This is a genomic window from Aminobacter niigataensis, assembly GCF_014200015.1.
GTDB lineage: Bacteria > Pseudomonadota > Alphaproteobacteria > Rhizobiales > Rhizobiaceae > Aminobacter > Aminobacter niigataensis.
Map to the genome: position 1 here is coordinate 114,316 of NZ_JACHOT010000008.1, position 95,124 is coordinate 209,439.

At 64.4% G+C, this 95,124-nt stretch carries 93 protein-coding genes and 1 pseudogene (1 of these 94 only partly in view); 31 read left to right on the top strand and 63 right to left on the bottom strand.

The window, feature by feature from the left end:
• From GGQ99_RS22540 to GGQ99_RS22555, 4 genes are all read right to left on the bottom strand, one after another.
• Positions 1 to 384 carry the 5' portion of a DUF1007 family protein gene (locus GGQ99_RS22540; protein WP_183264253.1) on the bottom strand. Its footprint begins 282 nt before the window's first position, so only the first 384 of its 666 coding nucleotides appear in the window; its start codon is at positions 382 to 384; the stop codon falls past the left edge of the window.
• Positions 385 to 450: 66 nt separating this feature from the next.
• A complete protein-coding gene (locus tag GGQ99_RS22545; protein ID WP_183264254.1) occupies positions 451 to 1,371 on the bottom strand; it encodes a LysR family transcriptional regulator in 921 nt (306 codons plus the stop codon).
• 116 nt (positions 1,372 to 1,487) lie between these two features.
• Entirely contained in the window at positions 1,488 to 3,137 is a 1,650-nt protein-coding gene (locus GGQ99_RS22550; RefSeq protein WP_183264255.1) for a DUF1963 domain-containing protein, read from the bottom strand.
• Between the two features lie 108 nt (positions 3,138 to 3,245).
• Entirely contained in the window at positions 3,246 to 4,436 is a 1,191-nt protein-coding gene (locus GGQ99_RS22555; RefSeq protein ID WP_183264256.1) for an amidase, read from the bottom strand.
• 548 nt (positions 4,437 to 4,984) lie between these two features.
• Here GGQ99_RS22555 and odc2 point away from each other — a divergent pair.
• Both odc2 and GGQ99_RS22565 read left to right on the top strand, forming a co-directional pair.
• Positions 4,985 to 6,118: an ornithine/lysine decarboxylase gene (odc2, locus tag GGQ99_RS22560; RefSeq protein ID WP_108607108.1), complete on the top strand. Its 1,134-nt coding sequence runs from the start codon at positions 4,985 to 4,987 to the stop codon at positions 6,116 to 6,118.
• A 99-nt stretch (positions 6,119 to 6,217) separates the two neighbouring features.
• Positions 6,218 to 6,787: a GNAT family N-acetyltransferase gene (locus GGQ99_RS22565; RefSeq protein ID WP_183264257.1), complete on the top strand. Its 570-nt coding sequence runs from the start codon at positions 6,218 to 6,220 to the stop codon at positions 6,785 to 6,787.
• Between the two features lie 61 nt (positions 6,788 to 6,848).
• Here the strand turns inward: GGQ99_RS22565 and GGQ99_RS22570 are convergent, their stop codons facing one another.
• The 8 genes from GGQ99_RS22570 to GGQ99_RS22605 all read right to left on the bottom strand — a co-directional run bounded on the left by GGQ99_RS22570 (position 6,849) and on the right by GGQ99_RS22605 (position 13,339).
• The gene (locus GGQ99_RS22570) at positions 6,849 to 7,211 is read right to left on the bottom strand and encodes an SCP2 sterol-binding domain-containing protein (RefSeq protein ID WP_343061769.1); all 363 of its coding nucleotides are present in this window, start codon (positions 7,209 to 7,211) and stop codon (positions 6,849 to 6,851) included.
• Positions 7,212 to 7,297: 86 nt separating this feature from the next.
• Complete coding sequence (locus tag GGQ99_RS22575; RefSeq protein ID WP_108607111.1) at positions 7,298 to 7,849, bottom strand: hypothetical protein; 552 nt, start codon at positions 7,847 to 7,849, stop codon at positions 7,298 to 7,300.
• A complete protein-coding gene (locus tag GGQ99_RS22580; RefSeq protein WP_108607112.1) occupies positions 7,837 to 8,256 on the bottom strand; it encodes a hypothetical protein in 420 nt (139 codons plus the stop codon). The genes GGQ99_RS22575 and GGQ99_RS22580 overlap by 13 nt, the downstream gene beginning before the upstream one ends.
• 10 nt (positions 8,257 to 8,266) lie before the next feature.
• Positions 8,267 to 8,815 (bottom strand): rod-binding protein, encoded by a 549-nt coding sequence (locus tag GGQ99_RS22585; protein WP_108607113.1) that lies wholly within the window; start codon positions 8,813 to 8,815, stop codon positions 8,267 to 8,269.
• A gap of 64 nt (positions 8,816 to 8,879) precedes the next feature.
• Positions 8,880 to 9,266, bottom strand: coding sequence for a hypothetical protein (locus GGQ99_RS22590; RefSeq protein ID WP_108607114.1), 387 nt, complete (start codon positions 9,264 to 9,266; stop codon positions 8,880 to 8,882).
• 2 nt (positions 9,267 to 9,268) lie between these two features.
• Positions 9,269 to 10,021, bottom strand: a complete 753-nt coding sequence (fliR, locus tag GGQ99_RS22595; RefSeq protein ID WP_183264258.1) for a flagellar biosynthetic protein FliR — start codon at positions 10,019 to 10,021, stop codon at positions 9,269 to 9,271.
• On the bottom strand, positions 10,018 to 12,108 hold the full coding sequence (gene flhA, locus GGQ99_RS22600) for a flagellar biosynthesis protein FlhA (protein ID WP_108607116.1): 2,091 nt from the start codon (positions 12,106 to 12,108) through the stop codon (positions 10,018 to 10,020). The genes fliR and flhA overlap by 4 nt, the downstream gene beginning before the upstream one ends.
• 736 nt (positions 12,109 to 12,844) lie before the next feature.
• Positions 12,845 to 13,339 carry a methyltransferase family protein gene (locus GGQ99_RS22605; protein WP_183264259.1) on the bottom strand — a complete coding sequence of 165 codons (495 nt, stop codon included), beginning with the start codon at positions 13,337 to 13,339 and terminating at the stop codon, positions 12,845 to 12,847.
• A 34-nt stretch (positions 13,340 to 13,373) separates the two neighbouring features.
• Between GGQ99_RS22605 and GGQ99_RS22610 the strand changes: the two genes are divergently transcribed.
• Together GGQ99_RS22610 and GGQ99_RS22615 are read left to right on the top strand one after the other, a co-directional pair.
• Positions 13,374 to 13,553 (top strand): hypothetical protein, encoded by a 180-nt coding sequence (locus GGQ99_RS22610; RefSeq protein WP_183264260.1) that lies wholly within the window; start codon positions 13,374 to 13,376, stop codon positions 13,551 to 13,553.
• The gene (locus GGQ99_RS22615; RefSeq protein ID WP_183264261.1) at positions 13,543 to 14,025 is read left to right on the top strand and encodes a MarR family winged helix-turn-helix transcriptional regulator; all 483 of its coding nucleotides are present in this window, start codon (positions 13,543 to 13,545) and stop codon (positions 14,023 to 14,025) included. The genes GGQ99_RS22610 and GGQ99_RS22615 overlap by 11 nt, the downstream gene beginning before the upstream one ends.
• Positions 14,026 to 14,043: 18 nt before the next feature.
• On the opposite strand, the gene GGQ99_RS22620 is transcribed toward GGQ99_RS22615, so the two are convergent.
• The 36 genes from GGQ99_RS22620 to GGQ99_RS22795 all read right to left on the bottom strand — a co-directional run bounded on the left by GGQ99_RS22620 (position 14,044) and on the right by GGQ99_RS22795 (position 47,346).
• On the bottom strand, positions 14,044 to 14,490 hold the full coding sequence (locus GGQ99_RS22620) for a DUF1801 domain-containing protein (RefSeq protein ID WP_183264262.1): 447 nt from the start codon (positions 14,488 to 14,490) through the stop codon (positions 14,044 to 14,046).
• A 35-nt stretch (positions 14,491 to 14,525) separates the two neighbouring features.
• Positions 14,526 to 16,169: an MFS transporter gene (locus tag GGQ99_RS22625; RefSeq protein WP_183264263.1), complete on the bottom strand. Its 1,644-nt coding sequence runs from the start codon at positions 16,167 to 16,169 to the stop codon at positions 14,526 to 14,528.
• A 151-nt stretch (positions 16,170 to 16,320) separates the two neighbouring features.
• Positions 16,321 to 16,587 (bottom strand): flagellar biosynthesis protein FliQ, encoded by a 267-nt coding sequence (gene fliQ, locus GGQ99_RS22630; protein ID WP_108607121.1) that lies wholly within the window; start codon positions 16,585 to 16,587, stop codon positions 16,321 to 16,323.
• Positions 16,584 to 17,009 (bottom strand): flagellar hook assembly protein FlgD, encoded by a 426-nt coding sequence (flgD, locus tag GGQ99_RS22635; protein WP_108607122.1) that lies wholly within the window; start codon positions 17,007 to 17,009, stop codon positions 16,584 to 16,586. Before flgD ends, fliQ begins: the two co-directional genes overlap by 4 nt.
• The gene (gene flbT / locus GGQ99_RS22640) at positions 17,009 to 17,452 is read right to left on the bottom strand and encodes a flagellar biosynthesis repressor FlbT (RefSeq protein WP_108607123.1); all 444 of its coding nucleotides are present in this window, start codon (positions 17,450 to 17,452) and stop codon (positions 17,009 to 17,011) included. Before flbT ends, flgD begins: the two co-directional genes overlap by 1 nt.
• Positions 17,449 to 17,796, bottom strand: coding sequence for a flagellar biosynthesis regulator FlaF (gene flaF / locus GGQ99_RS22645; RefSeq protein WP_108607124.1), 348 nt, complete (start codon positions 17,794 to 17,796; stop codon positions 17,449 to 17,451). Before flaF ends, flbT begins: the two co-directional genes overlap by 4 nt.
• 26 nt (positions 17,797 to 17,822) lie before the next feature.
• Positions 17,823 to 18,884, bottom strand: coding sequence for a flagellar hook-associated family protein (locus tag GGQ99_RS22650; protein ID WP_108607125.1), 1,062 nt, complete (start codon positions 18,882 to 18,884; stop codon positions 17,823 to 17,825).
• 2 nt (positions 18,885 to 18,886) lie between these two features.
• On the bottom strand, positions 18,887 to 20,335 hold the full coding sequence (gene flgK, locus GGQ99_RS22655) for a flagellar hook-associated protein FlgK (RefSeq protein ID WP_108607126.1): 1,449 nt from the start codon (positions 20,333 to 20,335) through the stop codon (positions 18,887 to 18,889).
• Positions 20,336 to 20,368: 33 nt separating this feature from the next.
• Complete coding sequence (locus tag GGQ99_RS22660) at positions 20,369 to 21,622, bottom strand: flagellar hook protein FlgE (RefSeq protein WP_108607127.1); 1,254 nt, start codon at positions 21,620 to 21,622, stop codon at positions 20,369 to 20,371.
• A 64-nt stretch (positions 21,623 to 21,686) separates the two neighbouring features.
• Positions 21,687 to 22,355, bottom strand: a complete 669-nt coding sequence (locus tag GGQ99_RS22665) for a response regulator transcription factor (RefSeq protein WP_108607128.1) — start codon at positions 22,353 to 22,355, stop codon at positions 21,687 to 21,689.
• A gap of 214 nt (positions 22,356 to 22,569) precedes the next feature.
• A complete protein-coding gene (locus GGQ99_RS22670) occupies positions 22,570 to 23,160 on the bottom strand; it encodes a transglycosylase SLT domain-containing protein (RefSeq protein WP_246389703.1) in 591 nt (196 codons plus the stop codon).
• A complete protein-coding gene (gene fliK, locus GGQ99_RS22675; protein ID WP_183264264.1) occupies positions 23,090 to 24,403 on the bottom strand; it encodes a flagellar hook-length control protein FliK in 1,314 nt (437 codons plus the stop codon). The genes GGQ99_RS22670 and fliK overlap by 71 nt, the downstream gene beginning before the upstream one ends.
• Positions 24,400 to 25,767 carry a chemotaxis protein MotC gene (locus tag GGQ99_RS22680; protein ID WP_108607131.1) on the bottom strand — a complete coding sequence of 456 codons (1,368 nt, stop codon included), beginning with the start codon at positions 25,765 to 25,767 and terminating at the stop codon, positions 24,400 to 24,402. Before GGQ99_RS22680 ends, fliK begins: the two co-directional genes overlap by 4 nt.
• Positions 25,764 to 27,083: a MotB family protein gene (locus tag GGQ99_RS22685; RefSeq protein ID WP_183264265.1), complete on the bottom strand. Its 1,320-nt coding sequence runs from the start codon at positions 27,081 to 27,083 to the stop codon at positions 25,764 to 25,766. The genes GGQ99_RS22680 and GGQ99_RS22685 overlap by 4 nt, the downstream gene beginning before the upstream one ends.
• Positions 27,080 to 27,700: a FliH/SctL family protein gene (locus GGQ99_RS22690; protein WP_183264266.1), complete on the bottom strand. Its 621-nt coding sequence runs from the start codon at positions 27,698 to 27,700 to the stop codon at positions 27,080 to 27,082. Before GGQ99_RS22690 ends, GGQ99_RS22685 begins: the two co-directional genes overlap by 4 nt.
• Complete coding sequence (gene fliF / locus GGQ99_RS22695) at positions 27,700 to 29,337, bottom strand: flagellar basal-body MS-ring/collar protein FliF (RefSeq protein ID WP_108607134.1); 1,638 nt, start codon at positions 29,335 to 29,337, stop codon at positions 27,700 to 27,702. Before fliF ends, GGQ99_RS22690 begins: the two co-directional genes overlap by 1 nt.
• A gap of 121 nt (positions 29,338 to 29,458) precedes the next feature.
• Positions 29,459 to 30,523: a flagellin N-terminal helical domain-containing protein gene (locus GGQ99_RS22700; protein ID WP_108607135.1), complete on the bottom strand. Its 1,065-nt coding sequence runs from the start codon at positions 30,521 to 30,523 to the stop codon at positions 29,459 to 29,461.
• 260 nt (positions 30,524 to 30,783) lie between these two features.
• A complete protein-coding gene (locus GGQ99_RS22705; protein ID WP_183264267.1) occupies positions 30,784 to 31,704 on the bottom strand; it encodes a flagellin N-terminal helical domain-containing protein in 921 nt (306 codons plus the stop codon).
• A gap of 270 nt (positions 31,705 to 31,974) precedes the next feature.
• Positions 31,975 to 33,081, bottom strand: coding sequence for a flagellin N-terminal helical domain-containing protein (locus GGQ99_RS22710; protein WP_183264268.1), 1,107 nt, complete (start codon positions 33,079 to 33,081; stop codon positions 31,975 to 31,977).
• A 309-nt stretch (positions 33,082 to 33,390) separates the two neighbouring features.
• Complete coding sequence (locus GGQ99_RS22715) at positions 33,391 to 34,395, bottom strand: flagellin N-terminal helical domain-containing protein (protein WP_108607138.1); 1,005 nt, start codon at positions 34,393 to 34,395, stop codon at positions 33,391 to 33,393.
• 272 nt (positions 34,396 to 34,667) lie between these two features.
• A complete protein-coding gene (locus GGQ99_RS22720) occupies positions 34,668 to 35,669 on the bottom strand; it encodes a flagellin N-terminal helical domain-containing protein (RefSeq protein WP_108607139.1) in 1,002 nt (333 codons plus the stop codon).
• Positions 35,670 to 35,935: 266 nt separating this feature from the next.
• On the bottom strand, positions 35,936 to 36,922 hold the full coding sequence (locus GGQ99_RS22725; protein WP_108607140.1) for a flagellin N-terminal helical domain-containing protein: 987 nt from the start codon (positions 36,920 to 36,922) through the stop codon (positions 35,936 to 35,938).
• A gap of 284 nt (positions 36,923 to 37,206) precedes the next feature.
• Positions 37,207 to 37,938, bottom strand: a complete 732-nt coding sequence (fliP, locus tag GGQ99_RS22730; protein ID WP_108607141.1) for a flagellar type III secretion system pore protein FliP — start codon at positions 37,936 to 37,938, stop codon at positions 37,207 to 37,209.
• Positions 37,935 to 38,438, bottom strand: coding sequence for a flagellar basal body-associated FliL family protein (locus GGQ99_RS22735; protein WP_183264269.1), 504 nt, complete (start codon positions 38,436 to 38,438; stop codon positions 37,935 to 37,937). Before GGQ99_RS22735 ends, fliP begins: the two co-directional genes overlap by 4 nt.
• An 8-nt stretch (positions 38,439 to 38,446) precedes the next feature.
• Positions 38,447 to 39,151, bottom strand: coding sequence for a flagellar basal body L-ring protein FlgH (gene flgH / locus GGQ99_RS22740; protein ID WP_108607143.1), 705 nt, complete (start codon positions 39,149 to 39,151; stop codon positions 38,447 to 38,449).
• Positions 39,148 to 39,753, bottom strand: a complete 606-nt coding sequence (locus GGQ99_RS22745) for a MotE family protein (RefSeq protein ID WP_183264270.1) — start codon at positions 39,751 to 39,753, stop codon at positions 39,148 to 39,150. Before GGQ99_RS22745 ends, flgH begins: the two co-directional genes overlap by 4 nt.
• Positions 39,754 to 39,756: 3 nt before the next feature.
• Positions 39,757 to 40,836: a flagellar basal body P-ring protein FlgI gene (locus tag GGQ99_RS22750; RefSeq protein WP_404801276.1), complete on the bottom strand. Its 1,080-nt coding sequence runs from the start codon at positions 40,834 to 40,836 to the stop codon at positions 39,757 to 39,759.
• Positions 40,837 to 41,009: 173 nt separating this feature from the next.
• Positions 41,010 to 41,429: a flagellar basal body P-ring formation chaperone FlgA gene (gene flgA / locus GGQ99_RS22755; protein ID WP_246389710.1), complete on the bottom strand. Its 420-nt coding sequence runs from the start codon at positions 41,427 to 41,429 to the stop codon at positions 41,010 to 41,012.
• A gap of 59 nt (positions 41,430 to 41,488) precedes the next feature.
• Positions 41,489 to 42,277: a flagellar basal-body rod protein FlgG gene (flgG, locus tag GGQ99_RS22760; RefSeq protein WP_108607146.1), complete on the bottom strand. Its 789-nt coding sequence runs from the start codon at positions 42,275 to 42,277 to the stop codon at positions 41,489 to 41,491.
• Positions 42,278 to 42,288: 11 nt separating this feature from the next.
• Positions 42,289 to 42,600, bottom strand: coding sequence for a flagellar hook-basal body complex protein FliE (gene fliE, locus GGQ99_RS22765; RefSeq protein WP_108607147.1), 312 nt, complete (start codon positions 42,598 to 42,600; stop codon positions 42,289 to 42,291).
• Positions 42,597 to 43,016: a flagellar basal body rod protein FlgC gene (gene flgC, locus GGQ99_RS22770; protein WP_055980239.1), complete on the bottom strand. Its 420-nt coding sequence runs from the start codon at positions 43,014 to 43,016 to the stop codon at positions 42,597 to 42,599. Before flgC ends, fliE begins: the two co-directional genes overlap by 4 nt.
• Positions 43,017 to 43,020: 4 nt before the next feature.
• Positions 43,021 to 43,401, bottom strand: a complete 381-nt coding sequence (gene flgB / locus GGQ99_RS22775; RefSeq protein ID WP_108607148.1) for a flagellar basal body rod protein FlgB — start codon at positions 43,399 to 43,401, stop codon at positions 43,021 to 43,023.
• 79 nt (positions 43,402 to 43,480) lie between these two features.
• Positions 43,481 to 44,110, bottom strand: coding sequence for a hypothetical protein (locus GGQ99_RS22780; RefSeq protein WP_108607149.1), 630 nt, complete (start codon positions 44,108 to 44,110; stop codon positions 43,481 to 43,483).
• Positions 44,094 to 45,416: a flagellar protein export ATPase FliI gene (fliI, locus tag GGQ99_RS22785; RefSeq protein WP_245439821.1), complete on the bottom strand. Its 1,323-nt coding sequence runs from the start codon at positions 45,414 to 45,416 to the stop codon at positions 44,094 to 44,096. Before fliI ends, GGQ99_RS22780 begins: the two co-directional genes overlap by 17 nt.
• A 78-nt stretch (positions 45,417 to 45,494) precedes the next feature.
• Positions 45,495 to 46,217: a flagellar basal-body rod protein FlgF gene (gene flgF, locus GGQ99_RS22790; RefSeq protein ID WP_183264273.1), complete on the bottom strand. Its 723-nt coding sequence runs from the start codon at positions 46,215 to 46,217 to the stop codon at positions 45,495 to 45,497.
• A gap of 7 nt (positions 46,218 to 46,224) precedes the next feature.
• Entirely contained in the window at positions 46,225 to 47,346 is a 1,122-nt protein-coding gene (locus tag GGQ99_RS22795; protein ID WP_183264274.1) for a DUF1217 domain-containing protein, read from the bottom strand.
• A gap of 152 nt (positions 47,347 to 47,498) precedes the next feature.
• Here GGQ99_RS22795 and motA point away from each other — a divergent pair, with 152 nt between their 5' ends.
• From motA to GGQ99_RS22825, 6 genes are read left to right on the top strand one after another with little or no spacing between them, the layout of a single operon-like run.
• Positions 47,499 to 48,374: a flagellar motor stator protein MotA gene (gene motA, locus GGQ99_RS22800; protein ID WP_108609765.1), complete on the top strand. Its 876-nt coding sequence runs from the start codon at positions 47,499 to 47,501 to the stop codon at positions 48,372 to 48,374.
• A 36-nt stretch (positions 48,375 to 48,410) separates the two neighbouring features.
• A complete protein-coding gene (locus GGQ99_RS22805) occupies positions 48,411 to 49,340 on the top strand; it encodes a FliM/FliN family flagellar motor switch protein (RefSeq protein WP_183264275.1) in 930 nt (309 codons plus the stop codon).
• Between the two features lie 57 nt (positions 49,341 to 49,397).
• Complete coding sequence (gene fliN, locus GGQ99_RS22810) at positions 49,398 to 49,793, top strand: flagellar motor switch protein FliN (RefSeq protein ID WP_183264276.1); 396 nt, start codon at positions 49,398 to 49,400, stop codon at positions 49,791 to 49,793.
• Between the two features lie 43 nt (positions 49,794 to 49,836).
• Positions 49,837 to 50,847, top strand: a complete 1,011-nt coding sequence (locus GGQ99_RS22815; protein WP_108607154.1) for a flagellar motor switch protein FliG — start codon at positions 49,837 to 49,839, stop codon at positions 50,845 to 50,847.
• Between the two features lie 23 nt (positions 50,848 to 50,870).
• Positions 50,871 to 51,950, top strand: a complete 1,080-nt coding sequence (flhB, locus tag GGQ99_RS22820) for a flagellar biosynthesis protein FlhB (RefSeq protein WP_108607155.1) — start codon at positions 50,871 to 50,873, stop codon at positions 51,948 to 51,950.
• A complete protein-coding gene (locus tag GGQ99_RS22825) occupies positions 51,947 to 52,387 on the top strand; it encodes a hypothetical protein (RefSeq protein WP_183264277.1) in 441 nt (146 codons plus the stop codon). Before flhB ends, GGQ99_RS22825 begins: the two co-directional genes overlap by 4 nt.
• 36 nt (positions 52,388 to 52,423) lie before the next feature.
• Here GGQ99_RS22825 and GGQ99_RS22830 read toward each other — a convergent pair whose 3' ends face one another.
• Together GGQ99_RS22830 and GGQ99_RS22835 are read right to left on the bottom strand one after the other, a co-directional pair.
• Positions 52,424 to 53,179, bottom strand: a complete 756-nt coding sequence (locus GGQ99_RS22830) for a helix-turn-helix transcriptional regulator (RefSeq protein WP_183264278.1) — start codon at positions 53,177 to 53,179, stop codon at positions 52,424 to 52,426.
• Positions 53,176 to 53,988 carry a helix-turn-helix transcriptional regulator gene (locus GGQ99_RS22835; RefSeq protein WP_246389704.1) on the bottom strand — a complete coding sequence of 271 codons (813 nt, stop codon included), beginning with the start codon at positions 53,986 to 53,988 and terminating at the stop codon, positions 53,176 to 53,178. The genes GGQ99_RS22830 and GGQ99_RS22835 overlap by 4 nt, the downstream gene beginning before the upstream one ends.
• A 297-nt stretch (positions 53,989 to 54,285) precedes the next feature.
• Between GGQ99_RS22835 and GGQ99_RS22840 the strand changes: the two genes are divergently transcribed.
• Positions 54,286 to 55,470 carry a TMEM43 family protein gene (locus GGQ99_RS22840; RefSeq protein ID WP_183264279.1) on the top strand — a complete coding sequence of 395 codons (1,185 nt, stop codon included), beginning with the start codon at positions 54,286 to 54,288 and terminating at the stop codon, positions 55,468 to 55,470.
• A 4-nt stretch (positions 55,471 to 55,474) separates the two neighbouring features.
• Here GGQ99_RS22840 and GGQ99_RS22845 read toward each other — a convergent pair whose 3' ends face one another.
• Positions 55,475 to 56,506 carry a histone deacetylase family protein gene (locus tag GGQ99_RS22845; RefSeq protein WP_183264280.1) on the bottom strand — a complete coding sequence of 344 codons (1,032 nt, stop codon included), beginning with the start codon at positions 56,504 to 56,506 and terminating at the stop codon, positions 55,475 to 55,477.
• Positions 56,503 to 57,177 (bottom strand): TetR/AcrR family transcriptional regulator, encoded by a 675-nt coding sequence (locus tag GGQ99_RS22850; RefSeq protein ID WP_183264281.1) that lies wholly within the window; start codon positions 57,175 to 57,177, stop codon positions 56,503 to 56,505. Before GGQ99_RS22850 ends, GGQ99_RS22845 begins: the two co-directional genes overlap by 4 nt.
• A gap of 260 nt (positions 57,178 to 57,437) precedes the next feature.
• Here GGQ99_RS22850 and GGQ99_RS22855 point away from each other — a divergent pair, with 260 nt between their 5' ends.
• The 8 genes from GGQ99_RS22855 (at position 57,438) to GGQ99_RS22890 (ending at position 66,724) form a co-directional block, all read left to right on the top strand.
• A complete protein-coding gene (locus GGQ99_RS22855; RefSeq protein WP_183264282.1) occupies positions 57,438 to 59,114 on the top strand; it encodes an amidohydrolase in 1,677 nt (558 codons plus the stop codon).
• Positions 59,115 to 59,247: 133 nt separating this feature from the next.
• Positions 59,248 to 60,342 carry an ABC transporter ATP-binding protein gene (locus GGQ99_RS22860; protein ID WP_183264283.1) on the top strand — a complete coding sequence of 365 codons (1,095 nt, stop codon included), beginning with the start codon at positions 59,248 to 59,250 and terminating at the stop codon, positions 60,340 to 60,342.
• 3 nt (positions 60,343 to 60,345) lie between these two features.
• A complete protein-coding gene (locus GGQ99_RS22865) occupies positions 60,346 to 61,266 on the top strand; it encodes an ABC transporter permease (protein WP_183264284.1) in 921 nt (306 codons plus the stop codon).
• On the top strand, positions 61,259 to 62,059 hold the full coding sequence (locus GGQ99_RS22870; RefSeq protein WP_183264285.1) for an ABC transporter permease: 801 nt from the start codon (positions 61,259 to 61,261) through the stop codon (positions 62,057 to 62,059). Before GGQ99_RS22865 ends, GGQ99_RS22870 begins: the two co-directional genes overlap by 8 nt.
• A gap of 17 nt (positions 62,060 to 62,076) precedes the next feature.
• Positions 62,077 to 63,111: an ABC transporter substrate-binding protein gene (locus GGQ99_RS22875; RefSeq protein ID WP_108607164.1), complete on the top strand. Its 1,035-nt coding sequence runs from the start codon at positions 62,077 to 62,079 to the stop codon at positions 63,109 to 63,111.
• Positions 63,112 to 63,234: 123 nt separating this feature from the next.
• Positions 63,235 to 64,257: an extracellular solute-binding protein gene (locus GGQ99_RS22880; RefSeq protein WP_183264286.1), complete on the top strand. Its 1,023-nt coding sequence runs from the start codon at positions 63,235 to 63,237 to the stop codon at positions 64,255 to 64,257.
• Between the two features lie 63 nt (positions 64,258 to 64,320).
• Positions 64,321 to 65,517, top strand: a complete 1,197-nt coding sequence (locus tag GGQ99_RS22885; protein ID WP_183264308.1) for a serine hydrolase domain-containing protein — start codon at positions 64,321 to 64,323, stop codon at positions 65,515 to 65,517.
• Between the two features lie 28 nt (positions 65,518 to 65,545).
• Positions 65,546 to 66,724, top strand: a complete 1,179-nt coding sequence (locus tag GGQ99_RS22890; RefSeq protein WP_183264287.1) for a serine hydrolase domain-containing protein — start codon at positions 65,546 to 65,548, stop codon at positions 66,722 to 66,724.
• 157 nt (positions 66,725 to 66,881) lie between these two features.
• On the opposite strand, the gene GGQ99_RS22895 is transcribed toward GGQ99_RS22890, so the two are convergent.
• From GGQ99_RS22895 to GGQ99_RS22910, 4 genes are all read right to left on the bottom strand, one after another.
• Entirely contained in the window at positions 66,882 to 67,901 is a 1,020-nt protein-coding gene (locus tag GGQ99_RS22895) for an aldose epimerase family protein (RefSeq protein ID WP_183264288.1), read from the bottom strand.
• 110 nt (positions 67,902 to 68,011) lie between these two features.
• Complete coding sequence (locus tag GGQ99_RS22900) at positions 68,012 to 69,244, bottom strand: NAD(P)/FAD-dependent oxidoreductase (RefSeq protein WP_246389705.1); 1,233 nt, start codon at positions 69,242 to 69,244, stop codon at positions 68,012 to 68,014.
• Between the two features lies 1 nt (position 69,245).
• Positions 69,246 to 69,563 carry a MocE family 2Fe-2S type ferredoxin gene (locus tag GGQ99_RS22905; protein WP_183264289.1) on the bottom strand — a complete coding sequence of 106 codons (318 nt, stop codon included), beginning with the start codon at positions 69,561 to 69,563 and terminating at the stop codon, positions 69,246 to 69,248.
• 71 nt (positions 69,564 to 69,634) lie between these two features.
• Complete coding sequence (locus tag GGQ99_RS22910; RefSeq protein ID WP_183264290.1) at positions 69,635 to 70,723, bottom strand: fatty acid desaturase family protein; 1,089 nt, start codon at positions 70,721 to 70,723, stop codon at positions 69,635 to 69,637.
• Positions 70,724 to 70,884: 161 nt separating this feature from the next.
• Here GGQ99_RS22910 and GGQ99_RS22915 point away from each other — a divergent pair, with 161 nt between their 5' ends.
• Positions 70,885 to 71,916 (top strand): LacI family DNA-binding transcriptional regulator, encoded by a 1,032-nt coding sequence (locus GGQ99_RS22915; RefSeq protein ID WP_183264291.1) that lies wholly within the window; start codon positions 70,885 to 70,887, stop codon positions 71,914 to 71,916.
• Positions 71,917 to 71,919: 3 nt separating this feature from the next.
• Here GGQ99_RS22915 and GGQ99_RS22920 read toward each other — a convergent pair whose 3' ends face one another.
• Together GGQ99_RS22920 and GGQ99_RS22925 are read right to left on the bottom strand one after the other, a co-directional pair.
• The gene (locus GGQ99_RS22920) at positions 71,920 to 72,927 is read right to left on the bottom strand and encodes a glycosyltransferase (protein ID WP_183264292.1); all 1,008 of its coding nucleotides are present in this window, start codon (positions 72,925 to 72,927) and stop codon (positions 71,920 to 71,922) included.
• On the bottom strand, positions 72,921 to 73,487 hold the full coding sequence (locus tag GGQ99_RS22925) for a polysaccharide biosynthesis C-terminal domain-containing protein (RefSeq protein WP_210307992.1): 567 nt from the start codon (positions 73,485 to 73,487) through the stop codon (positions 72,921 to 72,923). Before GGQ99_RS22925 ends, GGQ99_RS22920 begins: the two co-directional genes overlap by 7 nt.
• Positions 73,488 to 73,731: 244 nt before the next feature.
• On the opposite strand from GGQ99_RS22925, the gene GGQ99_RS22930 reads away from it, so the two are divergent.
• The 11 genes from GGQ99_RS22930 to GGQ99_RS22980 all read left to right on the top strand — a co-directional run bounded on the left by GGQ99_RS22930 (position 73,732) and on the right by GGQ99_RS22980 (position 86,694).
• Positions 73,732 to 74,544 (top strand): TIM barrel protein, encoded by an 813-nt coding sequence (locus tag GGQ99_RS22930; RefSeq protein WP_183264293.1) that lies wholly within the window; start codon positions 73,732 to 73,734, stop codon positions 74,542 to 74,544.
• Between the two features lie 308 nt (positions 74,545 to 74,852).
• Entirely contained in the window at positions 74,853 to 75,791 is a 939-nt protein-coding gene (locus GGQ99_RS22935; RefSeq protein WP_108607174.1) for a substrate-binding domain-containing protein, read from the top strand.
• Positions 75,792 to 75,888: 97 nt separating this feature from the next.
• Positions 75,889 to 77,427, top strand: a complete 1,539-nt coding sequence (locus GGQ99_RS22940) for a sugar ABC transporter ATP-binding protein (protein WP_183264294.1) — start codon at positions 75,889 to 75,891, stop codon at positions 77,425 to 77,427.
• A 31-nt stretch (positions 77,428 to 77,458) separates the two neighbouring features.
• The gene (locus tag GGQ99_RS22945) at positions 77,459 to 78,502 is read left to right on the top strand and encodes an ABC transporter permease (RefSeq protein ID WP_108607176.1); all 1,044 of its coding nucleotides are present in this window, start codon (positions 77,459 to 77,461) and stop codon (positions 78,500 to 78,502) included.
• A 100-nt stretch (positions 78,503 to 78,602) separates the two neighbouring features.
• Positions 78,603 to 79,592 carry an inositol 2-dehydrogenase gene (gene iolG, locus GGQ99_RS22950; protein ID WP_183264295.1) on the top strand — a complete coding sequence of 330 codons (990 nt, stop codon included), beginning with the start codon at positions 78,603 to 78,605 and terminating at the stop codon, positions 79,590 to 79,592.
• 172 nt (positions 79,593 to 79,764) lie between these two features.
• Positions 79,765 to 81,693, top strand: a complete 1,929-nt coding sequence (locus tag GGQ99_RS22955; protein WP_183264296.1) for a bifunctional 5-dehydro-2-deoxygluconokinase/5-dehydro-2-deoxyphosphogluconate aldolase — start codon at positions 79,765 to 79,767, stop codon at positions 81,691 to 81,693.
• 65 nt (positions 81,694 to 81,758) lie between these two features.
• Positions 81,759 to 83,609, top strand: a complete 1,851-nt coding sequence (iolD, locus tag GGQ99_RS22960) for a 3D-(3,5/4)-trihydroxycyclohexane-1,2-dione acylhydrolase (decyclizing) (protein ID WP_183264297.1) — start codon at positions 81,759 to 81,761, stop codon at positions 83,607 to 83,609.
• A 140-nt stretch (positions 83,610 to 83,749) separates the two neighbouring features.
• Positions 83,750 to 84,667, top strand: a complete 918-nt coding sequence (iolE, locus tag GGQ99_RS22965; RefSeq protein ID WP_183264298.1) for a myo-inosose-2 dehydratase — start codon at positions 83,750 to 83,752, stop codon at positions 84,665 to 84,667.
• Between the two features lie 160 nt (positions 84,668 to 84,827).
• Positions 84,828 to 85,031, top strand: coding sequence for a hypothetical protein (locus GGQ99_RS22970; RefSeq protein ID WP_108607180.1), 204 nt, complete (start codon positions 84,828 to 84,830; stop codon positions 85,029 to 85,031).
• A 6-nt stretch (positions 85,032 to 85,037) separates the two neighbouring features.
• Complete coding sequence (gene iolB, locus GGQ99_RS22975; RefSeq protein WP_108607181.1) at positions 85,038 to 85,850, top strand: 5-deoxy-glucuronate isomerase; 813 nt, start codon at positions 85,038 to 85,040, stop codon at positions 85,848 to 85,850.
• A 37-nt stretch (positions 85,851 to 85,887) separates the two neighbouring features.
• Positions 85,888 to 86,694, top strand: a complete 807-nt coding sequence (locus GGQ99_RS22980; RefSeq protein ID WP_183264299.1) for a 3-methyl-2-oxobutanoate hydroxymethyltransferase — start codon at positions 85,888 to 85,890, stop codon at positions 86,692 to 86,694.
• 38 nt (positions 86,695 to 86,732) lie between these two features.
• On the opposite strand, the gene GGQ99_RS22985 is transcribed toward GGQ99_RS22980, so the two are convergent.
• The 5 genes and pseudogenes from GGQ99_RS22985 to GGQ99_RS23005 all read right to left on the bottom strand — a co-directional run.
• Positions 86,733 to 88,376 carry a GNAT family N-acetyltransferase gene (locus GGQ99_RS22985; RefSeq protein WP_246389706.1) on the bottom strand — a complete coding sequence of 548 codons (1,644 nt, stop codon included), beginning with the start codon at positions 88,374 to 88,376 and terminating at the stop codon, positions 86,733 to 86,735.
• A gap of 14 nt (positions 88,377 to 88,390) precedes the next feature.
• Positions 88,391 to 89,734 (bottom strand): HlyD family type I secretion periplasmic adaptor subunit, encoded by a 1,344-nt coding sequence (locus GGQ99_RS22990; protein WP_108607183.1) that lies wholly within the window; start codon positions 89,732 to 89,734, stop codon positions 88,391 to 88,393.
• Between the two features lie 12 nt (positions 89,735 to 89,746).
• Positions 89,747 to 91,906: a type I secretion system permease/ATPase gene (locus tag GGQ99_RS22995; RefSeq protein WP_425486852.1), complete on the bottom strand. Its 2,160-nt coding sequence runs from the start codon at positions 91,904 to 91,906 to the stop codon at positions 89,747 to 89,749.
• Positions 91,907 to 92,299: 393 nt separating this feature from the next.
• Positions 92,300 to 94,336, bottom strand: coding sequence for a type I secretion protein (locus tag GGQ99_RS23000; RefSeq protein ID WP_183264301.1), 2,037 nt, complete (start codon positions 94,334 to 94,336; stop codon positions 92,300 to 92,302).
• Positions 94,337 to 94,467: 131 nt separating this feature from the next.
• Positions 94,468 to 95,124, bottom strand: a pseudogene (locus tag GGQ99_RS23005) (hypothetical protein); the annotation flags it as partial.

The following is a 95,124-nucleotide window of genomic DNA, read 5'->3' on the forward strand; positions in this document are numbered from 1 at the left end:
GAACAGGATGATGAGCTGCTGGTCCTCCAAATCGGCGATCAGACCGGCTGGCGGCTTCATCGCCACATCCTTGCCGTCCAGGGTGACGACCTGGAAGTAATTGTACTCGCCGATGGATTCGAACACCGTCTTGGAAACCTCGGCCAGTTCGGCCTCGTCGAGCTTGAGATCGGCGTTCTTGTCGAACTCCATCAGGACCGTGCTGGAAAACAGGTCGTCGAAGCGCCAGAGGTGGCGCAGCGACTTCACCGTGTTGTCGGTGTTGAGCAGGACATCGAGCCGGGCTTCGGCGAAGACGTGCGGATGAACGCTGGCCGGCACTGTCGTTGCCAGCAGGGCTGCCCCGGCCGCGGCCAGTATCGACGTTCGCATTTTCAGAATCATGGCACTGGTGGTCCGGCGGTTCGAATGTAGCCGACCATTATCAGAAACAGGGCGAAAGTGGGACGTTCAGCCTTTCAATTCTGCGGGATGGTCGCAAGGATTGATCTTGAACCACTGCACCAGGAAATCGACGAAGACGCGTATCTTGGCCGGCAGATAACGCCTGTGAGGGTAGACGGCGAAGATGCCGCCGCCCGAAAGGCGGTTGTCGTCGAGCACGGCCACGAGCCGGCCGGCATCGATGTCCGGCGCGGCGATGAAATCAGGCAGGATGGCGAAGCCGAGGCCGGCAACTGCCGCAGCCCGTGCCGCCAGCGGGCTGTTGACCTCCATCGGTCCAGAGACCGAAACGGTTACTGTATCGCCGGTTTCGCCGACGAAGGGCCAGTTGGACAGCCAACGCCCGTTGGTGTCGATGATGCAGGGCACCTTGGCGAGGTCGGCCGGGCGTTGCGGCTTGCCGTGCTTGGCGATCGCCTCCGGCGAGGCGCAAAGCCTGATGCCGAAGGGCGCCAGCCGGCGTGCGATCAGCGAGGAATTCTCGAGCCGGGAGATGCGGATGGCAAGGTCGAAGCCTTCCTCGACGAGGTCGACGAAACGGTCGTCGAGATGGATTTCGAGCACGATGTCGGGGTGCTCCTTGGCGAAGTCGATCAGCGACTGGCCGATCGGGGCGTCGGCGAAGGTGCGGGGCGCCGACAGCTTGATGCGGCCGCGCACGTCGCCGGAGGATTCTCGCACCGCATCGGCCAGGCTGTCGACCTCGCGGACGATCTCGGAAGCGCGGCGATAGTAGGTGTGACCCGCTTCCGTCAGCGAGAACTGGCGGGTGGTGCGATTGAGCAGCAGGGCGCCGAGCTCGTCTTCCAGCTCGCGGACATATTTGGACAGCAGCGCCTTGGAGCGGCCGATCTTGCGTGCCGCCGCCGAAAAGCCTTCGGCCTCGACGACGTCGATGAAGGCGCGCATCCGGGTGAGTGTGTCCATGGTGCCTGCGGTCTCGTTCAAAAATTAGCTACGACGACGCTAGGATTGTTCACACCTGGGGGTCAAGTGCTCTGGCACGGAGCTTGTCGTGCCATGCGCGTCGGCGCGGGTGGCGATCAGTTCGAGACTTGAACCTCGACAGCGTCGAACCTGCCCGCCGCGAGGTCTTGCTTCCTGATCGTCAGCACCAGGTTGTCGACGTCGCCGAACATCCAGCCCATCAGGTTGCTGGTGGGAAGTTCGAGCAGGGTCACGTCCTTGTCGAGGTCGAACTGGTGCACATACTCAAAGGGCACGTGACCCATGCCCGCCATTTCATGTGCGGCCTGATCCTTCCAGATTGCCTCGAAATAGCTGCGCATTGCTGGAGGCAAAGCCTCGGGCGATCTTGAGTAGGCATGTCGCGCCCGGTCGAGCCGGAGGCACTCGAAATCCCAGACCCACAATGATCCTTCCCCATTTTGGGCGGTCAGCGGCAGTTGTTGGACTCGCGGATAGATGATCTCGCACTTGCCGAGTTCGGCCGTGATCGCGGCGATTTCATCCTCCGAAAGTTGCGTCTGGTCCGATGCCGCATTGGTCCGCTCGGCCACTGTCCGCACCTGGGCCAGGGCTGCTTCGAGCATCGGACGCCCTTTCGTCCTCGCTTCGATCAGTGCGGGCAAGGTGGCGGCACGTTCGCGCAGTTCGGCAAGATTTCTGGGCGGTACCGGCGCGGCTTCCGCGACCGCGAGCCAGTCAAGTACCTGTTCGAGCTGCTGTCGGAGCGGTGTGATCAGATCCTCGGCCAGATATTCGACGAGGCGCGCCTCCGCGATATCGAGCATTCCGAGGGTGGTGGAGCGATCGAACGGGCGATGCTCCGGCGACGGGTCGAAACCCTGTTTGTAGACTTCGTGGCTGGCCTCGCTATATCCTTCCCGCCGAGGGTCGGGGTCACCCGGCCGCAGCGCTACCAGATCGACCGGCCAGCGCGGCCAGGCGTCGATCGGCTTCAGCCGCGACTTCGCGTAAGGCAAGCTGATGGACCAGCCATCTATGCTCAGGTCCTCGGGTCCTTGCCGCCACGGCCCCATCTCACTCAGATGCAGCACATGCACCGCGTAGTCGGTCGGGTGGATGAAGAAGGCCAGCCAGCCGTCACGCGGACCGAGGCCGTCCCACAGATCGGCGGGAAGATCGGCGCAGCAGATCTGCACGAGGAAATTGGCGTTGCGGCCGTCTATCACCGGCCAGGGGATATACTCGGCCATGGCAGGCGCGCCGCCGAGCCAGCTTCTGGGGTGATCGACGTCGCGCAGCGGAATCTGCGGCACCAGCCGTACGACCACAGGCTCGGTAGCCTGCGCATCCATGAGCTTCTGTTCGTGCACGAGCTGGCCGGCCAGATCCTCCCGAATCTTGACCAGGAACTGGTGCTCAGCGCCGGTCAATGGCCGGTCTGCCGCTTGGGGAGGGGGCCTTCCGACCGCCTTGGCGATACGTTCCGGGGAGGGGGCTTGCATGGTTGGCATCGTAGCCTTGGCGGCACGCCGCCTGACGACAGGCTTTCCAGTCAGCTCCTGCTCGCTGTGTTGCCTGCGATAGGCCAGCACCGTGAAGACGACGGTCAGCAGGGCGAGCACGGCAGCAGAGGGAACTACGCCGATCCAGGACACGAGCACGAAGTCGAGGAAGGCATTGATGCCCTGGACGCCGTTGGAGACGCCACTACCCGGCAGGCCGTCGAGGAAACGCGTGAGCGTCTGGGCCACCAGCATGGCCATGAAGACGAAAACCAGTATCGGGCGGGTATATGGGCTCATGCGCGCAAGCTAGCGACGGATTCCTAAACAATCGTGATTGATCAGAACTGTCGCTACCTGCGCCGATTGCTAAAGTTGCTGCTGCAGTACTTGGCGTCCCAACTGGATGAGCGCCAGATCGCTGCCGGCAGGTCCCAGCAGCGACAGGCCGAATGGTGCGCCGTCCACCGTGCCGATGGGCAGGGTGATCTGAGGGAAGCCGGAAAGCCCCGACAGGCAAAGCAGCATCAGCGCGCGCTCGCGATAGGCCAGCAATTCGGCGTCCGCCGCGCCGGCTAGTGGGGCCGCGCCCGGCACGGTCGGCAGGATCAGGATGCCGTCATCGCCCAGCAATGCGCCGAGTTCGCTGCGGAAAGCGTCGCGCCTGGCGATCTCTGTTTGATAGGCCGCGGCATCGATGGTCGCGCCAAAGGCGAAGCGCTCCTTGACGCCTGGCCCGAGGCCGCGGTCTCCGGACGATATCCACGCGCCATGCTGCTGCCAGGCCTCAAAGGCCTGGACCTTGCGGAAGCACCAGTAGAGTTCGTCGGGCGAAAAGGTGAGGGGTGACGCCTTGGTTATGGGGCCAAGGGCGTTTTCGGCGATGCCGCGCATGCGCCGGTATTCGGCTGCCTCGGCCGGGCCGGAGGGCAGCGCGTCGAGCCAGTCGAGCGCAAGCGGCCGGACCAGTTCGCCGCGATGGGCATCCTCGCCGATGAGCAGCCTGGCCATCTTCTCATAGGTGTCGATGTCCCGGGCGAACCAGCCGAACGTGTCGAGGCTGGGGGCGAGCTTCATTGCGCCGTCGAGCGAGATGAGATCATGGGTCGTGCGCAGGCCGATCAGCCCGCAGAAACTGGCCGGTGCCCGGATCGAGCCACCGGTGTCCGAGCCCACTGCGATGTCGGCAAGCGCGCCGGCGACTGCGGCGGCCGAACCAGATGACGAGCCGCCGGTAACGCGGTCGGGTGCCGTGGGATTGATCGGGTGCGGAAAATGCGCGTTCTGGCCCATCAACGAAAAGGCGAGTTCGTCGGTCTGGGTCTTGCCGACGAATCGAGCGCCCGCATCGAGAATCACCTGCACTGACGCGGCAGTTTTGTGGGCCGGAAGGCTGCTGGCAGCCTTGCCGGGATTGCCGCAGCCGGTGACGAGGCCGGCAACATCGTAGATGTCCTTGACAGCCAGCCGCAGCCCCGCAAGCGGGCCATTTTCCGCATTGGAAACAGGCACTTGTGGCATGTCGAGGAACGAGTTGAAAGGGTCGGGCATGCTATTCATCGTTCGAAGCCTGTTTACGATATCGCCAGCATTGTTCGACGTTTGAATTTTTTCAACCCGCCATCCGATTTTAATTGATTGTGACGGCAGTGGTGCATATATCCCGGCTTGCCCAAAGTCGCACGTGCCTGTGGGTGTCCGCCGATCCCTCGAATGGCGAGGAAATCGGTAAGGTAACTGGAGCTAACCCCTCCAGTCGGTTTAGCGGCCAACCGCGAAATCGAGGACACCTTGAAGCAACGACGGTGCGGGCCTTTCTGGTTCTCTTCCGGCTGTCCAAAAGCCGGGGTTACTGAAGAGGCACACCTTCATTGCCGGCAGTGCGGAACGGGTCTTCCCATTTCCAAGCCAAGGCAGACAAAGCGAACCGAAGCCGGGCTGGCTCAGGTTCACCGCCGCGTGAAGCGCATTTATGGATCCAGGGTCTCCACAGGCTGGTTCCATCAAATAGCGATCATGTCTTTGTCCACCGCGGGATACCACGGCCGGGAACGGCCGTCCCGCAGCTTGATGATCTTGCGCGGCAGGACCGCGCGATGGAGAGACCTATGGCCACTCAGCGCATCCTCGACTTCCTCGCCACCCGACGTCCCTCGGGCCCCTGCCTCGTCGTCGACCTCGACGTCGTGCGCGACAATTTCCGCGCCTTCGAAAAGGCCATGCCGGAGTCCAAGATCTACTACGCCGTGAAGGCAAACCCGGCGCCCGAGATTCTGCGCCTGCTTGCTTCGATGGGCTCGTCCTTCGACACCGCTTCGGTCGCCGAAGTCGAGATGGCCATGGATGCCGGCGCGCCGGCCGAGCGCATCTCCTTTGGCAACACCATCAAGAAGGAGCGTGACATCGCGCGTGCCTTCGCACTCGGCATCCGTCTGTTTGCCGTCGACAGCGTCGAAGAGGTGGAGAAGATCGCGCGTGCCGCCCCCGGCGCCCGCGTGTTCTGCCGCGTTCTGACCGATGGCGAAGGTGCGGAATGGCCGCTGTCGCGCAAGTTCGGCTGCGTGCCTGCCATGGCCGTCGACGTGCTGCGCCAGGCCAAGGCGCTCGGCCTCGATGCCTATGGCGTGTCGTTCCACGTCGGTTCCCAGCAGGTCGATCTCTCCGCCTGGGACCGCGCGCTGGCCGACGCCAAGATGGTGTTCGCCAAGCTTGCCGAAGAAGGCATCACGCTCGGCATGGTCAACATGGGCGGCGGCTTCCCGACGCGCTACCTGCGCGACGTGCCGGCTGCCCAGGCCTACGGCCAGGCCATCTTCGAGGCGCTGTCCAAGCACTTCGGCAACAACATCCCGGAGACGATCATCGAGCCGGGCCGCGGCATGGTCGGCAATGCCGGCGTCATCAAGTCGGAAGTCGTGCTGATCTCCAAGAAGGCCGACAACGACAATCTGCGCTGGGTGTTCCTTGACATCGGCAAGTTCGGCGGCCTCGCCGAGACGATGGACGAGGCGATCCGCTATCCGATCGTGACCGAACGCGATGCCGACGAAAAGTCGCCATGCGTGCTCGCCGGCCCGACCTGCGATTCGGCCGACGTGATGTACGAAAAGACGCCGTACCCGCTGCCCCTGTCGCTGACCATCGGCGACGAGGTGCTGATCGAGGGTACCGGCGCCTACACGACGACCTACTCGTCGGTCGCCTTCAACGGCTTCGAGCCTCTCCGATCCTACGTGATCTGACGGCTCGCAAGAGTTGATCAGATCACCCGGCGCGGGCGCAATCGGCGCCCGCACGGGTTCGCTTGTGGAACAGTTATCCGCTCGTGAAGGATCGCGGACATGCATATTGAAATCGAAAAAACCAAAACCTCGCCCGACATCGTGATCGTGGCCGAAACCCTCGCCGACGTTCCGGCGCGCGAAGCTCTGCTCGACCGCGCCATGGGCCTGAAGCGGCGCAAGAAGTCGTCGGAGAAGCTGCGCCGCGGGCGCCGCCCGTCCGAGGGCCTGGGGCTGATCGCCCGCAATGCCGATGGCTCGGTGGTCGGCACCGTGCGGCTGTGGGACGTGCGCCTGGGCGAGGGTGGCCCGGCTGCGCTGCTGCTCGGCCCGCTTGCTGTCGACCAGTCGATGAAAAGCGCTGGCGTCGGCTCGGCGCTGATGCGCCACGCTATCGCAGAGGCTGCGCGCCTCGGCCACCGCGCCATCCTGCTGGTCGGCGATGCGCCCTATTATGCGCGGTTTGGCTTCACCGCTGAGAAGACCGGGCAGCTTTCGATGCCTGGCCCCTACGAGCGCGAACGCTTTCTCGCGCTGGAACTTGTTTCGGGCGCCCTGGACGGTACCAAGGGCGTCCTGAAGGCCGCCGGCCGCAAGCTCAAGACCGAGCGCGCGCGGCTGGCTGCCTGATCGTGACCTTCCCGTGCCTGGCGGTGACGGGAAGGTCCATTAGGTCTGTGGAACCGAGGCCTCAGCCGAGCAGGCTGCTGAGGCCCATGGCCACCGACATGTCGCCTTCGACCTTGATCTTGCCGGTCATGAAAGCCATCGTCGGGTTGAGGTCGCCTGCGATGAGCGACTCCAGATCGTCGAGCGACAGCTTGATGGTGCAATCGGCCGGGGCGTCGGTGGTCGACAGTGTTGCGCCGTCGATGACGATGACGCCATCGGCGCCGGTGTCGAACTTGACCGAACGGTCGAAGCCGGAACTCTCGACCTTCGACTTGATCTTGTCTGCGACTGTCTGAATGCTCATGGCTCTCTCCTGATCTTTCCTGAAAGGCGCTTTGCGCCCGGCCTCCCCGGACCAATCCGGCAAGCCGGCCCGCGTCACAGGACTGCAAAGCCTATAGCGGCCAATTGACGTTTACGTCAACGTAGATTTGAGGAATGGCTCGTTCCGGCTGGCTCGCATCGGGTTCAGTGAGCGGCGGCCGGTGCCTCTCCGGCGGCTTCGGCCTCGGCCGATTTAGCGGCCGCTGTCGCCGCTGCAGAACGGCGACGCACCGCATTGTCGCGCACGTCGTCCGGCGTCAGGAAGTCGATCTGCTCGACCATCACCTCATGCACCAGCTTCTCGCCGATACGGGCGTTGATGCTGTCACGCAGGCCGTTGCGAAAGGCGTCGAGGTCGAGCTTGTCGTATTGGGTGAAATCGATCTGCGGATTGCCGTAGAGATAGGAATAGACCTGGTCGACGAGCAGCGCGTCCATCGGCACCGACATCTTGGCAACCTGCTTGGGCTCGACCGTGTAGACCAGGCGCGTCAGGAAATAGCCCTCGACGCGCTCGCCCTTGAGCAGCGGCACCGAGATGACGTCGGTCTTGACGTAGTCGAGACCGCCGAGCAGCGGCTTCTTGTCGTCGGCCGCGGGCAGGTTGGCCGCGGCCTGGAACGAATAGAAGACCGCGCCGAGCGTCACGGCGACAATCCACAAGGCCGCCGCGATGAACTTGATCACCGCGCCCATCCGAATTCGTTGGCCGAGTAGGTGCCGTCGGTCTCGGAACGCTGGATGGCGTCCTTGAGCAGGTTGGCGACTTCGCTGACCGCGCTGAGATGGGCGAGGATGGCGCGTTCGTTTGCAGCGAGCTTGTCGCGCAAGCGTTCGACGCCGACCTTGAGATCGCCCGGAAAGTCCCCCTCGACCAGGCCCTTGGTGGCGCGCGTCAATTCGTAGAGATAGCGGCTCTTGCGCGCATTCGACGCCTTGATGTCGAACCGGGTGTCGGTGCGGATCGAGGCGGTTTCTTCTTCGACCGCCTCTTCGATGCGGCTGATGATGGCACCGATGTTGCCCGGCTGCGCCGACTGAACGAGTTCGATTGGCTCGGCCTTGGCCGGGAGGTTCGGCCTGTATTCGGAGAGATCCGACATATCTTACCCTCTAGGATTTGGTGTCAGTGACGGAGGAGGCGGCGTCGCGTCCCAGCGACTGGACCATCTTCCGTTGTATTTCCTGGATGACCGCAGTCGCCTGGCTTGCCTGCTCATCGAGCGCAGCCCGATCCGGGCCGCCGGACACCGGTCCGACCGGCAGCGCCTGCTCGTCCTTGATGTAGTGGTCGCGCATGAGGGCCTTGGCGATGCCGATGCCGCCGGCTTCGGCGGTCTGGTCGGCCAGATGTTCGGCCATCATCGACTTCCACATGTCGCCGGCCATGCCCTTGCCGTAGACGCTGTCGGTGTTCTTGGGCAGCATGTTCTCGATGAAGGTCTGCAGCACCATGGCCTCGAAGCGCTTCATGCTGGCGTCGGGGCTCGCCGCGTCGGGCTGGCGCGAGATGCCGCCGGTGACCGCCGCCTCGGTGAGCGAGAAGGCGGCGCCGGTGCTGGGCGTCCGGTTGGCGAGCGCGGCACGCGCGGCCTGGATGCCGGCCGGCTCGACGGCCTTGGCAACGTCCAGAACGATGTCGCTGGGTGGGGAGATCGCCAAAGCTGGCTCGCCTTTCCGGGGTTTACGTTACTGCTGATTGTGGAGGGTCAAGCTTGCGGCAACCTTACTTGTCGTCACTGGGCTTTCTTTCGATGATTTCGAGACGCTCGCGGTCGGCACTGTCGCGCTCGTCGCGGCGCCTGACGTCGCGATAGGCGCGCTCGACCATGTTGGTGCGGGCGGTGGCGGTTGCGATCTTTCCGACCTCAAATCTGGCGAGGCCGAGGTTGAGCTGCTGCCTGTTGATCGCCGCCGAGATTCGCCGGTGATAGAGTTCCGGAAAGAGCTGGGGCATGCCGTCGGTGCTGTCGAAGCTTTCCGCCAGGGATTGCGCCTCGCTCTCAGCCGCGATGGCCTGGGCGACGAAACCGGCGTGACGCGTCTCGTGCAGCGCCTTGAGCTGCTCCTGCACCACGACCAGCTTCTTCAGCCGTTCCCTGCGCGAGGCCATGTCTACCTCCCCACCGTGATGTCGGCGAAGCCGTCGGCAAACAGGCTGAGCATGGTGGCGATACCGAAGTACATCAGGATCAAGCCGCCGGCGACGACGAAGGGCAGCGAGATGAAGTAGACCGGGATCTGCGGCGTCAGCTTGTTGACGAAGCCGATCGTCAGGTTGACCAGGATGGCGTAGGCGACGAACGGGCTGCCCAGCCTGAGCACGACCATGAAGCTCTCCGACAGTGTGTCGGCGATGTCCACCAGCGCCGCCTGCGGGTTGAAGAACAGGTTGATCGGGGCAACCTGATAGGAGGCGACCAGCGCGCGGACGATCTCATGGTGGAAATTGAAGGCGAAGAGCAGGATCAGCGCCGAAATCGAGATGATCGATGCGAGCGGGGCCTGCGGCTCGTTTTCCTCGATGGCGTGGCCGCCGACGCCGCCATAGCCGATCAGCATGGCGATGGCCGAGCCCATGAACATCAGCGCCAGTATGTAGAGGCGCGCCATCAGGCCGATGAGGCCGCCGATGAGCAACTCCGAGGCGATCATCGGCATCAGCACGCCCGGGCGCGCATCGACATAGGGAAAGATCTGGTCCCAGAGGTGGACCAGAAGCCCGCCGGTGGCGGCGACGGCGACGAACAGCCGGACATGCATGGGCACGCGTACGCTCGAAATGCCGGGCATCAGCATGAAGCAGCTGCCGATGCGGCAAAAGGCGAGGAACGCCGCAAGGACGAACCCTTGCGCGGCAACATTCATGAGATGGTTCCAAGCACGCGCAGCTCGACGCCCTTGGCGATCTCGACATGGCTGAGCACCGGCAGGGTCGGGAACAGCCGTTCGATGATCATGCGGACATAGGGCCGGGCGTCGGGGGCGGTGACGAGCACGAAGCGCTCGCCGGCCTCGAGGTGGATGCGGATCGCCTTCGAGGCGTCCTGGCCGAATTCCTCGAGCTGGCGCGGGTCGATGTCGAATTCGCGTACTTCGCCCTTGGCGTCGCGTTTGAGGCTCTGGTGAAAGGCGAGGTCCCAGCGGTTGCCGAGACGCAGCACCTTGAGCACGCCGCTTTCGCCAAGGTCGCCGCAGATCTGCTGGGCCATGCGGATGCGGACATGCTCGACGATCTGCTCGGTGCGGCGGACATGGGGGGATATCTCGGCGATGGCCTCGATGATGAGGTGGAGATTGCGGATCGACACGCGCTCGGCGAGCAACAGCTTCAGCACGGCCTGCAGGCCGGGATAGGTGATGTGCGAGGTGCAGATCTCGTCGGCAAGCTTGCGGTATTCCGGATCCTGGCGTTCGAGCAGCGCCTTCATGTCCTTGTAGGACAGCAGCTGCGGCAGGTTGTTGCGGATCACCTCGGAGAGATGGGTGAGCAGCACCGACATATTGTCGGCGAAGGTGAACTGCTCGCGCTTGAGGTCCTCGGCGAAGGAATCGAGCACCGAAAACGCGCGCATGCCGAAGGCGGGTTCGCGAACTTCCTCGCCCGGAATGTCGGGCAGTTCGCGCGAGCCGAGCAGCACCATGATCTCGCCGACGCGCATCTGGTATTCGGCGACGACCGTGCCGTGGATCTTGATCTGGTAGCTCTTGGGCGGGATCGAGTAGTCGTCGGTCATCCTGACTTCAGGCACGACGAAGCCGTATTGGGTGGCGAACTTCTTGCGCATCTTCGACATGCGGAAGGCGAGTTCCTGATGCGTTGCAAGCAGGCGCGTCGACAACTGCTTGCCGATCAGGAGTTCGATCTCGGCGGTGGCGAGCGATGCCTTGACCGAGTTCTTTTCCTCTTCGACCTTGTCGACTTCCGCCTGCTTCTTCTCGGCGTCGGCCTCGGCGACGCGGCGGTTGTGGCGCATCGGGATGACGTAACCGAGTGCGGCCATGCCGGCAGCGAGCGTGACGAACGGGAACATCGGCAGGCCGGGCATCAAGCCGAGCAACAGCAGCAGGCCGGCGGCGACGTAGAGCGCGCGCGGATAGGCGCCGAGCTGGCCGAACACTGCCTGGTCGGTCGAGCCGCGCGTGCCGCCCTTGGAGACCAGCAGGCCGGCGGCGAGCGAGACGATGAGGGCCGGGATCTGGGTCACCAGACCGTCACCGACCGACAGCTTGATGAACACGTCGGCGGCTTCGCCCATGCCCATGTCGTGGCGGAAATAGCCGATGGCGATGCCGCCGACGATGTTGATGGCGGTGATCATCAGGCCGGCGATGGCGTCGCCGCGGACGAATTTCGAGGCACCGTCCATCGAGCCGAAAAACGAGCTTTCCTCTTCCAGTTCGCGGCGGCGCAATTGAGCGGTCTTGTCGTCGATCATGCCGGCGGCGAGATCGGCGTCGATCGACATCTGCTTGCCGGGGATGGCGTCGAGGGTGAAACGCGCGCCGACTTCGGCGATACGCGTCGCACCCTTGGTGATGACGATGAAGTTCACCACGATCAGGATCAGGAAGACGATCAGGCCGATGACGAAATCGCCGGACATGACCAGGCTGGAGAAGCCCGAGATGACGTAGCCGGCGGCGTGCGTGCCCTCGTTGCCGTGCGAAAGGATCATGCGCGTGGTGGCGATGTTGAGGGACAGGCGCAGCATCGTGGCGATCAGCAGGATCGTCGGGAACGACGAGAAGTCCAGCGGCCGCTGGATCCACAGGGCGACCATGAGGATCAGCACTGAAATGGCGATGGAGAAGGCGAGGCCGACGTCGATCAGGAAAGCCGGGATCGGCAGGAACAGGACGACCAGGATAACCACGATGCCGAGCGCGAAGAAGACGTCGCGTCCGCTCTTGTTTGGCGCGCCTATGCCCGAAATGGTTTCACTGATCGCCATGGCTCATCCGATCGAATTCTGCCGCGAACCCATGCCACGGCCCGTTGACCCTATTGCTTCAAGCTTGCGCGAGGGTGGGAGCTTGCCTTCGAAGGGCCAAGCTTGCTCACCGCCACGCCCCGTTTCCGGTCTGGCTATTGTCTGGGAGAATTCGGGAAGCGGGGCGCGGGGCCGTGCCTGCCGATAGTCTGAGATGTGGCGCGAACCCGCGCACCGCCGGCGATTTCCGTTCCCGTCCGTTCCGCTTCCGGGGCATCGGGCATTTTCGCCCATGCCCCCACTAGCGCATCGTCCAGCGCACCCGGGCCGTAGTGCCCGAGGGGGAACCCTTGGACGGAACCTCCCCGGACCATGAGCCACGTTAGCCCATGATCGGAGGCGCCGGTTCCTCCCCACAGATCACCGTCGCGACCGGCGTTCCCGCGGGAGGAACTGGCATGGATTGTACGGGAGGTTTTCAGGGCGTGGAAAAGAGGGATGGGTCTATCCACGCGGATTGCTGACAGATGGTGACACATCGGGATGTATCGGCGTTGGTTCTGGACCACAGCGGCAATTGCCATTTCACGCATGGATCCCCGGGTCTCCGCAGGTCGCTTCGCTTCTGCTCCGCCCGAGGATGACGAGCTTCGTTAGACGTCGCCGCCAATCTTCAACGTATGCGATTGGCGAGGAAGGGAGGATCGCGATGTGGAGGGAAGGCTGCTCGCGAGGACATCCACGAAGCCGGTTTCGCTCACAGCCATCGCCGCACGCGTCGCCTGTAGTCGAGATACGCATTGCCGAAGCGACGTTCGAGGTAGGCCTCCTCGCGGGCAACGACGCCGTAGCGGATCACGATGGCAAGAGGAACAGTGAGGACAAGGATCCACGGGCTCAGTGCGGCGACGCCGATGCCGCCATAGAGCAGGAACATGCCGAGGTAGATGGGATTGCGCGTCCACCCGTGAATGCCTGAGGTGACGAGCACGCGGGTCGGCTCATAGGTGGGCACCGGTGTCGCCGCCCGCGAGAAGTTGCGAATACCCGCGATCGCTAGCGCAAAGCCGGTGAGGATCAGGCAACCGCCGACCAGACGGACCAGATCGCTCGCCGCGACAGGGGCCATCAAAGGCAGCAGGCGATCCGCGGCCAGTCCAAGCAGAAGAGCGCCAAGAAACAGCAGAGGCGGCCGCGCGATGACGCCTGCCGTTCCAGTGTCGTTCACGTGTTGGCCAGATGGTTCACGCATGAATGCTCCCGCATATGCTGGAGGACGAAATTCAATGCAAAACGACAACCAAGGTGTCATTCTACAAATTGACAACCATGGTGTCAATGACGGAGGCTGTGCAGCTTGTTTTACGCAATTCCGGACGGAAAGCCGCTGCACACTTTTCCTGGAATTGCTCTCACCGGACGAAGGCGATGACGTCGGCACGACAGGAGACCGGGATGGCGGCTGAGACGGGGGCGGGCCCAACCGCCGACAACAAGGCAGAGGCGATCGCCGAGCTGATGCTCGAAGTGGCCCAGTGCTTCTTCAGGATACGGGCGGTCGGCCAGAAGACCGGCTTGATCACCAACTGGGGCGGCGGTGCGTTCGGTTTCATGCGAAGCCTGGCGGTGCTTGGTCCGCTGACGGTGCCGCAGATCGCCCAGATGCGGCCCACGAGCCGCCAGCGCATGCAGCGGCTGGCGGACGAACTTGCGGCCGAGGGGCTGGTGGCATTCATCGAAAATCCGAAGCACCAGCGCTCGAAGTTGGTGCAGCTGACTGCGAAAGGCGAGGCGCGCTATCGCGAGATGAACGCCCAGCTCCTGGCGATCGCCTCGAGCATGGGCGTCGCCCTCAGCGAAGCCGATATCCTCAGGACCACCGAGATCGTGCGGCAGCTGAGCGACGATGTGAAAGCGCGGTCGGAGCGGCTGCCGTAGCAGGCACCGCCACGCTGTTCAGACGCCCTTGGGTTTCTTCTGCGAGCGGACGGATCGGGCGGCGAGCACCGAGGTGTTCAGGGCCACGGCGGCGCGGATGAGCGCCTTCAACGCCTCTTCATCGATGGTGTCGCCCTCGTGGAAATCGATGGCACGCCTGGTGTTGCCTTCGAGGCTGGAGTTGAAAAGGCCCTTCGGGTCTTCCACCGAGGCGCCCCTGGCGAAGGTCATCTTCACGGCGTTCTTGTAGGTCTCGCCGGTGCAGATGATGCCGGCATGCGACCAGACCGGAACGCCGCGCCACTTCACCTCCTCGACCACCTCGGGGTCGGCCTGCAGGATCAGGGCGCGCACCCGGGCAAGCGTCTGGCCGCGCCAATCGCCGAGCGCAGTGATCTTGTCATCGATCTGCCGGGAAGCTGCGACTCCGCTGCCCGCTTCATTCGAGGCCGTTTTCTTTTCCATTCTTTCCTCCTCGATGGGCAGATTGCGCTTGACCCTCAATGCAGGTCGATCGGGCCTTTCGGCGTGACGATGGCCGCAGCGAGGCTGGTGGGACGCTCGATCAGGCGATGGACGCGCGGCGGCTGGGCGCCGCTGTGCAACGACCTGAGCTTCTCGCCAATCTCGGCGTCGGCATGGGTGGCGCGCTGGTTGTGGCGGACATATTCGAGCCAGGTCGGCGTGTGGTAGCTCTCGACCCAGATCTCGGGGTTTTCCAGGTCGCGTGCCAGCGTCCAGTTACGGGCACCGTCGCGGCGGCGGATGCGGCGACGCTCGGCCATGGCATCGAGGAAGGCGGGTACGTCTTCCTCGCGGATGATGAACTCGATGATGATGGCGATGGGACCGCTGCGCGGCTGGACGTCGAGCGCCAGATGCGGTTCGCGGAAGCGGTTCAGCGGGTCGAGGTTGAGCGCCGTATGCTCGGGCAGGGGCAGGAGGAAACCGATCGCGGCGCCGGCCAGCATGACGATGCCGGCGACGATGAGGGCGGTCGCCGGGCCCTGGCCTTCGGCGATCAGGCCCCAGACCCAGCTGCCGAGTGCCATGCCGCCGAAGGTCGCCATCTGGTAGATCGAGAGCGCGCGGCCGACGACCCAGCGCGGCGTCGACATCTGCACGGTGATGTTGAAGTGCGACAGCGCCAGCACCCAGCAGGCGCCGCCGATGAGCAGGCCGGCGCTGGTGACCCAGGCGTTCGAGCTCCAGGCGGCGATCCAGCTGCACAGGGCAAAGCCGAGGAAGGACGAGCGCACGATCGCCTCGCTCGACATGCTGCTGCGGATGCGGCCGCTGATCAGCGCGCCGCCGACGGCGCCGACGCCGAAAGCGCCGAGCATGATGCCGTAGGTCAGCGGGCCGCCGGCGACGAGGTCGCGCGCGACGAGCGGCAGCAGCGCCTGGAGGACGACGGCGGTGAAGCCGAAGGCGAAGCTGCGCAGCAGGACCTTGCCGATGTTGGGCGACATGGCGATGTAGCGCAGCCCCGCACCCATGGCGTGGCCGAGCGTTTCGCGCGGCAGCGGGTTCGCCGGATACTGCGGACGCCAGCGAAACAGGACGAAGATGATGGCGAAATAGCTCAGCGTGTTGACGGCGAAGGCGGCAGCGGCTCCGGCGGCGGCGACGATGATGCCGCCGATGGCCGGGCCGACGCTGCGCGTCATGTTGAAGCCCATCGAATTGAGCGCCACTGCCGCCGGCATGACCGGGCGGGGAACCATGTCGCCGACGGAGGCCTGCCAGGACGGGTTGTTGAGGGCGGTGCCGCAGCCGATGAGGAAGGTGAAGGCGAGCAGCAGCCACGGCGTGATCAGGCCGAGATAGGCAACGAGCGTCAGCAGCGCCGAGACCGCCAGCATGAAGCACTGGGCCGTCAACATGACGCGGCGGCGGTCGAAGCTGTCGGCAAGGGCGCCCGAGACCAGCGAAAACAGCATGATCGGCAGCGTGATCGAAGCCTGGACCAGCGCCACCATGTCCGACGAGGTGGCGATCGAGGTCATCAGCCAGGCGGCGCCGACCGACTGGATCAGGCTGCCGAAATTCGATGCCAGGCTGGCGAGCCAGACGGAACGGAAAATGCCGTGCTTGAACGGCTCGAGTGCAGAACCTCGCTCGTACTGGTGGTCGTCGTCCATGCGCCAAGCCGGCCGAGCCGGATGCCCTCGTGTGAATCGTCGTCGTGCGACTAGACCATGATCGGCGAGCGGGGTGAACCCATTTGTCGAAGGCGGCCATGGGCCAAGGCCGGTTCGCCGGCGGTCCAGCCGGGCGCGGACCGCGGCCTGCTCAGAAGCCGGTTTCGATGCGCTCGAAGATGACGTTGGTGAAGGCTGAGATCTGGGCGCCGATGAACGGGCCGGTCAGCGCCACGACCAGGAAGATGGCGACGATCTTGGGCACGAAGGTGAGGGTGATTTCCTGGATCTGGGTCAGCGCCTGGATGAGGGCGATGCCGACGCCGACCAGCATGGCTGCGGCCACGGCGGGCGCCGAGGCGGTCAGCACGGTCCAGATGGCGAACTGGACAAGGTCGAGGGCATCGGCCTCGTTCACGCCGGCGTGGCCTTGATCGAAACGCCGGGATTGATGACGACCTGCTTGCCGTCGGTCAGGACGGCGACGACGCCGTCCTTGAACAGGCGGACTTCGGCGACGACGCCGGAAGTCTTGCCGTCGGGCGAGGTGACGGTCCGGCCGATCAGCGCGTCGGCCTGGGCGAGCGCCGAGCCCTGCAGGATCTGGTCGAGCCGCGTGTTCATCTGCACCGACTGTTCGACCTGCGAGAAGGTGGCGAGCTGCGCCACATACTGGGTCGAGTCCATCGGCTTGGTCGGGTCCTGGTTCTTCATCTGCGCGACGAGCAGCTTGAGGAACGAATTGTAATCGACCTGGGTCTTGGACGGCGCCGGCGTGCCGGTGGCCGTCTTGTTGGTGCTGGTGGAGCCCGGCACCGAGGCGGTGTAGTCGATGGCCATCAGAATGTACCTCCGGCTGCGATGGCGTGCTCGGCCAGCTGTGGCTGGTCGTTGCTGGCCATGGCGCGCTTTTCCAGGGGATAGAGCGAGCGGATGGTCTTCAGCGCTTCGTAGACATGGTCCTCGGCGACGAGGCGGTCGATATGCTTGAGGCTCGACAGGATTTCGGGATTGTCGAAGGTGGCGAGCAGCAGCGGCAGCGACCGGCGGAACATATCGCGGGCCTCGACGGCGCCGACGGGATCGACCAGCATGACCTGCAGGATGAAGTAGAGCTGGCGCAGCGGCGTCGATGCCTGCTCGGGCTGCAGCACATGGCTTTCGAGCAGGAACTGCACGTCGTTGAGCAGTTCGAGCGAGACCTTGCGGTCGACGCGGACGACCGCGCCGTTGATGTAGATCTTCTCGTTGGCCTTCAGCGAAATCTTCAGGGTGTTTTTCATTGGATGCCGTCGCGGATGATCTGCGAGACCTCGATCAGGCCTTCGAAGCTGTCGGTGCGGCCCTGGCGGATGTCTTCGGCTTCACGCAGCAGCCACAGGCCGATGGAGATGAGATTGGCGCGGAGTTCCTTCGGCAGCTCGTTCTCGGGGCTGCCGAGGTCGTCGAGCAGCGATGTCCACACCCGGTTGGTGAAGTTCAGCGCCTGGATGGCCTCGTTGGAATTGGCTCCGACCTCGCTGGCCGTGGTCAGCATGTCGATCGAGCGCGTGAGAAGCTGACGTTCGCGATCCCGCGCATCGGCGACGGAGTCGGTCTGGATGTCGGCATAGGAGAATTGATACATATGCGTCCCGTTTGTTGCCGGTCAGGTCAGAGATACTTCATCAGGCTGAGCTGCTGGATGCGCGCGGTCAGCGCGTAGGATCTGTCTATCTGCGATACCAGGTCGGCGACGCGCGCCGAAGCCACGTAGTAATCGACACCCTCGGTGTCTAGGATGTAGCGCTCGTACAGGTCCACCTGCACGTTGATGCGGTCGGTGGCGCTCTTGACGCGCTGTTCGATGATGCCGGTCTGCGCTTCCAGCTGGCCGATGTCGCTGATGGCCTCGCCGATGCTCGACACGGCATGGGTGACGAGCGCGCCACGTGCGGCGTTGCCGACATTGCTGTCGAGCAGGTCGCTGATGATGGCCGCTGACATGGCGATCTTGCGAATGCCTTCGTTGTTGGCGCTGACCGAGGTCTCGGTGGTCTCGTTGAGCGTGATGCGGCTGGTGATGCCTTGATTGGTGGCATTCGACCACGGGCTGCCGGCTGGAGGTGGCGTCTGCCAGTCCGCGCCGAGGAACATCGGCTCGACGATGGTGGACATGAAATTGTTCATGTCGGCCGCGGTGATGTCCTGGGCGTCGGCATGGTTCTGGCTGAAGCCGAAATAGCCGGCGAAGGCGGCGTCGAATGCCACCTTGGTTGGCGAGCCCGGCTTGAAGTCGTTGATCGGCTTGACGTCGGTGTTGGTGCCCGAGAACAGATATTCGCCGTTGAGGCTGGTGTTGAGCACCGAGGTCAGTGTGTCGAGCGTGGCACGCCCGCTCTTTTGGGTCAGCGCGTAGGCGGCATCGCCCGAGGCACTGCTGGTCAGGCTCGAGAGGAAGGACTGGGCGGCGGCGCCAACCTGGGTCAAGGCTTTCTGCGTCGCCGATAGCCGGGCCGAAACCAGCCCGTTGGAATCGACGATACCGCCGAGCCGTTCGAGGTCGCGGTGGAGCGTGACCGACTGGGCGGTGCGGGCGCCTAGCGCCAGTCCTGTGTCGGCGACAAAGCCGGACGAGGCTTCCTTCTGTGCCTTGGCCAATTCCGACTGCTGGCGCAGCAGCGAGTAGCGCAGTGCGCTGGTGACGGCGGCGGAAGAGACGAAGGTGGTTTTCATCGCTACCTCACCGCCGCAAGCAGCGCCGACAGCATCTCGTCGACCGCCTTTATGAGCCGCGCCGAGGCCTGGTAGGATTGTTCGAGTTCGAGCAGCAGCGACATTTCGACGTCGACATTGACCGACGTCTCGTTGGACAGCGCCTCGGCCGTGCGCACGGCCAGCGCTTCCTTGGTCTCGGACGCGCTGGAAGCCTGCTTGCGCATGCCCTCGAGCCAGCCGATCGAGTTGGTGGTGAAGGTGCTGAGGCTCGACGAGGCGCTGATGCCCGCGGCCGGATCGAAGCTCATGGTCTGGTCGATGCGGTCGCCGTAGGAGATCAGCAGGTCGGCGTAGGAGGCGTTCGCTGCCGGGTTCTTGATGTAGCCAGCGCCATTGATGCCGCCGTCGCGCAGCAGCTTGGGGTTGCCACCGGCAGCCGGGTCGACGGCCGGATTGAGGCGGATCGAACGGGCAAGGCCGTTGACCAGCCCGCCGGGGACCGCCGGTCCGCCCGACCAGGTGAACAGGCCGGCCTGGTCGGCAAGCGCGGGCGCGGTTTCGGAAAAAGCCGTGATCAGGCCGCGCGCCGTCTCGTCGAGCTGGGCCTGCATGGTGACGGCGACGCTGTCGCGCAACTGGACGAGGCCGGCGAGCTTGCCCGCCGCATCGGTATTGGCGCCGGTGCCGGGCTGGACCGGCACGCCGTCGATGTAGATCTTGTTGCCCGCGGCACCTGGGGCATAGCCGGCCGATGGGGAGAAGCTGACAGCACGCGGGACGGTTTCGAACAATGTCGAACCGTCGGCCGTGGTGATGACCATGTCGTTGTCGGAGCGCTTGAAGGTCGAGATCGGCACGATCTCGGAGATCTTCTTCAGGATGGCGTCGCGCTGGTCTAGCGAATCGTTGACGTCGCGGCCGGTGCGGGTGCCCGCGATGATGGTCTTGTTGGCCTGCTCGAAATCGGCCAGAAGCCGGTTCAGATCGTCGACAGTGGTGGCGATTTCGCTGTCGGTCTCGGTGCGGAAACGCTGGATCGCGCTGGACCCGTCGTTGAGCGTGCGGACCACCTGGCGGGCGGCGTCGATAGCGGCCACGCCGAGGTTCTGGTTGGACGGGGAGGCGGCGTAGAATTGCAGCGCCTGCTGGAACTTGCCGAGCGCCGTTGCCGGCGAGCCCGCGTTGTCGCTGCCGTTCACGTCGAGGGTGAGTTTCTGCAGGCCCTCGAAGAGCGTGCTCTGGCCGGAGAAGGAGGCGAGCGCGGACAGGTTCTGACGGAACAGAAGTTCGTTGGTCGCCCGCTGTATCTCGACGACGCGCGCGCCAGGGCCGGTGCTTGCCAGCATGGCCGAGCGGCGCGCGTAGTCGGGGTTCTGCGCCTCCGAGACATTGCGGGAAACGTTGCTGGTCTGGCGCGACGTGTGGAGAAGCGCGGATTGGGCGATGTTGAGGGCAGACGTCAGGGACATGCGGGATCTTTCGCGGGCTGAGGCCCGTCAGTCCTATCTCTTCAGGTTGACGAGGACATCCATGAGGTCGGCGCCGGTTTGGAAGACCTTGGAATTGGCGGTGTAGTTACGCTGGGACTCGATCATGGCGGTGAGTTCTTCGGCGATGTCGACGTTGGAATTCTCCACCGCGCCGGAGACGACCTTGCCGTTCTTGCCTTCGGTCGGCCAGCCGATAGTGACTGCGCCCGATTCCGCGCCCTGGCTGAAGACGTTGCCGGAGATGACGGTCAGCTTGTCGGGGCTGGGGACGTTGGCCATGGGGATCGAGAACAGCGCCTTCATCGAGCCGTTGGCATACTGGGCGTAGACGGTGCCGTCCTTGTCGATCTCGATGCGCTCGATCTTGCTGGGCGGACTACCGTCGATGACGGCCTTGGCGACGCTGTAGTCGGCATCGGCCTGCGTCATCTTCGACAGGTCGATGGTCAGCGCGGCGCCGCCCGGTACGGTCAGCGTAATGTCGGTCGCGCTCGTGGCGGTCAGCTTGCCGGTGGCGTCGAAATCGAGCGTCTCGGTGGAAAGTGCAGCTCCCGTGTATGGGAAGCCTCCCGCCGTTGCCTGCGACTGGTCGAAGACCGTGACTTCCCAGGTGCCTGCCGCCGTCTTGCTCATGTAGACGTCGAGGATCACCTGTCCGCCGGCGCTGTTGTAGGCGACCACAGACGATTTGGCCGTATAGGCAGCCGTGGCGGCGTTGGCCGATGGCAGATTGGCAGCCGGGACGATGGTCGCATCGCGCGGCAGGTTGGCCGCGAACGTGCCGTTCTCGCTCGCCGCCCACTGGGGCGTCGTGTCGTCGATCTTGATGGCGTCGATCTGGCTGGGGTCTATCGGCGCACCCGGCCTGGGGCCCTGGCTCAGATCCCAGCCCTGGAGCCTGAAACCGGCGGTGTTGACGAGATAGCCGTCCTTGTCGGGCACGAAGGCGCCGGCGCGGGTCAGGAACGTGGTGCCGCCAGCGTCTTCGACGACGAAGAAGCCGTCGCCGTCGATGGCGAGATCGGTGACCGACGTGGTGTATTGCAGGGCGCCCTGCTTGCTAATCGAGTTGATCACCGTGGTGGTGACGCCGCCGGAATTGTAGCTGCCGGCAGTGCTTGGCAGGACCAGGGACGAGAATTCGGTAGAGGCGCGCTTGTAGCCGGTCGTGCTCGAATTGGCGATGTTGTCAGCGACCGTCGAGAGGCGGTTCGCCTGGGAGTTCATCCCCGACACGCCAGTCCGCATCATTCCATAGAGGCTCATCGGTGGTCTCTCCAATTCTCATGCCACGAAGCAAAACTACGCAACATGTCTTGCGCGAGGCTGGTCAGACAACCAGCCGGTAGCCAAGGAAGCGTTTTGAATCGATCGGATCGTGGCCGAGACGCTCACGCAGCTTCTTGCGCAGCTTGGAGATGTGGCTTTCGACGACATTTTCTTCGACTTCTTCGTCGAAGACACCATAGATGGCGTTGAACACCTGGGTCTTGGTGACGCGGCGGCCGCTGTTGCTTGCCAGATATTCGAGGATGCGGCGTTCGCGGCGCGGCAACGGCATCGGCTGGCCGTCGATCTCGGGATCGCGGCCATCCATGAAGATGCGCATGGCGCCGATCTGGGTGAAGCCGGTGTCTTCCTGGGCGCGGCGGCGGATCGCCGAGATGCGGGCCAGGATTTCGCGGATGTGGACCGGCTTGCGAATGACGTCGTCGACGCCGGATTCGAAAAGCTTGAGCGTGTTCTCGAGATTGTTCTGCTCGCTGAGCGCGATCACGGGCGCCTTGGAGCGGTCCCGCAGCTGGCGCGGAGAGATCGAACCCTCGTTGCAGTCGCCAATGAGAAAGGCGCGCACCGAACGCAGATCCTCTTCAGGAGCGCTGGTCACCCATTCGCCGAACTCGCCCGAACGGAAGCCTGCGCAAGCCACGCCTTCCCGGTCGAAAAGTGAATTATAGCCTTTAGTGACGAGCTCGCGCTCGTCGACAACAACAATCATCGGCCCCGCCTCCGAATCAGAAAAAATGCCCCGTTAACCAATCGGTAATGGGTCGAGACCAAGGCGACCAATCGTGAATTCTTGCCGCTATTTTTTAGGGAGTCTGGAATCGCATGGGTTGAAGCGGTTGCACGACATGCGTGCATCCGGGTTTCAAGTCGTCGATGAGGGGCGGGGTCGCGGTCGTGGCCGGTTCAGCGTGGCGCAAAACCGCCTAGGGGTTGCAGAAGACTTTGGCGTTTTCGGTCCAGCGGCCAAAGCCGGTGGCGACCATGTTGGCGATGACGCGGCAGACATAACGCTTCTGTGCGGGGTCGTTGTCGGGGCCGGCGTGATAGCGGGCGACGGCCATGGACCAGGACTCGTGGCGGCCGTGCAGGCTGACCAGGAAACGCGCTGCATAGTCGACATTGCGGCGCGGATCGAGCATGTCGCGCACGCTGCGGAACTCGGCAGCGTGATAGCGGTGGTTGATCTGCATGCAGCCGAGGTCGATCAACGTCTTGCCTTCGCTGCGGGCTGTATCGAAGGCGGCAAGAGCTTCGGCCGCGCTTTTTGGAAAGACAGCTTTTCCTTCTATATTCAATGCGTTGGGCTGAAGGCTGCCCTTCCTGCCGGTTTCGGTGAGGCCGACTGCATAAAGGATGCCGACCGGCACGCCATAGCGGTCGGCGGCGCGCAGGATCTCCGGCTCGCACGGATTGGCCGCGGCTGCGGCCAGACCGGTCGCGGCACTAGATATAGCGGCTGCTGCCAGGGCGATCCGTGCGAGGCGACGAGATGTTGCGTGCATTGGCTTCTTCATTTGCCGCTCTCCCACCGGGACGTCCACTGCCTGAATTGCCACCTTCGCCGCCCATCCCGTCCGACTGGAAAGCCGGCTGTTCGCGGCCGCCGGAGCCGGAGGAAAGGCCACCGCCGTCGCTGCGCGTCTGCGCCTGCGCGGGCGACTGAGGCTGCAGGATGGTGACGCGGTCGACGTCGAAGCCGAGGCCACGAAGGGCGGAATTGATCGCTTCGCGATCGGCCGAGAGGCGGTGATAGGCCTCGGCGTTTTCGACTTCGATTTCAATCGAAAGTTGTTCTCCGGCGAGATGCAGGTTCGCCGTGACCATGCCCAATTCGACGGGGCGCAACTGGATCTTCAGAACTTGGGCCGCGGGCGCGTTTGTGGCGCTGGCCTGGAGCTGCTGGACAGCGCTCGCGGCGGCGGTGTGACGGGGTGCCGAGGAGGCAATCTCCATCGCCAGCGCGCCAGCCGTGCCGGTGGCGCCGGAGGCGACCGGGGCAGGGATTATTTGTTCGGAAATGACGCTGACGCGGGTGGCCGCGGCGGACTGTTCCGGCTGCCTGGAGGGTGTCGGGCGTGACGGCTTGTCGGCCTCGGTGGCTGCATCGCCGGTTGCCGAACCCACGGCAGAGGCCGGCGCGGGCGAGGCTTCGGCGCGCGTCGGTGCTTCGGTCGCGGCCGTCATGCCGGGCGGTAATGCGGTGCCGGAGGCTGTTGCCCGGGAAGGCGCGGTGCCGGCGCTGCGCGACGGATGCTCCGTCTCCAGTGCATCGGTGGCGAGGTTCGGCTGTTCGAGGACGCCTTCCGCCTCTGTGGCGGGTGCGTCGGCCGGACCGGCACTGGCCGCCTGGCTGCCTGCCTTGCGCAATTCGCTCAACGCAAGCACCAGCGGCAAAGCCGTGTCGGCTGACGCATCGGGCTTGGCAGGTTCCTTGGCCGATACTTCGGCAAGTGGCGGTTCAGCGTCTTCGACCTGTTCGCCATGCCTGGCCGGGTTGGCGTCGACAGTGTCGTCCCTGGGCTCCGCCACATGCGGGCCGCGCACGGCTAGCCGTTCGGCCAGCTTGAGCCAGTGCTTTTCATGCGGTGGCTCGGCGGCGAGGCGCTTTTCTTCGGACTTCTGGTCGCCCTTTTGCGGCGTTGCCAGGGCACGGTCGAAATCGGCCTGGTCGTCGTTTCCGGCGAACGCGTTGCGATCGGTGGCGGATGACTGCGATGCGAGCGGGCCTGCCAGCGCCGAGCGGATGGCGTCGGTCATTTGGGGGAGCCTCCGAGAAGTTCGTCTATGGCTTCGAGCGTACGGCGCGCTTCGGTAATCTTTGGGTCTTCCGCTTCAGGCGGGGCTTCGGCGGAAGCCGGCTGCGCCGCCGCCGTCAGGGGCACTATCCTGGGCTTGAGACTGGGCGCGGCCGCGACTGCCGGCTCCTGGATCGTGGTCACCGGCCGTGTTTCGGGGGCGGGCGTCTCGGCCGCATCGGGAACCATCGGATCGGCTGCCGGCGTGGCGATGTCGATCGGGGCCGGCGGCAGGTCTTCGATGTCGACAGGCTTCGGCTTGGCGTTCGGCGAGGCCGGCAGGGCCGAGGTCAGTCCGGAAGCGACGGCTTCCACGGCATCGAGCAAGGCGCGGTCGCCCTTGGACAGCTTGTCGCGATCGATGCCGCTGAGCTTGCCCAGCATGTCGTCGGCCGAGCCTGAGGTGACAGACGACAGCCCGGAATAGAGTTGGGTGCGCGGGTCGGCATCGTTGCGCTGGCCGTCGCGTCCCCGTTCGGCCTTGGCGGCTGCGAAGGCGGAAAGCTCGGTAAGCCCGTCGATCGCGGCACGCCGGGCGACGCGGAGGTAGACGACCCGTTCCTGCTCGGCATCCATCATCGCGGTGATCTCGCCCAAGGCATCGAGGCTGATCGAGGCATGCAGCGCGACGATGCCGGCGACGAAGGCGTCGGCGAACTGGCTGGCATAGGGCGAGCGCAGATAATAGCGGACATACTGGGTCGAACTGCGCAGGAAGCGGGCGCCGTCCTCGAGCCGGGGGGCGAGCGCCACCGAACGGCGCAGCGCGGCCTCCTCGACGAGGGTGCCGGGGCTGAGCAGCCGGGCCTGGTCGAACAGCTTCATCGCCTGTTCGGGCTCCTGGGCAATGCTGACCGAACCCTTGACCAGCGCCAGGAAGGCGCCCAGTTCGGAAATCTGCGTCAGCGGGTCGACCGAAGCGAGGGCGTCGACGGTGCTCTTGGGCTTGCCCCTGAGATAGTCGATGATGCCTTGCGCCAGCGCCTGGTCGGCCTCTTCGAGGCTGAGGCGCGAGACGACCTGCTCGATGGTCAGCGGGTTGCCGCCGCTCATGGCGTATATGAGCAAGGCGCGAAAATTCTTGGGTTCCTTGAATGCGTCGGGACTGGCCGCGCGCATGTTCTCGTCGGTCATTTCGAGCAGGCGGCGCTGCATCGGCAGCGAGGCCTGGTCGCCGGCGGCGATGCGGTCCTGCACCAGCTGCAGGCAGCGCACCATCTGGTAGGGCTCGAGCGCCGGCGCCTCGGCGGCGCGCGCGTGCTCGGGCGCCGTCACCGCAAGCAAAGCGACGAACGCGGCGCCGGAGAGGGTCGCCGCGAGCCTCATTCAGCCCGCTCCAGCAGGATTTCGATACGGCGGTTGGTGGCCGAGAATGGCTCCGCCGTGTCCTTGAGCTTGCGGTCGGCGAAGCCGGCGACCTCGACGATGCGCTTCTCGTCGAGCCCGGCGCGCACCAGCATGTAATAGGCCGAGTGGGCGCGCGCGGTCGACAGCCGCCAGTTGTCGTAGCCGCCGCCACGGAAGGGGCGGGCGTCGGTGTGGCCATTGATCGAGACGTTGCCTTCGTGGGCCGCGATGGTCCTGGCGATCTTTTCCATGGCCAGCACCAGCTGCTTGCGCGGCACGGCGGAGCCGATCTCGAACATGCCGAAATCGAACTGCTCGGTGACCGAGATGACGACGCCCTTGTCGGTGGCGACGACGGACAGGCCGTCGGGCAGGTTCTTGCCCGACTTGATCGCCTCGGCGAGTTCGCGCCGGATGGCGTCGGCCTCGCCGATGGTGTGTTCGCTCGGCGCGGCGTCGCGGGGCTTCGGCTTGTCGGCCATTGCCTCGGCTTCCGCGGTCTCGGCCTTCGGGGCGTCGCCCGGCTTGGCGCCGTCGCGGGCGAGGGCGCCGGGAGCGATGTCGAGCGGCGAACGCTGCTCGGCGGCCTCAGGCTTGGGCTCCGGCGCTTTCACCGGCTCGGGCGTGGCGGAGCGCTCGGTCTTGTCGCCGGGCTTTGCCGGATCGCCTTCGATGGCCGCGCGCTCGGCGCTTGCCTCGGCGATAGGCGTGGCGACCTGCTCGGTCCAGAAATCGGGCGCGAACGGATCGCGATAGGCTTCGCCGCCGGAGGCGCCGCTGGACGGCCCGGCATTCTGCGCGCCGCCTTCGCCTCGTTCGGAGACATTGGCCTTGGTGCCGGTGTCCTGGGCGATCTCGGCCAGCACCGCATAGGGGTCGTTGAACAGGTGTTCGTCGGAGCGCTTGACGACGTGTGCGGAATCCCTGGAATTCTGTTCGGTCGCGGGGCCGGCATTGCCACGCCCGTCGGTACCAGCCTTGCCACTGGCTTCCTGCGGGCTCTCGGCGGTCAGGCCGACGGAATTGGGGCCGTCGCCGAGCTCTTCCAGTCCCTTGCGGCTGGCGTTGCGGTCGACGAGCTTGACCGGGTTGAAATAACTCGCCACCGCAGCCTTGGTCTGCTCGTTGGCGGCGCTGATGAGCCACATGACGAGGAAGAAGCACATCATCGCCGTCATGAAGTCGGCGAAGGCGATCTTCCAGGCACCACCGTGGTGGCCTTCGTCGTGATCGGAATGGGCACGCCGGACGATGACGATCTCGTGGCGCGGCTCGGTGCCGTCGGCGACACTCATGGCAAGGTCTCTGTCAGGGCGGCCGACCACTCGCCGAGGCGGGTCTCGAACAGGTTGTCATCGATCGAGACGCTGAGGTCGAAGCCGACCCCCTCGCTGAAGTCCATGTTTTCGGCACGGTCGCCGATGGCGGTTGCCAGCGCGCCGAATAGGAATTGCGGGCCGCTGACCTTGATGCGCACGGCATCGCGGTCGGCGGTGGCCGAGAGGATCGCGGTGGCGAGGGCATCGATCGAGCGGGTGGCGATGTCATCGCTGACCAGGCCGGCGACGACGCGGGCGGCGGCGTCGGTGGCGAGATGGACGACGCGGGTCTCCATCTCGGCGATGCGCGCGCCAATGACGGCGCCGATGTCGGTGCCGAAGCGGGCGCCCAGGTTGGCGATTTCGGACGCATGGCGCTGGCGCTCGGCTTCAAGGGCGGCCTGGTGCTCGGTGTCCAGGCGTATCGCCAGTTCGGCCTCGGCCGTGGCGACTGCTGCCGCGACGATGGCCGGGATGTCCGGATCTGGAACCGCCTTGGGATAGGAATTCGGGGCCGGGGCTTCGACGTCGGAGGCATTTGCGGCCAGCGGCGCGAAGTCGGTCAGCCTTTCGAAAAGTGCGGCAATCGACATCAGGCGGCGACTTCCTGGGCAGCCCATTTGCGCAGGATCAGAGCGGTGCGCTCTTCATTGATGTCGACCATGCGGGCGAGGCGGTCCTGTGGGGCGGGACGCAACTTGTTGCGCAGGTCGTCGATGGCGGTGGGACGCGCGCCGGGAAGGGCCGCAGGCGCTTCGGCGGAGGCGGAACCGGCATCCGGCGTCGGCAGCGAACGCTGGACCTCGTCGAAGCTGGGCCCGGCGATGGCGGCCGGGACCGGCTTGGAAAGGGCGGACGCAAGCGGCCGCAGGCCGAAGAAGGCGACGAGGAAGACGACGACGATGAAGGCCGCGGCGTTGATCAGCGTGCCGGCGTGCTGGCCAACCGAAGCGAGGACGCCGGGGCTGGCGATCTCCTCGCCGTCGAGGCCGTCGATGAACTCCACCGCCGAGACGTTGATCAGGTCGCCGCGCTTTTCGTCGAAGCCGGTGGCCGAGATTACCATCTTCTGGATCTCGGCGACGCGGGTGGCGATCGCCTCCGGCGTGGCGTCCTTGCCGAGGATCGTAGCGAGGCGCTGCTGGTTTACGACGACGGCGATCGACATCTTGGTCACCGAATAGCCGTTCGAGACGGTCGCGATACGCTTCGAGTTCATCTCATAGTTGGTGATCTCTTCCTTGCGGTCGCTGGCCGAAGTCGACTGCGGCCCGTCCGTCGCGGTGGCCTCGGCATCGGGCAGGTTCTGCTCGACGGTAGCAGGCGTGGCGGACTGCTTCTGGTTGCTGTTTTCGTTGGCGCGGACGACCTGGACGGAGCGTTCGACGCGCGACTCGGGATCGAAGATGGTCTCTTCGGTCTGGCGCGAGTCGGTGTTGACGTCGGCTTTGACGCTGGCGCGGAAATTGTCCGGGCCGAGATAGGCGGCAAGCGCGCGGCGGATGTTGTCCTCGATCTGGGTCTCGACGGTGCGCTCGACGCCGATGGAGCGGGCGGCACTCGAATTGTTGGGATCGTCGCCCGCTGCAAGCAGGTTGCCGCTCGAATCAAGCACGGTCACCCGCTCGGCATCGAGGCCAGGCACCGCAGCGGCGACCAGATGCCGGATCGACATGGCGCTCTTGTCGGCATCGAGGCTGGAGGCGCGGATGACGACGGAGGCCGAAGGCTTCTGCTCGTCGCGGCGGAAGTTGGCGCGTTCGGACATGACGATGTGGACGCGGGCGGCCTTGATGCCCGTGATCGACTGGATGGTGCGGGCGATCTCGCCTTCCAGCGCACGGACGCGGGTGACCTGCTGCATGAAGGAGGTGAGGCCGAGCGAGCCGACATTGTCGAAGAGTTCGTAACCGGCGTTGGCGCTGGTCGGCAGGCCCTTTTCGGCAAGCAGCATGCGTGCCTGCGCGGTCTTGCCGGCGGGGACCAGGACCGTCGTGCCGTCGGAGGCGACGTCGAAGCCGATGCCGGCCTCGCCGAGGACCATGCCGATCTGGTTCACGTCAGAGCGTTCCAGCCCGACATAGAGCGTCTCGTAGGCCGGGCGGTTGAGATAGACGGAAGCCACGCCGACGACGGCGATGACCAACGCCGTGATGCCGCCGAGTATGGCGAGCCGGCGCGGGCCAAAACTCCTGAAATTGGCAACTATGCTCTGTAGCTGTTCGGGCACGTGCGTAGGCTCCCCGCAATATCTTCCGCGGAGACCCTAGACCTCGAAGCTTGTGCGAAAATGATATGGGCCGCGCACGAGGCGCGGCCCATTGAAAAAGAAGGGGCGTTTCAGATGCCGATCAGCTCTTGAACAGCGCCAGGATGTTCTGCGAGTTCGAGTTGGCGATCGACAGCGCCTGGATGCCGAGCTGCTGCTGGACCTGAAGCGCCTGCAGGCGGGTCGATTCCTTGTTCATGTCGGCGTCGACGAGCTGGCCGACGCCACGGTCGATGGAGTCCATCAGGCTGGTCGTGAAGTTTTTCTGCAGGTCGATCTGCTTCTTGGCCGCACCGAGCGTGGTTGCGACATCGGTCAGATCCTTGAGCACTTCGTCGACCTTGGAGATCATCTGGTTGATGATGTCGTTGGTCACGCCCGTCGCCATGATGTCGAGATTATGGACCGACACGTTGTCGACCCTTGTCGTCGCGCCGGCTGCGGCCAGGCCTGCGGTGTGCGCCGCGATGTCGGTGCCGCCGCCGGCAAGCGAAGCGGCATAGGCCGTGTCGTACTGGGTCTGCGCCGCGGCGGTAGCATAGACGGAGGTCTTGCGGTCGAGGTGGCCGGAATTCTTGACTTCGGCTGCGAGGCCGGAATCGAACAGCTTGACGCCTTCGACATCGACATCGATGGTGCCGAGCGTGACCTTGCCGTCGGCGCCACGGTTGAAGGCGGACACGATCTTGGCGTCGGGCTGCACACCGTCGTTGGCGGCGGCAATCTGCTTCGAGGTCACCGACAGGATGTTGGTGCCGGAGAAGGTGGCGGCATCCGCATAGGACTTCATCTGGCCCTGGAGGGCCTCGATTTCGGTCTGGATCTTGGCCTTGTCGGAATCGCTGGCGCTGTAGGCGGCGACGAGCTTGATCTTGATCTGGTCGACGGTCTCCAGAACCTTGTTCATGCCGGTATAGGCGGTGTCGACCTTGGAGGCGCCGAGACCGAGCGCATCCTGCACGGTGGAGAGCGCCTGGTTGTCGGAGCGCATGGTGGTGGCGATCGACCAGTAGGCGGCGTTGTCCATCGCTTCAGCGACTCGGTAGCCGGTCGAGATGCGGGCTTGCGTGGTCTGGAGCGCCTTGTTTGTGGCGTTGAGGCTCTGAAGCGCGGTCAGGGCCGAAGCGTTGGTCATGATACTGGACATCGAAATACCCCCTCTGAAATCCGCGCGCTGCGCAGGACCGCCCTAGCAATTGGTTAACCATAACTACCGTTTCATGGTTAACGAGCGATTAAGGGTGGCATGCCCACGCGCGGCCGATGACGCGGCGGAACTTATCTCGGGGGGAGCTTGCGCGGGGCTAGCGTCGTGGGGCGGCGGCCTTAGGCAGGGGACAAAAGCAATCGGGCCGCATCTTGCGATGCGGCCCGAGCTGGGACGTCTTGTTGCCTGGAACGGTCCGGTTAGCCGCGGAACAGCGACAGGATGGTCTGCGAGTTGCCGTTGGCGATCGACAGCGCCTGGATACCGAGCTGCTGCTGGACCTGGATGGCCTGCAGACGGGTCGATTCCTTGTTCATGTCGGCGTCGACGAGCTGGCCGACGCCGCGGTCGATCGAGTCCATCAGGCTCGAAGTGAAGGTCTTCTGCAGCTCGATGCGGTTCTTGGCGGCGCCGAGATCGGTGGCGGCGGTGTTCATTTCCTTGAGCGCCGCTTCGACGCGCTGCAGGTGGTCACCGACGTCGGTGTCGGTGCTGGCAGCGGTCAGAGCGATGCCGGAAACGGCCGTGCCGGCGCCGGCGGCGCCGGTGGCGGTACGGGTCTTGTCGAGGATGCCCTTGGGAGCTGCGCCGGCCTCGAACAGCTTGATGTTCTCGACGGTGACGTCGATGGTCGAGATCGAGGCCGTGCCGGTCGCATTGCGGTTGAAGGCTGAGACGATCTTGACGTCGGCCGCCGCCGCCGCACCGTTGGTCGAGAGCATGTTGGTGCCGGAGAAGGTGGCACCGTCGGCATAGGCCTTGAGCTGCTTCTGCAGCGCCTGGATCTCGGTGTTGATCTTTTCCTTGTCGGCACCCGAGGCGCCGTTGGCGGCGACGAGCTTGACCTTGATCTCGTTGAGGGTGTCGATGGCCTTGTTCATGCCGGTGTAGGCGGTGTCGACCTTCGAGGCGCCGAGACCGAGCGAATCCTGGACCGTCGAGAGTGCCTTGTTGTCCGAACGCATGGTGGTGGCGATCGACCAGTAGGCGGCGTTGTCGGAAGCTTCGGCGACGCGGAGGCCGGTGGCGATGCGGCCCTGGGTGGTGTTGAGCGCCTTGTTGGTGGCGGCGAGGGTCTGCAGCGCCGTCATTGCCGACGCGTTGGTATTGATGCTGGACATGGGAATAACGCCCCTAGGAAAATGCAAAATACAGGGACATACCGGATCGGCCGGTATGACGGAGAGGCATCATGCCCATGACCCGAAGGTCACCCGCCATGCCCGGTAACCTGTCGGAGACTCGCTACCAAAGCTCTAAGCGGCATGGTTAACCCAAGAATTAGTGCTGCTTTATTTGGGTTTTCTGCAAATAGACTGTGTAAAAGCAATCTGGCCGCATCTTGCGATGCGGCCAGATGAGAGAAGTCTGTTGCCTGGAACGGTTCGGTGTTAGCCGCGGAACAGCGACAGGATCGACTGCGAGTTGCCGTTGGCGATCGAGAGCGCCTGGATGCCGAGCTGCTGCTGGACCTGGATGGCCTGCAGGCGGGTCGATTCCTTGTTCATGTCGGCATCGACGAGCTGGCCGACACCACGATCGATGGAGTCCATCAGGCTCGAGGTGAAGGTCTTCTGCAGTTCGATGCGGTTCTTGGCGGCGCCGAGATCGGTGGCAGCCGTGTTCATCTGCTTGAGCGCGGTTTCGACCTTGCCGAGCAGGCCGGCAAAGAACTGGTCGCCGACAGTGGTGATGTTGAAGTTGAACACCGAAACGCCTGCGGTCGACGTCGCACCGACGACGCCGCCCGATGCGGGCAGCACGGCGGCAGCCGCGCCGGCCGTGTGCGCGGCCGTATCGGCGCCGCCGCCGGCGACCGAGGCGGCATAGGCCTTGTCATAGGCCGCCTGCGCGGCGGCCGAATCCCAGATTGCGGTCTGGCGATCGAGGATGCCGGCATTCTTGATGTAGGTCGGGTTTGCGGCGTTGGTGTCGAACAGCTTGATGTTCTCGACCTTGATGTCGATGGTCGAGATCGAAGCCGTGCCGGCCGCGTTGCGATTGAAGGCCGAGACGATCTTCGCATCGGCCTGAACCGCGGTGCCGGCAGCGGCGGCTGCTGCGCCCGCCGCGGTCTTGTCCGAAGACACGGACAGGAAGTTTGCGCCTGAGAAGGTGGCGCCGTCGGCATAGGCCTTCAGCTGCTTCTGCAGCGCCTTGATATCGGTGTCGATCTTGGCCTTATCGGCAGCCGAGGCACCGGTGGCGGCGACGATCTTGACCTTGATCTCGTTGAGGGTGTCGATCGACTTGTTCATCGCGGTGTAGGCGGTGTCGACCTTGGATGCGCCGAGGCCGAGGGAGTCCTGGACCGTCGACAAAGCCTTGTTGTCCGAACGCATGGTGGTTGCGATCGACCAGTAGGCGGCGTTGTCGGAAGCTTCGGCGACACGCAGGCCGGTGGCAATGCGGCCCTGGGTGGTGTTGAGCGCCTTGTTGGTGGCTGCGAGGGTCTGCAGCGCCGTCATTGCCGACGCGTTGGTGTTGATGCTGGACATGGGAAAATACGCCCCTAGGAAAATGCAAAAAGTACAGGGACATACCGGGTTGGCCGGTATGGCGGAGCGGCATCATGCCCATGATCGAAAAGATCACCCGCCATGGGCAGAGTGTTCCCAGATAATCCCTACCAAACTGTGTATATTCGATAGATGAGCGAAGTGTTTTGAGATTATATACTTTGGATACTTCCGAAGGCGCAGTTTGGTCTCAGTCTTTCGCTGCAGGAGCCCTGACCTTCCAAAAGCAATCGGGCCGCATCCAGGGATGCGGCCCGATCTTATGATCAATCGAAAGAGACGGTCAGGTCAGCGGAACAGCGACAGGATGGTCTGTGAGTTGCCGTTGGCGATCGACAGAGCCTGGATGCCGAGCTGCTGCTGGACCTGGATGGCCTGCAGGCGGGTCGATTCCTTGTTCATGTCGGCGTCGACGAGCTGGCCGACACCGCGATCGATGGAGTCCATCAGGCTCGAGGTGAAGGTCTTCTGCAGTTCGATGCGGTTCTTGGCGGCGCCGAGATTGGTGGCGGCCGTGTTCATGTCCTTGAGAGCCGCTTCGACGACGCCGAGCATGTCTCCGATCTGGGTGTCGCTCGCCGCCGTGGCACCGCTGACCAGGGCCATGGTGGCGACGCTGTAGGTGTCGCCAGCAGCCGAGGCGACGCCGAGGGTCGGTGCCTGGATGTCGGCATCGGCGACACGCACGCCATCGCTGGTGCGCTGGGCGTCGAGCAGGCCGGCATGGGCATTGTCGGCGGCGCCGGCAGCGTCATAGAGCTTGAGGGCGTTGACGTCGACGTCGATGGTCGAGATCGAGGCCGTGCCGGCTGCGCTACGGTTGAAGGCCGAGACGATCTTGACCGGTGCGGCGGTGCCGACCGTGGCCGCGGCCGAGGAGTCGACCGAGAGCATGTTGGTGCCGGAGAAGGTGGCACCGTCGGCATAGGCCTTCAGCTGCTTCTGCAGCGCCTTGACCTCGGTGTCGATCTTGGCCTTGTCGGCAGCCGAAGCGCCGGTGGCGGCGACGAGCTTGACCTTGATCTCGTTGAGGGTCTCGATCGACTTGTTCATGCCGGTATAGGCGGTGTCGACCTTCGATGCGCCGAGGCCGAGGGAATCCTGGACCGTCGACAGTGCCTTGTTGTCGGAACGCATGGTGGTTGCGATCGACCAGTAGGCGGCGTTGTCGGAGGCTTCGGCGACGCGAAGGCCCGTGGCAATGCGCCCCTGGGTGGTGTTGAGCGCCTTGTTGGTGGCCGCAAGGGTTTGCAGCGCCGTCATTGCCGACGCGTTGGTATTGATACTGGACATGGGAATAACGCCCCTAGGAAATGCAAAATACAGGGACATACCGGGTTGGCCGGTATGGCGGAGCGGCATCATGCCCATGATCGAAACGATCACCCGCCATGCCGGGTAACCTGTCGGAGACTCGCTACCAAAGTTCTAAGCGGCATGGTTAACCCCCGGCCGGGGTGCCGCTTTGGCTGGATTCGCCTCAAATAGACTGTGCAAAAGCAAATCGGGCCGCATCTTGCGATGCGGCCCGATGAGAGATGTCTGTTGCCTGGAACGGTTCGGTGTTAGCCGCGGAACAGCGACAGGATCGACTGCGAGTTGCCGTTGGCGATCGAAAGGGCCTGGATGCCGAGCTGCTGCTGGACCTGGATGGCCTGCAGACGGGTCGATTCCTTGTTCATGTCGGCGTCGACGAGCTGACCGACGCCGCGATCGATGGAGTCCATCAGGCTCGAGGTGAAGGCCTTCTGCAGCTCGATGCGGTTCTTGGCGGCGCCGAGATTGGTGGCAGCCGTGTTCATGTCCTTGAGCGCGCTTTCGACAACGCTGAGCATCTGGCCGATCTGCGCGTCGTTGGCGTAGTCGGTGCCGTCGGTCAGCTGCATTGACGCCACCGTGAAGGTGTCGGTTTGGCTGAAGGTGCCGAGCACCACGGCATCAACCGCAGCAACCTCGGAGACAGCGCCTGCAACGCTGACAACGCGGTTGGAGTCGAGGATGCCCTTGTTGACGCCGGCAGCGGTGCCGGCTTCGTAGAGCTTGATGTTCTCGACGGTGACGTCGATGGTCGAGATCGCAGCCGTGCCGGTCGCATCGCGGGTGAAGGCCGAGACGACCTTGATGTCGGCCGCAGTGGTGGCGGTGGCGCCGCTGTTGACCGAAAGCATGTTGGCGCCGGAGAAGGTCGCGCCGTCGGCATAGGCCTTGAGCTGCTTCTGCAGCGCCTTGACCTCGGTGTCGATCTTGGCCTTGTCGGCAGCCGAAGCGCCGGTGGCGGCAACGAGCTTGACCTTGATTTCGTTGAGGGTGTCGATGGTCTTGTTCATGCCGGTGTAGGCGGTGTCGACCTTCGAAGCGCCGAGACCGAGGGAATCCTGGACCGTGGACAGCGCCTTGTTGTCCGAACGCATGGTGGTGGCGATCGACCAATAGGCGGCATTGTCGGAAGCTTCGGCGACGCGGAGGCCGGTGGCGATGCGGCCCTGGGTGGTGTTGAGCGCCTTGTTGGTGGCTGCGAGGGTCTGCAGCGCCGTCATTGCCGACGCATTGGTGTTGATGCTGGACATGGGAATAACGCCCCTAGGAAAATGCAAAATACAGGGACATACCGGATCGGCCGGTATGGCGGAGAGGCATCATGCCCATGACCGTTTCAAGCAAGTCATCCGCCATGCAGCAGATGTAGCTTCGGCGTGGCTACCAAATTGCTAACAATTGTAGTTAATTTCAATTAACTTATTGTAATTGCTTACTTTTGGTCCGCAAAAATAATCGGGCCGCATCTTGCGATGCGGCCCGATCAGAGACGTTGGTTGCCTGGAACGGTTGGGTGTTAGCCGCGGAACAGCGACAGGATCGACTGCGAGTTGCCGTTGGCGATCGACAGGGCCTGGATACCGAGCTGCTGCTGGACCTGGATGGCCTGCAGGCGGGTCGATTCCTTGTTCATGTCGGCGTCGACGAGCTGGCCGACGCCGCGATCGATGGAGTCCATCAGGCTCGAGGTGAAGGCCTTCTGCAGTTCGATGCGGTTCTTGGCGGCGCCGAGGTTGGTGGCAGCCGTGTTCATGTCCTTGAGCGCGCTTTCGACGACGCCGAGCATGGCGCCGATCTGCGTGTCGCTGGCAAACAGCGTACCGTTGGTCAGCTGCATGGTGGCGACCGTGTAGGTGTCGGCGGCAACGGCAGCGGCACCAAGCGTCGGAGCGGCTGCAGCACCTTCAACGCCGGCGGCGGTGCGGTTGGAGTCGAGAATGCCCTTGCCGGTCGTGGCGACGCCTGCGCCGGCTTCGTAGAGCTTGATGCCCTCGACGTTGATGTCGATGGTCGAGATCGAAGCCGTGCCGGACGCATCGCGGGTGAAGGCCGAGACGACCTTGACGTCGGCAGCCACGGCGGCGCCGCTGCTGACCGAAAGCATGTTGGCGCCGGAGAAGGTCGCACCGTCGGCATAGGCCTTGAGCTGCTTCTGCAGGGCCTTGATTTCGGTGTCGATCTTGGCCTTGTCGGCGTCCGAGGCGCCGCTGGCGGCAACGATCTTGACCTTGATCTCGTTGAGGGTGTCGATGGCCTTGTTCATGCCGGTGTAGGCGGTGTCGACCTTCGAAGCGCCGAGACCGAGCGAATCCTGGACCGTCGAGAGTGCCTTGTTGTCCGAACGCATGGTGGTGGCGATCGACCAGTAAGCGGCATTGTCGGAAGCTTCAGCGACGCGGAGACCCGTGGCGATGCGGCCCTGGGTGGTGTTGAGCGCCTTGTTGGTGGCTGCGAGGGTCTGCAGCGCCGTCATTGCCGACGCATTGGTGTTGATGCTGGACATGGGAAATACGCCCCTAAAATATGCGCAAGGTACAGGGACATACCGGATCGGCCGGTATGGCGGAGAGGCATCATGCCAATGACCGCTTCAAGGAGGGTCATCCACCATGCCGGGCAATCTGGCCGATACTTACTACCAAACGTCTAAATGTTATGGTTAATGCGCGTTAACCCGCTAAAATTGTTGATATTCCGAGCGAACAAAGAAACGCCCGCAGCAAAGGCGGGCGTTGTCTCCTGACGGTTCCGGCGAGGGCAGCGCGCGTCCTTCAGACGCGCGGCGGTCTACGTAAACGAGCGCACAAGACTGCCGACGAGCAGGTTCCAGCCGTCGATCAGGACGAAGAACAATATCTTGAACGGCAGCGAGACCACGGTTGGCGGCAGCATCATCATGCCCATGGCCATGGTGATGGTTGCGACGATCAGGTCGATGACGAGGAAGGGCAGCACGATCAGGAAGCCGATCTCGAAGCCGCGCCGGATCTCGGAGATCATGAAGGCCGGAACCAGGATGCGCAGGTCGACCTTGTCTTCCGATACCGTCTGGCCGCGCTCGCGAGCGAGGTCGGCGAACAGGTTGAAGTCCTTGTCGCGGACGTTGTGCATCATGAAGGTGCGGAACGGATCGGAGATGCGGTCGACGGCTTCGGTCTGGGTGATCTGGTTGTCCATCAGCGGCTTGACGCCGTTGTTCCAGGCCTGATCGAAGGTCGGCGACATGACGTAGAAGGTCATGAACAGCGACAGCGAAATCAGGATCAGGTTGGCCGGCGTCGACTGCAGGCCGATGCCGGTGCGCAGGATCGAGAAGGCGATGACGAAGCGGGTGAAGCTCGTGACCATGATCAGCAGACCCGGCGCCACCGAAAGCACGGTGAGCAGGCCGAACATCTGGATGATGTAGCCGATGGTGGCGCCGTCGGCATTGCCGATGGCGCCGAGGTCGAGCTGCTGCGCGCTCGCGGGCAGGGCGGTGCCGGCAAGGATGGCTGCGGTGGCCAGGAGTTTTTTCATTCGAACAGCAACGTTCTGATCAGCACTTCCTTGACGTGGCCGTCGCTGCGGATCGCGGCGCGTTCGTCGAGGTCGGTCTTGAGGTGGCGCAAGGCGCTGGCGCCCTGGACCTGATGGATCCGGAGCGTGCGCACGAAGGCGAGCAGGTCCTGGTGGACGCGCTCGGCGAGGTCCGGCGGTTGCGGTGCGTCGAGCACCAGGGAAAGCTCGAGGCGCACCCACATGCTGTCGGGGGCGGCGAGGTTGGAGGTGATGGCGGGCAATTGCACCAGGGTGCCGGCGCCTTCGGTCGCGCCGGTGTCGGTGCTGCCCTCTTTCGCGGTGTGGGGCTTGGCTTGTTCGGCTGCGGCCTGCTCGACCGGCTTGGCTTCGCCGTAGAGATAGCCGCCGGAGAGCCAGCCCATGCCGATGGCCGCAGCGGTCATCAGCAGCAGGATGCCGACCTGGACGACGAGCGAGGGGCCGGATTTCTGGGCGGGGGTCTGTTCGATCGCTGACATGACCTGACCTAGAAGGGGAGAACCTGGTCGAGGAACTGCTGGCCATAAGGTGGCTGCTGGACCTCGGTGATACGGCCGCGGCCGCCATAGGAGATGCGTGCTTCGGCGATGCGCTCGTAGGGAATGGTGTTTTCGGGGCCGATGTCGGACGGGCGGACTATGCCGGCGATGGTCAGCACGCGCAGCTCGGCGTTGACGCGGACTTCCTGCGAGCCACGGATCATCATGTTGCCGTTGGGCAGAACCTCGGTGACCACGGCGGCGACAAGCAGGTTGAGCTTTTCCGAGCGCGTGGTGGCGCCGTCGCCGGAGAAGACCGACTTGGAGCCGGCGCTGCCGTCGGCCGAGCCGCCCGTGCCGACACCATCCCATTCCATGTCGAGGCCTGCCCCGATGGTCCTGTTGGTGGTGCGGTTGCGCTCGGACTCGTTCTGGAAGCGGGCCCGGTCGTCGATCTCGATCTTGACGGTCAGGATGTCGCCGGGTTGAAGCGCGCGCGGATCGGTGAACATGCGGCTCTGCTTGTCCTGCCACAGCGAGAAACGCTTGGGCGGTGCCGAGGGTGCCTCGGGATAGCGGTACATCGTCGAGCTGCCATCCTCGATGCCGGAACCGACGGCCGACATCTTCGGCTCCTTGCCGATTTCCTTGAGGTCGGTGGCGCAGCCGGCGAGGCTGGCGAGCATGGCCGCGAGGAGGGCTTTTCTGATCATGAGGGGTCTTCCCGGCGGGCGGCGCTCGCCATGATGCGGGTCAGCTCGGCGGCCGACTTGCTTTCCATTTCGTTGAGGATGACGCTCGACTTGCGGGCGTCGAGCTTCATCAGGATGGCGGCGGCGAGATCGACATGCATGACGGCCAGGCGCTCGGCCGCGGCATCGGGCTTCATGCGCGAATAGATCTGGACGACGCCTTCCTCGGCGCGGGCGAGGAAGACCTCGCGGCGCTTGAGCCAGGTTTCGTACTCGGTCTTGCGCTCTTCGAGCAGGGCGATGCGTTTGTCGACCTCGGCCTGAAGCTTCTTCAACTCCTCGGCCTGGAGGGCATAGCGGCGGTCACGGGCGGCGTCGGCGATGTTGGAGCAGAAACGCTCGACCTCGCTAGGCTCGAGCGCGGCGGTCATCTCGCCGGCGGGTTGCTCGGTGGGGATTTCGCGCTCGACGACGCGGGTGGGCACGCCCTGGACGGGAGCAGCAGCGGCTTCGCCCGTGGCTTCCTCAGCAAGGGCGGAAGCACTGCCGAACAGCACGATGGCAAGCACTGCCGCTGCAAGTGCGCGGCTGCTGGTTGTCCTGGAGTGTCGGATCAAGGCCATGGCTTACTGCACCACCAGGTCGGCCTGGAGCGCGCCGGCCGACTTGATGCCCTGGAGGATTGCGATGATGCCGTCCGGCTTGACGCCGAGGCGGTTGAGGCCGGCGACCAGCGTCTGCAGGTCGGGGCCTTCGAGCATCGCCAGCTTGGAGCCGGGACGCTCGGCGTCGATGACGGTGAAATCCTCGACGGCGGTCTCGCCGCGCGAGAACGGCTCGGGCTGGACGACGCGCGGCTGCTCGGTGATGCGGACGGTCAGCGTGCCGTGGCTGATGGCGACGCGCGCGATCTTGACCTCGTTGCCGATGACGATGGTGCCGGTACGCTCATCGACGACGACGCGGGCAGGCGTGTCGGACATGACCAGCAGGTTTTCCAACTCGGCATAGAAGCGCGCCGTCGAAATGCCCTCCGGCTTGCGGATGGTGACGGTGCGCGAATCCTGCTCGCCGGCGACACGCTTGCCGAAGCGATGGCGGGCGTAGTCGTTGATGGCGTCGGCGATGCGCACCGAGGTCGAGAAGTCCGGATTGAAGAGCTGCAGCGTCAGCATGTTCTCGTCGCCGAAGCGGGCCTTGACCTCGCGCTCGACGATGGCGCCGTTGGGTACCCGGCCGGCGGTGGGAATGCCCTGGGTGACCTGCTCGGCCGCACCCTGGGCAGTGAAACCGCCAACGAGCATGGAGCCTTGCGCCACGGCATAGATCTCGCCGTCGGCAGCCTTGAGCGGGGTCATGACCAGTGTGCCGCCGGCGAGCGAGGAGGCATCGCCGAGGGACGAGACGTTGACGTCGATGCGCGCGCCGGCCTGGACGAAGGCGGGCAGGTTGGCGGTGACGATGACGGCGGCGACGTTGCGAACGCGGGCGCGGCCATCCTCGGAGGCGATGCCCAGGTTTTCCAGCATGGCGCGGATGGACTGCTCGGTGAACGGCGAATTGCGCAGGCTGTCGCCCGAGCTGTTCAAGCCGATGACAAGACCGTAGCCGACGAGCTGGTTGTCGCGGGCTTCCTGAAGCGAGGCGACATCCTTGATGCGGACATTGACGAGGTTGGCGCCGGTGCCGCTGTTGAGCGTGGTCATCCGTCCGCCGTCGCCGGCACTGGCGAAGTTCTCGCCAAGCTCGGCAACCGCACCACCTCCAGCGGCCGTGGCACCGCGTGCCTTGAGCTGCGATGCGGGGACGCCGTCGGGGCCGTCGGCATGGGCCACCTGCAGACCCAGAACGGCAATTGCCGCGAGCACCAGTCTGCGGATCATGACGCACCCACGCGGATCGAGCCGTCGGCCATGACGACACCAGTGAATATCTTGCCGCTGTCGAGGTTGCGGACCTTGACGATGTCGCCGGCGGCACCCGGCTCGAGCGTGACGGCAGCGGCGGAGATCATCAGCCCGGCAGCGGCGAAGACGACCTGGACGGAAGAGCCGCGGTCGACCAGCCAGGCCTCGCGGAGCGCTGCCACCGGAACGTAGCGACCGGGCAGCAGCGTGCGCTTGGCGACCCTGCCGTCGAGCTCGTCGGGGAGGGTGGCGACCGCGTCCGGCCGCACCTTGCCCGGCTTGAGAGTGATTTCCTTGAGCGCGGACAGCACGATCGTCTCGCCGGGATAGATGACGCGGTTGGGAACGAGCACGACCTCCTGCTCGGCAGCCAGTGCCGTGCCGCCAAGCATGGCGAAGGCGAGCACTGCCGCGCGTAGCCGAGGGAGGGCGTTCCGTCGCCGCATGACAATCACCGGATATTCTTGGAGACGACGGCGGCCATTTCGTCAGCCGCCTGGATGATCTTGGAGTTCATCTCATAGGCGCGCTGCGCCGAGATCAGCTCGGTGATTTCCTTGACCGGATCGACGTTGGAGTTCTCGAGATAACCCTGCTTGATGGTGGCGAAGCCGGGGCTGCCCGGCAGGCCGGTGACGGCGGCACCAGAAGCTTCAGTCTCGGAGAACAAATTGTCGCCCAGCGGCGCGAGCCCTGCCTCGTTGGCGAAGTTGGCCAGATCCAACTGACCTTCGAGCTGCAGCGCTGTCTGGTTGGAGAGGCGGGAGAAGACCTGGCCGGCGTCGTTGACGATGACTTCGAGCGCATCGGGCGGGATGGCGATGCCGCCGCTGACGACATAGCCGTCGACGGTGACGAGCTGGCCGGTGGCATTGGTGTTGAAGGAGCCGGCGCGGGTGTAGAGCGTCTGGCCGTCGGCACCCTCGATCTGGAACCAGCCACGGCCGGTGAGCGCGAGGTCGAACTGGTTGCCGGTGTTGGTCAAGCCGCCTTGGATATGGACGTTGCGGACGGCAGCGGTCTTGACGCCGAGGCCGATGCTGACGCCTTCGGGCACGACCGACGAGTTGGCGCGGCTAGGCACGCCCTGCATGCGGTCGACCTGGTAGAGCAGGTCGGAGAATTCGGCGCGGGCGCGCTTGTAGCCGGTGGTGTTGATGTTCGCGATGTTGTTCGCGATCACCTCGAGATTGGTCTGCTGGGCATTCATGCCCGTTGCAGCGATGGCCAGTGCTTTCATCGGGATGTTCCTCAGATGCCCATGCGGCTGACTTCGAGATAGGCCGTGACGATCTTGTCGCGGATGGCGATGGCTGCTTGAAGCGCCTGCTCGGCGCTCATCACCGCGTCGACCACCTCGCGGGTGTCGGCCTTGCCCTGGAGGCCGGCGATGGAAAGCTGCTCGGCCTGGCGCAGCGTGGCCTGGGTCTGGGCGGCGGCGTCCGAAAGAGCGGCGGCGAAGGACGAGGCGACACCTGCGGCCGCGGTCGAGCCAGCGTCGGGAACGACGCTCGTCGGCTTGGTCAGGATCTGTTGGCCGAGCGGGCTGATGGCACCGATCATGACTGGCTCCTCATAAGATCAATGGTCATGGAAATAAGATCGCGCGCCTGCTTGATGACTTGCAGGTTGGCTTCATAAGAACGGTTGGCCTCGGTCATGTCGGCCATCTCGATGATGACATTGACGTTCGGCATCTTGACGTAGCCATTGGCGTCGGCCGCTTCGTTGCCCGGCTGGAACTCCAGCGGGAAGGCGGACTGGTCGTGGCCGATCGCGGCGATCTCGACGGTCGAGGCGCCGGTCGCGCGGTCAAGCTCTGCGGCGAAGCTGACGGTCTTGCGGCGATAGGGCTCGGCGCCGGGCGTGTTGCCGGTCGATTGCGCGTTGGCGAGGTTTTCCGAGACGATGCGGAGACGTTCGGACTGGGCTCCGAGACCGGAACCGGCGACCTTGAGGGCGGCGACGAGCGGATCCATTCAATCAGCCCTTGCTGCTCAGCATGATCATGCGGTGGAATGCCTTGACGATGGCCGTGTTGAGCTCGAAGGAGCGGCGGACCTCGCCGGCCTTCATCAATTCGTCTTCCATCGCCACCGTGTTGTCGGAGGGAAGCACCGCGTGCCTGGGCTCTTCCGGCTTCACGGCAAAGCCCGCTTCGGTGGCGCCGCCGGTGAGATGGCCCGCCTGGGTCGACGTCATGGCGACCCGGGAACGGTCAAGCACGCGCTCGAACGGTTCGATCTCGTTGGTCCGATAGCCCGGCGTGTTGGCGTTGGCGACGTTGCCGGCGATGGCGTTCTGGCGCACCGAGAGCCAGCGTGCCTGCTGGGCGGCCAGATCGAACAGATTGACGGGTTCCATGGAAATCTCCGAGCAGATTTCCGGACACTATTGGGTCAGTCTTGCGCGGGCCTTGCGCGGGGGGCCGGCGCATCGGGCCTCAGCGCGAGACCTGGAGAACCTCGTCGCGCGAGGTGACCAGCACCCACTTGCCATTGCGCTGCTCGATCGAGGCGACCTTGCTCGAATCCGGCAGGACCGAGCCGGCCTGGACGACCCAGAGGCCGGCATTGTCCTGGATCATGGCGCGGCCGTTGGCGACGTGGACAAGGGTGAAGTCGATCTTGGGGCCTGGAAACGGCTGTTCGGCAGCGCCGGGAACGCCGACCTCGTCATCCTTGCCACGGCGCAACGAACCGGTGGCGAAGAGGTCGAGCTTCATCGCCGGAATGTCCTCGACCGACATCGGCGCGCCGACGCGCTCGGGCTGCTGACCCATGGCGAGCGGGATCGGCTGCTCGTTCTGGCCGCCGCCTGAAAATTTCATGGCGCGGATGCCGAACTTCTCCTGGTTGAAGAAGATGTACCAGGGAAACAGCGCGCAGGTGAGGCCGAGCGTGATGCCGAGGCAGGCAACGACGAAGTCGCTGCTGCGGTCGCGCTTCTTGCGTTTCGGCGTCATGGGCCTGATCGGGGCCGCCGGGCGCAGGCGCTGGAACAGCGAACGCGGCTTGTCCTTCGCCTCGATGATGTCCAGAAGCTCGCGCGCTGGGTCATTCCGCCTGAACATGGGGTCTTTCCTTGGCTCTCAAATAGCTTGCGAGGTCGGAGAACGGGTCAGGCGACGGCCCGTCGGCGGGCGATTGTGCCAGCGCTTCGTAGATCACCGGAACCTGGCGCACGGCCAGGTCGAGTTCGGGGTCGGCGCCGGCCTGGTAGGCACCAAGCAGGCGGATGTCGCGCGTATCCTCGAAACGCGAGATCATCGCCTTGAGCTTGCCGACGAGCTGGCGCTGCTCCGGCGTCCAGGCCTTGCCGGCAAGGCGCGAGATGGACGACAGCGGATTGACCGGGGGATAGCGGCCCTGTTCGGCGATCGAGCGGTCGAGCACGATGTGGCCGTCAAGGATGCCGCGGACGGAATCGGCGACCGGATCGTTGTGGTCGTCGCCGTCGACGAGGACAGAGATGATCGCCGTGATGGAGCCCTTGCCCTCCATGCCGGGACCGGCGCGCTCGAGCAGCTTGGGCAGGTCGGTAAAGACCGAGGCCGGATAGCCGCGCGCTACCGGCGGCTCGCCGGCGCCGATCGCCACCTCGCGCAGGGCGTGGGCGAAGCGGGTGATCGAATCCAGCACCAGCAGCACGCGGTCGCCGCGGTCGCGGAAATGCTCGGCGACGCGCATCGCGGTATCGGGCGCGCGGCGGCGCATCATGGCGCTCTCGTCGGAGGTGGCAACGACAGCGACGGTCTTGGCCATGGAGGCCACGCCGATGGTGTCTTCGAGGAATTCGCGCACTTCGCGTCCGCGCTCGCCGATCAGGGCGACGACGACCGTGTCGAAGGCATCGGCGCCGGCGAGCATGGCAAGCAGCGTCGACTTGCCGACGCCGGAGCCGGCGAAGATGCCCATGCGCTGGCCCAAGCAGAGCGGGGTGAAGATGTCGATGACGCGGACGCCGGTCATGAAGCCGGTTTCGACACGCTGGCGGGCGAGCGCTGCCGGCGGCACGGCTTCGGCCGCGTCCTGCCTGGCATTGCGGACCAGCGGCGCGCCGCTGTCGATGGGTCGGCCGAGCGCGTCGATGGCGCGGCCGCGCCAACTCGGGTGCGGGGTGATGGCGATGGGGCCCCGGGTGAAGATGGCGTCGCCGACGCCGACCTCGCCGCTGCTCTCATAGGGGGCGACCAGCACCTCGTCGCGACCAATCTGGACGATCTCGCCGCGGCGGTTGCGGCCCTGGCCACGATGCTCGACGATGTCGCCGAGGCGCGCGCTGGATGACAGGCCGCCGACCTTGTAGTGGGTCGGCGCTATTTCGGTCACCCTGCCGCCACGTCTGACCAGAAGACGGTCGTCGGCGAAGCGGTGCATGATGCGCTCCAGCGCCTCCAGCCGGTTGTCGTGCACGAGCGGGGGCTCGGTGCGTATGGCGGTCAGGGAGGTGCTCACTTACTTCGAGCCGAGCGTCTTGATGGCGTCGGAGAACGAGGCGTCGGTCTGGCGTATCAGGGCTGCGGTGTTCTCGAAAGCGCGCTGCACCATGATGAGCTTGGTCATCTCCTTGATCGGATTGACGTTGGACTCCTCGACGAAACCCTGGACCATGCCGGCTTCCATGCGGTCGACCACCGGCTCCGGCGTCGTCGGCGGCACGACCCCGGAATTGCCGTAACGGACGAAATTGGCGCCGGGGTTGAATTCGTAGAGGCCGATGGCGCCGATCAGGCGACCGTCCTGGCGCAGCGAGCCGTCGGCGCCGGCCGTAGGCGGTCCGGCACGCGGGTCGAGCTGCATCGGCGCGCCGCCGGCATCGAGCACCGGGTAGCCCTCGACTGAGACCAGCTGGCCGTCCTGGGTTATGGTGAAGCGGCCGTCGCGGGTCATGACGGTGCCGGCCGGCGTATCGATGCCGAACCAGGCGTCGCCGCGAATGGCAAAATCGAACGGGTTGCCGGTTTCGCGCATGCCGCCATGCTGGGTCGAAAGGTAGGTGTCGCCCGCCGAAGCGAAGGAAACCGATTTCGAGCCAAGGCCGGAGACGACATCCTCGAACTTCACCCCCGTAGCGCGGAAGCCGACGGTCGAGGCATTGGCGACGTTGTCGGCGATGGTGTTGAGGCGCTTTTCCTGTGCGACCTGGGCGGAAAGGGCGACGTATAGACTGTTCTGCATGGTGACCTCAGAACCTCAGTTTCTGCATGGCGAACATCAGGTCGGTCGACACGCCGTAAGCCGGCGGCATGCCGAACAGGATGCCGACTGACGCCTGCACCGGCGACGACGGGTTGTTGATCTCCCAAAGGCTGGTGAAGCGCTTGAGGAATTCGCCGAGCTTCTTGGGATTGGAGAAGTCCGTGATCTTCAGCTTCTCTTCGAACAGCTTGACCTGGCGGTCGATGTCGGCCGAAGCAAAGGCTTCTGGCAAGCCGAGCGCGGTGCGCACGACCTTGGCCAGAGCGGGGTCGGCGAGCACGTCGTAGAAGCTGCCGATGGAGGATGCCTTGCGTTCGAAATAGAGCGCCAACCGGACGCCTTCGTTGTCCCTGCCCGCGTCCTCTTCCAGCGTCTGGCGCAGGAACTTGTCGGTTGCCGGTTGCTGGGAAGGATTGATGGTTGTGGCATCGGCGCCATGGGCCTCGAAGTTGAAGGCGGTGGCGAAGGCGGCGTAGCGCTTGTCCGCCATCTCGTTGGCGTAGCTTTTGGGATCGCGAACACCGCCGGCCAAAACCTTCTCCATCATCTCCTTGTTGGGGATGGAGGCTTCGATGCCGAAGGATTTCATCGCGAAGGCGTAGAGCCTGGTGTCGGCCATCAGATCCTTGGCCGACGTCACCTTGACGATGTTGTCGAGGTAGTACTTCACTTCCTTCTGGACGGCTTCCGACTTGGGATCGCCGCCGTCCATCCCGACCCGCAGCAGGTATTTGTCGACGGCGCCCTGCTGGGCCTTGTTGAAGACCGTGGCGCGTTCGCCGAGCTCGGCGAAGTTGAAGCTCTTGACGAATTCGGCGTAGCGCTTGTCGGTCAGCTTGTTGGCGAAGCTGTCCTTGTCGGCGACGCCTTCCTTCAGCGCCTTGACCATGAACGCCTTGGCATAGGCCATGTCCTGCAGGCCGTGGGCCTTCATGGCATATTTGAACAGCCGGTCGTTCTTGACGAACTCATCAATGGTTTTCACCTTGGTGATGTTCTTGAGGTAATATTCGGTCTCGCGCTCGATGATGGGCTGCTTTTCCACGCGTTCGAGAGCCTTGCCGATGTCTCTCGCGATCAGCTGGTAGCTTGTATAGGTATTGAGCACGACACGCCCTTCCGCCGCAGGATAGACTGGGAAGGCTACGCTCAAATGCTTGCGCGAGGCTGAATCGTTTTCGCGTCGTCCCTTCAAGCCTCACACAAGGCACAGCCGCTATCTGTGCATGCATAGTGCTTTGAATGCGGAAGGACCGGCTTGTGGGTATTCTGATCGGACTCGTCGTGACGCTGGGCTGCGTGCTTGGCGGCTTCATGGCGATGGGCGGACACCTCAACGTCCTGATGCAGCCGTGGGAACTCGTCATCATCGGCGGTGCGGCGCTCGGAACGTTCCTCGTCGCCAACCCTATGGCCACGGTGAAGGACACCGGCAAGGCGATGGTCGAGGCGCTCAAGCAGCAGGTGCCGAAAGAACAGGACTATCTCGAGACGCTCGGCGTGCTGCACTCGCTAATGCGTGAGCTGCGCACCAAGACGCGTTCCGAGGTTGAAGCGCATATCGACAACCCCGACGAGTCGGCGATCTTCCAGGCCTTTCCTTCGGTGCTGAAGAACTACGACCTGACGCATTTCATCTGCGACTACTGCCGCATCATCATCATCGGCAATGCGCGCTCGCATGAGATCGAAGCGCTGATGGACGAGGAAATCCAGACCATCCGCGCCGATAAGCTCAAGTCCTATCACGCGCTGATCGCTGTCGGTGACGGCCTGCCGGCGCTGGGCATCGTTGCTGCGGTGCTCGGCGTCGTGAAAGCGATGGGCGCCCTCGACCAGTCTCCCGAGATCCTCGGCGGCCTGATCGGTGCCGCACTCGTCGGCACCTTCCTCGGCATCTTCCTGTCTTATGCCGTGGTCGCGCCGATCGCCACCAAGATCAAGACGGTGCGCGAGAAAAAGAACCGCCTCTACATCGTCGTGAAGCAGACGCTGCTGGCCTACATGAACGGCTCGCTGCCGCAGGTGGCGATCGAGTTCGGCCGCAAGACGATCTCGTCCTACGACCGCCCGTCGATCGACGCGGTGGAGCAGAGCACGCTGAACACGGGCAATCTCGAAAAGAAGGCGGCCTGAGCCAATGCGGGACGCTGACAAAGGGCATCGCCAGTCATGAATACCACCGCAAGCCCGGCGGAACCGCGCGACCTCGTCATCGAGCGCCTGCTGGGCGACACCGGCGAGCCAGCCAAGGTGCATGCCGCCGCCCGCCGCCTGGCGGAACGTTCGGCGACAGCGATTGCCGCCGCCGTCAACGAGGTGCTGCCGTCGCCGATCTTCGTCGAAGTCGCCGAGGTCAAGCTCGGCCGCATGGCCGACGCCAAGACCGGCAAGAACAACCAGGCCATGTGCGTGGCGGCGACCCGGACGTCGCCTGACGGGCTGGTGATGACGTTCGACCCGCAGGCGATCGCGATCCTCGTCAATGTCATGTTCGGCGGCGATCCGGACCGCGAAGTCGCAGCCATCGAGCGCGAGCTGTCGTCGATCGAACTCGGTGTCGTTTCGCTGCTCATCCAGGACGTGGCACGGGCGATGAATGCGCAGGGCGCCAATGGCGGCCTTGGTGTTAAGCTGCCGGTGCCGGAAGCGATTACCAGCACGGTGATGAAGAAGCACGTGTTCCGCGACGGGCCTTCGGCGCGCGTCGTGCTGTCGGTCTCGACGGCGGTGTCTCGCGGGACGCTGACCCTGACGCTGCCGCAACGCGTGCTGGTCGAGGATCGCCGCGACAAGAGCGAGGCGGAGTCCGCGCCGGCCACGGAATGGAGTTCGCGCTTCTCCGACGAGCTGATGCGCTCGACCGTCCGGCTCGAGGCGTCGATGCCGCTCGGACGCATGACCCTTGGCGATCTCTCCGTGCTCGAGTTGGGGCAGGTCATCGAACTCGCCGAAAACACCCAATCCAATGCCGTGATCTCGGCGCGCGGCAAGTCACTGTTTGCGTGCGAATTCGGCAAGCTCGGCCAGAACTACACCGTCCGCATCAGGCGTCCGTTCGATGCCACCGAAGAAACAATTGAAGGGATCGTCGCGGGTTGAGGCGATGCGCTGCCAAGCAGCGCCCGGCACCGTGAACGACAGAACTGGAGAACACCGATGAGCAAGGCGCAGCCCAAGCCCGAGGTCGAAAAGCCCGAAATCGAAGCCGAGGACGACCAGCTCAACCGCGCCATCGAAGAACTGCGCGGCGTGCTGAGCGAGGAAGAGAAGCGCCCAGGCGCCGCTCCCGCCGCCGCCGCCGGCAACAGCGTCATCTTCGACATTCCGGTCGAGGTGCAGATCGTGCTCGGCAGCACGGAGATGCCGGTGTCCGACCTGATGACGCTGCAGAAGGGTTCGACCGTGGCGCTCGACCGCCGCATCGGCGAACCGGTCGACGTGGTGGTCAACGGCCGCCGCATCGCGCGCGGCGAGATCACCGTGCTCGAAAGCGACCCGTCGCGCTTCGGCATCCGGCTGACCGAGATCGTCGCGGCAACCAAGAGCGCCTGAGGAGCCCGACCGTGCTTTCCCCTGCTTCGAGAAAGGCCTCCGCATGACATTGCTGGCGACGCTGACGCGGCCGCAGAAGGCGGCGGCCATTCTGGTGGCGATGGGCAAGCCGTCGGCGAGCCGGCTGCTCAAGTTCTTCAAGCAGGACGAGCTCAAGGCGCTGATCGAAGGCGCACGGCTGCTGCGCACCATTCCGCAGGCCGACCTCGAACGGATCGTCGCCGAGTTCGAGGCCGAGTTCACCGAGGGTGCGGGCCTGCTCGATTCCGCCGACAAGATGGACACGATCCTCAACGAGTCGCTGTCGCCCGAAGAAATGAGCGCGCTGATGGGCAAGGACGAGCCCGCCGCCAAGAAGGACACGACGCCGCCGGTCTGGCCGCAGCTCGAAAAGCTGGAGCCGGCGCAGATCGGCACCTTCCTTTCCAACGAACATCCGCAGACGGCGGCGATGATCCTCTCCAACCTTGTCCCGACCTATGCCGCAAGCGTGGTGCTGACGCTGGACAAGCCCCTGCGCAGCGAAATCATCAAGCGGATGATGGAACTGGCGAGCGTGCCCCCGGCCGCGACCAAGCTGGTGGAGGACCAGATCCGCAACCGCGTGCTGACCGAAAGCGCCCAGAAGGATACCTCGGCCGGCCAGACGCGCGTCGCCAGCGTGCTCAACGAACTCGACAAGTCGCAGCTCGAGGAAGTGATGAACGACCTGCGCGAGGTCGGCATGGCCGACCTCGATGCCATCCGCGCCCGGCTGTTCTCGTTCGACGATGTTCCTGTCATGTCGCAGAAGGCGCGCGTGGCGCTGTTCGACGGCCTGTCGAGCGAACTGATTACCCTTGCCCTGCGCGGCACGGCGCTGCCGCTTGCCGAAGCAGTGCTTTCGTCGATCGGCGCGCGCACGCGGCGCATGATCGAATCCGAACTCAGCCAGGGCTCGGAAGGCGTCCAGCCGGCGGAGATCCTGCGCGCCCGCAAGACCATTGCCTCCACCGCTTTGCGCATGGCGAACGAGGGTCTCCTCGAATTGCCGTCGGCGCAGAACGCCGCCTGAATTCGCGCCAGGGTTCCTGAGCGATGGCGGACGGCGAGGACAAAGACTCCAAAACAGAAGAACCGACAGAGAAGAAAATCCGCGACACGATGGAGAAGGGCAAACTGCCCGCCTCCAAGGAAGTGGCGATCTTCACGTCGTTCCTGGCGATCCTCGTCTACACCGTGTTCTTTGCCAGCAATTCGGTGGCCGAACTCGGCGTCTTCCTGTCGAACTTCCTGGAAAAACCGGAAGCCTGGCCGCTCGGCACCGAACGCGATGTCGTCGAGCTCTACCAGGCGGTGGCAGTCGAGGTCGGCCGGGCAATCGCCAGCCTGTTCCTGATGCTGGTGGTGGCCGGCGTCGGGGCGTCGCTGGTGCAGAACGTCCCGCAATTCATTGGCGAACGCGTCCGGCCGCAGGCCTCGCGGATCTCGCTGACCCAGGGTTGGAAGCGCATGTTCGGCGTGCAGGGGTTCGTCGAATTCCTGAAATCGCTGGGCAAGCTCGGTTTCGCGATCATCGTGCTGATCTTCGTGCTTTCGGACGACCTGCGCGTGCTGCTGACCGGCATGATCACCAATCCGGTTGCCTATGGCAGCGTCATCCGCAACATCGCCGTCGACATCCTGGTGGCGATCGTCTTCGTCATGGGCGCGATCGCCGTTGCCGACTTCGTCTGGTCGCGTTTCCACTGGTTCCAGGAACAGCGCATGACCAAGCAGGAGGTCAAGGACGAACTGAAGCAGTCGGAAGGCGATCCTATCGTCAAGTCGCGGCTGCGCTCGATCGCCCGCGACCGTGCCCGCCAGCGGATGATGACGGCGGTGCCGAAGGCGACGCTGGTCATCGCCAACCCGACCCACTTCGCCATCGCGCTGCGCTATGTCCGCGACGAGAATGCGGCCCCGGTCGTGCTCGCCAAGGGGCAGGACCTGGTGGCGCTGAAGATCCGCGAGATTGCCGAGCAGAACGGCGTCCCGGTGTTCGAGGACGTGGCGCTCGCACGCTCCATGTACAAGCAAGTTTCGGTGGATAGTGTCATTCCACCTCAGTTCTACCAGGCCGTCGCCGAGTTGGTGCGGATCGTTTACGGAAACAGGGCCCAGCGCAATCAGCCATGAAAAACCAGACGCATGCTTTGTCCCGAGAAGTCCTTGTCGCAACAGCTATCCAGCCGGTGGTGCGCGAATTGCGCCTCATCGACATTGCCGACTACATCGCCTTCATTCGGATGGAGCATTTCGGCAACGTGGCCGATCTCGTCGACTCCGCGGCGGAGCTCTATTTCATGCCGGGCGCATTGCGGCTCGGGCTTGGCGGCGAGGCGCATGTCAGCTGGACCGGCGCGCCGCGCATCGTGCTCGACCTCGAACTCAGGCCGGAAGGGGCGGTGGTCTATTTCCAGCTGTCGATGACGGCCAACAACGCCTCGGTCGAGGTGCACTACGTGTCGTTCGAAAAGCCCGACCTGGAGCCCGAGAAGAACACCGAATATCTCGCCGCCGCCATCCAGCACGCGATGATCCGAGGTGCGGAACCGCGGGCCGAGGCGGCCTAGGATTCAGGTGCTGCCTGACCTGGTTCTCGATACAGCCTAGTCGATCAAGCCCATGCGCAGGGCCTTGGCGACCGCATGCATGCGGTTGACCGCATTGAGCTTCTGCGTCGTCTGGGTGAGGTACTGGTTGGCGGTGTGGACCGACAGCTTGAGCAGCTTGGCTATCTCTTCGCTGGTGTAGCCGCGCGAGGTGAGCTTCAGGCATTCGATCTCGCGGCGCGACATTGCCGGCATGTCGGACGAGCGGCCGGGAGCGAGGCTGGCAACCGCGCCGAACAGCGCAAAGCAGCGGCCGTGCAGGTCGTGCAGCGAATGCGGGCTGGGTGCCAGATCGGGACCGGCGAAGATCAGCAGTCCCGCCTGGCCGGCGTCGGTATAGACGGGGAAGGCGATGCCGCGGCCGCTCTGCGCCAGGGGCTCGATCCGGCTCGTCCAGGCGAGCTGCGAAAACGGCTTTTCAGCGTCGGCATCGTCGGCCCACCAGCAGGGCGCCGTCGACTGCCTGATGTGGCGCATCAGATGTTCGCCTATGCCGCCGCCGAGCAGTCGGGCCGCGGACATGGTGCTGGGATAGTCGGAATCGAAGACAGGCGTCAGCCGGCTGCTGTCGGAGGACGAGCCGGCAAGGCAGAGCGCGAAGTCGCGCGCGCCGAGATCGATCGCTATCCAGCGGCAACGCTTGGCAGCATCGGCGAGGGTAACGGCGTGCTGGCTGGGTGGACGACCAGCGGCCGAAACGTCCTGCCTGAGGTCGAGTGCGCGGCCAGGCTGCCTTGACTGGGCGTAGCTCAAATGATGCCGCTCCTGATCGCGGTCGCAATCGCCATGGCGCGATTTGAGGCCGACAGTTTCTGGATCGCATGCGTGATGTAGCTGTTGACCGTGTTCGACGAGACGCCAAGGATCAGCGCGACTTCATCGGTGGTCTTGCCCTCGGACACCCAGAACAGGCACTCGCGCTCGCGGTCGGAGAGCGGGTCCCGCATCGTCGCTGCGGCGAGGATGGCCGGTGCCTGGGACAGCGCATAGCAGCATTCGAGCTGGGTGCGCGGCATCGCGGCGGGATCGATGCGGCCGGCCTCGGCGGCGGAGAACAGCACGAACAGGCGCTGGCGGCCGACATGCAGCCTGAGGGCGAAAATCTCGGCATGGCCGAGGACGTCGAGCAGGCGGGCTTCCTCTCCGCCCAGGACGGCGGGAGCCTGCGCGGCAATCAGGCTCTGCGGGCGGACGCCCGGGGCGCTGGCGAAGGGGCTCTGGGCAAGCCCGGCGATAAGGGCGTGGCCGGCGATCTGGATGGCGTCGTAGATCCAGTTCGAGGCGATGATCTGGAGATTGTCGCGGTCCTGGTCCTGGGGAATCGCGACGAGCATGTAGCCGTCGGCACCGATCTCGTCGGTCATATTCATGAAAAAGGCCGTGAGATCGCTGCGCGATGCGAGCCTTGCTGCGACGGTCGTCTGTTCGTTGCGGGCTGCGAGGGCGGTCATGCGGTACTTGGCCAGAATCCATTTGAGGCCGGAAAAGGCTGGTGCCTGAACCGGGTCGAAAATCACTTCACTTGGGCGAAAAAACGCGACGCGGACACCTGAGGTACCCATCGGCCGAATCCGTGCTGGTCGCGCGAAGCCTGACGCGCTCTCCACCGGGAAAGTTCCCGGCATTTCAGAGAGTTGGTGGTTCGCCGCGCCCCCCGAGGACCGGCTGATTCGGGTTCAATCTAACCCCTCGCGAATCGCTCCGCAAACAGAATTGACAAAAAGTTAATTCAGAGTCCTCCAACAGACTCAGCGCGGTACCGAAGGCCCGTCAAATGCTGGGGAAGTGCGGTCGAAAATCGCCATTGATCGGTCGGGGCATTCGGCTTAACGCTGCGTCCACTGCGGCAGGGGAATGCAATGAGCGACCAATTTCGTGAAGTGACCAGCGTGTCCTGGTTCGGGCGGATCAAGCGCGCGGTCGGCGGCGTGCTGGTCGGCCTGATCCTGGCCGTCGCGATGGTGGCCGTGCTGTTCTGGAACGAGGGCCGGGCGGTGACCACCGCGCGCTCGCTCGCCGAGGGTGCGGGTGCCGTGGTGTCGGTGCCCGTCGACAAGGTCGATGCGGTCAACGAAGGCGAGCTGGTGCACACCACGGGCCCGCTGACCTCTTCGGAGGGGGTCGGCGATCCGGATTTTGCGATCGAGGCCAAAGGCGTGCGCCTGGTGCGCAATGTCGAGATGTTCCAGTGGGTCGAGAACTCCAAGTCGGAGACGAACACGAAGCTTGGCGGCGGCGAAGAGACGGTCACCACCTACAGCTATGCCAAGGAGTGGCAGGACCGGCCGATCGCCTCGGCGGAGTTCAAGCAGCCGGCCAACCACCAGAACCCGTCGATGGAGCTCGGCTCGCGGTCTTTCCAGATCCATGAAGGCAAGCTCGGCGCGTTCACACTCGACGAGCCGATGCTCGACCGCATCGGCGACACCGATCCGCTGACGATCACACCAAGCCAGCTTGCCGACATCACCGCAGCCTATTCCGGCACGGAGCGCGTCAGCATTGTCGATGGACGCATCTTCATCGGCGCCAATCCGACCTCGCCTGGCATCGGCGACTACCGCATCGGCTACCAGCTGGTTCCGCTGGGCGAGATCAGCGTCATCGGGCGCCAGACCGGCGACCGGTTTTCGCCCTACCAGACGGTGGCCGGCGACGAACTGCTGATGGTCGACACCGGCAGGGTGCCGGCGGAGAAGATGTTTGCCGAGGCGGTGAGCGTCAACACGATCGTCACCTGGCTGGTGCGCGCAGGCTGCCTGCTGCTCCTGGCGCTCGGCTTCGGGCTGTTGCTGGCGCCGCTTGGCGTGCTGGCCGACGTGATCCCGTTCGTCGGCTCGATCGTGCGCATGGGCACGGGGCTGATCGCGTTCGTGCTGGCGCTGCTGGTGGGAACGGCGACGATCGCGGTGGCGTGGTTCTGGTACAGGCCGCTGCTGGCAATCGGCATCGCCGTGGCTGGATTGGCGGTCGCCCTGCTGCTGACGCGGCTCGGACGCCGTAAGCTGGCCGCCGCGCCGCCACAGGCGGGCGCGACGGCCTGAACGGTCAGTCGCCCTCGAACCCGGTGAGCACGCCGACGGCATTGATGCCGATCTCGTCGACGGCGTAGCCGCCTTCCATGACGAACAGGCTGGGCAGGCCGAGCCTGGCGATGCGAGCGCCGATCTTTGGATAGTCGGCGCTGGTCAGCTTGAACTGGCTGATCGGATCCTTCTCGAAGGTGTCGACGCCGAGCGAGACGACAACGACGTCCGGCGCATAGGCGGCGAGCTTCTGGCAGGCATCCTCGAGTGCTTCGTTCCACTTTGCCCACGAGGTGCCGAAAGGCAGGGGGTAGTTGAGGTTGAAGCCTTCGCCTGCGCCCGCGCCGCGCTCGTCGGCGTGGCCGAGGAAGAACGGGTACTCGGTCATCGGGTCGCCATGCAAGTTGATGACCTGGATGTCGGGACGATCGTAGAAGATTTCCTGCGTGCCGTTGCCGTGGTGATAGTCGACGTCGAGAACGGCGACGCGCGTCGCGCCCTGATCACGGAACCACTGCGCGGCGACGGCGGCGTTGTTGATGAAGCAGTAGCCACCCATGAAGGCAGCACCGGCATGGTGGCCGGGAGGGCGGCAGAGCGCGAAGGCAGCGCGTTCGCCAGCCTTGACCAGCTGGGCTGCGGTCAGCGCCACGTCATAAGACGACTTGATGGCGTCCCAGGTACCCTTCACAAAGCTCGCTCCGCCGTCGAAGGAATAAAAGCCGAGCAGGGCCTCGATGTTGCGCGGGGGGACATCGCCGCGCAGGCCGCGCGTCGGCCAGGCAAAGGGGATCGCCGAACCCGACTTGCCGGCGGCTTCCCACTGCGGCCAGACGGTCGGCAGGAAGTCGATGTAGTCGGCGGCGTGCACGCGCTTTGCAGCGGTGAGGTCATGTATTTCGGGCGCCAGGATCGGGCCGAGCTTCTCGCTTTCGACCCGCTTTCTGATGATCTCGGCCCGCGAGGGCTTCTCGAAGCCGGGCACGATGGCACCGGCGACAAGCTCCATCTGGCCGCCGTGGCCGGCATGGAGCGGCGAAAAGACTGTCTTCATGAAAATCCTTCCTTGTTCTGGTCGAGGTCGAGATAGGGGATGACCAGTGCGAGCCACATGGTCTTGACGTCGTCCTGGATGAGATCGAACGCCTTGCGGTCCCGCTTGAGCCCGACGAGCCGGCAGACGTGGCCGACTTCCATCATCACTACGCCCAGCCGACTGGCGACCTGGTCCTCAAGTGCGGGGTTCACATGCTGCAGCCAGGCCGCGTAGAGGGCGATGATCTGGTCGTCGTATTCGTTCTGGATGGGCCTCAGGTCGGGGTTGCCGGTAATGGCCTCGATGACCGGCATCAGGTTGGCATTGTCGAGATAGAGCCTGGAGGTGTCGATGAAGAGCTTGTCGACTTCCTGCTGAAACGTCTCGTGGCTGTTGGGGCGAGGAGCGTTGATGCGCCTGGCGATCACCTCGGGAAAGGCTGCGAGCCAGCGCCGGGCGAGATCCAGAAGAATGGCTTCCTTGTTGGGGAAGTACTGATAGACCGAACCGACGGACAAGCCGGCGCGCTGCGCAATGGCGAGCGTCGTCGGGGTCTTGGTCCCCTGTTCCCTGGTCAGAATCAGAGCGGCATCGAGAATCCGGTCGACCACCTTGCTCGAGCGTTCCTGTCGCGGCTGCTTGCGCGGTGTCAGCGCTGTCCTGGTTTTCCAGTTGAGACTGCGATTCACGGAATGATCTTCTCGCTCCCTAGGCGCGCGCATCATACACGGGGGCGTCCTCCACAACGCATCCGAAAAATCCCGCATATTGACAAACGCGAATAATTAGTCGCATTTTTTCGTGTTGCTGTCTTCAGGGAAACGCGAGGAATTCCTGGGGTCAGCGGATCGGCTTCAGCCTTCCAGTCTGGTTGCGCCATCCCCTTGGGAATTGGGGGCAGCCGATGCGAGGGTGAACGGCCTCAGTCAGTCAAGTGCGCGGAGTCGCGATGTCTGTCCAAACGGTTCGCAATGCCGACCTGATCGTCATCAACGGCCGCGTGCTGACCATGGACCCGGCCCAGCCCGCTGCGGAAGCGGTGGCCATCAAGGATGGCCTGATCGCCGCTGTCGGCGACAAGACGACAATCGAAGCACTGCGCGGGCCCGACACAAAGGTCATCGACGCGCGCGGCGGGTCGGTGGTGCCGGGCTTCATAGAAGCGCACATGCACCTGTTTTCGGGTGCTGCCGAACTCGCCCATCTGCAGCTTTCCGGCGTGCATGGCTTCGAGGCGCTTCGCGTTGCGGTGCAGGCCTACGCCAGGTCGCGGCCCGATGCGCGGATGCTGGTGGGGCAAGGCGCCGACTACACCATTCTTGGCAGCGAGCGCGTGACGCGGCATCACCTCGACGCCATCCTTCCCGACCGGGCGTTCCTGATGGCGGCGCCCGACCATCACACCTATTGGGCCAACACACGTGCGCTCGAGATGGCCGACGTGCTGCACGGGCGCGAACTGACGCCCGGCAACGAGATCGTCATGGGCGCCGACGGCCTGGCCGAGGGCGAGCTGCGCGAAAACGAGGCGTTCAACCCGGTGCTGAAGCTCGCAGGCGAGGGGCGCGTTCGGCTCGGCCTGTCGACCGGCGGCGAGCCTGACCCGATGCCCAATGCGGAAGAACGTGCCGGCGACCGCGCCATCATGCGCCGCGGGCTCGACTGGTGCGCCCGGCACGGCATCACCTCGATCCAGAACATGGATGGCAACTACTACCAGCTGGAGCTTCTGTCGGAGGTAGAGGCCGAGGGCGACCTGATCTGCCGGGTGAAGGTGCCGTTCCACTACAAGAACTTCATGACCCTCGACATGCTGGACAAGGCGACTGACATGGCCAACCGCTATGACAGCGAGTGGCTGTCGTCCGGCATGGTCAAGCTGTTCTACGACGGCGTGCTCGATTCCTGGACAGCCGTAATGATCGAGCCATATGCCGACCGGCCGGACTGGGTCGGCGAGCCGCTGTTTTCGCCGGAAGAGTTCAAGCGCATCGCCGTCGAGATCGACAGGCGCGGCCTTCAGATCGCAGTGCATTCGATCGGCGACGGGGCGACGCGCGCCGTGCTCGACGGCTACGAGGCGGCGCAAAAGGCCAACGGCAAGCGTGACAGCCGCCACCGCGTGGAGCATGTCGAACTGACGACGGCGACCGACATCCAGCGCTTCGTCGACCTCGGCGCGATCGCCTCGATGCAGCCGCCGCACCCGCCCGGCGCGATGACCTTTCCGCTGGAGCCGACGGTCTCGCGCATCGGGCGCGCACGCTGGCCCTATGCCTATCCGACACGGACGCTGATCGAGGCAGGAGCACATGTGGTGTTCGCTTCCGATTGGCCGGTGGCACCGATCGACCCGATCGCCGGCATGCAGGCGGCGATGCTGCGCAAGCCTTGGGCAGAAGACATGCCAGACCAGAGCGTTTCGCTGCACCAGGCATTGGCCGGCTACACCGTCGAGGGTGCCTATGCCGAGTTCATGGAAGACAGGAAGGGCCGGTTGAAGCCGGGTTTCTTCGGCGATCTGGTCGTGCTGTCCGCCGACATCGAAGCGACCGATGCTGCCGTGCTGCATGAGGTGCGGCCGGTGACGACGGTCTGTGGCGGCAGGGTGACCTACCAGGCCTGATGGGGCAGGCCGGCGATGGCGTGGCGTGTGTGGACTGCGAGCCGTTGTTGCCAAGCCTAGCGGCGTGTGGTGACAATCGAACGGGGAAAAAAGTTCCACTGTGAAGGTGGACGGAAACAATGGGGCGATTTGCGTGCCGGCTACACCGGGTAAGAATGCGATTGAAGTTCGCGGGGTTCGCAAGGTCTTTGGAACGGGAGAGGCGCAGGTCGCGGCGCTGGACACCGTCTCGGTGTCGATCAGGGAAAACGAGTTCTTCACGCTGCTCGGGCCATCCGGCTGCGGCAAGACCACGCTTCTGAGGTTGATTGCCGGCTTCGACTTTCCGTCGGATGGCGAGATCATGCTTTACGGCGAGGACATTGCGCCGCTGCCGCCGTTCAAGCGGCCGGTCAACACGGTGTTCCAGTCCTACGCGCTGTTCCCGCACATGACGGTGGCGCAGAATATCGGCTTCGGCCTGGAGATGCTGGGCAAGCCGCGCGCCGAGATCGACGCGCGTGTCGCCGAGATGCTGAAGCTGGTGCGCATGGAAAAGCTCGCCAAGCGCCGCACCAGCCAGATCTCGGGCGGCCAGCAGCAGCGCGTGGCGCTCGCCCGTGCGCTGGCGCCGCAGCCCAAGGTGCTGCTGCTCGACGAGCCGCTGTCGGCGCTCGACTACAAGCTGCGCAAGGAAATGCAGATCGAACTCAAGCGCCTGCAGCACGAGACCGGCATCACCTTCATCTTCGTCACGCATGACCAGGAGGAGGCGCTGACGATGTCGGACCGCATCGCGGTGATGTCGTCGGGCAAGATCCTGCAGGTCGGCAGCCCGCGCGACATCTACGACCGGCCGGCCGAACGCTTCGTCGCCGACTTCATCGGCGAGACCAACTTCCTCGATGCGCGGATCGACAGCATCGAGGAGGGGAGAGCCAAGGTGACGCTGAAGTCGGGCGCGACGATCTCGGCGACGCTGCCCGACGGCTTCAAGCCGGACGGCGAAGCCACGGTGGTGATCCGGCCCGAACATGCCAAGGCCGTCAAAGACGGTGGCGACATTTCGGGCGTGGTCGAAAACGTCGTCTACTTCGGCACCGATACGCATGTTCACATCAGGCTGGACGACGGCGAGACGTTCACGGTCCGCCAGCAGAACGCGCGGGGGGCTGGAACGAGCTTCGAGCGCGGCCAGCGCGTCGGCATCGTCATCGGCGACGATGCGGCCCAGATCCTGAAGGACTGAGCCATGGCGACCGCAGCCGAAATCGAAAAGCAGGCAGAGGCGCGGGAGGTCAGGAACCGCTGGTTTCTGTCGGCGCCGGCGCTGATCATCATCCTGCTGGCCGCATCCGGCCCGCTGCTGATCGTGCTCCTCTATTCGTTCCTGACGCCCGGACCCTACGGCGACGTGGTCTGGAAGTTCTCGACCGAAGGCTGGGTATCGGTCTTTCTCGAACGCGATATCTTCGACGACACGCTGTCGTTTGCCGGTGCCCACCTCACCATCTTCTGGCGGTCGCTGAAGCTTGCCATCATGGCGACGGTGGCGACGCTGATCTTCGGCTTTCCGACGGCGTATTTCATCGCCACGCGGCCGGAGCGGACGCGCGACATCTGGCTGTTCCTGATCACCATCCCGTTCTGGACGAACCTTCTGATCCGCACCTTTGCCGTGCTGCAGGTGATCCGTAACGAGGGCATCATCAACACGGCGCTGATCAATCTCGGCATCATCGACCAGCCGATCCAGATGCTCTACACCGACTTCGCCATCATGGTCGGCATGGTCTACGTCTACCTGCCGCTGATGGTGCTGCCGCTCTATGCCAGCATGGAAAAGCTCGATTTCCGGCTGGTCGAGGCCGGATACGACCTCTATGCCACGCGCTGGCAGGTGCTCAAGCGGATCATCTTCCCGATGGTCAGGCCCGGCGTCATCGCAGGCTCGATCCTGGTCTTCATCCCGGCCATCGGCGCCTATGTCACGCCCAGCGTTCTCGGCGGCGGCAAGAACATGATGTTCGCCAACCTGATCGAGCTGCAGTTCGGGCAGGGCCGCAACTGGCCACTGGGCGCTGCGCTGTCGATCACCGTCATGGCGATCGTGATGGTGGCGCTGCTGGTCTATGTCCGCAACACGTCCGGATCGGAGGCGCGCCATGGCTAAGCGTTTTTCGATCCGCCAGCAGACCGGCTTTACCGCAATCGCTGCGGCCTGCTTCGTGCTGCTCTACGTGCCGATCGCGGTGCTGGTGGCGTATGCCTTCAACGAGTCGACCTCCGTGTCGGAATGGGGCGGCTTCTCGCTGCGCTGGTTCGCCGCCGCCTGGAACAACGACCAGGTCATCGACGCCTCGCTGCGTTCGTTGAAGATTGCTTCGTCTGCGGCGGTGATCGCGACGATCGCGGCAACCATGGCGGCGCTGGCGACGACGCGGACACGAGCCTATCGCGGGCTGACGTTCAAATACGCCTTCATCAACCAGCCGCTGATGGTGCCCGAGATCGTCACCGGCGTAGCACTCTTGATCTTCTTTGCGCAGATCAAGATCGCCACGGGTTATTCGGGCCTCGGCTACCTGATCGCCGCGCATACGGCGTTCTGCATCCCCTTCGCCTATCTGCCGATCCGGGCGCGGCTCGAGAACATGGACCTGACGCTCGAACGCGCGGCCGCCGATCTCTACGCCACGCCGTGGAAGGCGTTTCGCCGCGTGACGCTGCCACTGCTCTGGCCCGGCATCATCGCCGGGCTGATGCTGGCCTTCGTCATCTCTCTCGACGACGTGGTGATCACCGAATTCGTCAAGTCGGGCGGTCAGGATACCCTGCCGACCTACATGCTGGGGCAAATCCGCCGCGGCATCACGCCGGAGGTCAATGCGATTTCGACCGTCTTCCTGCTCTTGTCGGTCGTCATCGTCACGCTGTTCTTCTTCTTGAGCAGGAAACGGGATTAATCAACGGGAGAGAAATGATGAACCTGAAATCCATGTCGACGGCGGTCGGCCTGGCGCTGCTGGCCTCGACCAGCCTTGCCTCGGCCGAGGGCGCGCTGAACATCTACAACTGGGGCAATTACATCAGCCCCGACATGATCAAGAAGTTCGAGGAGAAGCATAGCGTCAAGGTCACGGTGACCGACTACGACTCGAACGACACGGCACTCGCCAAGGTGCGCCAGGGCGGCCACGGCTTCGACGTCGCCATGCCGTCGCAGACCTACATCCCGATCTGGATCCAGGAAGGCCTGCTGCTCGAGACCCGTCCCGACCAGATGGAGAATTTCAAGAACGTCATGCCCGAGTGGAAGGATCCTGCCTTTGATCCGGGCCGCCACTACAGCGTGCCGTGGGCGCTGGGCACCGTTGGCGTTGGCGTCAATACCGAGTTCTACAAGGGCGACATCAACACCTGGAAAATCGTCTTCGATACGCCGGACGAGCTGAAGGGCAAAGTCAACGTCGTCCCCGAGATGAACGACGTGATGCATGCCGCGATCAAGTATGTCGGTGGCGAGCAGTGCACCGGCGACAAGGAAGTACTGAAGAAGGTGCGCGACGTGCTCGTGGCCGCCAAGCCGAACTGGATCGCCATGGAGTACAACACCATCGACAAGATGGGCGCCGGCGACTTCAAGGCGACCAGCGACTGGAACGGTTCAGTTCTGCGTCAGCGTCTGGCCAATCCGGCCATCCACTATGGCTACCCGGTCGAGGGCTTCCAGTTCTGGAGCGACAACGTCGTGGTGCTGAAGGACGCCGCGAACGTCGAGAATGCCAAGCTGTTCCAGAACTTCATGATGGATCCGGAAAACGCGGCGATGAACTCGGCCTTCCACCGCTACGCCAACGGCATCGCCGGCTCGGAGAAGTTCATGCCGGCCGACATGACCTCGGCGCCGGAAGTCGTGGTGCCTGAGGAGTTCAAGAAGAACGGCGAAATCCTGCAGACGTGCGCGCCGGAAGTGACGGCGCTCTACACCAAGATCTGGACCGAACTGCAGAAGTAAGTTCTGCCGGATTCGCAAGGAACCATCGCAGCCGGACCCCGTCCGGCTGCGATGGACTTTTAGCCTGCCGCTGGCAGGGTCATCACAGCTCAGATAAAAAGGAGTCCCGCTGTGAAACCATTGATGTCCACCACTGTCGCGGCGATTGCGCTGCTTGCGGCGACCGGTCTTGGCCGGGCCGAAGGGCAGCTCAACATCTACAACTGGGGCAATTACACCAACCCCGAGGTCATCAAGAAATTCGAGGACAAGTACAAGGTCAAGGTGACGGTCACCGACTACGACTCGAACGAGACCGCGCTCGCCAAGGCACGCCAGGGCGGCAGCGGCTTCGACATCGTGGTTCCCTCGCAGACGCACCTGCCGATCTGGATCAACGAAGGCCTGCTGCTCGAAACCAATCCCGGCGGCATGGAGAACTTCAAGAACGTCGCGTCCGAATGGGCCAACCCCGAGTTCGACCCGGGCCGCAAATATTCGGTGCCGTGGGCCTGGGGCACCGTCGGCGTGGTGGTCGACACCGAGGCCTACAAGGGCGACATCAACAGCTGGAAGATCATTTTCGAGACGCCGGAAGAGCTGAAGGGCAAGGTCAACGTCGTTCCCGAAATGAAGGACGTGGTCACGGCGGCCGTCCGCTATGTCGGCGGCGAACAGTGCACGACCGACAAGGAAGTGCTGAAGAAGGCGCGTGACCTGCTGGTTGCCGCCAAGCCCAACTGGGTGGCCATGGAATATGGCGCCGTCGACAAGATGAAGGCCGGCGACTTCAAGGCCTCCAGTACGTGGAACGGCGCAGGACTGCGTATCCGCCTGGAGCGTCCTGAAGTGCATTTCGGCTATCCGAAGGAAGGCTTCACCTATTGGAGCGACAACGTCGTCGTCCTCAAGGACGCCGCGAATGTCGAGAACGCGAAGCTGTTCCAGAACTTCATCATGGATCCCGAGGTCGCGGCCGGGCTTTCGGCGTTTCATCGCTATGCCAACGGCATTGCCGGGTCGGAGAAATTCATGCCTGATGACATGAAGGATGCACCGGAGATCGTCATTCCGGAGGCCAGCAAGGCGCATGGCACGATGGCACTGATGTGCTCGCCGGAAGCCGATGCGCTCTACACCCGGATCTGGACCGATCTGCAGAAGTAAGTGACTTTTGCGATGGGGTTCGGCGTCCGCGCCGAACCCCAGAAACAGCGCGAGGGTGATGCCATGAGCTCCTACCGCAACAGCGAAACCGTGCCGCCGATCATGCAGGGCTCGCCGCCCAGGATGCCGGTGCCGAAAGCGGCGTGGGACATGCCGCCGTGGAACCGCTGGGCCTTCCAGCATGTACGCGAGATCGTGCCGACGGTGGAGGTGTGGCGCGGCGAAGGGCCGGTGCGTGCATTGCCGCGCGCCGAAACCGACCTGGACGGGCTGGCGGTCGTTGACAGCGAGGGCAAGCCGACGACGCTTTCGGGCCTGCTCGACGAGACCTACACTGACGGCTTCCTGGTGCTCAAGGACGGCAACATCGCCTATGAACGCTATTTCAACGGCATGACGCCGCGCACGCCGCATCTGTCGCAATCGGTGGCCAAGTCTGTGACGGGAGCGACGTTCGGCATCCTGGCGGGGCGTGGCATCGTCGACCCGAAGAAGCTGGTGACCGACTATCTGCCGGAACTGGCAACGACCGGCTGGAAAGGTGCGACCCTCCAGCAGGTGCTCGACATGACCACCGGCGTGCGCTTCAGCGAGGCCTATACCGACCCCTATTCGGACATCGGCCAGGTCGATGTCGCCGGCGGCTGGAAGCCCGTTCCCTCGGACACCGACCCCGACTTTCACTGGCCGCAGCATATGTTCGAGCTGATCCTGCGCCTGACCGAAACCACGCGGCCGCATGGCGCTGCCTTCGAATACCGCTCGATTGAAACAGACGTGCTCGCCTTCGTCATGGAGCGGGCGACGGGCAAGCGGCTGGCGCAATTGGTCTCGGAAGAGCTGTGGCAGAAGATCGGCGCTGAGGAGAGCGCCCATTTCACCGTCGACAGCGCCGGCTATGCGATAGCCGATGGCGGCTTCAACGCGACGCTGCGCGACTATACCCGCTTTGGCCAGGCGATCCTGGAAGATGGCGCCGGTATCGTGCCAGCCGACTGGATTGCCGAGACGCGGAACGGCGTTCACGGCCCGAACTTCAGCACTTCGATGCCGGATGCCAGCTACCGCAACCAGTTCTGGATCGAGGATCCGCGCTCGCGCGCCCTGATGTGCCGGGGCGTGTTCGGGCAGCTGATCCATATCGACTGGGCGACCCGAATGGTGACGGTGAAGCTGTCGACCTGGCCTGACTTCACCTCCGTGCCCTATTCAGTGGCGACCTTGAAGGCTGTGCATGCAATCGCCGCCGCACTGGCCTGACGGGAATATTCAGCAGCAAGGAAAGATCATGACGTCATCCACCGCGTTCGAGCGCATGTTCGGCTTCGCCCGCCAGGACGTGAGCCTGGGCAACTGGCGCGAGCAGCCATACAATAGCTGGTCGTTCCAGAACGCTGGCGAGATGGTGCCGAGTGCGCGCATCGCGGCGCGCGATGGCGACATTGAAGAAGCGCCGGTCGATCTGGGCGGGCTGCTCGACGATAGCGTTGCGATCAACGGCAATGACGAAACCGTCGCCGGCTTCCTCTCGCGCTCGTCGACAGATGCGCTGGCGGTGATGAAGAAGGGCCGTTTCGTCGGCGATTGGTTCGCGCCGACGATGAAACCCGATGCGCGGCACATCATCTTCTCGATCTCGAAGTCGCTGACGGCGATCCTCGCAGGCAGCCTCGAAGGCGAGGGCAGGCTCGACCCGAACGCGCCGGTGACCGACTACGTGCCGGAAGCGGCAGGCTCGGTCTATGCCAATGCCACCGTGCGCCATGTGCTCGACATGACGGTCAGCCTCGATTTCGAAGAGGCCTATCTCGATCCCGAGAGCCTGTTCGCGCGCTATCGCCGCGCCACGATGTGGAACCCCGGCGGCGGGGCGGAATCGCTGCGTGAGTTTCTAATCGCCCTGCAGCCGCTGGACGAACCGCATGGCCAGACCTTCCGCTACCGCTCGCCCAATTCCGACCTTCTCGGCATCATCGTCGAGCGCGCCTCCGGCCAGCGCTATGCCGAGCTGATGTCCGACAGGCTGTGGAAGCCATTGGGCGCCAGGCGTGACGGCTTCGTCACCGTCGACAAGGAGGGTTCGGCGCGTGCCGCGGGCGGGGTTTCGGTTGCGGTGCGCGACCTTGCCCGCGTCGGCGAGATGATGCGGCATGGCGGTGTGGCGGAGGGCGGACGGATCGTGCCGCAGGCCTGGGTGGAGGATACGATCCATGGCGGCGACGCTGCCGCCTGGCAGCGCGGCACCATGACCAACCTGTTCGCCCACGGGCGCTATCGCAACAAGTGGTACCAGAGCGCCAACGCTAGCGGCGCCTATTGCGGCATCGGCATCCATGGCCAGTGGCTCTATGTCGACCCCAAGGCCGAGGTGGTGATTTCCAAGATGTCGTCGCAGGCGCTGCCGGTGGACGATCCGCTCGACCTCGACAATGTCGCGTTCTTCGAGGCGATCTGCGCAAGGGTTTGAGGGGTCGACCGGCTTCGAGCAGGCCCCTCATCCGGCCGCTCCGCGGCCACCTTCTCCCGTTGGGGAGAAGAGGAAGGGCGGCGCCGTCTCAGATCTCCTCGCCCCACCGGGGAGAGGTCACCCGAGCGTAGCGGAGGGTGGTGAGGGGGCGCCCTTCTCACTCCACCGTCGAAAACCTGTATTCCGTCACCTGCGAATAGATCTCGCCCGGCCTGAGCACCGTGCTCGGGAAGTGCGGATGGTTGGCCGCATCGGGGAAGCGTTGCGGCTCGAGGCATAGCGCGCCGAAGCGGACGGGGTCGATGCCGCCGCGCAAAGGCGGGGCGACCGGCAGGAACGCGCCATCGTAGAATTGCAGGCCGGGCTCCGTGGTCCAGAGATCGAGACGGATGCCTGAGCGGGACCCTTCCAGCCGGGCGGCGTGCCAGGGCTCGGGTGCCGGCTGCATGGCGAGCACGAAATTGTGGTCGTACGCCTGGTGAGCGTCGTCCTGGCCGTTGCGGATGGCGCGCAACTCACGGAAGTCGAAGACGGTGTCGTCCACCGCCAGCACCTCGCCGGTCGGGATGCTCGCGGCATCGACCGGCGTATAGGCCTCGGCGGCGATCTTGAGGCGGTGGTCGAGGATCGAGCCTGAGCCGCCGAGGTTGAAATAGGCGTGGGCTGCGAGGTTCATCAGGGTCGGGGCGTCGGTGCGGCCGCCGAGCGCGATGCGCAGCCGGCCCTTGTCGAGCAAATAGCGGCAGGTGACGATGACCTTGCCAGGGTAGCCCTGGTCGCCGTCGGGCGAGGTCAGGCCGAGCAGGACGGAGTTTTCGCTGGCGTCGACGACCGTCCAGTTGCGGCGGTAGAAGCCTTCGCCACCGCCGTGCAGGTGGGTGCGCCCGGCCTCGTTGACGTCGACCTGATGCTGGACACCGTCGAGGCTGAAACGGCCGCCGGCGATGCGGTTGGCGCAGCGTCCGGCGATGGCACCGAAATAGCCGCCATGGGCGAGATAGCCGTCGAGGTCGTTGAAGCCGAGGATGACCGAACGTGGACCGGCCGGGGTGGTGACCGTCAGGTCGGCGAGGGTGGCGCCGAAGGTGAGAACCCTGGCCTCGATGCCGTCGGCAGCAATGCTGACCGCTTCCACCATCGAACCGTCGGGCATCCGACCGAATTCGCTGACCGGCATTGCTTGACACCTCCGCAGTCGGCGCGCGCGAGCCCTCGGGGCAGGCGAGCTGCCTCGCTCCAGAGTCCAGGAAAGCGGTCCGATTCTCAAGCGGCTTGCCCCCGAAAAAATCAGGCAGCGAGCAGGCTCTTGAGCTTGACGGCTGTCGACGCCAGAGCAGTGAGGTCGGGGCGGGCCGATCTGGCGATCAGCATCTCGGCGAGACGAATGTCGCGGGCGACCGTGTTGTCCGGGCCGATGCCACTGGCAGCAACGAGACGACCGTCACCTTTGAGGTGGAACAGGATGAAGGCGCCGTCGCCGAGATCGCGGCGGACAGTGCGTTCGCCTTCGTCGGGCAGGCCGGCGATCTGCAGGGTGAGCCCGTACTGGTCGGACCAGAACCAGGGGACCGAGGCGTGGGCTTCCTCGGCGCCGAGCATGTTGCGGGCGGCAAGCGCGCCATGTTCCTGGGCGCTGCGCCATGCCTCGAGGCGGACGCGGCGGTGGCCATAGACGGCGAGCGGGAAGGAGCAGCAGTCGCCGGCGGCAAAGATGTGCGGGTCGCTGGTGCGCAGGCGGGCGTCGACGGAGATGCCGTTGTTGAGCGCCAAGCCGGCGGTTTCGGCAAGGGCGGTCACGGGGACGGCGCCGATGCCGATGATGGCGAGGTCGGCCACAACAGTCCGGCCGCTCGACAGCGCGATGCGAACCAAGTTGCCGTCGTCTTCGATGGCTGCGATGCCGTCGCCGCAGACGATCTCGACGCCTTCGGTGACGTGCGTCTCATGCACGATGGCGGCGATCTCCTCGGGCACGCCGCGCATGAGGATGCGGGGCTGCGCCTCGACGACCGTCACTTCGGCGCCGAGTTTGCGGGCCGAGGCTGCGAGTTCGAAGCCGATGAAACCGCCGCCGACGATGGCGATGCGGACGTCCTCGCGCAAATACTGCCGGATCAGCAGCGCGTCGTCGAAGGTGCGGAGATAGACGCAACGCGCCCCAAGGCCCGACATAGGTAACTTTCGCGGGATGGAACCGGTGGCCACCAGCAGCTTGTCGTAGGCCAAGTCGGAGCCATCGCCGAGGCGCACCGAGCGGTTGGCGCGGTCGATGGAGATGACGGTCGTCGAGCCCTTGAGGTCGATACGGTGTTCGGCCAGGCGGGCGGCATCGGCGATGGCCTTGATGGAGGGCGCCTCGCCACTTGTCATCGCCTCCTTGGAGAGCGGCGGGCGCTCATAGGGAAGGTGAGGCTCTGAACCGACCAGCGTGATGCTTCCGTCGTAGCCTTCCTCGCGCAGGGCGAAGGCCGCGCGCGTGCCGCATTCGCCAGCGCCGATAATGACCATTCCAGCCGTCATATCAGTTGCCCAGTTGGATGAAGACTTTGCCGGCGTCGACCTTGACCGGATAGGTCTGGAGGTTGACGCAGACGGGCGCGCCGCGGGCCGCCCCAGTCTTGTAGTTGAAGCGGCCGTTATGCTTGGGGCACTCGATGATGTCGCCCATGACCAGCCCCTGCGAGAGGTGGATCTGCTCGTGGGTGCACAGGCCGTCGGTGGCGAAGAATTCGTCCTCCGGGCTGCGGTAGATGGCGAAGCTTCTGCCCGCATGGTCGAAGCGGATCACGTCTTCCTCGTCGATGTCGTCGGCCGCGCAGGCCTCGATCCAGTCGCTCATGTCTCTCTCCCTGGGATTTTGGAATACGGGGCCGGCTGGGGGCCGCCGCCCCGGGGTGGCGCCTTGGGAGGCTATTCGGCGGCGAGGGCTGCCTCGCTGTGGAATTCCTCGCGGTAGGGCCGCGCAGTGGGGGGCAGCTCGCGCTTGATGAAATAGTCCTCGTTGCGGAGCTGGCGGACAAAGGCCGGCAGCATTTCCCGGTAGCCCGCCCACATGGAAGCGTTCGGCGCCGGCAGGTCGTGCCTGATCATCTCGTGCAGCTTCGGCAGCGCGTGATAGGGCACCATCGGGAACATGTGGTGTTCGACGTGATAGTTCATGTTCCAGTAGATGAAGCGGCTGATTGGGTTCATCAGCACCGTGCGGCTGTTGAGGCGGTGGTCGACGACGTTGTCGGCGAGGCCGCCATGCTGCAGCAGGCCGGTGAGCACATGGTGCCAGGCGCCGTAGAGGCGGGGCAGGCCGATCAGCATCAGCGGCAGCCACGAACCGAGATAGACGGCGAGTGCGATGGTTGCAAGGTAGATGGCGAGCCAGATGCGGGCGATGCGGATGGCCCTGGGCTGCTCACTCTCGGGAATGAAGGTCTTTTCTTCCTTGCCGATCACGCCGGCGGCGTTGCGGACCATGTCGACGATCGCGTGCCAGGCATCGACCAGACCGAAGAAGTTGAGCACGACGCGCAGAAGGTCCGGCGGGCGCATGACTGATATCTCGGGGTCGCGGCCGACGATGACGGTGTCCGTATGGTGGCGGGTGTGGCTCCAGCGCCAGGTGACCGGGTTGCGCATGATCATGAAGCAGGCGATCTGGTAGACCGCGTTGTTCATCCACTGCGTCTTGAAGGCGGTGCCGTGGCCGCATTCATGCCAGCGGGCATCGGTGGCCGAGCCGTAGAGCACGCCATAGCAGAAGAAGAAGGGCACGCACCACCAACTGCCCCAAAGCGCTGCACCTACGGCGCCGAAGGCAACGAGCAGGCCGAGCCAGATCGCGGTGTCGCGGATGGCCGGACCGTCGGAGCGCTGCATCAGCTCCTTCATCTGCTTGCGCGGAATGTCGGTGTGGTACCACTCGGCGGCGGCGAGGCCGCTCTCGACGGCGCGGCGCGCGCTCTCTCCCACAAGACTGTAGTCGCGCGTCGAAGGCGTGACGGTCATGGCTCTCTCCCTGGAAGTCGGGAACGGTTCCACGGTAGGCGTCGGAGATCGTTCACTGGAAGAATGGTACCCCATGATGCGATTTTTTCAATCACAAGATGATAGTTTCTATCATTTTCTATCATGATGGATTATCGTGAGCGCAAATCCCGGGAGCGGACATGAGCAAGCGGCCCACCATCACCGATCTCGCCCGCGCATCGGGCGTCAGCGTCGCCACCGTCGACCGGGTGCTGAACGGGCGGCTGCCGGTGCGCGAGGAGACGCAGCGCCGCGTTTATGAGGCTGCGACCGGCATCGGCTATCACGCTGCCGGGCTGATCGCGCAGCGCATGCGCAAGGAACTGCCGGAATACCGGCTCGGCTTCGTGCTGCTGCGCCCCAGGGACGTGTTCTACCGCGCCTTCGCCAGCGAGTTGGAAAAGGCGATCACACAGGCGCCCGGTTTCCGCGGCACCGCGGTCATCGACTTCGCAGAATCGCTCGCGCCGGAAGAGATCGTCGACAAACTGCGCCGTCTGGCGGCAAACTGCGATGCCGTGGCGCTGGTCAGCCCCGACCATCCGACGGTCACGGCTGCGGTGGCGGAGGTGAAGGCGCGGGGAGTTCCCGTCTTTTCACTGCTGTCCGACTTCGCCACGGGCATTCGCGAGGGTTATGTCGGCATCGACAATCTCAAGGTCGGGCGGACGGCTGCCTGGATGATTTCCAGATGCGCGCGCAAGCCGGGCAAGGTGGCGCTGCTCGTCGGCAGCCACCGCTTCCATGGCCACGAGCTGCGCGAGATCGGCTTCCGCGCCTTCTTCCGCGAGCACGCGCCCGAGTTCACGGTGCTGGAGACCATCGTCAACCACGAGTCCTACGAGATCACGCATGAGGCTGTCGCCGGGCTGCTCGGTCAGCATGGCGATCTCGTCGGGTGCTATGTGGCCGGCGGCGGCATCGAAGGAGCGATCTCGGCGTTGCGGCAGGTGAGGCCCGATCCACTGCCGGTGCTGATCTGCAACGAGATCACCGTCGACACGCGCGCAGCACTCGCCGACAACCTTGCCGTCATGGCGATCGCGACGCCGCTCGCGCCGCTGTGCCGCGAACTCGTCGGACTGATGGCGCATTCGATCGAGGAGGGGGCAGCGAACGCTCCCGGGCAGACCTTCCTGCCGTTCGACATCTATCTGCCCGAGAATGTCTGAGGATCAGCCCCTGAAGAGGCGGATGATGTTGCGTGGAATCCGCCGGATCTCTGCGGCAATCCGCTGGACCGGTGTCCTGACAGACCGCACCGCCGGTGGGGCATCCTTCGCCGCCAGCTGGCCCGCCTGGGCCTGAAGTCGCCGGTTTGTCGTGGCCCGGTTGTGCCGGATCTCATCCCACGCAAGGCGGGCAGCAAGATCGGCGGATGCCTGCCGAATGTGGCTGCACCATCCGGGCGTGCTGCCCATCAGATCGGCAAATGTTTCCTGTTCGGTCCGGTCCGGATCAATCGGCACGCGCAGGGCATCGGGCCACCACGCTGCGGAATCGGCAATCGCAATGAACTCCGCCAACTGAGGCATGGCCGAATGCCTGGATGCCTTCCTGCGGGCGCTGAAATGCAGGACGGTCGGCGTCCGGCAATAGGCAATGCGTGATTGGGGATTGGCATCCAGGATGCGGTTCCACAGGCGCCAGTCTGCGGCGGAAGGCACATCCTCCGGCCATGCATCGCGATTTGGGAGGGCGTCGGCTCTGTAAAGGAAGCAACTCGCCGCAATGGTGTTGCCCCGGCGAAAGGCATCCATCTCGTCCTGAAACTCCAGATTGGTCAGGAAGGGCGCGACGATGCCATCAGTGGAGACCCAGAGCGCCTGGCTATAGGTGATGGCTGCACCGCTCTCCAGGCCGCGAAGCAGGGTTTCGAGATGGTCGGGGAACAGAAGGTCGTCGTCGGCCGCGAAGCCGATCAACTCGCCGCGCGATTCCCTCAGGGCGACGTTTCGATTGGCGTAGCCGAAATGCGGAGCCTTGGGCAGGTCGAAGTAGCGGATGCGCGGGTCGTCGAACCGCTTGACCGCCTGCGCCGTGCCGGGGATTGCACCGTCGCCGACAACCAAAAGTTCGAAATCCCCGAACGTCTGGTTGAGGACGGATTCTACGGCCAGCCCGACAACGTCCGGCCGGCAGTGCGTGGGCATCAAGATCGAGATGCGTGGACGACTCACCACCCAGTGGTGTCCCCGAAGCTGTAGGGAATAAGGTCCGTGTCGAGCGGAAGGCGATATTTGTCGGGGCTTGAATGGTCGTACTGGATGGTCGGGAAATTGACCACGACCACGTCTGACGTGCCGATGTTGCGGTCCGCATGCCAGACGAACTTGGGCACATTGATCAAGCGCGGGCGACTGCCCGAGAGGTAGACCTTGCAAACCTTGCCGCAAGTGCTGGAGTCGGGTCGTGGATCGTAAAGGACAAGCTCCAGTTCGCCGCTGATCACGAAGTAGCGGTCCTCATGCAGCTTGTGCAGGCCCCAGCCCTTCGCCATGCCTGGCCGGATCGTGAAGATATAGGAGAACACTAACGGGTCGGGATGCCATCCCCAACGCGGGTCAAACAACTCGGTGACGCTGCCGCGGTCATCGTCGTGGCGGATGCTGTCGTAGAACGACATGCCGTCAAGCAGAGGTGCCGTGCTGCGGCGCTGTTCATCGACGGTGCGTTGATCCTGCATGGCCGCGGCAAGAGTTGCTTCAAGGATGTTGTGGCGATTTTCGGGGCCAGCGCTCATGATCAAGCTCCTCCAGAGTGCGACACGGTTTGCCACGTGTGGCTCTGAAACACTACGGCCGTTGCAAGGATTTGTGGTTCTCTGGGAGCGCGCGCCTGTGCCCTTTGCCGCCGATGATGTTGAATCTATCAGAAATGATAGCTTGGAAGGTTGATGCGGCTTTGACCGGCTTGCAGAGAATGACGTATATCGCTCCACGGTGATATGGAATAAATGTTCCGTTTTGGCTGGAGGAATTTCGCCGATGTCTGTCGTTTCGTTCGCCCTCAACCATATGGCCGCGCCGGGGCTGTCGATCGAGCGCTTTTTCGCGCTGGCCAAATCGCTCGGGATCATTTCCGTCGAAATCCGCAACGATCTGGCCGGCAATGCCATCATCGACGGCACGCCCGCCAGTGCGGTCCGCGCGCTGGCAGTGGAAAATGGAATATCCATAACGAGCATCAATGCGCTGCAGCGCTTCAACGAGTGGAATGCGACGCGCGAGGCGGAGGCGATCGAACTCGCCGACTACGTCCGCGACGTGGGCGCCCAGGCACTGGTGCTGGTGCCCGTCAATGACGGCACGGGGCAGGCCGACGGCGAGCGCCAGCGCAACCTCAGGACGGCGCTGGCTGCACTCAAGACCATCCTCGGCGATCGCGGCGTGCGCGGCCTGGTCGAGCCGCTCGGCTTCGAGATCTGCTCGCTGCGCTCCAAGCGCGAGGCCGCCGAGGCCATCGAGGATGTCGACGGCACCGCTGCGTTCCGCATGGTGCATGACACGTTCCACCACCATCTTGCCGGCGAGCCGGACATCTTTCCGGGCATGACCGGATTGGTGCATATCTCTGGCGTCGATGATCCGATGGTGACGGTGCCCGACATGCGCGATCCGCACCGCGTGCTGGTCGATGCCGGCGACCGGCTGGACAATGTCGGCCAGATCCGCGCGCTGGTCGCTGGCGGCTACCAGGGGCTGTTGTCGTTCGAGCCGTTCTCGCCGGTCGTGCAGAAGCTTGCCGACCCGCGCACAGCATTGGCCGAGAGCATAGAATTCATCCGCGCAAAGGTGTGAGGCATCGGCTGCGACCGGGCGATCTTGGTCGCGCCGGCTGCAGCCGGTCGACGCATGCTCTTTCACGCAAAGATTGATCGGGCAGCAATGGAATGCCTCTTGACGTTCATCCACAATATGGAATAAACATTTCATAAATAAAAAACACGGCCCGAACATTCTGAAATCGGGCCGGCATCGGGAAGCGGGTGGCACATTTTGCATCGCGGAGGAGCGATGGTGTCGCTCGTAGAGGCGAGCCTGCGGCACGACCGCGGCTTCCGGCACAACGGGGTGCAGCCGGACACCATTGTTGGAGGAGAGTGATCATGAAGAAATTCTTGCTCGGCGCTGCCATTTCCGCGCTGATGGCCGGCTCTGCGTTTGCCGGCGACGTCGGTGTCAGCATGGCCAATTCGGACACCTTCCTGACTGTCCTGCGCAAGGGCATCGAGAAGTCCGCGGCCGATGCCAGCCAGCCGGTCGTCATCGAAATCGCCGACGACGACGTCAACAAGCAGCTCAGCCAGGTCCAGAACTTCATCGCCGCCAAGGTCGACGCCATCATCGTCAACCCGGTCGATACCTCGGCCACCGGGCCGATGACCAAGCTCGCCAACGACGCCGGCATTCCGATCGTCTATGTCAATCGCGAGCCGATCGACGTCGGAGCGTTGGGCGCGAAGGGCGCCTTCGTCGGCTCGAACGAAGTCGATTCCGGCACGCTGGAAACCAAGGAAGTCTGCCGTATCCTCAAGGAAGCCGGCAAGACCGAGGCGGGCATCCTGATCATGGTCGGCGACCTTGCCAACCAGGCAGCCGTGATGCGCACCAAGGACATCCATGACGTGAATGCCGGGAGCGAATGCGGCGTCAAGCTGAACGTCATCGACGAGCAGACCGCCGGCTGGGATCCGGTCAAGGCACAGGACCTGATGACCAACTGGATCGCTGCCGGCCACAAGCCGGACGCCGTCATCTCGAACAATGATAACATGGCCATCGGCGCCATCAACGCCATGAAGGCGGCTGGCTGGGACATGAAGGACGTGATCGTGGCCGGCGTCGACGCCACCCAGGAAGCGCTCGCCTACATGAAGGCCGGCGACCTCGACGTGACCGTGTTCCAGAACGCTGCGGCACAGGGCGGTGGTGCAGTCGAAACGGCCATGAAGCTCGCCAAGGGCGAAGCGGTGACGTCGCCTGTGTGGGTGCCGTTCGAGCTGGTGACCCCGGCGAATATGGACCAGTACACCACCAAGAACTGATATGATCTGACCAATGCGCCGTCGGCCAACGGCGGCGCATTTCCCCACAAGGACCACGCCCGCGCGAAAAGCCGGGCCGGCCTGGGAGGACCAATCCATGCAAAACACTGGCACGATGGAGGCGGCGCCTGCGGGCGGTGCCGCTGTAGACGGTGGCTATCTTCTCGAGGTCGAGAACGTCCGCAAGGAATTCCCGGGCGTCGTCGCCCTCGACAATGTCCAGTTGCGCCTCAAGCGCGGCAGCGTGCATGCATTGATGGGCGAGAACGGCGCCGGCAAATCGACGCTGATGAAGATCGTCGCCGGCATCTACACGCCCGATTCCGGCAGCTTCAAGCTGCGCGGCGAGGACATCAACCTCCGTGGCCCGCTCGACGCGCTGGAGCATGGCATCGCCATGATCCACCAGGAACTCAACCTGATGGCGCCGATGTCGGTGGCCGAGAACATCTGGATCCGCCGCGAGCCGCTGAGCCGCCTCGGCTTTGTCGACCATGGCCAGATGCGCCGCAAGACGGCCGACCTGTTCAAGCGGCTCAACATCGACATTGACCCGGACGTGCAGGTGGGCACGCTTTCGGTCGCCAGCCGCCAGATGGTCGAGATCGCCAAGGCTGTGTCCTACGAATCCGACGTGCTGATCATGGACGAGCCGACTTCGGCGCTGACAGAGCGCGAGGTCGACCACCTGTTCACCATCATCCGGGCGCTGCGCGCCCAGGGCAAAGGCATCATCTACATCACCCACAAGATGAACGAGCTGTTCGAGATCGCCGACGAGTTCTCGGTGTTCCGCGACGGCAAGTACATCGCCACCAAGGCTTCGACGGAGGTCACCCGCGACGAGATCATCAGGATGATGGTGGGTCGCGAGATCACCCAGATGTTCCCGAAGGAAGAGGTGCCGATCGGCGACGTTGTGCTGTCGGTGAAGGGGCTGACGCTCAAGGGGGTGTTTTCGGACGTTTCCTTCGACGTGCGAGCGGGCGAGATCCTCGGCATCGCAGGGCTGGTGGGATCGGGCCGTTCCAACATCGCCGAGACCGTGTTCGGGGTGACGCCGGCAAACGCCGGCACCATCGACCTGTTTGGAAAGCGGGTGCGCATCGACAGTCCGTCGACAGCAATGAAACACGGCATGGCTTTCCTGACCGAGGACCGCAAGGAAACCGGCTGCTTCCTGCTGCTCGACATCCAGGAAAACACCCAGATGGCTGTGCTGCAGTCGGGCTACGTCAAGAACGGCTTCGTCAAGCAGAAGCAGCTCGCCAAGGATTCGATGGAGATCAGCCAGGCGCTCAGGGTGAAGACGCCCGACATGGCCGAGCCGATCATCAATCTTTCCGGCGGCAACCAGCAAAAGGTGCTGATCGCGCGCTGGCTTCTGACCAAGCCGAAAATCCTCATCCTGGACGAGCCCACCCGCGGCATCGACGTCGGCGCCAAGGCCGAGATCCATCGCCTGATCTCCAAGCTCGCAGGACAAGGGGTGGGCGTCATCATGATCTCGTCGGAGATGCCAGAGGTGCTTGGCATGAGCGACCGCATCATGGTGGTGCATGAGGGCCGCGTCACCGGCTTCCTCGATCGTGCCGAGGCCAGCCAGGTCAAGATCATGGAACTCGCGTCGCACTGACGGCGCCAACGAGCTCAAGGGTGGAAGAACCATGTCGACGAACGAGATTGCGAGCCCCGCAAACGTCATCGGTAGCAAGAAGCGCCTGCCGCCCGAGGTGTCGATCCTGGGCGTGCTGATCGGCATCGCCATCGTCTTCGAGATACTCGGCTGGATATTCGTCGGCGACAGCTTCCTCGCCAACAAGCAGCGCCTGTCGATCATCATCCTGCAGGTGTCGGTGATCGGCATCATCGCGGTGGGCGTGACGCAAGTCATCATCACCGCCGGCGTCGACCTGTCCTCGGGCTCGGTCGTCGGTCTCGCCGCGATGGTGGCGGCAAGCCTGGCGCAGACATCGGCCAATCCGCGCGCTGTCTATCCCGCGCTGACCGACATGTCGCCGATCTGGGCGATCCTCGCCGGTCTCGGCGTCGGCCTTCTCGCCGGCACCGTCAACGGGTCGCTGATCGCGAGAACCAAGATACCGCCATTCATTGCGACGCTCGGCATGATGGTGTCGGCGCGGGGTCTCGCCAAGTGGTACACGCTCGGCCAGCCGGTGGCGCTGCTCGACGACAGCTTCACCTGGTTCGGCAAGAGCTTCAACATTCTCGGCTTCCCGCTGCCGCTGCCGGTCATCGTCTTCCTGCTCGTCGCGGTCATCTTCCATATCGCGCTGACCTATACCCGCTACGGCAAGTTCACCTATGCGATCGGCGCCAACCCGCAGGCGGCGCGCGTGTCGGGCATCAACATCGGCGGCCACCTGGTCAAGGTCTATGCCATCGCCGGCCTGCTTTCGGGGCTGGCAGGCGTGATGACCGCGGCGCGTGCCGCCTCCGGCCAGCCGGGCATGGGCGTGGCCTACGAACTCGATGCGATCGCCGCGGCGGTCATCGGCGGCACCTCGCTTTCCGGCGGCGTCGGACGCATCACCGGCACTGTCATCGGCACGATCATCCTGGGCGTGCTGACTTCGGGCTTCACCTTCCTCAAGGTCGGTGCCTACTATCAGGAAATCATCAAGGGCATCATCATCGTGGCGGCCGTGATCATCGACCAGCACCGTCAGAACAAGCGCAAGAAGGCTTGAAGTAAACCCGGGTCGCCCGTCATCCCGTCAGCGGGTGGCCCCATCCCTACAGATCAAGATTGCAGGCCCGGACGGCGCGGGCCAAGGAAATGAGGTTGTCATGACAGTTCGGTTCGGTGTCCTGGGTGCAGGCCGCATCGGCAAGGTCCACGCCAAGGCCGTGGCTTCCAATCCACAGGCGAAGCTGGTTGCGGTGGCAGATGCTTTTGAAAAAGCCGCCAACGATCTTGCGGGGGCCTATGGCTGCGAGGTCCGTTCCATCGACCAGATCGAGAAGGCGTCGGATATCGATGCGGTGGTGATCTGCACACCCACCGACACCCACGCCGACCTGATCGAGCGCTTCGTGCTCGCCGGCAAGGCGGTGTTCTGTGAAAAGCCGATCGACCTCGACGCCGCCCGTGTCGAAAAATGCCTGGGGGTGGTCGAGAAGGCCGGCGGCACGCTGATGGTCGGCTTCAACCGGCGCTTCGATCCGCATTTCGCCGCCGTGCGCAAGGCCATCGACGACGGCGCCATCGGCAAGGTCGAGCAGGTGGTCATCACCTCGCGCGACCCCGGCCCGCCGCCGGCGGAATACATCACCCGCTCTGGCGGCATCTTCCGCGACATGACCATCCACGATTTCGACATGGCGCGCTTCCTGCTCGGCGAGGAGCCGGTGGCGGTGACGGCGACAGCCTCGGTGCTGGTCGACAAGAAGATCGGCGAGCTTGGCGATTTCGACAGCGTCTCGGTGATCCTTGTCACTGCCAGCGGCCGGCAGTGCGTGATCAGCAATTCGCGCCGCGCCACTTACGGTTACGACCAGCGCATCGAGGTGCACGGTTCCGACGGCATGGTTTCGGCCGAGAACCAGCGTGCCGTTTCGATCGAGGTCGCGGGGGCGCTTGGCTATACCCGCCCGCCGCTGCACGACTTTTTCATGACCCGATATACGGAGGCCTATGCCGCCGAGATCGCGGCCTTCATCGCCTCGGTGACCAAGGGCACCAAGATTTCGCCGGATGGCAAGGACGGCCTGATGGCGCTGAGGCTGGCGGATGCGGCGCTGAAATCGGCCAAGGAAGGCAAGACCGTACGGCTTTAGGCCAACGGGCGGACAGTCGCCTCGGGGCCATTGGCCTCCGGGGCGCACAGTCGCAATCAGTTGATGGAATGAAAATTCCGGTTTACTGATTATTGGAATTGAAATTGCATTGTGTGGCCTGCTATCTGATTTTGTGGGCAGGCCGGCGCGGCGGAGCGACCGGGAGGACAAAATGACCGACCCCAAGAACCAGCCTGTACTCGACGTCATCACCATCGGGCGCGCGTCGGTCGACCTCTATGGGCAGCAGACCGGATCGCGGCTGGAGGACGTGGCGTCCTTTGCCAAGTCGGTCGGCGGCTGCCCGGCTAACATCGCCATCGGCACGGCCAGGCTCGGCCTGCGCTCGGCTTTGCTGACTCGCGTCGGCGACGAGCATATGGGCCGCTACATCCGCGAGCAGATGCTGCGCGAGGGCGTGTCCGACAAGGGACTGGTGACCGACACGGAGCGGCTGACGGCGCTGGTGCTGTTGTCGGTCGAGAACGACAAGACGTTTCCGCTGATCTTCTACCGCGAGAACTGCGCCGACATGGCGCTGAACGAAGACGATATCGACGGTGATTTCATCCGTTCGGCGCGGGCCATCGTCGTTACCGGCACGCATTTCTCCAGGCCGAACACGGACGCCGCCCAGCGCAAGGCAATGCAGCTGATCAAGCAGGCCGGCGGCAAGGTGGTGTTCGACATCGACTACCGCCCGAACCTCTGGGGCCTGGCCGGCCACGCTGCCGGCGAGAGCCGCTACATCGCCTCCGACAAGGTGTCGAACCACATCAAGGGCGTGCTGGCCGATTGCGACCTGATCGTCGGTACCGAGGAAGAGGTGATGATCGCCTCCGGCGAGAGCGATCTGCTTGCCGCGCTGAAGACCATCAGGACGCTGTCTTCGGCGACCATCGTGCTCAAGCGCGGGCCGATGGGCTGCATCGTCTATGACGGGCCGATCACCGACGACCTCGAGGCCGGCATCGTCGGCAAGGGTTTTCCGATCGAGGTCTACAACGTGCTGGGCGCCGGCGACGCGTTCATGTCCGGCTTCCTGCGCGGCTGGCTGGGCGGCGAAAGCCTGGCTGTGGCTGCGACCTGGGCCAATGCCTGCGGCGCCTTCGCCGTGTCGCGGCTGCTGTGCTCGCCGGAGATCCCGACCTTCGAGGAGTTGCAGTTCTTCCTGAAGAACGGCAGCACGGAGCGGGCGCTGCGAAAGGACGAGGCGATCAATCACGTGCATTGGGCGACGACGCGCCGGCACGAGATCCCGTCGATGATGGCGCTCGCCTGCGACCACCGCATCCAGCTGGAAGACATCGCCGCCCGCAACGGCGCCGATGCCCAGCGCGTCCGCGACTTCAAGGTGCTGGCGGTGAAGGCCGCAGCCAAGGTGGCCGGTGGGCGTGACGGCTACGGCATGCTGATCGACGAGAAGTTCGGCCGCGAGGCGATGTTCGAATTCGCCCGCCATCCGTTCTCGTGGATGGGGCGGCCGGTGGAGTTGCCGGGTTCGCGGCCGCTGCGTTTCGAGTTCTCGCAGGACATCGGCTCGCAACTGGTCGAATGGCCGCTCGACCACACCATCAAGTGCCTGTGCTTCTACCATCCCGACGACCCGGCCGAGCTGAAGGCCGAGCAGCAGCAAAAGCTGCGCACGCTGTTCGAGGCGGCGCGCAAGGTGGGCCGGGAGCTGCTGATCGAGATCATCGCCGGCAAGCACGGCAAGCTCGCCGAGGACACCATTCCACGCGCGCTTGAGGAACTCTACGCACTCGGCATCAAGCCGGACTGGTGGAAGCTCGAGCCACAGGCCTCGGCGGCAGCATGGAAGAAGATCGAGGCGGTCATCACCAGGAATGATCCGTATTGCCGCGGCGTGGTGCTGCTCGGGCTCGAGGCGCCGCTGGCCGAGCTGGAAGTGGCGTTTGCCGCCACCGCCGACGCGCCGGTGGTCAAGGGTTTTGCCGTGGGCCGCAGCATCTTCGCCCATGCGGCGGAGGAGTGGATGGGTGGGCGGATGAATGACCAGGCAGCGGTCGACGACATGGCCCAGCGTTTCGAACAGCTGACCAAGGCATGGCTTGCGGCGCGGGACCGTCGGGCGGCATAAATCGAATGACAGCTGAAGCGAGGCCGGCATCCCCTGGATGCACTGCTCCAGCGGGAGGAGAAGAGATGACCAAGACCGTTCGCCTGACCATGGCGCAGGCCCTGACGCGCTACCTGACGCGGCAGATGACCGTGATCGACGACAACATGGTGCCGCTGTTCGGCGGCGTGTGGGCGATCTTCGGTCATGGCAACGTCGCCGGCATCGGCGAGGCGCTCTATCAGGTGCGCGAGGAACTGCCGACCTATCGCGCCCACAACGAGCAGGCGATGGCGCATGCGGCGATCGCCTATGCCAAGACCAATTTCCGCCAGCGGATGATGGCGGCGACGAGCTCCATCGGACCCGGCGCGGTCAACATGGTGACTGCGGCAGCACTCGCCCATGTCAACCGCCTGCCGGTGCTGCTGCTGCCTGGCGACGTGTTCGCCAACCGCGTGCCCGATCCTGTGTTGCAGCAGGTCGAGGACTTTGGCGACGGCACGGTCTCGGTTAATGACTGCTTCCGTCCGGTGTCGCGCTATTTCGACCGCATCACCCGACCCGAGCAGATCATTCCCGCACTGGCGCGTGCGATGCAGGTGCTGACCGATCCGGCCGAATGCGGACCGGTGACCCTGTCGCTGTGCCAGGACGTGCAGGCCGAGGCCTATGATTATCCCGAGAGCTTCTTTGCCGAGCGCGTGTGGACGCTGCGCCGGCCGCGGCCTGACCGCGATGAACTGGCTGTGGCGGCCGAGGTGCTGAAGGCGGCGAAGAAGCCGCTGATCGTGGCCGGCGGCGGCGTGCTCTACTCCGGCGCTTCGGAAGAACTCGACCGCTTCGTCGCGGCGACAGGCATCCCGGTCTGCGAGACGCAGGGCGGCAAGTCGTCGCTGACCGACGAGCATGCGCTCAACATGGCGGCGGTGGGCGTGACCGGCACGTCAGCGGCAAATCGCCTGGCTGAAGAGGCCGATGTGGTGCTGGCGGTCGGCACGCGCCTGCAGGACTTCACCACAGGCTCGTGGTCTCTGTTCAAGAACGCCGGCAAGACCATCATCGGGCTCAACGTACAACCGTTCGACGCCGGCAAGCACATGGCGCTGCCGCTCGTCGCGGACGCCAGGGAAGGCCTCGCCGAACTGGGTGCCGCGGTTGCCGGCTACCAAGCGCCTGTTGCCTGGATCGAAAACGCCAAGGCGGGCAAGGCCGAGTGGCGCAAGGCGGCGGCCAAGGTGACGGCTGCGACCAACGTCGCACTGCCGTCGGACGCGCAGGTGATCGGCGCCGTGCAGCGCACGCTGGGCTCCGACGTCATCGTGCTGCATGCGGCCGGCGGACTGCCGGGGGAGATGCACAAGTTGTGGCAGGCGAGCGGACCGGGCTCCTACCACTCCGAATACGGCTTCTCCTGCATGGGCTACGAAATTGCCGGCGGGCTGGGCGCCAAGATGGCGCGACCGGACAAGGAGGTCGTCATCATGATCGGCGACGGCTCCTATCTGATGCTGAACTCGGAGATCGCGACATCCGTCATGCTCGGGCTGAAGCTGACGATCGTGCTGCTCGACAACCGCGGCTATGGCTGCATCAACCGGCTGCAGATGGCGACCGGCGGCGCCAACTTCAACAACCTGCTGCGCGATACGAAGCACGAAATGCTGCCCGACATCGACTTCGTGGCGCATGCGAAAAGCCTGGGCGCGAATGCCGAGAAGGCGGCATCCATCGCGGATCTCGAAGCGTCACTCGACTGGGCGCGCAAGAGCGACCGGACTACGGTGGTGCTGATCGACACCGATCCGCTGGTCTCGACCGGCGAGGGCGGCCACTGGTGGGACGTCGCCGTGCCCGAGGTCAGCGCCCGCGCCGAAGTGAACGCCGCGCGCAAGGGTTATGAGGAAAAGCTCAAGCTGCAGCGGGTTGGGGATTGAGGAGTTTACCCTCCCCCTTGTGGGAAGGGTCGGCGCGAAGCGACGGGGTGGGGGTACTCGGCGTCGCGTTCTTTCATCATTACCCCCGCCCGCGCCTGCGGCGCGACCTCCCCGCAAGGGGGTAAGAATGGAGAACTGACGTGAAAGCCAAACTGGGCATGTCCCCCATCGCGTGGTGGAACGACGACCTTGCGGAACTGAGCGATGATGTGTCGCTGGAGGAGTGCCTGCGGCAGTCACGCTCGGCCGGCTTCACCGGCATGGAGCAGGGGCGTCGCTTCCCGAGCACGCCCGAGGCGATGCTGCCGATCCTGAAGAAGGCGGACGTGACTTTGTGCGGAGGCTGGTTCTCCGGCACGCTGGTCAACGAGAACCTCGCCGCCAACAAGGACCGCATCCAGCCGATGATCGACCTGTTCAAGGCGGTCGATGCGCCGTGCATCGTCTATGGCGAGGTCGGCCGCTCGATCCAGGGTGATCGCTCGAAGCCGCTTGCCGGCAAGGCCGTGCTCTCCGATGACGAGATGAAGGCATACGCCCGCAAGCTTACCGAGTTCGGGGAGTGGTGCGCCGGCCAGGGCATGCCGCTGTCCTATCACCACCACATGGCGGCTGTGGTGCAGTTCGAGCATGAGCTCGACGCTTTCATGAAGCATTCGGGCGAGGGCATCCCGCTGTTGCTCGATGCCGGGCATCTCGCATTCGCCGGCGGCGACGTGCTGCGCGCCATCGACAATCACCACAAGCGCATCAGCCACGTGCATGTGAAGGACGTGCGCATGGACGTCATCAAGGCGCTCGACTGGACGAAGCAGTCGTTCCTCGATGCGGTGGCGCTGGGTGCCTTCACGGTGCCCGGCGACGGCTCGCTCGACTTCGGCAAGATCGTGCAGAAATTTGCCGATTATGGCTATGAGGGCTGGTTCGTCGTCGAGGCCGAGCAGGACCCCAGGAAGAACCCGCCGCTGAAGATGGCGCAGGTCGGCCATGCCGAGCTGATGCGGGTGATGACGGCCGCCGGCTACACTGTCGAAACGCAGGGTTTTCCCGCCGCATGACCCCGAAAATCGACAGTGATTTTCGGAAGAGGTCATGCGCCGATTCAAAGTGTTACGGCGTCCTTTGCGCGTCTCCGACGCGCGGCGCCGTAATGCTTGAGGCCGATCGCCGAGCCGGTTACGATCCGACAATGTTGATCGGCAAGGCGGTGCGCAATTGATGAACGACCAGAACCACCCGTTCCTGAAGCCGCTATGGCGGCGCATTGCACTGGTTGCGTTCTGCGCTGCGTGGTCGGTGTTCGAGTTCGTCACCGGAGCGGCGTTCTGGGGCACGCTTGCCGGGGGCATGGCGGCGCTCGGCGCCTACCAGTTCCTGTACGCCTACAAGCCTGGCGACGACGCCGCCACCGACAAGGAGTGAGAGACCATGTCGAAACTTCTGATCAAGCCGAAGCATGGCACGGGGCGGGTGACGCATGTCACGCCGGAGACGGCTGGCTGGACCTATGTCGGTTTCGACCTGCACAAGCTGGAACCCGGCGACACCTATGGCGACTGGACCGCAGACCGCGAAACCTGCCTGGTTCTGGTTTCCGGCAAGGCGCATGTCCGGGTCGGCGAAGACGATCTCGGCACGCTGGGCGAACGCATGTCGCCCTTCGAAGGCAAGCCGTGGTCGGTGTACGTACCTGCCGGCGGCGACTGGTCGGTGCGGGCCGAGACGAATGTCGAGCTGGCAGTGTGCACGGCGCCGGGGCTGGGCGGCAACCTGCCGGTGCGGATCATCGGGCCCGACGACGTCAAGCAGGAGGTACGCGGCAAGGGTACCAACACCCGGTATGTGACCAACATCCTGCCGGAAGGCGAACCGGCGGATTCGCTGCTGGTGGTGGAGGTCATCACGCCCGGCGGCCACACCTCGAGCTATCCGCCGCACAAGCACGACGAAGACAACCTGCCGGCTGAGTCACTGCTGGAGGAGACCTACTACCACCGGCTCAACCCGCCGCAGGGTTTTGCCTTCCAGCGCGTCTACACCGAGTTCAACGATGCCGGCCACCGCGATATCGACGAGGCGATGGCGGTCGAGGACGGCGACGTGACGCTGGTGCCCAAGGGCTATCACCCCTGTGCTGCCTGCCACGGCTACGATCTCTACTACCTCAACGTCATGGCAGGGCCGAAGCGGACGTGGAAGTTCCACAACGCCAAGGAACACGAGTGGCTGCTGAAGGCCTGACCGCCCAAGGCCAACAATCCGGAAGCGAGGACGAACGATGGCACGCAACAGGCCAACGGTCGCGGATCTGCGCGCGCTCAAAGGCAAGCGCCAACTGTCGAAGCTCAGGGTGACGACGCTGGAGGAGGCGGAAGCGGCCGAGCGCGCCGGCATCGATCTGCTGTCGGTCACCTATGGGCTGATGCTCGACCCGCGTTTCCGCGATGCGGCGCCGACCTGCTTTGCGGTGCCCGGCGACGAATATGGCATGATGGGGGCTACGACCGACGAGATCCTGCGCACGGCGGTCAAGCTCAAGGCGGCGAGCGCCGACGCTGTCTATTGCTCGGCAAGCCTGCAGACCATCCGGCGCCTGGCCGACGAGCACATCCCGGTCTGCGGCCATGTCGGGCTGATTCCTATCCATTCGACCTGGACGGGCGGGTTCCGCGCGGTGGGCAAGACCGCCGAGACGGCAGCGCTCGTCTGGAAGCAGATCAAGGATCTGGAAGACGCCGGCGCGTTCGCCGCCGAGATCGAGGTCGTGCCTGCGGAGGTTGCGAGCGCCATCTCGAAGCGTACGCCACTGGTGATGATCTCGATGGGGGCGGGCGCCGGCTGCGATGCGCAGTATCTCTTCGCCGAGGACGTGCTCGGCCTCAATCGCGGCCCCTATCCGCGTCATGCCAAGGTTTATCGCAACCTTGCCGCCGAATATGGCCGCATCCAGCAGGAGCGGATTGCGGCATTTGCCGAATACGCCACCGACATTGCCAGCGGCGCCTATCCAGATGCCAGCCATAAGGTAGGCATCGACGCGGAGGAAATGCGCAAGTTCGAGGATTTTCTGAGCGGGCAGGCCTAGGCCTGCCCGCTCCGGAAGGCGGTTCGCATTCCAGCGCCCTAGAGCGCGGTACTCAGAACTCGCGTCGCCGCCTTCCTATCTGGATTGAGCATGATGTAGCTCGGCCGGTTTTCAAATTTCAGCCGCTTGAGCATTGCCCTGGTCTTGACCAGCAGCGTGTCGTCGCGCGAAGCGGCCTCAAGCTTGTGCTGCAATCCTTCCAGCGTTTCGATGGCTTCCTCGCTGCGTTCGAGTGCCGCGAGGCTCCTGGCCAGCGAGAATTCGGCGCCTACGAAATCGGGTGCGAGCGACAGCACCGTGCGGAATGCATCCGCTGCCTCGATGTGTCGAGACAGAGCTTGCATCTCCATTCCCAGTCTGAGCCATGCCTTCGATGAAGTCGGCACCGAAGCTGCGAGTGTCTGGAAATGTGCCAAAGCCTCGCGGTGGTCGCCCTTGCCAGACAGCAGCTGGCCAATGCCATAGAGCGCGCGGGAATGGGTGGCATCGCTGGCAAGGATCTGGCGGTATCCGTTTTCCGCCCTTGCCAGTTGCCCCTCCTGGTGGAAACGCGTCACCTCGGCGAAGATGCTGCCGAGCGAGCGAGGGTCGAGCCGGTCGCCGGCATTGCGGCCGCTCTTGGTGTAGATCATCGCGCAGTTGACCTTGCTCTCGGTCACGCCGAACGCGAATTTGTAGGGCTCGTCGCCGCGCAGGAAGTCGTAGGTGGTGAGGCCGTTCTCGATTGCCAGCTTGATGCAATGGCCATGCAGGATCAGGCCGGTCGGGATGGAGGTCACGGCTTCGTCACGGCCGGCCATGAAGAACAGCAAGGCCTTCTTGACCGGGTCGACAAAGATGGCGAGCGCGCCCAGCGGCCGGTCGCCTTGCCAGAGGACCGGCAGGAACAGCGTGCCATTCTTGAAGCTTTCCCTCAGCACGCGGCGGTTGTTGTGAAGGATGCCTGCCAGCCGGTCTCCCTTGCGTGCGCCCCATTTCACCCGCCACAACTCCAGCAGCGTGTCGATGTCGCGCTCGTAGGTGGTGACGTCGGCCCGGGCGATGCGCAATTCGCCGGCATCGATCTTGCGCATGAAGCGCCGCAGCTTCTGGCGGGTGTTGGTGCTGAGCACATTGTCGAGATAGCCGTCGAACGTATCGGGCAGGGCGGCCGAGAAGCAGCGGCAATTGTCGACGTTGTCGGCGGCATTGACGCGACTGAACTCGCGCATCGCAAAGATGTCGCGCGAGAACTGGCCGATGAACGCGAAGACGCGTTCCCGTGACATGCGCAGGTTCTCGAGATTGAGCCGCGCCCAGCCCATCTGGGCGACGTGCCGGCCAAACGCCTTCAATGCCTCTTCTGCATGCAAGGGATCGCAGATCGCGCCGGTGTAGTCGGCAGCATTGTTGCCGGCCATGCTGATCTCGTTGAAGAACAGCCCGGTCTTGCCGCTCATGCGGGTGCGCATGCGCAAGGGCATCAGCGCGACATAGGGCGAACCTGGATTGCCGAGACGGGCCGCGAGCACGAACCAGGCGCCCTTGTAGAAGCGCATGTACGGCACCAGCCAGTTCCAAGAGACAAAGAACTGTGCCTCCGGATCGGCCTCGTAGAGGCGCTCCCAGTCCTTCTGCAACTTCGCCAGCGTATCAAGATCGGTAATGACATCGACCTGCATCTGCATCCCCCTCAAAGTCATGGCTTGCCCCTGGTTCACCGCTCCATGAATGCGCGCGACATGCTGTCGGCGATTGGCTTGGTCAGGTATCTGAAGAAGGTCCGTTCCTCGGTCTGGACCAAAACCTCCGCCGGCATGCCGGGTGTTGGCGAGAAGCTGTGAACACGTGAGATCTGGTCCGGCGACAGGCTGATCCGGGCGACGTAGACTTCGCGCGCAACGGGACCCGAGGTGTCGGGAAGGGCGTCGGCGGAGACGTAGATCACCTGGCCGTCAAGCACCGGCGTGGTGCGCCGGTTGAGCGCGGTGAGCCGCACCGTGGCAAGTTGTCCGACACGCACGTTGTCGATGTCGGTGCGCGAGATCAGCGTCTCGATGACCAGCGGAACATTGGACGGCAGGATCTCGACGATCGGCTTGCCGCTTTCGATGACGCCGCCGGAGGTGTGATAGTACATGCGCACGATGGTGCCGGCGACGGGAGCGTTGATCGTCACGCGATTGAGCACGCTCTTGGCCTGGCGCAGCTGTTCGCGGATGGTGTCGAGATCGCCCTCGAGGTTCTGCAACTGCTCGAGTGCGGCTTGCTTGTAGGCTTCCTGGGCCTGGGTGATCTGCTGGTCGAGCTTGATGATCTCGGAGCCGATCTCGGAAACCTCGGCGCCGAGGCGGCCGATCTGACCCTCGGCGTCGGCCATGGCGCGCTGGATCGCCTTGATCTCGGTTGCCCGCAGCAGGCCCTTGTCGAGCAGCGACTTCTTGCCCGCATATTCTTCCTTCATCAGGGCGAGCTGCCGTTGCACCGCGTCGTGCTGTTGCTGGTAGCCGTCCGCGCGATAGCGGTAGGCGGCAATGTTCTGCTTCAGCAGGCCGATTTCGCTTTGCAGCTTGCCGCGTGCGGCGGTGAAATTCAGTTGCTGGCCGTCGACGATCGGCTTGATCTCCGGATCGTCGATGTTGTCGGTGACATTCTTGGGAAAGGTGATCTCCGGCGCGCCGTTGATCTCGGCATTCAGCCGCGCGGCGATGGCGTCCAGCCGCACCTGGCGCAGGAACAGCTGCCGCTCGTTGGCTTGCGCTGCCGTTTCGTCGAGGCGCACCAGTGGCTGGTCGTAGCGGACGCGGTCGCCTTCGCTGACCAGCAATTCCTTGATGATGCCGCCTTCCAGGTGCTGCACGATCTTGTTCTGACCGGCTGCCACGAACGAGCCCTGGGCGATGATTGCCGCTGCAAGCGGGGCGGTGAAGGCCCAGGTGCCGAAGCCGCCGAAGGTAAGGGCGATGAGCAACAGGCCGACCTTGGTCTGCTTGCCGATCGAGCGCGGTACCTCGGAGTACCATTCGAGATCGTGGACCTTTACGACTGCCGTGTCGCTCATGACATTGCCCCCTTACGGAATCTGATGGCCGAACGATCCGCCTTCGATGCTCAGGCCGCGCTGGGCTAGTGCCTGGAGCACGTCTTGCCGCTGGCCGAACAGGGCGACGGTTCCGTTGACCAGCAGCAGGATCTTGTCGACGCTGTGCAACAGGGCCGGCCGCTGGGTGATGGTGATGACGGTGATCTTGTTTTCCTTGGCGTGCTGGAGCGCGCGGGCAAGGGCTGCGTCGCCGGCTGCGTCGAGGTTGGAGTTCGGCTCGTCCAGCACGACCATGCGCGGGTTGCCGAAGAAGGCACGGGCGAGCGCGATGCGCTGCTTCTGGCCGCCTGAGAGCGGTGCGCCGTCGGCGGCGACGAATGTCTCGTAGCCATGCGGCAGCGTGGCGATCATTTCGTGCACGTCGGCGAGTTGGGCCGCCTGGTAGATCTCCGCGTCCGTGGCGTCATCGCGCATGCGGGCGATGTTGGCCTTGATCGAGGCGGGGAACAGCTGCACGTCCTGCGGCAGGTAGCCGATGTTCTCGCCGAACTGGCGCTGGTCCCAGTTGCGCAGGTCCATCAGGTCGAGGCGCACGTTGCCCGAGGTCGGCAGGATCGAGCCGACCAGCATCTTGCCGAGCGTGGTCTTGCCGGCGCCTGAATTGCCGATGACTGCGAGCGAGTCGCCGGGGGCCAGGGCAAAGGTGATGCCGTTGAGCACGACACGCTTGGTACCCTGCGGCACGAACAGCAGGCGTTCGACATCGAGCCGGCCTTCCGGGCGGGGCAGGTTGAGCCGTTCGAAATTGAGCGGCGAGGACTGCAGCAGGCTGGCGATGCGGCCATAGGCGGCACGCGACTGCACGACCTGGTTCCAGCCTTCGATGGCGCCTTCGATCGGGCCCAGCGCACGGCTGGCGATGATCGACGCGGCAATGACCATGCCGCCGCTGAGATGGCCGTCGAGCGCGAGATGCGCGCCCCAGCCGAGCATGGCGACCTGGGTCAGCAAGCGAGTTGCCTTCGACGTCGCGGCAAAGGCGATGTTGCGATCCTGTGCGATGACCTGCGCACGCAGCGAGCTTGCGGTGTCCTTGCCCCAGATGCGCACGGCTTCCGGGATCATGGCGAGCGCGTTGATGATCTGCGAGTTCCGCGACATCGAGTCGAGATGCAGATTGGCCTTGCTCTGGTGTGTATTGGCCTCGCTAAAGGGGGCCGCCGTCGAGCGCTGGTTAATGATGGTGATGACCAGCAGGATCAGCGATGTCGTGACGACGATGAAGCCGAGATGCGGGTGCACGAGGAACACAGCGAGGACGAACAGCGGTGCCAGCGGTGCGTCGAGCAAGGTGAGCAGAGTTCCCGAGACGAGGAACGACCGGAGTTGCTGGAGGTCACCGAGCGTCTGGTATTCGCGGCCGTTGCTGTTCAGGGCCGCGCGGGCTGCAGCGCTCAGGATCGGGGCGCCCAATTGGGCCGCGACCTCGACAGCGGTGCGCATCAGGATGAGGCGGCGGATGGCGTCGAAGATGGTCTGCAGGACCACCGCGCCGACGATCACGACCGTCAGCATGACCAGCGTGTCGACGGAGCGGCTGGTCAGCACCCGGTCGGAAATCTGGAAGAGGTAGAGCGGTATTGCCAGCACCAGTACGTTGCTGGCCAGCGTGAACAGCATGACGATCAGCAGGTTGCGCTTGACGACCTTCAGGCCGGTCTTGAGCGAGGCCGAGAAATCGATCGGCCCGAGACGCTTGTGGAAGACGCCGCCACCGCCTCCGCCGCCGCCACCACCGCCGCCACCGCTGTCGATGTCGCCGCCGTTGGGGCCCTTGGCTTCGGGCAGTCTTTCCTTTGCCTTGATCGGTCCGTTGTCGGCGTCGATCACCTTGCCGACCGGCATCGAGGTGTCTTTCATTTCAGTCTTCGCCGGCCCTTGCGGTTCGCTGACCCGCATCTCGGGACGAGGGGAGGCCGCTGCTGCCGCAGGGGTTGGCGAAGGCGTCTCGGCGGACGTGGTCCTGGCCTGGGGCGCATCGTCGCGTTTTGCGGCTGCGATGGGTTCCTCCGGAGTTGCATGCGGGGCTGGTTGGGACCGCATGCTCGGCGCTGCTGCGGCGGGCGCAGACGCTGGGGGGCGTTGAGCCGTAGCGCTCCGCTCCGGAGGTATGATCGAAGGCCCGGCCATCGGCGGCCTTCCTGATGGCAGCTGGGTGCTTGCCGGCGTCGCCTGCGAGGGTGTTGAAGGCGCGGGCGAAGGGGCGGAAACGCCGGCCGACGGAGGGGTTGCCGGAGCGGATGACTTGTCGCCCGCTTCTTCATGCAGCCGCCCGACGACCTTGTCGATGTAGCTTTCGAGGTGGTCGAGCGCCCGTTCCTGCGAGGCCACGGCAGTCGACAGTCTCGCTTCCGCCGCAGGTTTGCCTGCTGCCGCTACCGGCTTGCTGGCTGCCTGTGCGGGCCTTGCCTCCGAATGCCTCGGCGCCTGCGGGCTGTCCTGGCTGTCGCCGTCGTCCGGCACGTTATGAAAACCACTCCAGCCTTCACGGTCGTCGGTCATCTTGCGCCCCTCTGAAACGGCTCAGCCCAGCATGTGCTGCATGACGTCAGCCGATCCGGAATCGGCCGGCTGCGGTGCTATCGGATTGGTATTCGAGGCGTCGCCGGTGTCGTCGGTGCCGTCATCGAGAAAAACGACGGCTTCGGTGACGAGTATGTCCGGGTTCTGCGCACCGAGGTCCGGATCGCTCGATACGAGATTTGCCTGGATCAGGATCTCGTCGGAGTAGCTGTCGCCACCGACATAGATCTTGGACATCCCATCGACGTCGACGATGGTCGCGTCGTTGACCAACTGGTTGCCGCCGGTGGTGATGGTCCATTCGGCGTCGGGATTGGCGACCAGATTGTTCATGGCAAGCGCCACCTGGTCGCTGTCGCCGACCACGGTGGTCTGCTTGATGTAATTCAGATTGTAGATGTCGCCAGAGATGTAGAGCACGCGCAGCACGCCGATGCCGGCGAATGCGGCGTCCTGGAGAATGGCGTCCGGCAGTTCCTTGTTGCCGCCCGCGAGGTTGCCCCCCGCCGTGCTGTAGCCATCGGGCAGCGCCTCGGCGGTCGCGTTGCCGACGTTGACGATGCTTGCCTGGTTCCAGAGCAGATTGTCACCCGTCGAGACCGAGCCTTCGCCGGTCGTTTGGAAGCCGGAGACCGCGCCGATCACATCGTTGTCGAGCAGCAGGTTTATCTGGTGAATGATGCTCGCGTCGTAGACGTTTCCGCCGATGATGATGAGGTCGTAGTAATTGCCGATTTCGTTGAGGCTGAGCCCGTTGAACGCGGTGTTGTCGCCGGTCGAGACGACCGATTGCACACCCGACGACGAAGCAATGCAGACGTCGTTGTCGGTCACGAACGCATATTGTTCGATCCAGTTCATCATGATGAGGTCGCCCGAAATCTCGGTGACCACATAATAGGCGGGGAACCCGGTGGGGGCCTCGGCAGGCGTTTCGTCGCCGGCGGAGGTGTCGATGTGCTTGAACATCGCGATGTTGAAACTGAGGTTGTCGCCGCCGCCCGGATCGAAAGGCCAGCCGCCGACCGCCGAGCCGACGCTGTCGGTGTCACACGTGCCGTTGATCTGGATGATGGCGTTGAGCGAGATATGGTCGCCCATGACGGCCATGACCTCGGCCGATGCCCAATCGTTGACCACTACGGCGTTGTTGATGACGGTGTTGCCGCCGGTGCTGATCTCGACGCTCGGGTTGGCCGTTCCGTCTCCCCAGCCATCCATGAAATCGCCGGAGTCCGGAGGCGTGTCGGTATCGAGCGGAGCGTCAGGCCCCTTGGCGTCGTCGTCCTGTTCCTTCAGGAAGTTGACGTAATCTTCCATCTTCGGGGCGTCGGCTGCGTCGATCAACTGGCCATTGAAATAGGTGCCCTCGATCGTTTCGGCCTTGACGCAGAAGACGTCGGCGTTGCCGTGGTCGTCGGCCTCGAAGTCGTTGAAACGGGCTTGTGCGGTGGTGACGAACGTCGCCATTTCCTCGGTCGAGCCCGGAAGCGTCAGGTCGTCGATCGGCGACAGGTCGGCCGCTGCCTGCTGCATGTCGGCCATGGGGCTTTCGTCGACGGGCGGCGCATTGAACTTCAGGCCGCTGCCGCCAAAGCCGACATAGTCGTTGTCGGAAAGCCGGATCTCCTGGTTGACGATGGCAGCCAGGTCGCCCGGCGGCACAATCTTTGGCAGGACGATGCCGCCCGAACCAACCGTCGTGCCTTCTGGCAGGTTGGTGTAATTTTGGAGGAACGGTCCATCGGGAACCGGTACGTCGGGAGGGGTGAAGGCGACGTTGGTCCAAACCGTGACTTGCTCGATTTCGGGCCTGACGCCGACATACTTCACGCTCGGGTCGAAGTCTTCCAGGGAGTGGGAGGTGTCGACCTTGAGGGCGGCGGTCTGGTGCTCCGGCAATTGCTCGTCGGCCTGCTGCTTGGCCCTGAATTCGTCGTAGGCCTGCTTGAGGCGGGCCTCCTCACTCGCCGTGTCGAACAGGCCAATGAAGTGAGCGATCGTCTCGGTAATTCTGTCGAAATACGCGGCATACATCGTAGTGCCTCCGCCCGAATTTCAGGCACGGTGAGGCGCAAATGTGCTCCACCGGCCAAGATGGACTGCGCGGGGGTTACCCGCGCAGTCCGGCTCACTGGTTCCGCAAGCGCGGAGCCTTATGCCGATGGCTAGAGCGTGCTGTGGTCGTTGGCGTCTTCGCCGGTCAGGGTCTCGTGGAAGTTGCCGCCCACTACGGTCATGTCGACCGTATTGCCTTGCAGGTTGGCACCCATCACGATCTGCTGGTTGAAGGCGCTGGTGTCGATGATCGCATCGGCGCTGGCTTCACTTGAGCCAGTGACATAGCCGTCATCGCCATTGCTCGAGCCCCAGGTGCCGCCAGCGCCACCGGCGCCGCCAGCTCCACCCCATGCATCGCCAGCAGTGCCGCCGCCGCCGGCGCCGCCGGACCAGGCGCCGCCGCCAGTTGCGTTGCCGCCGGTGCCGTCAGCCCAGGCGCCGCTCAGCGCGTTGCCGCCGTCGCCATCGCCATAGGCCCAGGTGCCGCCGCTCGTGCTGGCGCCGCCGGTCGCTGCGCCTGCCGTCGCGGAACCACCGGTTCCTGCGCCGCCGCCGCCGCCGCCGCCGCCAGAGCCCGTGCCGTCGCCGTCGCCGTCGCCGTAGCCAACGCCTGCGCCGAGGCCGAAGCCGAGAGCGTCGCCGGTATCGCCATTTGCGTCGCCGGCATTTGCCTTGGCATCGCCGCTGTCGGCATCTGCGTTACCGGAGTCGGCGTCGCCGCCGCGCCCGCTGTCGGCATTGGCGTCGCCGCCGTCGCCCTTGGC

What these genes read in the sequence shown, in the direction of transcription:
- GGQ99_RS22545 (WP_183264254.1), bottom strand. Translation starts at nt 1,371, where the DNA reads ATGGACACACTCACCCGGATGCGCGCCTTCATCGACGTCGTCGAGGCC.
- GGQ99_RS22550 (WP_183264255.1), bottom strand. Translation starts at nt 3,137, where the DNA reads ATGGCCATGCTGGTGGCCCAGACGCTCACGCGTTTCCTCGACGGCCTG.
- GGQ99_RS22555 (WP_183264256.1), bottom strand. Translation starts at nt 4,436, where the DNA reads ATGAATAGCATGCCCGACCCTTTCAACTCGTTCCTCGACATGCCACAA.
- odc2 (WP_108607108.1), top strand. Translation starts at nt 4,985, where the DNA reads ATGGCCACTCAGCGCATCCTCGACTTCCTCGCCACCCGACGTCCCTCG.
- GGQ99_RS22565 (WP_183264257.1), top strand. Translation starts at nt 6,218, where the DNA reads ATGCATATTGAAATCGAAAAAACCAAAACCTCGCCCGACATCGTGATC.
- GGQ99_RS22575 (WP_108607111.1), bottom strand. Translation starts at nt 7,849, where the DNA reads ATGGGCGCGGTGATCAAGTTCATCGCGGCGGCCTTGTGGATTGTCGCC.
- GGQ99_RS22580 (WP_108607112.1), bottom strand. Translation starts at nt 8,256, where the DNA reads ATGTCGGATCTCTCCGAATACAGGCCGAACCTCCCGGCCAAGGCCGAG.
- GGQ99_RS22590 (WP_108607114.1), bottom strand. Translation starts at nt 9,266, where the DNA reads ATGGCCTCGCGCAGGGAACGGCTGAAGAAGCTGGTCGTGGTGCAGGAG.
- fliR (WP_183264258.1), bottom strand. Translation starts at nt 10,021, where the DNA reads ATGAATGTTGCCGCGCAAGGGTTCGTCCTTGCGGCGTTCCTCGCCTTT.
- flhA (WP_108607116.1), bottom strand. Translation starts at nt 12,108, where the DNA reads ATGGCGATCAGTGAAACCATTTCGGGCATAGGCGCGCCAAACAAGAGC.
- GGQ99_RS22605 (WP_183264259.1), bottom strand. Translation starts at nt 13,339, where the DNA reads ATGCGTGAACCATCTGGCCAACACGTGAACGACACTGGAACGGCAGGC.
- GGQ99_RS22610 (WP_183264260.1), top strand. Translation starts at nt 13,374, where the DNA reads ATGCAAAACGACAACCAAGGTGTCATTCTACAAATTGACAACCATGGT.
- GGQ99_RS22615 (WP_183264261.1), top strand. Translation starts at nt 13,543, where the DNA reads ATGGCGGCTGAGACGGGGGCGGGCCCAACCGCCGACAACAAGGCAGAG.
- GGQ99_RS22620 (WP_183264262.1), bottom strand. Translation starts at nt 14,490, where the DNA reads ATGGAAAAGAAAACGGCCTCGAATGAAGCGGGCAGCGGAGTCGCAGCT.
- GGQ99_RS22625 (WP_183264263.1), bottom strand. Translation starts at nt 16,169, where the DNA reads ATGGACGACGACCACCAGTACGAGCGAGGTTCTGCACTCGAGCCGTTC.
- flgD (WP_108607122.1), bottom strand. Translation starts at nt 17,009, where the DNA reads ATGGCCATCGACTACACCGCCTCGGTGCCGGGCTCCACCAGCACCAAC.
- flbT (WP_108607123.1), bottom strand. Translation starts at nt 17,452, where the DNA reads ATGAAAAACACCCTGAAGATTTCGCTGAAGGCCAACGAGAAGATCTAC.
- flaF (WP_108607124.1), bottom strand. Translation starts at nt 17,796, where the DNA reads ATGTATCAATTCTCCTATGCCGACATCCAGACCGACTCCGTCGCCGAT.
- GGQ99_RS22650 (WP_108607125.1), bottom strand. Translation starts at nt 18,884, where the DNA reads ATGAAAACCACCTTCGTCTCTTCCGCCGCCGTCACCAGCGCACTGCGC.
- flgK (WP_108607126.1), bottom strand. Translation starts at nt 20,335, where the DNA reads ATGTCCCTGACGTCTGCCCTCAACATCGCCCAATCCGCGCTTCTCCAC.
- GGQ99_RS22660 (WP_108607127.1), bottom strand. Translation starts at nt 21,622, where the DNA reads ATGAGCCTCTATGGAATGATGCGGACTGGCGTGTCGGGGATGAACTCC.
- GGQ99_RS22665 (WP_108607128.1), bottom strand. Translation starts at nt 22,355, where the DNA reads ATGATTGTTGTTGTCGACGAGCGCGAGCTCGTCACTAAAGGCTATAAT.
- GGQ99_RS22670 (WP_246389703.1), bottom strand. Translation starts at nt 23,160, where the DNA reads ATGAAGAAGCCAATGCACGCAACATCTCGTCGCCTCGCACGGATCGCC.
- fliK (WP_183264264.1), bottom strand. Translation starts at nt 24,403, where the DNA reads ATGACCGACGCCATCCGCTCGGCGCTGGCAGGCCCGCTCGCATCGCAG.
- GGQ99_RS22680 (WP_108607131.1), bottom strand. Translation starts at nt 25,767, where the DNA reads ATGAGGCTCGCGGCGACCCTCTCCGGCGCCGCGTTCGTCGCTTTGCTT.
- GGQ99_RS22685 (WP_183264265.1), bottom strand. Translation starts at nt 27,083, where the DNA reads ATGAGTGTCGCCGACGGCACCGAGCCGCGCCACGAGATCGTCATCGTC.
- GGQ99_RS22690 (WP_183264266.1), bottom strand. Translation starts at nt 27,700, where the DNA reads ATGTCGATTGCCGCACTTTTCGAAAGGCTGACCGACTTCGCGCCGCTG.
- GGQ99_RS22700 (WP_108607135.1), bottom strand. Translation starts at nt 30,523, where the DNA reads ATGTCCAGTATCATGACCAACGCTTCGGCCCTGACCGCGCTTCAGAGC.
- GGQ99_RS22705 (WP_183264267.1), bottom strand. Translation starts at nt 31,704, where the DNA reads ATGTCCAGCATCAATACCAACGCGTCGGCAATGACGGCGCTGCAGACC.
- GGQ99_RS22710 (WP_183264268.1), bottom strand. Translation starts at nt 33,081, where the DNA reads ATGTCCAGCATCAACACCAACGCGTCGGCAATGACGGCGCTGCAGACC.
- GGQ99_RS22715 (WP_108607138.1), bottom strand. Translation starts at nt 34,395, where the DNA reads ATGTCCAGTATCAATACCAACGCGTCGGCAATGACGGCGCTGCAAACC.
- GGQ99_RS22720 (WP_108607139.1), bottom strand. Translation starts at nt 35,669, where the DNA reads ATGTCCAGCATCAACACCAATGCGTCGGCAATGACGGCGCTGCAGACC.
- GGQ99_RS22725 (WP_108607140.1), bottom strand. Translation starts at nt 36,922, where the DNA reads ATGTCCAGCATCAACACCAATGCGTCGGCAATGACGGCGCTGCAGACC.
- fliP (WP_108607141.1), bottom strand. Translation starts at nt 37,938, where the DNA reads ATGAAAAAACTCCTGGCCACCGCAGCCATCCTTGCCGGCACCGCCCTG.
- GGQ99_RS22735 (WP_183264269.1), bottom strand. Translation starts at nt 38,438, where the DNA reads ATGTCAGCGATCGAACAGACCCCCGCCCAGAAATCCGGCCCCTCGCTC.
- flgH (WP_108607143.1), bottom strand. Translation starts at nt 39,151, where the DNA reads ATGATCAGAAAAGCCCTCCTCGCGGCCATGCTCGCCAGCCTCGCCGGC.
- GGQ99_RS22745 (WP_183264270.1), bottom strand. Translation starts at nt 39,753, where the DNA reads ATGGCCTTGATCCGACACTCCAGGACAACCAGCAGCCGCGCACTTGCA.
- GGQ99_RS22750 (WP_404801276.1), bottom strand. Translation starts at nt 40,836, where the DNA reads ATGACCACGCTCAACAGCGGCACCGGCGCCAACCTCGTCAATGTCCGC.
- flgA (WP_246389710.1), bottom strand. Translation starts at nt 41,429, where the DNA reads ATGCTTGGCGGCACGGCACTGGCTGCCGAGCAGGAGGTCGTGCTCGTT.
- flgG (WP_108607146.1), bottom strand. Translation starts at nt 42,277, where the DNA reads ATGAAAGCACTGGCCATCGCTGCAACGGGCATGAATGCCCAGCAGACC.
- fliE (WP_108607147.1), bottom strand. Translation starts at nt 42,600, where the DNA reads ATGATCGGTGCCATCAGCCCGCTCGGCCAACAGATCCTGACCAAGCCG.
- flgC (WP_055980239.1), bottom strand. Translation starts at nt 43,016, where the DNA reads ATGGATCCGCTCGTCGCCGCCCTCAAGGTCGCCGGTTCCGGTCTCGGA.
- flgB (WP_108607148.1), bottom strand. Translation starts at nt 43,401, where the DNA reads ATGGAACCCGTCAATCTGTTCGATCTGGCCGCCCAGCAGGCACGCTGG.
- GGQ99_RS22780 (WP_108607149.1), bottom strand. Translation starts at nt 44,110, where the DNA reads ATGTTCAGGCGGAATGACCCAGCGCGCGAGCTTCTGGACATCATCGAG.
- fliI (WP_245439821.1), bottom strand. Translation starts at nt 45,416, where the DNA reads ATGCACCGCTTCGCCGACGACCGTCTTCTGGTCAGACGTGGCGGCAGG.
- flgF (WP_183264273.1), bottom strand. Translation starts at nt 46,217, where the DNA reads ATGCAGAACAGTCTATACGTCGCCCTTTCCGCCCAGGTCGCACAGGAA.
- GGQ99_RS22805 (WP_183264275.1), top strand. Translation starts at nt 48,411, where the DNA reads ATGAATACCACCGCAAGCCCGGCGGAACCGCGCGACCTCGTCATCGAG.
- fliN (WP_183264276.1), top strand. Translation starts at nt 49,398, where the DNA reads ATGAGCAAGGCGCAGCCCAAGCCCGAGGTCGAAAAGCCCGAAATCGAA.
- GGQ99_RS22815 (WP_108607154.1), top strand. Translation starts at nt 49,837, where the DNA reads ATGACATTGCTGGCGACGCTGACGCGGCCGCAGAAGGCGGCGGCCATT.
- flhB (WP_108607155.1), top strand. Translation starts at nt 50,871, where the DNA reads ATGGCGGACGGCGAGGACAAAGACTCCAAAACAGAAGAACCGACAGAG.
- GGQ99_RS22825 (WP_183264277.1), top strand. Translation starts at nt 51,947, where the DNA reads ATGAAAAACCAGACGCATGCTTTGTCCCGAGAAGTCCTTGTCGCAACA.
- GGQ99_RS22835 (WP_246389704.1), bottom strand. Translation starts at nt 53,988, where the DNA reads ATGGGTACCTCAGGTGTCCGCGTCGCGTTTTTTCGCCCAAGTGAAGTG.
- GGQ99_RS22840 (WP_183264279.1), top strand. Translation starts at nt 54,286, where the DNA reads ATGAGCGACCAATTTCGTGAAGTGACCAGCGTGTCCTGGTTCGGGCGG.
- GGQ99_RS22845 (WP_183264280.1), bottom strand. Translation starts at nt 56,506, where the DNA reads ATGAAGACAGTCTTTTCGCCGCTCCATGCCGGCCACGGCGGCCAGATG.
- GGQ99_RS22855 (WP_183264282.1), top strand. Translation starts at nt 57,438, where the DNA reads ATGTCTGTCCAAACGGTTCGCAATGCCGACCTGATCGTCATCAACGGC.
- GGQ99_RS22865 (WP_183264284.1), top strand. Translation starts at nt 60,346, where the DNA reads ATGGCGACCGCAGCCGAAATCGAAAAGCAGGCAGAGGCGCGGGAGGTC.
- GGQ99_RS22870 (WP_183264285.1), top strand. Translation starts at nt 61,259, where the DNA reads ATGGCTAAGCGTTTTTCGATCCGCCAGCAGACCGGCTTTACCGCAATC.
- GGQ99_RS22875 (WP_108607164.1), top strand. Translation starts at nt 62,077, where the DNA reads ATGAACCTGAAATCCATGTCGACGGCGGTCGGCCTGGCGCTGCTGGCC.
- GGQ99_RS22880 (WP_183264286.1), top strand. Translation starts at nt 63,235, where the DNA reads ATGTCCACCACTGTCGCGGCGATTGCGCTGCTTGCGGCGACCGGTCTT.
- GGQ99_RS22885 (WP_183264308.1), top strand. Translation starts at nt 64,321, where the DNA reads ATGAGCTCCTACCGCAACAGCGAAACCGTGCCGCCGATCATGCAGGGC.
- GGQ99_RS22890 (WP_183264287.1), top strand. Translation starts at nt 65,546, where the DNA reads ATGACGTCATCCACCGCGTTCGAGCGCATGTTCGGCTTCGCCCGCCAG.
- GGQ99_RS22895 (WP_183264288.1), bottom strand. Translation starts at nt 67,901, where the DNA reads ATGCCGGTCAGCGAATTCGGTCGGATGCCCGACGGTTCGATGGTGGAA.
- GGQ99_RS22900 (WP_246389705.1), bottom strand. Translation starts at nt 69,244, where the DNA reads ATGACGGCTGGAATGGTCATTATCGGCGCTGGCGAATGCGGCACGCGC.
- GGQ99_RS22905 (WP_183264289.1), bottom strand. Translation starts at nt 69,563, where the DNA reads ATGAGCGACTGGATCGAGGCCTGCGCGGCCGACGACATCGACGAGGAA.
- GGQ99_RS22910 (WP_183264290.1), bottom strand. Translation starts at nt 70,723, where the DNA reads ATGACCGTCACGCCTTCGACGCGCGACTACAGTCTTGTGGGAGAGAGC.
- GGQ99_RS22915 (WP_183264291.1), top strand. Translation starts at nt 70,885, where the DNA reads ATGAGCAAGCGGCCCACCATCACCGATCTCGCCCGCGCATCGGGCGTC.
- GGQ99_RS22925 (WP_210307992.1), bottom strand. Translation starts at nt 73,487, where the DNA reads ATGAGCGCTGGCCCCGAAAATCGCCACAACATCCTTGAAGCAACTCTT.
- GGQ99_RS22930 (WP_183264293.1), top strand. Translation starts at nt 73,732, where the DNA reads ATGTCTGTCGTTTCGTTCGCCCTCAACCATATGGCCGCGCCGGGGCTG.
- GGQ99_RS22935 (WP_108607174.1), top strand. Translation starts at nt 74,853, where the DNA reads ATGAAGAAATTCTTGCTCGGCGCTGCCATTTCCGCGCTGATGGCCGGC.
- GGQ99_RS22940 (WP_183264294.1), top strand. Translation starts at nt 75,889, where the DNA reads ATGCAAAACACTGGCACGATGGAGGCGGCGCCTGCGGGCGGTGCCGCT.
- GGQ99_RS22945 (WP_108607176.1), top strand. Translation starts at nt 77,459, where the DNA reads ATGTCGACGAACGAGATTGCGAGCCCCGCAAACGTCATCGGTAGCAAG.
- iolG (WP_183264295.1), top strand. Translation starts at nt 78,603, where the DNA reads ATGACAGTTCGGTTCGGTGTCCTGGGTGCAGGCCGCATCGGCAAGGTC.
- GGQ99_RS22955 (WP_183264296.1), top strand. Translation starts at nt 79,765, where the DNA reads ATGACCGACCCCAAGAACCAGCCTGTACTCGACGTCATCACCATCGGG.
- iolD (WP_183264297.1), top strand. Translation starts at nt 81,759, where the DNA reads ATGACCAAGACCGTTCGCCTGACCATGGCGCAGGCCCTGACGCGCTAC.
- GGQ99_RS22970 (WP_108607180.1), top strand. Translation starts at nt 84,828, where the DNA reads ATGAACGACCAGAACCACCCGTTCCTGAAGCCGCTATGGCGGCGCATT.
- iolB (WP_108607181.1), top strand. Translation starts at nt 85,038, where the DNA reads ATGTCGAAACTTCTGATCAAGCCGAAGCATGGCACGGGGCGGGTGACG.
- GGQ99_RS22980 (WP_183264299.1), top strand. Translation starts at nt 85,888, where the DNA reads ATGGCACGCAACAGGCCAACGGTCGCGGATCTGCGCGCGCTCAAAGGC.
- GGQ99_RS22985 (WP_246389706.1), bottom strand. Translation starts at nt 88,376, where the DNA reads ATGACTTTGAGGGGGATGCAGATGCAGGTCGATGTCATTACCGATCTT.
- GGQ99_RS22990 (WP_108607183.1), bottom strand. Translation starts at nt 89,734, where the DNA reads ATGAGCGACACGGCAGTCGTAAAGGTCCACGATCTCGAATGGTACTCC.
- GGQ99_RS22995 (WP_425486852.1), bottom strand. Translation starts at nt 91,906, where the DNA reads ATGGCCGGGCCTTCGATCATACCTCCGGAGCGGAGCGCTACGGCTCAA.
- GGQ99_RS23000 (WP_183264301.1), bottom strand. Translation starts at nt 94,336, where the DNA reads ATGTATGCCGCGTATTTCGACAGAATTACCGAGACGATCGCTCACTTC.